Raw genomic sequence first — 115,343 nt, forward strand, 5'->3', positions numbered from 1 at the left:
TTTTCCTTTAGCTGTTTAGAAAGAATATTTAATATATCCTCATCGCTAAGCTCAACTCTATCGTCAATTTCCTTTTGCTTAATGGCTGCACGTACCATGGTGATAGTGTCTTTTTTCAACTTGTCTTTGTTTTTCATGGCAGTTTTTAAATCTTCCATAAGCTGTTCTTTTAAAGACATATTGCACCTCTTTTAATATCTGGCATTTCTCTTTCTACGTGCTTCTTCGGATTTCTTTTTTCTTCTAACACTTGGTTTTTCATAATGTTCTCTTTTTCTTGCTTCTTTAAGTATTCCACTGGTAGCGCATTGTCTCTTAAATCTTTTAAGAGCATTATCAAGAGATTCATTTTCTCCAACTCTAACTTCTGACATGATTTCCCTCCTCTCACTGAAAAGAGTAGTCCTTAAGACTATTTCCAAATAATTATATCTTATAATAGGCTTGATTTCAATATTTTTTTATCAACCCGGTGGCCATGCCATACTTCTGCCGCCAAGGAGGTGGTAGTGTAAGTGATTTACGCTTTGTCCTCCATCTTCCTTGCAATTGTTTACAAGTCTATAGCCTTTTGTTAAACCAAATTTTGCTGCTAATTCCTTTGCCTTTAGACTTATATGGAAAATAAGATCCTTATGGGACTCGTTTATATCGTCTAATGATTCTATGTGCTCCTTTGGTACTATAAGTATATGTACCGGTGCTTGTGGATCTATATCTTTAAATGCATAGATTAAATCATCTTCATAAACTTTATCTGATGGTATTTCTCCTGCAATTATTTTACAAAATAAGCAATCCATAATCTTACCTCCTTACACTAATTTTGCCCTTAAAATATCCTTGTCGAATTCCTTAAGCTCAACATCAACAATTTTATTTTTCAGTGGTTCATCAGAATTTACTAAACACCTGATGTAATTTGTAGTATATCCTAAAAACTTTCCCTTTTCAATTTCTTCTTCAACTAAAAGGGATTTTTTTAAATTAGCATTTTTCTCAGCAAATTCCTTCATAAGTCTTTCATTTAATTCAGACATTACATCAGATCTTTCTATTTTTATATTTCCGTCTACTTGATTAGGCATAGATGCCGCAACTGTTCCCTGTCTCTTTGAATATTTGAAAATATGAATTCTTGAAAATCCAACTTTTTCTACAAAATCATAGCTTTCTTTAAAGTCTTGATCAGATTCTCCTGGAAAGCCTGTTATTATATCTGTCGTAAGTCCTGCAAGAGGCATGTAGCTTCTTATAAGTTCAGTCTTTTCAAAAAATTCTTCTTTTGTATATTTTCTATTCATGTTTTTTAGGGTTCTATTTGATCCGCTTTGGAGGGACAAATGAAAATGATCACAGACCTTTCCGGTATTAAGGGCTCTTTTCATAAAGTCCTCTGTTATTATTCCCTGCTCTATTGATGAAAGTCTTATTCTCCTTATATTTTCTATCTCGGCAATTTTTTCTATAAGATCTATTAATCTTGTATTACCTAAATCGTATCCATATGAACCGACATGAATTCCCGTTAAAATTATTTCCTTATATCCTGCCTCTGATAAAGCTTTTGCTTCAGCTACAGAGTCTTCCAGCGTCCTTGATCTTATAGGTCCTCTGGCATAGGGGATTATACAGTAGCTGCAAAACCTGTTGCATCCGTCTTGCACCTTCATGTAAGCTCTTGTCATTCCCGGGGTGCTTTTAGTGCTTATATCCTGAAAACAGTGATCTCCTTTTAATGATCTTACTGTATTAAGTTGCTTCTTTTCTTTTTCAAAGGTCTCACAAAGATCTACTATTTCATTTCTTTCACTGGTTCCTATTATTATATCCACTCCTTCTATTTTAGCTACATTTTCCGGAGCGACTTGTGAATAGCAACCCATTACTGCAACTATTGCATCTGGATTATTTCTTTTTACTCTTCTTATAACCTGTCTTGATTTTCTGTCTGAAAGATTTGTTACAGTGCAGGTGTTTATTATATATATATCAGCATTTTCTTCATTGTCTTCTACATTTATATATCCCTTTTTGCTGAAAAGTTCTGAAACTGCTTCTGATTCATATTGATTTACTTTACAACCTAAGGTCATTATTGAATATGTTTTTGAAATGACTGATCCCTCCTTTCTAAGCTTTGTATTATATAAAAACTGGCACATATAGCTGCGGTTTGTGCTCTTAAAATCCTTCTACCTAAAGATATTACATCTGCTCCCATAATTTTTAAAGCTTCGGCTTCATCTTTTGTAAATCCACCCTCTGGACCTACTACTAAAAGTATTTTATTATATTTTTTGCCCTCGTCGAATCTTAAATCTTTTTCTTCTTCATAAGCCATAATAATTTTTCTATTTTGTCTTTTAGAAATTTCTTCTAAATCTTTAATTTTAACAGGTGAATTAAGTTTTGGAATTATTTCTCTTTTTGATTGCTTGGCAGCTGACTCAATAATTTTTTCCCATCTGGCTATTTTTAAATCTTCTTTTTTCTCTATCTTAGATACAACTCTATCTGTATACAAGGGATAAAATTCGCTGACTCCAACTTCCGTGCAATATTTTAATATTTCTTCAGTATTGTTGTTTTTTAAAATTCCAAAGGCAAGAGCCAAGTCTATTGGGCTTTCATTCTCCCTTTTTAACTCTTTAAGCTTTTCCAAAACCACAGTCTTACCTTCAAGGTGGTGAAATCTTGCAGAAAAATTCCCGTTTTCAGCAACTATCTCCACAAGCTCGTTTTCCTTTATTCTAAGGACCTTTAAATAGTGATGAGAGTCTTCTTCACTAAGCATAAGGACTTTATCAAAGGCTTCATCTACAAAAAATCTAAACATTTTATTTCCTACCTATAATCCTTACCCACTCATTTTTTTCTTTGATTTCTACAAGCTCAAGTCCTTCTCTCTCCAAGGCTGATTTTATAAGGCCTATCTTATCATGAATTATTCCGGATAGGATAAATCTTCCTCCCTTATTTAAGTGAGAGTTAAGCTTTGGGATCATCTCAGCTATTATCTCTGCAATTATATTGGATATAATTACGTCCGCTTTTCCTTCTACCTTATCTAGGAGATTACCTTTATAAATAGTTATTCTATCATCAACCTTGTTAAGCTTTGCATTGTTTTTACTTGCCTTTATGCAATTTTCATCTATATCTACACAAAGGGCGGACTCAGCTCCAAGCTTTATAGCAGCTATGGCAAGTATACCGCTTCCACAACCTATGTCAAATACCTTGTCTTGAGGTTCTATATATTTTTCTAAAGCTTCTAAGCATAAATAGGTGGTTTCATGACTACCTGTTCCAAAAGCCATTCCGGGGTCTATCTCTACTATTACTCTATTATCTTTATTTTCATAGACTTCCCAGCAAGGTTTAATGGCAATCTTTTTTCCTATTTCAAGAGTGTGATAATATTTCTTCCAATTATTGGACCAGTCTACATCATCTTCCTCTCTTATTAAAAGATCTGTAAATCCTTTTTCTTTTAAAACCCTTTCAAGCTCCAGATATTTGTCCTTTTCTTCAGGGGAGAAATAAACTTTTATTATAAGCTCATTAGGGTCAAGTTTAAAAACATCCTTATCTATAAAGTCCCAGCTTTTTTCATCTTGGTTAAGCTCTTGTAAAATGTGTTCCCCGTACTCTTCAAATACATAAATATCCATTGAGTATAAAATATTTAATATATTTTCTCTGTTTTCTATTTTTGACTTTATCGAAAAATCAATGTACTTCATAATTTCTCCTTTATAAAAAAATAGACAAGATCATAAGATATTGTCTATTCAAAAAAATCTTTGACTCTGCTGAAGAAACCCTTCTCTTCATTTTCAGCACTATCGCTTTTATTTCTAAGCTCCTCCAAAAGTTTTTCCTGCTCTTCATTTATCTTTTTAGGTACTATTATATCAACTGTAAAGTATAAATCTCCCTTACCTGATCCTCTTACCTTTTTTATACCCTCATCCTTGAGTCTGAAGGTTGTGCCACCTTGAGTTCCCTTTGGTATTTCAAAGTCCTTTAACTTAGTAAGAGTGGGAACCTTTATTGTGCCTCCTAAAACTGCATCCATATAAGTTATTGGCATATTTATATGAAGGTCATAGCCGTTTCTTTTAAATACGGAATCATCGGCTACTCTTATATAGATATAAAGATCTCCGTTGGGTCCTCCGTTTTCCCCTGCATTGCCTTCTCCGGACATGGATATTACAGTTCCATTATCTACACCTGCAGGTATTTTGGTCTTGATTTTTTTAGTTACTGTTTCCTTACCCTGACCGTTACATTTTTTACAAGGGTGCTCTATTATAACTCCGCTTCCGCCGCATTTATCACAGGTGGCAACTCTTATAAATCTCCCAAATCCTGATGACGTTTCTATTTGAACTTGTCCACTTCCACCACACTTATCACAGGTGTGTTTTTCTGTTCCCGGTTCTTTACCATCTCCATGACACTCAGAACAGGTTTCCCTTCTTCTTACATTTATTTCTTTTTCTGTTCCAAAAACAGCTTCCCTAAAGTCTAGTGAAATGTCATACCTTATATCGCTACCCTGTCTGGGCATATCCTTTGCCCTTGATCTTGACGAATCTCTATAGCTTGCTCCTCCGAACATATCGAAAATATCTCCGAATATGTCTGAAAATCCTCCAAAACCTGAGTCCTGATAATTTCCGCCTACCCCTTCTTCTCCGTATAAGTCGTAGTTTCTTCTCTTGCCTTCATCTGAAAGAACTTCATAGGCCACATTTATCTCTTTAAATTTCATCTCAGACTCTTTATCTCCCTGATTAAGGTCAGGGTGATATTTCTTTGCCAATCTTTTGTAGGATTTTTTTATATCTTTTAAGCTTGCACTTCTTTCGACTTCAAGGATTTCATAAAAATCCCTCAAAATTTCACCTCATTTTAGTTTTATATTGTACCTTGTTTATGTAAAAAAATAAAGCTAAATCTATAGAAGATTTAGCTCTATTTTAAATATTATTCTTCGTCTTCATCTACAACTTCGTAGTCGGCATCTACTACATCTTCTTCAGGTTTCTTGTTTGCTTCTTGTCCTGCTTGTTCTTGTGTGTGTTTATATAATTCTTCTGAAACTGCATAAAATGCCTTGGTTAATTCTTCTGTCTTGGCCTTAATTTCATCTACGTTATCAGAATCCTTAACTGCCTTTAGATCTTCAATAGCTTTTTGTATTTTTTCCTTGTCTTCAGCTTTTATCTTGTCTTTTACTTCTTCAAGAGTAGATTCTGATTGATAAATCATTGAATCTGCATTGTTTCTGCTTTCAATAAGATCTTTTTTCTTAGAGTCCTCTTGTGCATACATTTCAGCTTCCTTTACCTTCTTTTCGATTTCATCGTCAGAAAGGTTAGTTGAAGATGTTATAGTGATTTTTTGTTCCTTACCTGTTCCAAGATCCTTTGCTGAAACATTTACTATACCGTTGGCATCAATGTCAAAGGTAACTTCTATTTGAGGTATTCCTCTTCTGGCAGGAGCTATACCTTCAAGTTGGAATCTTCCTAAAGTTACGTTGTCTGAAGCCATTTGTCTTTCACCTTGAAGTACGTGAATATCTACAGATGTTTGATTATCTGTTGCTGTTGTAAATATTTGTGATTTCTTAGTAGGTATTGTAGTGTTTCTTTCAATCAATCTTGTAGTAACTCCACCCATAGTTTCAATACCTAGGGACAAAGGTGTAACATCAAGAAGTAATAAGTCTTTAACATCGCCTGAAAGAACTCCACCTTGAATTGCAGCTCCAAGAGCAACACATTCGTCAGGATTTATATCCTTTTGTGCTTCTTTGCCTATTAACTTCTTTATGCAATTTTGTACTGCAGGGATTCTTGTTGAACCTCCTACTAAAAGTACCTTATCTATATCTGATGCTGAAAGTCCCGCATCTTTTAAAGCATCCTTCACAGGTCCTTCTGTCATTTTTACAAGATCAGCTGTCAATTCGTCAAATTTAGCTCTTGTAAGGTCCATATTAAGGTGTAAAGGTCCTTGAGCTGTAGCTGTAATAAAAGGTAAGTTGATATTTGTTGACATTGTTGAAGAAAGTTCCTTCTTAGCTTTTTCTGCTGCTTCCTTAAGTCTTTGAAGACTCATTTTGTCAGCCTTTAAATCAACTCCATTTTCCTTCTTAAATTCAGCTGCAATATAATCAATTAGCTTATTGTCAAAGTCATCTCCACCAAGTCTGTTGTTACCTCTTGTAGAATGTACTTCAAATACTCCATCTGACATTTCAAGAATTGATACGTCAAAGGTACCTCCTCCAAGGTCATATACCATAATGGTTTGAGCGTCTTTGTCTTTGTCTTCGCCATAAGCAAGTGCTGCTGCTGTAGGCTCGTTTACTATTCTTTTTACATCAAGACCTGCAATCTTTCCTGCGTCCTTTGTAGCTTGTCTTTGTGCATCTGTAAAATAAGCAGGTACTGTAATTACAGCTTCAGTAATTTTTTCTCCCAAGTAGCTTTCAGCGTCTGATTTTAACTTTTGAAGTATCATAGCTGAAATTTCTTGAGGAGTGTAAGTTTTTCCGTCAATTTTTATAGTGTGGTCTGAGCCCATTTCCCTTTTAATTGATTGAACGGTTCTATCAGGGTTTGTTATAGCTTGTCTTTTTGCCGTTTCTCCTACTAATCTTTCTCCATCCTTTGTAAATGCAACAACTGATGGTGTCGTTCTATTACCTTCTATATTGGGGATTATTATTGAGTCCCCACCTTCCATAACTGCTACTGCAGAGTTTGTAGTTCCTAAATCAATTCCTATTATTTTTCCCATTTATAAATCCTCCTTAAGAGATTATTTAGATACCTTAACCATTGCCGGTCTAAGTACTTTTTTACCAATCATATATCCTTTTTGTAAAACTTCTAATACTATTCCCTCTTTTACACCATCTTTTTCCTCCACCATAACGGCGTGATGTAAATTGGGATCAAAGTCCTTGTTTTCAGCTTCCATTTCAACTACATCAAACTTTCCTAAAAGATCAATTATTTGCTTATAGATAAGTTCAATTCCATTTTTATAATTTTCATCCTGAGTTTGTGATTCAAGTGCTCTTTCAAAATTATCAACTACTAAAAGAATATTATTTAAAACCTTTATGGAACCAAGTTCTATATAATCACTTCTTTCCTGTTCAGTTCTTCTTTTAAAGTTTATAAAATCCGCCTGTAGTCTAACGAAGTTATCCTTAAGGTCTTCAAAGTCCTTGTCTGTTTTATCTTGAGGATTTTCATCACAAGACTCATTTAAATCATTATCCACAAGCTCTTCTTTTATTTCTTCAGAATCCAAATTATCATCTATAATTTCTTCATTTATCTTATTCGTATCAGTCATTTAATCACCTCACAATACTGTTAATTGTCTTTGTTAAATTATAACTAACTGCCCAAACGGCCCTTACGTGCTTTTTATAATTCATTCTTATCGGTCCTATAACTCCTAAAACTCCTCTGGCCTTATTTTTAAACCCAAAGCTTGACTTTATTATGGAGTTATTCCTAAGCAGACTATTTGAATTTTCATTTCCAATTATTACACTAAATCCCGTATCGTCTTTTGGGTCGCTAATTATACTGAGTAAGGAATCCTCATTTTGAATAAAGCTCATAAATTCTTGAGCTCTTTTTACATCAAAATACTCCTTGTAGTTTAGTATGTTGGTAAGCCCATCATAATAGAAATCAGAAGCGGTTATTTTATCATTAAATTTTGATATTTCAGCCACTATATCTAAAATAAACTTACTGTACCTTACTAAGTCTCCCTTTAAGACTATTTTTATTTTTGAAATTTTTTCAAAATCAACACCTACAAGATATTCATTAAGCTGGTCGGATATCTTAGAAAGAACAAAGTCATCAATGGGTTCTTCAAGGTCTATTCTTTGATGATCAACAACTCCCTTGTCCCCTACTATTATTAAAAGAACTGTATTTTCGTCAATATTAACCAGTTGTATAAGCTTGATTTTAGTGTCGGATTTTTCCAATGATACAAGATAGGATGTAGAGTTTGTCATATCAGCCAATACCTTTACGGCATTTTTATAAATATCACTCATTCCCCTTACATCATCAAGAAGTTTATCTTCTATATGGGAAAAATCTTCATTGTCATATTCAAATATAGAGTCGTTCCTTATTAACTCATCTACAAAAAATCTATAAGCTTTATCGGAAGGCACTCTGCCTGCCGAAGTGTGAGGCTTATTCAGATAACCTAAATCCTCCAAGTCAGCCATTTCATTTCTGATTGTTGCAGAACTGACTCCCAAATTAAAATCTTTGGATAGGGTTCTTGAGCCTACAGGACTTGAAGAATCAATATAGGAATTTATTATCGCATTTAAAATTTCTATCTTTCTCTTATCCATAATATCACCTTATTGTTAGCACTCTTTTATGCTGAGTGCTAAAGCTTATGTTTACATAATACACGCTTGGTCAAAGATTGTCAATACTTTTATTGAAAGTATTTTTGATTTTATTAAAATCCCTTTAAGTTTTAATTATTTTCAAACTGTGTTAAAATGTAATAGCTTGTTTTAGATATTTAAGACTATATTTTATAAATTTATTAGGAGTAATTATAGATTATGGAAGAAGAAAAGAAAGAAAGTTTTTTCAGCTACATTATTATGTTTGTCCTTGCAATAGCCTTGGCTTTACTTATAAGGACCTTTGTTTTTTCATCTAATGCTGTAAGCGGAGTATCTATGAATCCCAGCTTCAAAGACGGAGATAGACTTATCTCTTTAGTCTTTCCCCTTTACTACAGGGATCCTGATTATGGTGATGTCGTTATAATTGACTCCCCTATTGAAGAAAATAAGGAGTATATTAAGAGAATTTTAGGAAAACCCGGTGACTCAATTAAAATACATGATGGTAATGTTTATCGTAACGATGAAAAACTCACTGAAAATTATATTGAGGATGGTCTTGAAACGGGAATTTATAATTTAGACAGTTGGACTCTGGATAAGGATGAGTATTTTGTCATGGGAGACAACAGACTTCCAGGCAAATCCGCAGACTCAAGAGCCTTCGGTCCCATTACAAGAAAAAGTATAAGAGGTATAGTAAGGTTTCGTTACTGGCCCCTTTCTCAATTTGGAATTATAGGAGGTACTGATGACTAATAGACAAAATTATATTAGAAACTTTTCAATAATTGCACATATTGATCACGGCAAATCAACTCTTGCCGACAGACTTATAGAAGACACCGGTACCCTTACTAAAAGAGAAATGGACGAACAGGTTTTAGACTCAATGGACCTTGAAAGGGAAAGAGGTATCACCATTAAGTTAAAAGCTGTCCGTTTAGTCTATAAGGCTAAAGATGGTCATGAATATATATTTAACCTTATAGATACTCCCGGACATGTCGACTTTAATTATGAGGTTTCAAGATCCCTTGCAGCCTGTGAAGGCGCCCTTGTAGTTGTGGACTCCTCTCAAGGCGTTGAAGCTCAAACCCTTGCCAATGTTTACCTTGCAATTGATCAAGATTTGGAGCTTATTCCCATACTTAACAAAATAGATCTTCCCAGTGCCAGACCTGATGAAGTAAAAAAAGAAATTGAAGATATTATAGGACTTGACTGTGAAGATGCTCCTTTAGTATCAGCAAAAAACGGAATCGGTATAGACAAGGTGCTAGAAAAAATAATAAGTGACATTCCCGCCCCCTCAGGCGACGAAAATGCCCCCTTTAAGGCATTAATATTCGACTCCTATTATGACAGCTATAAAGGCGTAATATGTTATGTAAGAGTGGGAGATGGGTCTATAAAGCAAGGTGATATGATTCAAATGTACTCAACTAAAAAAACTTTTGAAGTTGTTGAAGTTGGAGTAACAACATCAGGTCATATGCCTCTTGATAAATTAAGTGCCGGTGATGTGGGTTACATAGCCGCAAGTATTAAAAATGTAAAGGAAGCCACTGTTGGTGATACTATAATTTCCGCCGGCAACAAGGATGTTAAACCTTACCCTGGATATAAAAAAGTTCTGCCTATGGTTTATTGCGGAATTTACCCGGGAGAAGGAGAAGAGTACACGGCAGTTAGAGATGCTCTTGAAAAGCTTCAGGTTAATGATGCCGCCCTTGATTTTGAGGCGGAAACATCTGTTGCCCTTGGCTTTGGTTTTAGATGCGGATTTTTAGGCTTACTTCACATGGAAATTATTCAGGAAAGACTTGAAAGGGAATTTGATCTTAATTTAGTTACAACTGCTCCATCAGTTATATACAGAATCACAAAGGTTGACGGAAGCGTCCTTAAAATTCAAAACCCTTCAAATTTACCTGATCCAAGTGAAATAGCCTTAATGGAAGAGCCTATAGTAAGGGCTGAAATTATGACTCCTACAAGCTATGTAGGTTCTGTAATGGAACTTTGCCAAAACAGAAGAGGCACCTACATTGATATGCAATACCTGGAAGAAACAAGAGCCCTTATAAGATATGATCTTCCCCTTAATGAGGTTATATATGACTTCTTTGATGCTCTTAAATCGAAGACGAGAGGTTATGCTTCCTACGACTATGAATTTAAAGGTTATCAGGAATCAGATCTTGTTAAGCTTGACATACTTATTAACTCAAATTTGGTAGATGCCTTTTCTATTATAGTTCATGAATCCACAGCCTACTCAAAGGGAAGAAAAATTTGTGAAAAGCTAAAAGACGTAATTCCAAGACATCAATTTGCAGTTCCCATTCAGGCTGCAATAGGCAACAAAATAATAGCAAGAGAAACTATAAGAGCCCTTAGAAAGGACGTACTTGCCAAGTGTTACGGAGGAGACATTTCAAGAAAGAGAAAGCTTCTTGAAAAACAAAAGGAAGGAAAAAAACGTATGAGAATGGTTGGAGATGTGGAAGTGCCACAAGAAGCCTTTCTTACAGTGCTTAAGTTTGATGAAGAAAATTAATTTTTTAAAAGAAATAAAATCTTCTAAGGATTTGTCCTTGTACTTTCACATACCCTTTTGCCAAAGCAGATGTTACTATTGCGACTTTTGTTCATCTGTTTTAAATGAGGACCTTGCCGATAAATACTTTCATGCCCTTTATAAGGAAATAGATCTATATGGAAGTTTTATTAAGGACAAGGAAATAGAAAGTATATTTATAGGTGGAGGAACCCCCTCCTGTGTAAAAAAAGAATATATAGAAGAAATTTTAAAAAGAGTCAAGGTCTACAATGATTTAAAAAATACCGGAGAAATAACTATTGAAATAAATCCCAACTCCTTAACTAAAGATAAGCTTCTTAGCTACAAGGCTGCCGGAGTTAACAGATTTTCTCTAGGTGCACAATCCTTTAATGATAGGCTTTTATCCCTTATAGGGAGAATTCATAAAAAGGATGATATTTTAAAAGCTGTTGACCTCTTTGAAAGGTGCAAGATAAAAAATTTCAGTTTAGATCTTATGTCCGCCCTTCCCTATCAAAAGCTTTCAGATGTAAAAGAATGTATAGATTATATTAAAGATATTAAACCTAAGCATATATCCTACTATTCTCTTATACTGGAAAAGGGAACCCCTCTTTATAATAATAGGGATAAATATCTATTCCCTGATGAAACAGAGGATAGAAATATGTATCACTATATTGTAAATGAGCTTGAGCATTTAGGTCTTAAGCAATATGAAATATCAAATTTTGCCCTGCCTGGATATGAATCAAGACACAATCTTAGATATTGGAAGCTTAAAAACTATTTGGGACTTGGACTTAGTGCCTATTCAAATATAGAAAACTTCAGATTTAACAACAGCTATTCCTTTAAAACCTATATAGAAAATTTAAATAACCAAGAATCCGCCGTTGATGAAGTGGAAGCTTTATCAAAAGAAGACAGAATTAACGAATATATTATTATGACCCTTAGAATTAATGACGGTCTTAATATAAAAGATTTTAACAAAGCTTTTAACCTGGACTTTGAATCAGAATATAAAAAAGAAATCGAAAAAAATATAAATGCAAAACTTATAGAATCTTCAAAAGAAGGCATAAGACTTACAAAAAAAGGTCTTGATCTTAGCAATCAGGTAGAGCTTGACTTTTTCAGAATAAGATAAATCTTGCAAAGCTCTATTTATCGTGGTAGAATACAAAGAGCTTAAAAATTGTGGAGGTGAATTACATGGCAAATATTAAATCAGCTATTAAAAGAATTGATGTTGCAAAAAGAAACGCTGAACGTAATAAATCAGTTAAAACTGAAGTAAAAACAGCTATCAAAAAATTTGAACAAGCTTTAGAATTAGAAAACATTTCAGAAGCAAGAGAACTATTAAAAACTGTTGATAAAAAACTTAAAAAAGCAGCTCATAAAAATGTTATTCATAAAAATACAGCTTCAAGAAAGTTGTCAAGACTTGCTAAAAAACTTAACAAATAAGCTGAAAATGTAACATCTTTGCATTTATATATAAAACAAAACCTGAGAGAGACTCAGGTTTATTTTATTTATCCTGTAATTTGAACTATAAGCATTTCTATTAAAACCTTGTGAGATAAGGAAGTAGTTTTTAAAGAATTGTCCGTCCTTAAAAGCTCACTATGTATTTTATAAAGCTCATTAAGCTTAAAATTTTTGGAAAAATTTGCAATTTTATTAAATTCAAAGCTACTAATAGATAGCTTTTTTAAAATTTCAGAGCTTTTATAACCAAGCTCATTTAAATTTTTATAAAGCATCATAAGGCGAATTTGTCTTATAATCATATATAAAATTCTTTGAGATGGTTCATTTAATTTTCTAAGGAAAGCATACTCCCTTATTGCCCTCGATGTATCTTTTGAGGATAAGGCATCTAAAAAGTTAAATATATTTGAATCAGTATTTTCGCTTATAGATTTGTCTATATCCTCTCTTGTTATAATTTTGCCTTTAGCCAGAGAAAAAATCTTATCCATTTCATTTTTTAAATCATAAAGATTCAAGTCAAGATTTCTGGACTTATAACCAGACTTCTCCACCAGATAAATAAGATCGGTATTTGCTATTTCCCGATTCTTTAAAATAAAATATTCTCTAACAAATCTATTTACATCTTGCCCCTTTAACTTCTCAAACTCAACAGTTAAATTATTTTTCTTAAAGTACTTGTAAAACTTTCTTTTTTTGTCAATTTTATCATCATCATCTAAAAAAATAAGTATCACATAATCCGCCAAGTTATCTAAAAAATTAAAAAGTTTATCTCCTACTTCAAGACTGAAATTAAAAGAATTTTTAACTATAATAAGCTTTTTATTATCAAAAACAGGCAGAGTCTCGCAGGCGCCTATAAGCCCCTCTAAATTAAGCTCCTCCCCATTTAGATAGATTAAATTAAAGCTTCTAAAGTCCGATTTTGTATACTTTTTTATTAAATATTCCAAGGTATTGTTTAATAAAAGTTTTTCATAGCCGAAGAAAAAAAAAGCTCCCTTAATTTCTCTTCTGTAAATTTCCCTGTACTGCAAAATATTCACCATACTTAATTATAAATATTAAAAGAATAATCCAAGCTATAAGAAATGTTAAATCTAAAGGTTCTTTATCTAAATAACCCTTAAATGTAATCCTGTCTCCTGTGATTTTAAGTTTTATTCCCCCGTTAAAATTAGTGGATTTCCAAATTATTCCCTGGGCATTAAGCCTATCTATCAGCTCATTTCCGGGGTGGTTATAAATATTATCAAGGCCTGCACTTATAGTGGCAAACTTTGGATTAACTCTTTCTAAAAATTCCTGTGACCCTGATGTATTCGACCCGTGATGAGGGACCTTTAAAAGGTCGGCATTTACATTTATAAACTTCTCCCTATCTTCACTTATGTCTCCTGTAAAAAGTGATTTAAAGCCCTTATAGTCCGTTAAAAACACCATAGATTTATCATTGGACTTAAACTTTTCCAAAGACGCCGATATAACTTTAATATTAAGATCTTTTAACTTAAACCTATCTCCGGTTTTTAAAAGATAAACCTTGTCCGCCTTTTTCTTTAACAAGTCAACATATTCATTGTCCTCATAATAGGGCAAATATACATTTTTTATCTTTACATAGTCTATTATATCAAAAAGTCCGTCAGAATGATCCAAATCAAAGTGGCTGATAAATAAATTATCTATTTTCTTTATTCCCTTACTTCTTAAAGCTTTAAGGGTATAAATCTCTCCACTTCTATAGTCCCTATTAAAGGACCCTGCCAAGTCCACCATTGTATAACTATTGCCATCTCTTATTAAAGTCGACTCACCTTGTGCAACATATAAAAAATCCATTTCATAGCTTCTGCAATAATTATAATAATAAATAGAAAAGCTTAAAATAAAGACTCCTACCATTGACACAAAAACAGCCTTATTAAATTTATAATATCCTTTAAATTTTTCCCTTACTAAATATAAAGCTATTGCTGAATAATAAACTACAAGAGATGCCGGGCTTAGAGTAAAGAGGTTTAAATTTATAAAGTTTAATTTATTAATAAAGCTTAAAATAAAATTTGACAAGTCCAAAGCTAAGTTAACAGACGGTGCAAGGATAAAAGAGGCAAAGTTAAAAATCACCATTAAATAAGACAAAACTATTGCAAAGGTATAAAAGGGTAAAACTATTAAATTGGAAATAAATCCTAAAATAGAAAATTCATTAAAATAATAAAGACAAGCGGGCAAAATCATTAAACTTACAGAAGAAGTTAAGGCTAAAGAAGAAGAGAATTTCCTCCTCTTAAATAAAATATTAAACCTCCTATAAAATAAAATTATTCCCAAAACACTTAAATAACTAAGAAGAAAGGAGAGAGAATAAAAGGCATAAGGATTTATTAAAAGTGTAAGTGTCCCACTTAAAGCAAGCGCATCGATAGATCTGTACTTCTTTTTAAAAATAAAAGATAAAAACAAAAAGAGATACATTAAATATGCCCTTAATGCACCAAGGGGCATAAAGACCAAATATATGTAGCTAAAGGCTATAAAAAGAGAAAAGAGTCTTCTTTTAATCTTTGAAAATTTTAAAAGCTCCAGAAGCTTTTCACTTATTAGAAGAATTAATCCTATATGTAGTCCTGACATTGCAAGTATATGAGAAAGCCCCGCCTGTCTGAAATCTAACTTCCTCCCATCATCTATATAGTCGGAATCGGCTAAGAGTACAGCTAAAATTATTTTTTTATTATCTTCACTTAAGGGCCTTAAGGAAGCTTTTACATAGTCTCTGAAGCCTGACTTTAAATTATTCAAATAAGACTTTCCCAAAAAATCAACTTTGTTTACATAGATAATATAATTTATCCCCTTGGACTTTAAATATCCCCTGTAATTAAAATCAAAGTCATTCATTTTGCCTAAAGGTTTTTTAGATTTACCTTCTATTTTTACCTTGTCACCCAAATTTAAAGGCTCTTCTGAATAAATTAAATACCTGTTAAAAAATTTATCTCTTAAAACATACCTTCTATTATTTTTTAAACTGTCTTCTACTATCGTTCCTATTATAGTTACATTTTCATCAAGAATAATGGAGTTTTTAAAGTTTAGAGAAATAACATTTATTAAAAATACAAGTGCCAGTACTATTAAAAATCTGTTTTTTCTACTAAAGTCTTTATATAAAAAACCTAAAAGTCCGATAAAAGCAAGTGCTAATAAAGAGCTTATATTAAATTTATCGGCACAAATTATTCCAAGTAAAGAAAAAACAAAGACTAATATAAACATGGTCCACCTCATGTTGATTATAATATCTGCCTTATTATTTAACAAGGCGTGTCAATGTGATAAAATATAGAGAAGAATATAAAGGAGCTATTATGAAAAAAAGATACATTGATTACCCTTATGAAAAAGAATACCAATCAGATATTTTAAAAAGTATTTCTCCGGACTATAAAAGTCCCGCAGAATCAATAATATTTTTCGGAACTGAAAAATTGGAGGGAGATATTTATACAATAAATTCAAAAAGACCAGAACTTAGAGAAATTGCAGGCACCATTTACTTTAAAACCGATGGCGATAAAATTATCCAGGCTATAGACTACCCTCACAGACTTGACCTTATGCAACAAAATCTCGTTAATGCCCTAGTAAGACTTTGTATAGAAAAGTCCACGGATTTAAAAATAAATGACTACAAAATCTCCTCTTCAGAAAATCTTTTAAGCCTTAATGCCAAAGATATATCTTATAAAAATGTAGATAGAATTGAAGAGCTTGCTAACCATTTAAGCTTGGCAAATCTTAAAATCTCAAAGGACCCACTGGATAAAGAAATATCCATTGAAGGCTACGGGAAGGTGTCCTATGAAGGCCCCTGCCTTGAAAGAACCGGCGAGGTAGGCATTATAAAAATAAAAAAGATTTCAAGGGATAAGGACAAAATTATTCTTCACCTTGTAGGAGGAGAAAGAGCCTTAAAAGACTATAGAGATAAAGCTTATATAATTTCAAACCTTAAAAGCCTTTTGTTTTTAAATAATGAAGAGGATATTTTAAAAGAGGTAAAGGCTTTAAAATCAAATTTTAAACCTATGGATCAGGATAAAATAAAAAATCTTGCCAAAGAAGATAAGCCTGCAAAAGAAGCTGATGAAAAAAAGCCTTGTGAAAAAGTTGAAGAAAAAGGCAAAACCGAAGAAGCTTATTCTGATAATATAGAAAAACCAAAGTCTGAAGAATATGACAAAAATGAAATTAAAAAAGATTTTTTCGAAAAGCCTGTCCCGACTAAAAAACCCTTGCAAAATGAAAGGCCCAAAGTAAACTTAGCTTCCAAATCTCAATCTATAGAAGGCCTAAAGAGTCTTGCCACAAGGGTTGGAGATGTTAACTATATTTATAAGATTATTAAGAATATAAGTCTTGAAGATTTAAAGGAAATATCTTCAACTATTATGAAAGAAAAAAATTACATTCAAATCTATGGTCTTGAAGGTCTTGACGGTGCACAAATTATAGTTACCAGATCCCAAAACTTAAATATAGATTTAAAGAGTATTATGGAAGAAATACCAAAGGGCTTTACGTTTAACGGTTATGGCAATATCTACCAGGTCGTTTTAAATCTGCCTTTAGATAAACTTTCAAGAGTTATGGAGCTCTTCCTTATTAAAATTAAAAACGCAAAATAAAAAAGAGGGCTCAACCCTCTTTTTTTTTTGCATTTTTAACTATTTAACTAAATTTATCCAACATTCTTCAAGTTTTCCTTCTTCAAATAATCTGTAGATGTGATTGTTTGAAGCTTCCATTATTTCATAATATGCCCAGTGATTACTGTCAAGATCAGCAAAGCCATGCAAGCTGTATTTAACATCTTCAAGTCCTCTTTGGCTAACCATACGGTCCATTAATCTGTTAAGCATGGTAACTACTTCCGCTCTTGTGATTTTTCCTTCAGGTTTAAAGGTGCCGTCAGGGTAGCCTAATATCCTTCCATTGCCATAAGCCTGGTTAATGGCATCTTCAAATTCATGGCCCTTTACATCGGCAAAAGGTGCTGTTTTGTCGTTTTTCTTGTCTATAAATTGAAGAGCTCTTGCCATTTCTCCTCTTGTAATGGCCTCATTAGGTCTAAAGTTTCCATCCTTATCAGGAATCATTAAGTTTTTCTTTACAACTGCATTAATTGCTGCGTTGTACCATCCGCTTTCTACGTCTTTAAAATCAGGCTTTGTGTCATCTGACATGTCAAGTTTTACAAGACGTGCAATCATGGTTGCCGCTTCTGCTCTTGTTAAGTTTGATTCCGGCTTAAAGCTTCCATCAGGATATCCTTTTATATAGGCCGTGTGTTCGTGAGTCTCGTAGGCTTTTTCTTGATAGATTGGAGTGCTGAAAGAGTAGTAATCAGGGAACCAATCAAAGTTATAAAATCTGTCATGCTCATGGTTATGTTCAGGTGTATAGTCTTTTATGCCTACAACTATAACTGTTGAGCCTCCGGGTAGATCCGGATCTGTAACTGTTATAACAATAGGTCCGTCAACATTTGATCCCGGGGTTACTATTATTTCTCCTGTGGAAGGATCAATTTTTGTAGGAATATCATTTCCATTTCCATCTTTTCCATTTACTTTTGTATCTTCATCAGGATTTTTTACAATAATGCCGGTACCTTGGTCACTATTATCGGGATCAACAGGGTGCTTACCGCTATCATCAACAGTAGTTCCATTTTCGGGAGTCTGAGGATTGCTACCACTGTCTATAACCTTTATAGTAACTGTAACTTCTTCTGTTGAATTATCGGGATATGTTACTACTACTGTTCCGGTTTTATCCCCTGTTGTACTTGTGTCAGGTGGAGTATTGTCTTTCCAGGTGTATGTTGTTCCATCGGGAAGTTCATTTTTATTTGCAATTCCGTCTTCCGCCTTAGGTGTTTCATTTTTTTCTACAATAAGGTCTTTTCCCTTTGGATTATACTTATCTGCATCAGATTGTCCGCCTGGTGTTTTAGCTGTTGCACTTGCAGGGTTTGATTTATTACCTGTTTTATCTTTAGCTGTTGCTGTTACTTCACTTCCGTCTTTTACCTTGTCTTCAGGAATTGTTATTTCTCCTGTATTTTCATCTACTGTTACTTCACTTCCGTCAGGTACAGTCCACTTGTTGTCGTCACCTTTTGTTGCTGTTACTTCTTTGTCGTTTCCGTCGTTGTCCTTATATTTTACAGTTACTGTTTTTGTATCTTCGTCTGCCGGTGGTGTTATATTCACACTACCGTCATCATTTGCTACAATATTCGGTGCAGCAGGTGCTGTTGTGTCAACTGGTGTTTTAGCTGTTGCACTTGCAGGGTCTGATTCATTACCTGTTTTATCTTTAGCTGTTGCTGTTACTTCACTTCCGTCTTTTACCTTGTCTTCAGGAATTGTTATTTTTCCTGTGTTTTCGTCTACTGTTACTTCACTTCCGTCAGGTACAGTCCACTTGTTGTCGTCACCTTTTGTTGCTGTTACTTCTTTGTCGTTTCCGTCATTGTCCTTATATTTTACAGTTACTGTTTTTGTGTCTTCGTCTGCCGGTGGTGTTATGTCTACGCTCCCGTCATCATTTGCTACAAGGTTAGGGAAAGCAGGTGGTGTTGTATCCGTAATAAATTCTACATTTAATGTAACATCGAACGTCTTATTATTAGGATTGCCACCTCGAGGTGCATAATTAAATTTCACTTCACTTGTATTTTCTTTTATTGTAAAAGAATCCCCATCTTTGTCCGCTCCAACTAAATCTGACACTCTACTTCCATCAAAATTTCCCGGAAAATCTGAAAACATAAATTTCCTTGTAAGACTGTCTACTTTTATAGTGTATTTTTGATTAGCCCCATAAAAAATGAATACATTATCAGGAAGGTCTAAAGAAGTTATTTGGTTGTTATTACAAACAAAACGTTCAAGAGCTTTATTTTGGCTTAAATCCAAACTCGTTATTTGGTTTACTCCGCAATTAAGGGTTTTAAGAGCCTTATTTTGGTTTAAATCTAAGCTTGTTATTTTGTTTTTACTACAATTAACAATTTTAAGATTTGCATTATTGCTTAAATCCAAATTTGTAAGTTGATTATCATTACAATAAAGTTCTTCAAGATTTATGTTGGCTTTTAAATCCAGATTTGTTATTTTGTTATTATTACACAAAAGTTTTTTAAGAGATGTGCATTCTTTCAGATTCAGATTTGTAAGTTGACAAGTATGGCAACAAAGTTCTTCAAGAGCTGTATTTAATTTAAGATTTGTAAGTTTTTTATTCTCAGCACAATCAAGAGTGATAAGCTTAGTATTTTTACTTACATCTAAATAGCTATATTGATTGCTTCTACATTGAAGATAAGTAAGTTCCGGGTTTCTGCTTAAATCCAAACTTTTCATATTATTGTGACCACAATTAAGCATAGTAAGATTCGGAACATTACCAAAGTCAAAATTAAGCTCATTATAATCAAAGTTTTCTATCCAAAGTTCTTTAAGTTTCGAATTTTCACATAATTTTAAAGTTTTTAGTGGATTTGAGCTACAATTAAGAGAAATGAGTTCAGTATTTTTACTTAAATCTAAGTCTGTAATACCATTAATAAACACATTAAGTTTTTTAAGCTTTGTAAAGTACTCCACTCCTTTTAGCGATTTTATATAAAGGCGCCAGCTTTTCCAACCTCCACGGTTAATTTCTGTAACGGCATCACACTCCGCCTGACTTAGTATGTCGTCTCCATTTTTATCAAAATTATACTTCACATAACCTCTAAAAAACTCGTCAGGGAAATTAGTTTCATTTATTGGAACATCTCCCGGCGCTGCATAGACTGAAGATCCATTTAGAGAAAGACAGGTTAAAACCATTAGAAGGGCAAATATAAACTGCCATTTTCTTTTTAATAGATCTTTAATTTTTCCGTATATCCTATCGGACTTTGCTTTCATTTTTTTCCTCCTTAGTTATCTTCTCTTTAATACTCTCTTGTTTTTATTAAATCTTTAATCCTATTAATAGTTTATTTTTACCTTAGCCTCATCTCTTTTTATTTAAAAAGTTCAAATGTTAGCCTTATTCTACCCCCCCCCCCCATGCTGTTTTGTCAATCTGATAGGGTCTACTTGCCTGGTTTATTGGGCCTTATATATTTATGCTAATTAAAAAACTTGCCTTTAACCTAAGGCTTATAAGGCAAAATAAAAAACCGCCACAGGGGCGGCTGCTTTTATAATTAAATATTACATTAGATTGGAGTTATTTCAGCTTTAGCTATGAAAAAACCTTCATGTTAAAAAAGCTTTGCGGTTTATGTAAGTAAAAATAACAGAAGGTTTTTTATAAGTTTAATTGAATCATAGGCCTATATTATTAGAGATAGCTGTAGATTTAGGAGTATTAAGTTTTATAATTTTACTCCTTTATATAGGTGCCTCTGTTGTCTATTTTAAGATTTAATATTTTCCAATGGGCCTGTGTTTCTATTGACCTTAGAGAGCTTTCGACTCCTTCATTGGCTTCTTCGGTTATTGCCATTAGAGAAGGTCCCGCTCCTGATATAAATAAAACTCCATTGCTTCTTGTTACTTCTTCTTTTATAAGATTATAGTCCTTTATAAGTTTCTTTCTGTAAGGTTCATGAAGTCTATCCTCAGCTACTCCCTTTAAAAGTGCAAAGTCACCTGTTCTTAAAGCCTGTGTAATAAGACTTGCAGCAGCAATATTTAACACGGCATCTTCAAGTGCAACTTCTTTCTTAACGACCTTTCTTGCCTCCTTGGTTTCAAGTTTAAAGTCAGGCACAAGAAGAATAAACTTTAATTTTTCTGATAGTAAAGATTTATAATAAAAAACCTCCTTATCTCTTACAAGTGAAGTTACATGGCCTCCTAAAAGTGCAGGTGCCACATTATCGGGATGGCCCTCAATTTCCGTCGCCATTTTTAAAAGAGCCTTCTTATTAAGATTAAGACCGCTATATTCATTTGCAAAAACAAGACTTGCAACTATACAAGAGGCGGAGCTGCCAAGACCCCTTGACATGGGTATATCCCCCTTAACCCTTATATTAAGCTCAGGCACTTTAAACTTATAGCTTTTAAAAAAATAATCAACAGATTTATACATTAAGGATTTTTTAGTGGCCTCATCTGTTTTATCCGCTAATGAAAAATAAAAATCGTTATATAAATTAAAAGCAAGACCCATGGAATCATATCCCGGTCCTATATTGGCACTTGTTGCCGGAACTCTAATTATCACTTTAATATCTCCCTTATTACTTCTTTTATATCAGATTTTTCAATCTGCCTTTTTTGTTTTATCTCACTGTTTAAAAGTTTTTTAAAATTTTTTGCCCTTATTCCTGTTAAGTCTTCTACAAGATCTATGGCGGAAATTTCATCAGAACAAGTTTCTCCGAGAGCCGATACTATTGAACCTGCAAACTTAAAAGGAGAAGCTGTAGATGCTACTAGGACTTTTGTATCCTTATTTTTTAAATAATCCCTTGCCCCTGCAGTAGCTATAGCTGTGTGAGGATCTATTAAGTAGTTATAATTATCAAATACTCTTTTAATTTCCTCCAAGGTCTCTTGATCATTATAGCTATAACCGTAAATATTATTTAATAAAGCGGGATCTATACTGTAAGCTCCTGAAGATTTTAATTTATTCATAAGGTTATTAATTTTATCCGGATCCTCTTCCAACTCATAGTACAAGAACCTCTCAAGATTAGAAGAAATAAGTATGTCCATAGAGGGAGAATTAGTTGTATAAAATTCTCTATTTGCATTGTAGCTGCCTGTATTAATAAAATCCGTAAGAACCTTATTTTTATTTGATCCGCAAATTAAGTCTTCAATTGGAAGTCCCATTTTCTTTGCCATGTAGGCTGCTAAAATATTGCCGAAGTTTCCTGTAGGCACTGATACTGAAACCTTATCTCCATTAGAAATTTCTCCTCTTTTTACCAAGGTGAAATAGCTATAGAAATAATAAACTATTTGTGGGACCAATCTACCTATATTAATGGAGTTGGCTGATGATAAAAGATAATTTTTGTCTCTAAGATAGTCCTTAAATTCTTTATCATTAAAAATTTCCTTTAAAGCCGACTGGGCGTCATCAAAGTTTCCTCTTACTCCTACTGCATAGGTATTATCTCCATCTACAGATACCATTTGTTTTTTTTGAATTTCACTGATTCCCTTGGTTGGATAAAAAACTATAATCTTTGTATTTTTAACATTTTTAAAACCATAGAGGGCTGCTGAGCCTGTATCCCCTGATGTAGCTGTAAGAATTAAAATCTTTTTGTCGGGGTTTTCTTTTTCCAAGGCTCTTGATATAAGCTTTGGCAAAAGACTTAAGGCGAAATCCTTAAAGGCAAAAGTCTCTCCATGATAAAGCTCCATTAAATAAAGACTGTCAAGTTTTTTTATAGGCAAAACTTCCCTATCAAAGCTTTTGTAGGCCAGCTTAATTTCCTCCGACAAGACCTCTTTATCTATATCATTAAAAATTTCTCCTATAATTTTTTCTGCATAATCTGTGTAAGTGAAGTTTTTTATATCATTATCTTTTATATCTATCTTAGGAAGATCTAAAGGCAAGTAAAGTCCACCATCCTCACTTAGACCTTCCAAAAGAGTTTTATAGGTTGAGTCCTGAAAGGATCTTCCCCTGGTACTTTTATATTTCATTCTTCCTCCTAATTTCTAACCTGACCTGTTCCCAATATTACATATTTTTCACTGGTAAGTTCCTTTAATCCTACAGGTCCTCTGGCATGAAGCTTTTGAGTGGAGATTCCTATCTCGGCTCCCATACCCATTTGACCCCCGTCAGTAAACCTTGAGCTTGCATTTACATAGACACAGGCGGAATCGACTTCATCTAAAAATCTAAGAGCATTTTCATAGTTTTCTGTAACTATTACTTCTGAATGACCGCTGGAATACTTTCCTATATGAGCTATAGCCTCATCAATTCCCTTAACTATTTTTATTGCCATTTTGTAATCTAAAAACTCTTCAAAATATTCCTTTTCCCCTGCAGCTATAACATTCTTTAATTTCTCTGCCGACTTTTCACAGCCGTAAACTGTAATTTTATATTCATCAATTATTTTTTGTATTTTTTGATAAAATTCATCTGAAACTTTTTCACTTACTAAAAGTGTTTCCATGGCGTTACATACTCCAACTCTTGTGGTTTTTGCATTTTTAAATATATTAACAGCCATGTCTATTTTTGCACTGTCATCTACATACAAATGGCAGTTGCCGACTCCTGTTTCAAGGACAGGTACCTGTGCATTTTCAACTACTGATTTTATAAGGCCGGCGGAACCTCTTGGGATTAATAGATCTACATAGCCCTTAAGCTTCATAAGCTCAACTGAAGACTCTCTACTTGTATTTTCAATAAGATTAACTATATTTTCATTATAGCCTGAGTCTTTAATTGCCTCTTTAATAGTTTTTGCTATGGCTTTATTGGAGTTAAAGGCTTCCTTTCCCCCTCTTAAAATAATGGAATTTGAAGACTTAATTGCAAGAATTGAAGCATCTAAGGTAACATTAGGTCTTGCTTCATAAATCATTGCAATAACTCCTATAGGCACTCGTCTTTTTGAAATTAAAAGCCCGTTTTCAAGCTCCTTTACTTCCCCTGAGCCTATAGGGTCTTCAAGATCCACAACTACATCTATAGAGTCCGCCATATCTTTAATTCTGTCCTTGTTAAGGGAAAGTCTATCTAACATGGCTTCAGTAAGTCCGGACCTTTTTCCTTCCTCCATGTCTTTTTTATTTTCTTCAATAATTTTATCCCTATCTCTTAAAAGATAGGTTTTTATTTGTAAAAGTATTTGATTCTTTTGCCTTGTATTAAGCTTGGAAAGTTCTCTTGCCGCTTTTTTTGATTTTTCTGCCAAGTTTTCAAGCTCTTGTCTTAAAGATTGTTCCAACCCTTTCACCTCCGATTATTCTTCTAATGACTTTAAAGTCCTTAGAGTTTGCTACAACTACATCTATGCCCTTCTCCATACACATTTGTGCCGCATTTATCTTAGTTGACATACCTCCTGTGCCTACTGAACTTTTAGAATCCTTAGCCATAGATTTAAGTTTATCGTCAATTTCATAGACTTCTGATATAAGCTCGGCCTTAGGATTTATTCTCGGGTCATCATTGTAAAGTCCGTCTATATCTGAAAGTAATATTAAAAGATCTGCATTAATTAGTCTTGCTACCACCGCAGACAAGGTGTCGTTGTCTCCAAATTCTATTTCAAAAGTGGATATAGTGTCATTTTCGTTAACTATTGGTATTACATTCATTTTAAATAATTCATTAAGAGTGTTATAAGCATTGTCCCTCATTTGCTTATCCACCTCTATTTGCTTAGTTAAAAGAATCTGTGCGGTTTGATAGTTAAAAAAATTAAAGGCTCGGTTATAGGTGTTCATTAAAGCGACCTGTCCTACTGATGATGCTGCCTGTTTGCCTATGATATCTCTTGGTCTTGAAGGCAAATTAAGTCTTTTTGCCCCTGCAGCAATGGCAGCTGATGATACTAAAGCCACATCTATATTATTGTTTTTGATGTTGGCAAGTTCGCATGCCAATTCATCTATTCTTGCCAGATTTATAATTCCGTTTTCATGAGTTATTGAAGATGTCCCTACCTTAACAACAACTCTTTTTAATTTTTTTAATGTACTCAAAATTTTTTGCCCTCCGGATTTTATGTTAATAGTTATTTTATATTCTTAAAAAGAAAAAGCAAGATTAATATCTTGCTTAAAATAGATTTTTAACCCTATTCAAGATGATATTCGCCAAATCCTTTTTATCCATCTTTTTCAAGTAATCTATGTTTCCCTCTCTGTCAATTATGCTGGCTATATTGGTATCAGATTTAAACCCGGCTCCCTGTGCCTTAATGTTGTTTACAACTATCATGTCGAGGTTTTTCTTTTTCAGTTTGGCCATGCCATATTTAATCTCGTCTATACTTTCAGCTGCAAAGCCCACCATAATTTGCTTATCTTTAATCTCGCCAAAGTATTTTGCTATATCTATGTTTCCTTCAAGCTCAATAGAATTAGGAGCGTCTTTGTCTTTTTTTATTTTCTCTTCAGCCCTTACCTTAGGCCTAAAGTCCGCCGGAGCAGCGGCCTTTATTAAAACATCACAATCTGAAAAATTATTTTTAACCGCCTCAAACATATCCTGAGTGCTGGTTACTGAAACAAATTTATCAGTCTTAGGCGGCTTTATATTAGTGGGACCTGATATTAAGGTAACCTCAGCTCCTCTATACTTTGCCATTTTAGCAAGGGCATATCCCATTTTCCCGCTGGAGTGGTTGGAAATATATCTAACGGGATCAATGGATTCTACAGTTGGTCCTGCTGTTATTAAAAATCTCTTGCCTGACAAATCCTTTTGAGTAAGTGCCTCATCTATTTCCTCCAGTATCTCAAGAGGTTCAAGCATTTTCCCTTCTCCAATGTCATTGCAGGCTAAAATATCTGATGCAGTGGCTAAAATTTTTACTCCTCTTTCTTTAAGAGTCTCCATGTTTTTTATATTGGCATCACTTTTAAGCATATATGTATTCATAGCGGGAGCAAATATTATTTTGGATCTGCTTGCCATTAACACTGTAGTTAAAAGGTTGTCGCATATGCCGTTTGCAAACTTGGCTATAGTGTTAGCTGTAGCAGGTGCTACAACTATTATATCCGCCCACTTTGCCAGGGATATGTGTTCTACATCCATATTGGAAAGCTGATTAAACGTTTCAACATGAACGGGATTGTTTGACATGGTCTGCATAGTTAAAGGCGTTATAAATTCACAAGCTGACGGTGTCATTACAACCTTTACATTAGCTCCTTCTTTTCTTAAAGCACTGACAAGAGCAGGTGATTTATAGGCAGCTATTCCCCCTGTAACGCCAAGTAGAATATTTTTATCCTTAAGCATTATCAGAATCCTCTTTTTCTAATTGGGAATTAGCTTCCTGTCTTCTTCTTAAAATTGTTTCAAGCTTTTCCTGTTTTTCTTTTTCTATTCTTTCTCTATAGGCCTTATCACTCATGTCGGGTCCATATACAATTGCACCCTTTACAGCTTCTTCAATGGCCACTGATACAGGCTTGGTGTTTTCCGTTTCAATTAATGGTCCTGAACCCTCAACTATTTTTCTTGCTCTTTTTGATATTAAAACTACCAGTGAATATCTGGAGTCGGTTATTTCTTTTAATTCTTCAAATGATGGAATTATCATTAAATTTCGCTCCTTTCGGAAAGCATTTGTTCCTTAATATTTTTGTGTCTTTTTACTCTAAGTCTTTCAGCGGCAATTATATTTTCTATATCCTCTACCGCCTTCTTTACTTCGTTATTTACTACAAAGTAATCATATTCTCCTACAAAATCCAATTCTCTAAAAGCATTTCTGTATCTGGTGTTAATCTCTTCTTCTGTTTCAGTATCTCTCTTTTTAAGTCTGTTTTTAAGCTCACTCATAGTAGGAGGAAGTAAAAATATAAAGACGGCTTCCTTATATCTTTTTTTTATTTGGAGGGCTCCCTGAACATCTATTTCCAAAAGGACTATTTCTCCTTTTTTTATTTCATCAAATACAAATTTTTTAGGAGTGCCGTAATAGTTGGTGTGAACAAAGGCATATTCCAATAGTTCATCTTTTTTTACCATTTCCTCAAACTCTTCAATTGTAGTGAAAAAATAATTATCTCCGTTTACCTCACCCGGTCTTGGAGTTCTTGTAGTTACAGAAGTGGAAAATACTATTTTATCATTTTCTTTCATAAGTCCTTGGCTTACTGTTCCTTTACCGCTTCCGGAAGGTCCTGATAGGACTAATAAAAAACCTGCTGACAAATAAACCCCTCCTTAATAAAATTTACTATTCAATATTTTGAATTTGCTCTCTAATTTTTTCTATTTCAGATTTAAGTTCAACAACTAAATTTAAAATTTCTATATCGCTTGTCTTGGATCCTATTGTGTTAACCTCTCTATTAAGCTCTTGAACTAAAAAATCCAATTTTCTTCCAATAGCACCGTTACGGTTAATTATATCATTAAATTGTTCCAAGTGAATAAAAACTCTGGTGATTTCTTCATCTATAGATAACTTATCACACATAAGAGCAACCTCTGTTGAAAGCCTTGCTAAATCAAGTTTATCCGCATCTACGCTTAATCTTATAGTTTCCTTTAATCTGTCGGTATTTTCTTTAATAACTAAAGGTGCTCTTCTCTTTATTTCTTCTGCATGAGATTTAATTACCTCTAAATTTTTTTCAAAGGAAATTTTTATATTCTCTCCCTCTATATTTCTCATTTTTACAAACTTTGTAACCGCTTCATTTAAAGCAACCCTTAAAATATCCATATAAATATTTTCGTCAAGGTCCTCAGACTCGTTTACAATAACTCCCTGCATGGAATATATATCACTTAAGCTTATATCTGATTTTAAGTTAAGATCATTCTTTAAACCTTCCAAGGCAGTATAATATTCCTTAGCTAGAGGCGTATTTATAGAAACTTTATAATCTGCAATGCTTAAAAAGTCAAGGTTAATAAAAATATCAATTTTTCCCCTATAAACATATTTCTTTACAAAGTTTTTAATTTTATCCTCAACATAAAATAAACTTTTAGGTAATCTGATATTTATATCACAATATCTGTTATTTACAGATTTCATTTCAACCTTTATGCTTATACTTTCATTAGATGCGTAACCTAAACCATATCCAGTCATACTGTTCATTTATTATGCCTCACTTCCTAAAGATGTTTTAAAATACCCCGCTTGTTTTAAGTTGCGGGGTATTTTAAAGTTCTATTTAACTACTATATTGTATATTCTTCCCGGTACGTATATTTCCTTAACTATAGTTTTACCTTCAGTATATTGATTATAAATGTCATTTTTCTTTGCAAGCTCACTAACAGTTTCTTTGTCTGCATCTTTAGGTGCCTCAATGGAAAATCTAACTTTGCCGTTAAACTGTACCGGTATCTCTATTACATCATCTATTGTTTTAGACTCATCGTATTCAGGCCAGCTAACTTGATTTAAATAACCTCCCAAATCTTGAGCTTCCCAAATTTCTTCAGTTATATGAGGTGCAACAGGATTTAATAAAATAAGATAGGTTCTTAAATCTTCTTTAGTTATTTCTCCCTTATCATTAAAATCATTTAACAAACTCATAAGTGCAGCTATAGCTGTATTGGCCTTTAAATTTTCATAGTCATAGGAAACTTTTTTAATAGTTTTATGAATTGTTGATTCAAATTCCGGAGAATATTCATTTCCTTCTTTGACTATTGTTTGAAGATTCCAAACTCTTTCTAGAAACCTTCTACAACCTCTAACTCCATTATCTGACCAGGGAGCGTTCTTTTCAAAGTCTCCTATAAACATTTCATAGGTTCTTAAGGTATCTGCCCCATATTCACTTACTATTTCATCAGGATTAATTACATTGCCACGGGACTTGGACATTTTTTCTCCATTATCTCCAAGTATCATACCGTGTGAAGTTCTTTTAATGTAGGGTTCTTTGGTAGGAACTTGTCCTATATCATAAAGGAATTTATGCCAGAATCTTGAGTAAAGCAGGTGTAGAGTAGTATGCTCCATACCTCCGTTATACCAATCCACAGGAGTCCAATAATCAAGAGCTTCTTTTGATGCAAAGGCATTATCATTTTTATTGTCGGTATATCTTAAAAAGTACCACGATGATCCTGCCCATTGGGGCATGGTATCTGTCTCTCTTTTAGCATCTCTTCCACATTTAGGGCACTTGGTATTAACCCAGGAATCTATTTTAGAAAGAGGGCTTTCTCCGTCATCTGTAGGCTCATAATTTTCAACATCAGGAAGAACTAAAGGCAAATCTTTTTCATCAATAGGTACCCAACCACAATGATCACAGTGAACCAAAGGTATAGGTTCTCCCCAGTATCTTTGTCTTGAAAATACCCAGTCTCTTAGCTTAAAGTTTATTTGTTTGTGTGCAAGACCCATTTTTTCAAGTTCTTCAACGGATTTTTTTATTGCCTCTTTTACTGTAAGACCGTTTAAAAATCCTGAATTTATCATTATGCCCTTATCTATATCTACAACTGCTTCTTTTGAAACATCTGCTCCTTCTATTACAGGAATTATTTGCTGATTAAATTTTTTGGCAAAGGCATAGTCCCTTTCATCGTGAGCAGGTACAGCCATAATAGCTCCCTTGCCGTAGCTCATTAAAACATAATCTGAAATCCAAATTGGAATTTCCTTTTTAGTTAAAGGATTTATAGCTCTTAAACCTTTTAACTCAATTCCTGTTTTTTCTTTTGAAAGCTCAGTCCTTTCAAAGTCGGATTTTTTATTTACTTCTTCTTTATAATTGTTAACCTCATCAATATTTTCAATTCTATCGGAATACTTTTCAATTATTGGATGTTCCGGAGCAACTACCATATAGGTTGCACCGAAAATAGTGTCAGGTCTTGTTGTAAATACATCTAAATTTTCATCTGTATCCTTTATACTGAACTTAATTTCAGCTCCTTCACTTCGACCTATCCAGTTCCTTTGTTGAGTCTTTACCCTTTCAATATAATCTACATCATCAAGATCATCTAAAAGTCTTTGAGCATATTTAGTAATAGCAAGCATCCACTGACTTTTTACCTTATGAACCACACTGTGTCCGCATCTCTCACAGTTGCCTGCTATAACCTCTTCATTTGCAAGACCTATTTTACAGGAGGGGCACCAGTTAATTGGCATTTCACTTTTATAGGCAAGGCCATGCTTAAACATTTGTAGAAAGATCCACTGAGTCCATTTGTAATAATCAGGATCTGTTGTGTTTACCTCTCTTGACCAGTCAAAGGAAAAACCTATTGATTTTAATTGCTTTTTAAATCTAGCCACATTTTCTTCTGTTACAACTCTCGGGTGTATTTTATTTTTTATAGCAAAGTTTTCCGTAGGCAAACCGAAAGCATCCCATCCCATTGGAAAAAGCACATTATAACCTTGATATCTTCTCTTTCTTGCCACTATATCAAGGGCTGTATAAGGTCTTGGATGTCCTACGTGAAGTCCTTGTCCTGAAGGGTAGGGAAATTCTACAAGAGCATAAAATTTTTCTTTATTACTGTCATTTTCTGCCCGATAAGTTTCATTTTTATCCCAAAAATCTTGCCATTTTTTTTCTATTTTATTCGGATTATAAGTTGTCATTTTACCTCCTAAAACTCAGCTTGTCCTACTGTCCTTGGAAAAGGAATAACATCTCTAATATTTTTCATTCCGGTAATATACATTACAGCTCTTTCAAAACCCAGGCCGTATCCTGAGTGCTCAACGCTTCCATAACGTCTAAGATCTAAATACCAGCTATAGTTTTCCATATTCATGGAATTTCCTTTCATTTTAGCTTCAAGCTTTTCAAGGTTGTCCTCTCTTTGAGATCCCCCTATTATTTCTCCTACACCCGGTACTAAAAGGTCCATAGCGGCGACGGTTTTCTTATCCTCATTTTCCTTCATGTAAAAAGCCTTTATTCCCTTAGGATAATCAGTTACAAAAAGAGGCTTTTTATAAACCTGTTCAGTTAAGTATCTTTCGTGTTCCGTTTGTAAATCAATGCCCCACTTAACAGGATACTTAAATTCAACTCCTGATTCTTCAAGGATTTTAACAGCTTCAGTATAAGTAATTCTTCCAAAGTCAGAGTTTACTATATTATTAAGTCTGTCAAGAAGTCCCTTATCTATAAATTTATTAAAAAATTCCATTTCTGATTTTGCGTTTTCCAATACATAGTTAATAATATATTTAAGCATTTCCTCTGCAACTTCCATGTTTTTGTTATTGTCCGCAAATGCCATTTCTGGCTCTATCATCCAAAATTCCGCAGCATGTCTTTGAGTATTTGAATTTTCAGCTCTAAAGGTAGGCCCGAAAGTATAGACATTTTTAAAGGCGAGGGCAAAGGCTTCGGCTTCAAGTTGACCTGAAACTGTAAGATTGGTTTCTTTTCCGAAAAAGTCTTCGCTATAGTCAACCTTGCCTTCCTTCTTCGGAAGGTTATCTAAGTCAAGAGTTGTTACCTGAAACATTTCCCCTGCACCCTCTGCATCAGATGCCGTTATTATAGGTGCATGAACATAAACAAACCCTTTTTCTTGGAAAAATTTATGAATTGCAAAGGCTATAAGTGAACGCACTCTAAAAACTGCATTAAAAGTATTTGAACGAGGTCTTAAATGGGATATGGTTCTTAAATATTCCATAGTATGACGCTTTTTTTGAAGAGGATAGTCCTTTTCTGAAACGCAATAAGGACTGATTTTAGTTGCGTGAACTTCAACTTCCTGCTTTGCTCCAGGGCTTTTTACTAATTTTCCTTCCACTTTAAGTGAGGAGCTTATAGGATATTTATCAATCTCTTGAAAGTTTTCCAAATCATTATTATAAACTATCTGAATTGAATCAAAACAAGTCCCGTCACTAAGCTCTATAAAACCGAAGTTCTTAGAAGCTCTGCTTGTTTTAATCCAACCCTCAAGCTCTATCTTCTTGTCAATGTAATCTCCACTACCTTTTAATATATCGTTAATAGTCATCCTATTCCTCCTAATTCCTAATCAATAACGCTATTATAGACATTTTTACAAATATTGTCAATTAAGCTTTAGCTTATTAGGCTATATATAGACATTTGTTATTAGTTCATAAGTATAAGTTTTTTAATTTTAGCTTATAAATTAAAAAACAACTCCGAAAAATTTCTAGAGTTGTTTATTCTTTAAGCTATTTAAAAATTCTTTTATTTTTTTCTCATATCCATTGTCAGTAGGTTCATAGTAAATTTTACCCTTTAGTTCATCAGGTAAGTACTGCTGATCTACATAATGGTTTTTATAATTGTGAGGGTACTTATAAGTTTCCTTGTTATCCTTATCTTGGTTGTTTTTATCTCTAAGATACATGGGAATGTTGCCGAACCTGCCATGCTTAACATCATCAGTTGCAGCATTTAACCCTAAATAAGACGCATTTGACTTTGGAGCACTTGCAAGATAGGTAACAGCTTGAGCAAGATTTATTGAAGCTTCAGGTAAACCTACAACCTCAACGGCCTTAAAGGCATTTACCGCTACATTTAAAGCCATAGGATCAGCATTGGACACATCCTCAGAAGCAAAAATAATGAGTCTTCTGCCTATAAATTTAGGATCCTCTCCGGATTCTATCATCTTTGCCAAATAATAAAGAGCAGCATCAGGATCAGTGCCCCTCATAGATTTTATAAAAGCGCTAATGGTATTATAGTGTTCCGTTGAACCCTTATCATAATTTAGGTTTCTTTTCTGCAGACAGTCTTCTAAAACTTTTCTATCTATATTAATTTTCCCATTTACAGGGTCTGTGGAAAGTACCGCCAGCTCCAAAGAGTTTAAAAGATTCCTCCCGTCTCCGGAAGAATTTATTATTAAAAAATCTATAGCATCATCTGTCATACTTATATTTAAGTTTTTAAAAACTATGTCTTCATTTAAAGCTCTATCAATCAGTTTTTTTAAATCCTCTTCATTAAGAGGTTTGAGATTTAAAATTTGAGTTCTTGACACGAGAGCTCTGTTTACTTCAAAATAGGGATTTTCTGTAGTGGCTCCTATTAAAGTCACCACTCCTTTTTCCACATAGGGAAGAAGTGCATCTTGCTGAGACTTATTAAACCTATGTATTTCATCTATAAATAAAATGCTTCCAAGCCCTCTAAATTTTAAATTGTCTTCAGCCTGTTTAAGCACCTCTCTAAGCTCTTTTATATTTGAACTTACAGCTGAAATTTCTATAAATTCTTTTTCAGTTATGTTGGCTATTATCTTGGCCAAGGTAGTTTTACCGACTCCCGGAGGACCATAGAGAATCATGGACCCCACCTTGTCAGCCTTTATAAGTCTGTTTAGATACCTTCCCCTTCCTACAAGATGGGATTGGCCCACAAACTCATCTAAATTTTCAGGCCTTATTCTGTAAGAAAGTGGTGCTGAAGATTTAAGCTCTCTATTCATATTTAAGGTAAATAAATCCATATAATCACTTCTTGGTTTTCATTATGCTTTCCAACTCATTAAAAAAGCTTTGGACATCTTTAAACTGTCTATAGACAGATGCAAATCTTACATAGGCAACCTCATCTAAGTCCTTTAAGGCTTCCATTACGAACTCTCCAATTTCCTCTGAGCTTATTTCTTTTTTCATCAGATTTTGTACTTGCTTTTCTACATCATCTGCGGCCTTCTCAATGCTCTCTATTGATACCGGCCTTTTCTCACAGGATTTGATTATGCCGTTGATTATTTTGTTTTTATCAAAAATTTGTCTGTTTCCATCACGTTTTACAACTATAATTGGAGTCTCTTCAACTCTTTCATAGGTTGTAAACCTTGATTTGCAATTAATACATTCTCTTCTTCTTCTAATAGTTGACCCTTCATCTGTAGGTCTTGAGTCAATAACTTTAGAATCCAAATAGTTACAATAAGGACATTTCATATTTACACCTCAAAAAAACCTCATCCGAAGATGAGGCTTTAAAATTACTTTCTGTTATTTCTTAAAAAAGACGGTATATTTAACTCTCCGGTACTATAGTCGCTTTTTTTATCCTTATCAGACTTAAATCTTTCCGGATCATAAACCTTAGAAGGCTTATCGTCTTCATTGTATTGATCAAATTCAGTAGCTATAACTGTAATCTTAACCTGATCCTTTAAGCTGTCGTCAATTCCGGCACCGAAAATAATATTTGCATCTTCATCTACACAATCTCTAATAAGATCTGCAGCTTCATTTACTTCAAAAATACCAAGATCATTTCCTGCTGTAATATTAAGAAGGACTGATTTTGCTCCTTCAATTGATGTTTCAAGTAGAGGAGAATTAATTGCAAGTTTTGCAGCTTCAGTTGCTCTGTCATCTCCTGAAGCAACTCCGATACCCATATGAGCAATACCTTTGTTATACATAATAGCTTTAACATCGGCAAAGTCAAGATTAATCAAGTTAGGTACGGAAATTAAATCTGATATACCTTGGATACCTTGTTTTAATACATCATCTGCAATTTCAAAAGCTTTTGAGAAACTTGTTTTCTTATCTGAAATTGTAAGTAATCTATCGTTAGGAATAATTACAAGGGTATCAACCTTATCTTTTAATTCACTAATTCCTTTTTCAGCAGATTTTTTTCTCTTTAATCCTTCAAAGGTGAAAGGTTTTGTTACAACACCTACAGTAAGAAGTCCAAGCTCTTTTGCAACTTCGGCTATTACAGGAGCTGCTCCGGTACCTGTTCCTCCGCCCATACCTGCGGTAATAAATACCATGTCGGCGCCTTCTAAAACTTCTCTAATTTCATCTTTGGATTCTTCCGCTGACTTTTCTCCTATCTCAGGGTCAGCTCCTGCTCCCAATCCCTTGGTGATTTTTTCTCCAATTTGAATTTTATTTTCTGCAAGAGAAGCTCTTAGAGCTTGTTTGTCAGTATTAAAAGCTACAAACTCAACTCCCTTTACACCTGCACTTATCATTCTATTAACAGCATTATTTCCGCCGCCGCCTACGCCCACAACTTTTATCTTTGCAAATTCGTCGTGATCCATATCGAATTCTAACATAAATATCCTCCTCATATCATAAATTACATTACATTTCTCATTTAAAAGCATATATTAATATTTTATAAACAAATAGCCAAATAGTCAACATCTAAAGGTCTTTTAATGAATTAAACTTAAAATTATAGATAATTATTATGTTATTTATTAAAATTTAATTTCCTTCATAGGTGCTTTCCAATTCTACTATGGGACTGCTTCCCTTTTCCATTTCTATTTTAAGCGCTTTTTTACCTGTTGTATCTATATCCTTTAAAATCTCATTAAGCATTTTAAACTTATAATCAACATTATCGATTTTACCAAAATCTATTTCTATTCCATGACTCTCTATAAAAACCACACTATCTGATTCCATTTGTATTTCGTCAAGTCGACTAAATATATCTTCCTTAAAAAGTTTTTTTAAAAATTCTCTTTTAACCTTTTCTTTGGGAAAGATATCATCTCCCAAATCTAAATTAGTTAAGCTTGCTCCTGTTAAATATTTAAGATTTTGCACAGGGCTGTTAAGTATATCTATAATTCTAAGATCCTTATCTATAATATAATAGTTGGTATAATCTCCCACTTGTATTATTCCCTTTCTCTCATCTACATTTATTGTTGCTTTTCTTGAGAGGGAGAACTTTATATCAGAGGATTTAATTTTTGCTATACTGTTAATCGCTTTTATTCTTTCTTTTTTAGGTATTGAAAAATAATTTTCTCCAACTTTTAAACCTGATCTTTTAATTATTTCTTCTTTAGAAACTTCTTCCGATCCTGTAACGGTAATGGAATTTACATTTAAGGACCCGGTCCTCACTAAAATAAATATGCCTATAATTAAAAGCAGAGCAAATAAAACTATCTTTCTGACAAATAGTTTTCTCCTTGCCCTTTTTCTATATTTTTCTCTTCGACTCTGTCCTTTCATTTATCAACAACTCTATTCCATCTACAAGGTTTTTAACGGCATTCTTATTTCCAAGTTTCAAAACGTTATTAGCCATTTCTTCTCTTTTCTTATTATCTTTTAAAATATCCTCTATATTATTATATAACATATCACTATTCAAGTCTTCTTCAAGTATAACATAGGAAGCTTTTTTATCCTTGTAGCTGTTTGCATTATATACCTGGTGGTTGCCTGCAGTATAAGCTTTAGGAATAAGAATATTAGCCACCCCTACTGCAGATATTTCAGCAAGAGTCATAGCTGATGAGCTTGCTATTACAAGATCACTAGCCATAATAAGTTCAGGTACATTGTTTGAGTAGTCTACTATATTTACATTTTCAAGATCAATACCATCTATCGCTTTCATAAAGCCTTGATAGTGATCCTTACCCGTTACATGGTAAAGCTTAAAGTCCCTTTTGTATTCTCCCTTTAAAATTCCTATAATAGCTTCATTTGTGGACTCTTGACCTCCACTGCCTCCAAAAGACAAAACAAACTTCTCTTTATCCTTTATACCCAGACTCTTTCTGGCCTTTTCTCTGTCTACATGGTTAAAGTCATCTCTTATGGGGTTACCTGTTACTATCATTTTTTTATACTTTAAATATTTTTTAGCTTCTTCAAAGTTAACCGCCACAAGATCGGCTTTTTTAGACAATATTCTATTAGTCTTTCCGGGATAGGCATTTTGCTCCTGAATAACTGTAAGTATTTTCTTTTGTTGGGCTTTTAAAAGTATGGGAGCACAAACATACCCCCCCGTTCCTATTACTACATCGGGTTTAAATTCTTTTATTATCTTTTCACACTGTCTTAATCCTTTTAAAAGTGCCATAAGGGTAACAACAGTATCTTTATTTATTTTTTTCCTAGGAAGGCCCTTTACCTCTATTGGAGAAAATTTTATTCCCTCTTTTGTAACAAGCTCCTCTTCAAGGCTTCCTTTTTTGCCTACATAAAGTATTTCTGCATCCTTATTTCTTTTTTTTATTTCTGAAATAATAGCAAGAGCAGGGTAAATGTGTCCCCCTGTACCTCCGCCGGACAATATATATCTCATTTTACACTCTCCTTGATACTCCAAGTAGTAGTCCTATTGATGCCATAGTTACCAACAAAGATGTTCCACCGTAGGATATTAAGGGAAGGGTTATCCCTGTAACAGGAAAAAGACCACAACCTACGCCTAAATTAAATACGGTTTGAATCCCTATGTAAGATGTAATACCTACAGCGACATATTTATCATAGTAATTTTGAGATTTATATGCAACAACAAGCCCTCTATAAATTAAAATAAAATACATAATTATTAAAAATACTGCACCTAAAAGACCAAGCTCTTCACATATAATCGAAAATATAAAATCATTATGGGCAGCAGGTAAATTTGAGTATTTTTGCCTTGAATGAAAAAAACCAACTCCTCCAAGTCCACCCATGGCAATAGCATAAAGAGATTGAGTAATATGATAGTTTTCATCTAATACTGCAAGATCAGGATTAAGATAACCGAATATTCTTTTAACCCTATACCAAAACATAACAACCATGGGAATCATTACCGCAACTCCTATACCCACAAGACTTACAAATTGGTGAGGTCTTATTCCTCCTACAATATACATTACTAAAAGAGTAAAAGCTATTACAGCCCCTGTTGATAAGTCCTTAATCATTATAGGTATTACGGCTAAAGCAATTATCACTATTATTGTTATAAATGTTTCTCTTTTTTCCATTCTATTTTTATTTACATCAAGTACCCTTGCCAAAAATAATATTGAAGATACTTTTAGCAGGTCTGAAGGTTGAAATTTAAAACCTGTATATGGTATTTTTAACCATCTGGCTTGACCTCCTTGAGAGTCCTTTAAAGGAGACCAAAGTGCAAGAACCAGAATTAAAGTAAATAAAAAGAAATGTGGTGAATATTTTTTTATAAAATCCCTGGGAAGTCTTGAAGCTATAAATGCTGTAATTATACCTAAAAACGAAAATACAAGTTGCCTTTTCCCATAGTGAAATCCGTCATTATAATACTTGAGACCTAAGGGATAGGCTGCACTTGTTACCATTATAAGTCCAAAACCCACCAAAATAATAAATGCAAGTAAAAGTCCAAGGTCAACGGATTTTGTTTGCCTTTTTAATCTATTCATTAAACCAACTCATTTACTAATTTCTTAAAATCTTCTCCTCTAACTTCATAGGAAGGATACATATCCCAAGATGCACAGGCAGGTGAAAGAAGTACAGTATCCCCTACTTGAGCCAAGGTGTAGGACAATTTGACAGCCTTTTCCAAATTATTTACCAAATAAATATCATAATTTAGTTTTTTTGCGGATTTTTGCAATTTCTCAGCAGTTTGACCGAAAAGCACTAAATGTTTAATTTTGCCTTCTCCAACCTTTAACATCTCATCGAAATCGGCATTTTTATCATAACCGCCTGCTATTAAAACAATGTTTTTATCTATTGCCTTAATTGCCATAATAGTCGAGTCGGGATTGGTGCCTTTAGAGTCATTATAATACTTTACTCCCTTAATTTCTCTTACATACTCAATTCTATGCTCAACTCCCATAAAATTGGAAACTGATTTTTTAATTATTTCACTGTCCACATTTAAAAGCTTAGCTGCTGAAATTGCGCAAAGTATATTTTCTAAATTGTGATCTCCGGGAATTTTAATATCCTTAACAGACATTATTTTTTCCTTTTGTGAATCCTTAAAGTAAATATCTCCCTTACTTACATAAGCTCCTCTATCTACTTCACCCTTAGTTGAAAATTTATATTTTTTTGCCCTTATTTTCTTGCTCTTAAGCTCATTGTTTGATTCGTTAAAAATTATAAAATCATTTTCGTCTTGATTTGCAAAGATTTTATACTTTGCCAGCTTATAATTTTCAGTTGTTCCATGCCAATCCAAGTGATCGCTTGTAATATTTGTCACTATTGAAATATGAGGTTTGAAGTTTAAAGTATCTTCAAGTTGAAAGGAGGATGCTTCTATTACTACATAATCATCTTTGCCAGTTTCACTTGCAGCATCTAAAACAGACTTACCTATGTTGCCTACGCAGTAAGTTTTTCTTATCTCCTTTAAAATATTTGCTAAAAGAGATGTAGTTGTAGTTTTTCCATTAGTACCTGTAATGGCAATGGTATTTTTGCACTTGGAAATTTCATAAAAAAGCTCAAGATCCGATTTAATGGGAATTCCTTTTTCCCTTGCTAACTTTAAAAGCTTGTGATTAGGGTTAATCCCCGGACTTTTTACTATAAAGTCTATTATTCCTAGGTTCTCTTCTTTAAATATTTTAAAGATTTCGCCACTATAATCTTTTAAAAGGTCTTCTTTTTCATCGTAAATATATATATTTGTGTTCCACTTGCTTAAACACTTTAAAGCTGACTTCCCAGTAACACCAAATCCTAATATTAATATATTTTTATTTTCGTACATAACTTTCTCCTAAAAAACTACAAAATATGAAATTACACACAAAACAAATTGCACTATATAAAATACAATTACTACTTTTGATTCCTTCCAACCTGACTCCTCGAAATGGTGGTGTAATGGAGCCATTAAAAAAACTCTCTTGCCCCTTAGTTTAAAGGATGCAACTTGAATTATTACAGACAAGGTTTCAATAAAAAATATCCCACCTGCTATAGGTAATATTAGAGGAAGATTCAATAAAACTGCAACTGCTGAAATTGCCCCTCCTAAAGATAAGGACCCTGTGTCTCCCATAAATACCTTAGCGGGATTTCTATTAAAATATAAAAAGCCAAATAAACTTCCCATTAAAGCTATACAAAAAAATTCAATGTGATAGTTCTGAAGCTTATTTGCAGCTATGGCAAAAAATCCCAAGGTAATAATTGAAGTACCGGCAGCCAGTCCGTCAAGACCGTCTGTAAGATTTACTGAATTTACCGTTCCAACTATTACAAATATAATAAATGGTATATACATAAGTCCTATATTTACGCTTGTTTTTATAAAAGGAATAAATAAATCTGAAGATAGAGATTTTGATTTGTATTGATAAATAAGGATAATTAAAGCTCCAACTATTTGTAAAAAAAGCTTTTGCTTAGCTGTAAGCCCAAGATTTCTCTCCTTAGTTACCTTTATATAGTCATCTATAAAGCCCGTTAGAGCAAATAGTGATGTAGATAAAATAAGTATCCAAACTTGAGGGCTTAAATTACCTGAAAGCAAGGTTATAATTACAAGAGCGGATAGAAATATTAAACCACCTATTGTGGGAGTTCCATTTTTTTTCAAATGGGATTTAGGTCCGTCTTCTCTAATGCTTTGACCCGCCTTTAATTTTGTTAAAATAGGAATTAAAATTTTTCCCATTAATAATGCTACCGCTATTGAAATTATAAACCATACTTTGAGGTTGTCTGTCATATCTTCACCTATCTAATCTGTTTCATCTAAATTATTTTCTTCTAATTTTTCTTTCTTTCCCTTTTTTTTATTATTGGAATTTTTATCTGTTTTTGATTTTTTATCTTTACTTGAATTTTCAGATTCATTGGAATTATCTGAATCTTTTTTGTCAACTTTTGCAGGAACTGACATCATAAATTCAACTAAACTTGATTTTTCAATTTTACTTCCTGGCTTTACTGATTGAGAAAGAACTTCTCCGCTTCCAAGAACCTTATATTCCAAGTCTAAAGCGTTTAATATGCTATCCAGGTCTTTATCTTTCTTTCCTACAAGATTAGGCATAACCTTAGTGTCTTTATCATTGTCTTCCACATAAAGATCCACTATACTACCTTCAGTTACAACTATTCCCGGTGAAGGATTTTGCCTTATTACTGTTGAGACATCTGTTATATTATCAGAATTTGTATTAAATGTTAAACCTAAATCTACTAGAGATTTTCCGGCATCTGAAAGTAAAAGATTTCTTACATTAGGTACTGTTATTTGATTTTTTTCAGTCTTTTCATCTACTTGTTCGGTTGGCGGTACATTTAGATACTTCAAAGTTTTTGACATTACCTCTCTTGCAGCAGGAACTGCTACAGTTGATGCAAAAAAGTCTCCTTTAGGCTCCTCTACTATAACTAAAACTGTAAGCTTAGGATCATTTAATGGAGCTACTCCTATAAAAGAAGATATGTATTTATTTTCTTCATATCCTCTGCCGTTTTTCTTTGGAATATTTGCAGTACCGGTTTTTCCTCCCACCTGATAACCATCAATCTTGGCAAGTTTACCTGTACCTTCATCAACTACCTTCTTCATTAATTCCTTCATAGTGTCTGATGTAGATTCTGAAATGACCTGTCTCATGGTCTGAGTCTTTGTTTTGGTAATTACATTTCCGTTTTTATCTTCCAATCTATCCACGACTCTTGGAACATTTAATTTTCCTCCGTTGGCTATTGCAGATACGGCATTTATAAGTTGAATAGGTGTTACTGCAACTCCGTGACCATAAGACATGGTTCCAAGTCTTACTGATGAAATTTCATCTGCTGACTCAGGAACTATACCTATAGCTTCAGCTGGAAGGTCTATTCCTGTTTTAGACCCGAAGCCAAAGGCTTTTAAATATTTATAAAACCTTTCTTTGCCAAGCTCCTGTCCTATTTTCACAAAGGATACGTTACAGGATTCTGCTAAGGCTTGAGCCATGGACTTTGAACCTAAATTCTTTGCTGTACAGGTTATTTTTATTCCTATATCTATACTTCCGTTACAGGTGTACTCTTTATTCGGATTGGTGGTGTTTTCTTCAAGGGCTGCCGCAGCTGTAATAAGCTTAAAGGTTGATCCGGGTTCATATTGAGAAGATACACAAATATTATTCCAATTGCTAAACCACTTTTCTTTTTTTTCTTCATCTGTCATTTCTTCCCAAGATTCAACTTGATCTTCTTCAACAGGTTCTTTAGGATTGTTAAGGTCAAAGGAATCACTGTTTGCCATGGCAAGTATTTCCCCTGTTATAGTATCCTGTACTATTATTGATACTTTTTTTGCATTTTGATTTACCTTGGCATTTTCAGCCGCTTCTTCTGCAAATTGTTGTATAGTTGTATCAAGAGTCAGCACAGGATAAAGTCCTTCTTTAGGTGCAAAGTTTTGTTCGTCAGTTAGTGGAATCTGAGCCATGTTGTTATTTTTAATGGATATATTTTTGCCCGGAATTCCCGAAAGTTCCTCGTCATACTTAGACTCAATTCCATATTGCCCGTTGCCTTCATCGTCTGTAAATCCGATTAAATTTGATGCCATATTTCCATATGGGTAAAACCTTTTAACTACATCTTCTATTGAAAGCTTAGCTATTCCCAAAGACCTAAGTTCCAAGGTTTGTTCCCTGGATAAATTTCCGGCTATTTTTACTGTTTTATCACCTTTTAAATGTTTTAAAATTTCTTCGGGATTAACTTCAAGTACAGCAGCTATTTTTTTCGCATCTTCCTCAGTTGTCTTTTTGACATAACTGTTAAATTGAGCTGTATTTTTAAATTTTTCCCTGTCGAAATTCATATTGTAATAGGCGTTACCTCTAGTAACATTTATAGCCATTTCCTTTTTATTTTTGTCGTATATTATACCTCTGTCAGCTTTTACAGTTTCGGTTCTTGTTAACTGATTTAAAGCTCTTCTTGTAAGTTCTTCTCCCTGTACTACATTTATATATAAAAGTTTTACTATTATCGCAATAAATAAAAGAGCCATAAAGAGTAGTAGCAATAATATTTTTGAATTTGCTAGTTCGGACTTCTTATTAAAAAAAGTTCCACTCTTTGGCTCTTTCCTTTTACCTCTTATATTCATAACTACCCCCTCATTTCTTAGTGAAGGATTTTAAAACAGAATAAATAGGGCTAAGAAATACGTTTCTGTTAACGTCTTTTTCTTCCTTATTTTTCTTTATATCTATGTAAACTATTTGATCTTCCTTTGGATATACCATTCCGAGTTTATACATCGCTTCCTTTTCAATTTCGGAAGAACTTTTTATTCCCCTTACTTCAGCTCTAAGTGACATATCGGTTTTTTCAAGCTCGGCGATTTCCGTATCCAAACTGCTTATCTTTTTATCTAAAGCAGATAGCCTGGCATAGGAAATAGTTGCTCCAAGTGAAATTATCATAACAATAACCAGAGTTATAAACAAGGGCTTTTTACTATTTTTATTTAACTTTATTCTTTTTTTTACAGGTTTTCTTGTCTTTTTATTTAATGAAGTACCGAAACCTTTATTCCTTGTAGCCATTGCACACCTCTATATTTTTTCAGCTACTCTAAGCTTAGCACTGTGAGATCTGTTATTGTTTTTTAATTCTTCTTCAGATGGAGTTATGGGCTTTCTCGTTATAATATTAATTTCTCTTTCTTTATCGCAAACACAAACCGGTGCTTCTTTTGGACAAATACAATCTAAAAACTTATACCTGAAAGTGTCTTTGACAATTCTGTCTTCTAAGGAATGAAAAGATATTACACATATCCTGCCTTGTGGTCTAAGCCTGTCAATCATTCTATCGAGGGTGTTTCTAAGAATATTTATCTCATTATTTGTTTCAATTCTAAGGGCCTGAAAGGTTTTTTTCGCTGGATGCCCTTTTTTTCTTCTTGCTGATGCGGGTATTGCATTTTTAATAATTTCAACAAGTTCAAAGGTTGTGGTAATTTTCTTTGTCTTTCTAGCATTAACTATAAATTCCGCTATTCTATTTGCCCATTTTTCGTCTGCATAATCCCAAAGTATTTTTGAAATTTCTTCCTTTGAATAGCCGTTTACTATATCATAGGCACTAAAGGACGAGTCCTGATTCATTCTCATGTCAAGCTTTGCATCAACCTTATAAGAAAATCCTCTATCACCCTTATCAAATTGAAAAGAGCTTACTCCAAGATCCAATAAAAATCCGTCTATTTTTTCAATATTAAGAGAGTCTAATACCTCTTCAAAGTTCTCATAATTAGTTTTAAATAATTTATAGTTGTCAGATATTTGAGACAAGGTTTCCTGTGATTTATTAATTGCGGCAATATCTTGATCTAGTCCTATAAGTAAGCCTTTTTGTCCAAGCTTTTTAAGTATTTCGGAAGAATGTCCTCCTCCACCTACAGTTCCGTCAAGGTATATCCCGTCTTCCTTTATATTTAAAGATTCAATTGTTTCTTTTAATAGTACAGATTCGTGATAAAAATCCATTATATCCCAAGCTCCGCCAACTGTTCAGCCATTTCTTCATAGGACAAGGCTTTCTTATCTTGATAATCTTGCCATTTTTCAAGGCTCCAAACCTCAATCCTTGTACTTAATCCTATAATGACAGCTTCCTTATCAATTTGTGCATGCTCTCTTAAGTTTTGTGGAATTATTACCCTTCCCTGCTTGTCTAAAGACTGGTCAATGGCGCCGGAAAAAAAAGTCCTTACAAAGGATCTTACAGGACCACTTGTCATAGGCAATTCTTTTATTTTGTTTGTTATTTTTTCCCACTCTTCAATTGGATATACAAACAGGCAATTATCTAATCCCTTTGTCATTACAAATTGATCTTTAAGTTCTTCTCTAAACTTTGAAGGTATTATAATTCTGCCCTTGCTATCAATGGAATGTCTAAATTCACCTATTAGCATTTTAACACCATTTTAAACCACATCTAACCACTTCGCTCCACTTAATTACATTTTACAACAAATCTATTAGATTATCCACCTTCTTTTAAAAAATAAATAAAAAAAACAGTTCTTTTCTCTAAAGAATTTAATCTTTAAAGATAAAGAACTGTAATCCTACAATTTTTAAACAGCCTTAGCTCTAAAATAAAATCTGGATCCTTTGTTAAGCTCCGATTCTACTCCATATTCAAATTTATGCATTTCAAAAATATTTTTTACTATATAAAGGCCCAAACCTGTGCCTACTGTTGGCCTGCTGTGATTTGCCCTTGCAGTATAAAATCTATCCCATATATTATTTATGTCGCTTTTATCTATGCCTATTCCCTTATCTATACAGGAAAATTCCACCATACCATTTTTTCCAATTACCTCAAGTCTTATAGTTTTTTCCTTGCCTGAATAGTTAACGGCATTATTAATTAAGTTATATATTGCCTGTTCCAATCTTTTTTTGTCAGCAATAATATGAGTCCTTCCTTCTTTTTTTAATATAAATTCATAGCTTTCCTTAGGTAGACTTTTTTGAAATCTTTCCATAACCTCTTTAGTAATCTCACTTAAATCCACCTCTTCAAGCTTAACCTCTTCAAGGCTTGACTCTATTTTTGAAAGATCCAAAAGATCATTTACAAAATCTGTAAGTCTATCGGCTTCATCAATAATTGTATTTATATGCTTGTCTCTAAGGCTTTTATTATCCCCTGATATGTCCCTTATCATTTCTCCATAGGATTTAATTACAGTTAAGGGAGTTTTCAAATCGTGACTTACATTAGCTACTAAATCCTTTCTTAACTCTATTGTTTTTGTCAACTCATCTGTTGCATAGTTAAGAGTTTTGGACAGGTCATCAATTTCCGTATAGTTAACGTGTTTAAAATGTACCGAATAGTCTCCGCTACCTAATTGCTTTGCAGTCCTTGACATTTCAACAAGGGGCTTGGATAATCTTTTTGAAAAGTAATAGGATAATAATAATCCAAGTAAAAATGCCAAAACAGATACAATCATAAGCATTTTCTTTAATATATCCGTAGTTGAATCTAAAGGCTCAAGTGCAGTTTTAATAGTTATATAATAAGTTGAGGCTCCGGTTTTCCCTAAATAGCCTGCGTAAACTATGGAAGGATTCTCTAGATTCTCAAATCTTGTAATAAATACTCTTGATGGCTTTTTGCCATCCTTTACTCCCTTAAAAAATTCATTAAATGTTTCTTGGTCTATTACCTTAGGGTTTATAATTACATCTATTAAGGTAAGAGGATAGATTAAATGACCTTCCTCATCTATTACCTCAATATTCATTCCCTTCCTTTGGGAGTAGTTAAGAATCTGAGTTTCAAAGTTATCTTTTTCAAACTGTCCCCTTAAATAATCTCCTATTTTAGTTACCTCGTTAATTTTCATAGATTCATAAAATCTATTTAAAAAAACTATTTGCAAGAGCCATAAAAGCAAAAGAATAGCTACTGCAAAAATTGAAAAGTACTTCCAAAAGGTAAACATTATGCTGTTTTTATCAAGTTTTATTTTTTTATTCTCCGGCATCAAATTTATATCCCGTACCTCTAACAGTAACTATAAATCTTCTATAGTCCTTAATTGAATTTCTAAGCATTTTTATATGTGTATCAACAGTTCTGTCGTCTCCATAAAAGTCATATCCCCATACCTTGCTTAAAAGCTTATCTCTGGATAAGGCTATATTTTCATTACTTGCCAAAAAAACAAGTAAATCGTACTCCTTAGGTGTAAGATCGACCTTTTCTCCATCTACATATACAACTCTTCCGTCAAGATCTATTTTAAGTCCTTCAAATTCCAAAACTTCATTTTTGTTTGCCCTTTGATATCTTTTGACAATTACATTTAACCTTGCCATTAATTCCTTGGGAGAAAAGGGCTTTACAACATAATCGTCAATTCCTATTTCAAATCCGAAAAGTTTATCGTACTCTTCCCCTCTCGCTGAAAGCATTAAGACGGGAACATCTTCTATTTTTTTTATCTCCTTGTATGATGAAAATCCGTCAAGTCTTGGCATCATAATATCCATTACTATAACGTCAAACTTGTTTTCCTTACATTTTTCTATTGCATCTATACCGTCTGAAGCTTCCATTACTTCATAGCCTTCAAACTCGGCATAAGTTCTTATAACTTCTCTTATTTTTTCCTCATCATCTACAACTAAAAGTTTATACAATATACATCACCTCAAGCGAATAAATTATATTATATTTTTGTGAAATGAATATGAAATTATAAATTTCCTTTTAGTCCACATATTTCGGCTCTTTCTTGAAGACCTTTAATAGTTTCTTCAAAAATGAAATTCTTTTCAAGACCCAGCATATTTATTCCCTTTAGAATAATATCCCTATCGCAACCTGCGGCAAATTTTTTATCCTTGAATTTTTTATTTAGACTTTTTAGATTAAGATCTAATACGGACTTGCTTGGGCGAAGCAGACAACAAGCATTAATAATTCCTGTTAGTTCATCTATAGTATATAGGGTCTTCTCCATTTTGCTTTCAGGCTTTTCGTCGCTGCAAAGGCCCCAACCATGAGATACTATAGCCCTTGTAATTTCCTCGTCCCATCCTTCAGCTTCTAAGATTTCACGAGTCTTCTTGCAATGTTCATCGGGATACTTTTCGTAATCTAAATCATGACACAAACCAACTATAGAGTACTTGTCAACATCTTCGTCAAAAACCTTGGCAAAATGTATCATAGCAGCTTCCACCTGTAGGGCATGCTTTATTAAGGCTTCAGACTCATTGTATTTTAATAAAAGCTCCATAGCTTCTTCTCTTGTAGGTATCATACTATCACTCCTTATTATTAGTATAATACATCAAAATAATGTTTTTTTAAACAAGCCTTTTTATTTTAACCCCTTGTCTGTGCTATAATTTAACCGAGGTGAAAACATGCAAATAAAAAAAGCCGTAATTCCTGCAGCAGGTTTAGGAACAAGATTTCTTCCCTTCACTAAATCCCTTCCTAAGGAAATGCTGCCTATTATAGATAGACCCTGTATTGATTTTCTTGTTAGAGAAATTGTTGACTGTGGCATAGAGGATATCCTTATTATTTTAAGTAGGGGTAAAGAGTCAATTGTCGACTATTTCGACTCCAACTATGAGCTTGAAGAAAAGCTTGCCCTTAACAATAAAACCGAAGACTTAAAAAAAATTAAAGACTTAAAGGAAATGGCAAATATCCATTTTATAAGACAACATGAGGCGTTAGGCCTGGGTCATGCTGTAAACTGTGCCGCTTCCTTTGTAGGAAATGAGAGTTTTCTTCTGCTTCTTGGAGATGAATTAATTGTAAATGAAAAAAACGCCTCTCAGCAATTAATAGAAAAATATAATCAAGTAGGCGGTTCTATAATTGGACTCTATGAAGTTGATAAAAAGGATGTAAATAAATATGGAATCGTTAAAATGAAGGGAGATAAGATTATCTCCATGGTAGAAAAGCCCGAAATAGAAGAAGCTCCATCAAATCTTGCCATTATTGGAAGATATATTATAGGTCCTGAAATTTTTAAAATCCTGCCGAATTTAAAAAAAGGTGCTAAAAATGAAATTCAGCTTACAGATGGTCTCATTAAGCTTATGGAAAGTGATAGCATTTACGGCCTGCCCATTAAGGGAGAAAGATACGATTTAGGTTCAAAGCTTGGCTACTTAAAGGCAAATTTCGACTTCGCCCTTAAGGATGAAGGTTTAAAGGATGATTTTTTTAACTATGTAAAAGGCAAAATATTTTAATACTAACTATAAGATTGTTTTAGCTTTATCATTTAAAGATCTTCACAGACCATATTTTAAATAGTAAACTCAAAAGTTCTATAAACCCCGTACAATATATTTAAAATGCTTATTACTATAGCCTATTACTTGCATTTAAAAAAACTGTTATTATTCATCAAATCAAATTTCCTTTGCTTTAATTATCATTTTATTTACTATTCATAAAATAATAATTAAATTTTACATTTATATAAGCCTAATAAACAAAAACACCTTGTTTGTAAACAAGGTGTTTCTGTTACTAAGAAGGGTTATAGCGCTTTTACAAGTCCTCCGTCAAGTAGTATTGCTTGTCCTGTTATATAAGTATTTGATGGTGCAAGTAAAAACGCTGCAAGCTTGCCATATTCATCAGGCTTTCCATATCTGCCTAAAGGTATTGTCTTAAAAGTGTTTTTTTGAAGCTCTTCAACACTTATACCTTGCTTGTCTGCTCTCATTTTATCCAAATAATCTATTCTTGCTGTTCCTATTCTTCCGGGTCCTATTACATTACACAAAATGCCGTTTCCGCCTTCTTCTTGGGATACTGTTTTTGAAAGTCCCATTACGCCACTTCTCATGGTGTTGGAAAGTCCCAAGTTAAAAAGTACAGACTTAATTGATGATGATGTGGAGTTTACTATTCTTCCTCCACCGTTTTCTCTCATTTGAGGTACTACTTCTCTCATAACTCTAACATAAGATAAAAGTGTTAAGTCAAAAGCCTTGTACCATATTTCATCGTCAAAGGAAAGAACAGGTCCTGCTGGAGGTCCTCCTGCATTGTTAAAAAGTGAGTAAATTGGTCCAAAGGTATTTACTGTTTCTTTTACCATTGCTTTTATAGCTTCCGGATCTGTCATATCAGCTACAACTGAGCTTACATTATTGTTTCCTGTTTCCTTCTTTATCCAATTTACCTTTTCGTCAAGATTTTCCTTTGAATAGTCACTAAGCATTACCTTAGCGCCTTCTTTGGCAAGCTCCATAGCCACTCCTGATCCAAGTCCGCCACCTGCTGCCAACACTAATGCTACCTTATCTTTTAAACCGTAATCCATGTTTTCCTCCTTATTTCTTAAGTTTCAAATCTACTACAGGATTTTCTAAAGTTCTAAATTCCATTCCTTCTCCTGAAATTCTACATTCAACTGTATCTGAGTCATTTATTGCCACGGCTCTCGGTGTTCCTGTTGATAAAATATCTCCTGGATACCAACCTTGTATGTGAGATATTAAAGAAACTAATTCATCAGGTTGGTGCATCATATTTGATACTACATTTTCAGCATGAACTTCACCATTGTGAACTGTTTGTACCTTAAGCTTAAGAACATCCTCAACTTCATCAGGTGTTACAAGTTCCGGTCCAAAGCTGAAAAAGGTGTCAAAGCCTTTTGCTATAGTTAAAAATCTCGGGTTCTGTCTTAAAATTGACTCTTCTGTCATATCTAGAATAGTTGTATAGCCTGCTACATAATCTTTCCAGTCTTTTTTATCTATAAATTTACACTTTTTACTTATAATTATTCCAAGCTCAGCCTCTGCTGTTGTCTTTTTTGCCTCAGCAAGCTTGGGGATGTGAATTTCATCCTTGTGGCCTACAATAGTTGATGCAGGTTTATAGAAGCTTCCGGGGAAACCTGTAGGAGCTTTTTCTCCAAGGTCTCCTGCATGATCCACATAGTTAAGACCTATACCGAATATTCTTTTTGGATTTCTGTATAAAGGTGCATACACGGCATCTTCAAATTTAATCACTTCTCCTATAGATTCAAGCTTTTCCTTACCTCCATTTTTATACCAATGGTTAAGATCTTCAAGCTCTTCTGTTTCTATTAGAGAAAATATATCAGTCTTCCAATTTTTACTTTCTTTTTTGTTTAAGGTCTCTATAGTTATAAGACCCTTTTCAGTTACTACTGCAGCAACCTCTTTATCTTGAATTTTAATAGTTGATAACCTCATTACCCTTCTCCTTTACTTCTATATCTTTACTCTTATTCTAGCATTAGAAAATTTTTCTGTCTAAGTTTAATATACTTAATATAATATAAGCTTTTTGTTATAATGTTTTATAAGGAGGTCCTTATGAATAAAAAACCTGAATATTTTATAACTATTGTTAAGGAAAAAAGCATAACTAAAGCTGCTGAAAAGCTTTTCGTATCACAACCATATCTTAGTCAATATGTAAGCAGACTTGAAAGTGAGCTTGATACCAAACTTCTTGACAGAAGTAAAAGCCCTATAGAATTAACTGAGGCAGGTAGAATTTATTATAACTATTTGACGGATTCTTCACTTTTAGATAAAAAGCTTTTAATTGAACTTGACAACATTAACAAAAAAAGAAGCTACACTATAAATATAGGCTTCAGCCCTTGGAGAGGGTCTACTCTTTTGCCGGATATCTTCCCTGAATTTTCCCGCAGACACCCTAATATTCAAATAGTCCTTCATGAGCATCCCGTTAATGAAATGGAAGGGCTTATTTCCGATAACAAAATAGACTTTGCAATTATTAACTCTACCTTAAACATCCCCAAGGATATGAATCTTGAAGTAATTTCTTACGAGGATATAAAACTTGCAGCTAACTTGAAAAATCCCCTCACTCAAAAAATCTTAAATCAAAGTGAAAAAGGCAGTCTAAATCCTCTTGATCTTATTGAAGATGAAAGGTTTATCCTACTTAAGCCCGGACTTATTATCTCCAACAAGGTCCATGATTACTTTGAAAAGATAAAATTTGTTCCTAATGAAGTTATCTATACGACAAACAACACTACAGCCCTTAATTTAGTAGCAGCCAACATGGGCTTTTCATTTATAGTTTCTGCTAAAAAAGGAACCCATAAAAACGGGGGTTTAGTTTTTATAGACTTAAAATCCAAGGACCTATTAGTTCCCCTTGTAGTTCTTTATAAGAAAAATTCCTATATTTCTCCTGCTGCAAGAGATTTTATAGATATAGCCAAGCACTACTACAATTCATAACTATATTATTATAATATGATTAGTTATTTAGACTTAGACTTAAATCCTACTTATTGATAGACTTTAGCTTAAGAGGTGACTTATGAAAGGAAAAGTTTTAATTACAGAACAAGTAAGCCAAAAAGGCATTGATTTTTTAATAGATAAAGGTTATGAAATTGTTTTTCCAAAAGGGAAAGATGAAGACTCTTTAATTGAAGCGGCAAAGGACTGTGAAGCTATTTTAGTAAGAATACTTCCTATAAGTAAAAAACTTATAGACTCCTGTCCTAATTTAAAGGTTATTGCTAAACACGGAGTGGGAGTTGACAATATTGACCTTGAGGCTTGCAGAGCAAAGGGAATAAAGGTGGTAAACACTCCTGGTGCAAATTCAAGGTCAGTTGCTGAATACACTATGGCTTTAATTTTATCTTGCGCCAAGCAAATACCTAAAATGGCATCAGCCTATAAAAATGGAAATTTAAAAGCTAAAGACTCTACATCCTTTGTAGAAATTTCAGGAAAGACCTTGGGCGTTTTAGGTCTGGGTAAAATTGGAAGAGAAGTTGCTAATATGGCATCAAAGGGTTTTGGCATGAAGGTCCTTGTTTATGATCCCTTTATTAAAAGTCTGGACTTAGATTTTACCCTTGTAGAGGATAAAGATGAGATATTTAAAGAGGCGGACTATATAAGCATTCACTCCCCCCTTACCGAAGATACAAGACACAGTGTTGGCAAAAGAGAGTTTGACCTTATGAAGGAAACAGCCTACTTAGTTAACTGTTCAAGGGGACCTATTATTAATGAAGACGAGCTTATTGAGGCTTTGAAAAATAAAAAGATTGCCGGAGCAGGTCTTGATGTAACGGAGAAAGAACCTCTTGACCCCTCAAGCGAACTTTTTAAACTTGAAAATGTAATTGTAACTAACCATATAGCTGCTACCACTAAGGAAGCTATGGATGAAATGGTCCTTAGAGCTGCTCGTGGTCTTGATGATGTTTTAGAATCAAGGGAACCCGAATACCTTATTAAGTAAATAAATAAATAAAAAAGATAGATTCTCTTTTGAGTCTATCTTTTTTATTTTATGGTCTATAAATTTTTATATTTCAGTCTACAAGTTTTTTTAATTTTTTTAAATCTCCTTCGGTGATTTCTATTTGCTTTTTGACAGCTTCAGGCGCAGGACCTCCAAATATCTTTCTACCGGCAAGTATATAATTTAAATCTATATATTTATATACATCCTCTTCAAATAAAGGACTAAAGGTTTTAAGCTCACTAAGATCAAGTTCATTTAGACTTTTAGACTTGTCTATACAATACCTTACCAGCTCTCCTGTTATCTTATATGCATCTCTAAAGGCAAGTCCCTTTTTAACTAAATAGTCAGCCATGTCCGTTGCGTTGATAAAGCCTTTATGTGCCATCTCATTCATTCTTTCTATATTAGGCTTCATGGTTTTTACCATTCCCATAAAAACTTTAGTAGCCAAGATACAGGTGTCTACACTGTCAAATAGATAAACCTTATCCTCCTGCATATCCTTGTTGTAGCAAAGAGGTATGCCCTTTAACATAGTCATGGCACCGTTTAAATTGCCGTAAACCCTGGCACATTTTCCCCTAATTAACTCAGCCATATCGGGATTTTTCTTTTGAGGCATTATAGATGATCCTGTAGAATAAGCCTCATCAAGGGATATAAAAGCAAATTCCTGTGATGCGAAAAGAATTATCTCTTCGCTAAATCTTGAAAGGTGCATCATAAAGGTTGAAATATTAAATAGAATTTCCAATACATGGTCCCTGTCAGACACTGAATCCATACTGTTTAAAGTTGGAGAATCAAAGCCCAGGTTTTTTGCTGTAAAGTCCCTGTCTATATTATAGGTTGTAGTGGCAAGGGCCCCTGCTCCCAAAGGACAGGTTGACATTCTCAAGTAGGCGTCTTTAAATCTTTCAATATCTCTTTTAATCATTTGCACATATGCCATAAGATGATGGGCTAAAGTGACAGGCTGTGCTATTTGAAGATGAGTATATCCGGGCATTATTGTATCTAAATTATCCTTTGCCAAGTCTATTAAAACATCTTCAAGATTAAAAAGAAGTTTTATAATTTCCTTACACTTTTCTCTAGTGTAAAGTTTAACATCAAGGGCCACCTGGTCATTTCTTGATCTTGATGTGTGAAGCCTTTTACCTGCATCGCCAACTCTTTTAGTCAGCTCCTCCTCCACAAACATGTGAATATCTTCAGCTCCATAATCTATAGTAAGAGCCCCTTCTTTTATATCCTTAAGTATTGTTAAAAGACCCTTTGTAATTTTTTCAAAGTCTTCTTTGCTGATTATTCCCTGTCTAAACAGCATTTCACTGTGCACTAAAGACCCTTTTATATCCACCTCATAAAGTCTGAAATCCACGCCTATAGAACTGTTAAAGGCATGAGCTTCTAAATCTGTTTCCTTTTCAAATCTTCCCTTTAATACTTTCATTTAGTTTTTTCCTCCATAATAGTTTGTATCTTACTAGGCAGTGAAAATAGGTTTACAAAGCCTTGTGAATCTTCCTGATTATATACACTGTCTTCACCGAAGGTGGCAAAATCTTTATTAAATAGTGAATAGTCTGAACTTACTCCGGCAGGAATAATATTGCCCTTATAAAGTTTAAGTCTTACCTTCCCATTTACATTCTTTTGAGTAAAATCTACAAAAGCTCCTAAAGCTTGTCTTAACTTTGAATGCCATAGACCTTCATAAATAAGATTTGCATACTTAATTGCTACTGTCGCCTTATAGTTTATCATATCTCTGTCCATAGTTAAGGACTCTAAAATTTCGTGGCCCTTATATAATATAGCTCCACCACTGTTTTCATAAATGCCCCTTACTTTAATCCCGACTATACGATCTTCTATAATGTCATCTATACCTATGGCATGATTTGCACCTATTTCATTTAGCTTGGCAAGCATATCCACAGGCTTTAATTCCTCTCCGTTTAATTTAACGGCAATGCCCTCTTTAAATTCTAATTCAATATATTCAGCCTCATTGGAAGCTTCCTCATAGGTTTTGCAAATAGACAGTACCTTTGAATAATCAGGTTCATTTATAGGATCTTCCAAATCCAAACCCTCATGAGATATGTGGAAAAGATTTCTATCCTCAGAATATACTCTACCCTTGTTGGAATTGATTTTTATATTATGAGAGGCGGCATAAGCTTCCTCATCTTCTCTTGACTTAAGCTCCCAATATCTCCAGGGTGCTAAAATTTTTATATAGGGATCAAAATGTCTAATGGCGGTTTCAAAACGTATCTGGTCGTTTCCCTTACCTGTACAACCGTGAACTATGGCATCTGCTCCTTCCTTATGAGCTATTCTAACCATTTCTTCAGCTATAATAGGCCTTGCAAAGGCGGTTCCCAGCAAGTAATTGTTTTCATATTTTGCCCCTGACTTTATAGTTTCAAATACAAAGTCTTCTACAAACTTATTTTTTAAATCAGATATATAAACCTTACTTGCTCCCGTCTTTTTTGCCTTTTCCTCTAAACCGCAAAGCTCACTACCTTGACCTAAATCTGCAGCTACTGCTATTACCTCACAACCGTAATTCTCAATTAGCCATGAAATCATAACTGAGGTATCAAGTCCTCCTGAATATGCCAGCACTACCTTCTTAACTTCCGTCATTTTTTCCTCCTAATTAAAAAATCTCCTTTTCTTACGAAAAAGAGACGAACAAATCGCGGTACCACTCTACTTGAAAATTTCCAAAAAGCTTACCGCAATTATAAAGGTAGATAATAAAAAAATCTCTTTCTCACAAGGAGAAAGAGACGAATAAATCGCGGTACCACTCTTTTTTGGAAAATACTTCCCACTCATAGTTTAACGAAAACTTTACGCATCCTGCTTGCTCAAGCTCACAAGATGATCTCCATGGCCCTCTTGATTGGGATTAGGCTGTTGAATTTCACCAAACATCAACTCTCTTAAAATACCTTGATCCTTCTCATCCACTTCATTGATTTTAAATAATTTCATCCATGATACTAAATTAAAGTTAAACTGTCAATGCTTTTTTAAATTAAAATGATATTCCTTTAATTAAAGCTATTAAACATAAAATTGTTGCTAGAGGCACATACACATATTTACCCATAGCATGCCAAAAATCTCCACGTTTCTTCTTTGAACCGTCGTTTATCTCATCAAGAAGTTCTTCTTTTCTTAGAATCCAAAACCAGGATACAGATCCGATAACCGCACCGATAGGAATAATATAAATAGAAACAAGGTCCATCCAAGGTCCCCAAGTTGATATGGCGTGCATATTTACACTAATTGCAAAAAGCAGAAGTGTAAGTATTGCAAGGACAGTATTTCTTTTAAGCTTTGGAAATTTATGAAGAATAGATTCAACCACAACTTCAAGCATATTTTGAAGTGAGCTTATTCCACCAAATACAACAGCTAGAAATAAAATTACTGCAAAGAGCCTTCCAAATGCCATGTCCTGAAGAATCTTAGGAAGAGTTTCAAATAAAAGACCCGGTCCGGATTTAAGATCCATATTATAGGCAAAACAAGCTGGAATAATTACAAGAGCTGATACAATAGCAGCTATTGTATCAAAAAACGCCGTGTTTTCAGATGATCTTACTATATCCTCTCCTTTTTCCAAATATGATCCGTAAACTATCATACCGCTACCTGTAACAGACAGGGAGAAAAAGGCTTGACCCATGGCAAATATCCATACCTCAGGATTTAAAAGCTCCTCAAATCTGGGCTTAAACATAAACTCATAGCCTTGAATAGAATTATCTAAAAATAAAACTCTAACTGCTAAAATCAAAAACAATATGAAAAACAAGGGCATCATAATTTTATTTGTCTTTTCAATGCTTTGTGCTCCTACTAAAAGAGTTGCAGCTACAGAAAGTATTATTGCAATGTGATAGGGTACAACTGAATAAGCCCTACTTGAAAAATCAGCAAACCAAGTGGAAGTATCAACAGTCATAAGGCTTCCTGTTAAGGCTTCAACTAAAGCTTTAAGAACATAGGCTACAATAACTGAATATCCAAGAGCTATACAAAATGAGCCTATTAAAGGTATCCAGCCTATAAATTTTGCAGCCTTATTAAATCCCCTTTTCTTCCAAACATATTCATAGGAGCCCAGGGTGCCTGTACCGGTTCTTCTGCCTATAGCATACTCCGCACTAAGACCTACATAAGAAAATAAAATTACAAATATAATATATGGTATTAAAAATGCTGAACCTCCAAGAGATCCCATTCTAAATGGAAAGCCCCATACATTGGCCATACCCACTGCACTACCTACACAAGCAAGGACGAATCCCCACCTACTTGAAAAATTTTTATCTTTCACTTTACTATTCCTTTCATAATATTTCCTTACGAGAATATCACATTTTACCCTAAAAGTAAATCGCTAATTTAAAGGACTAAAATAAAGTATTATTACTTATAGTTAAAAAATTAAAATTTTTAAATTCTCTATAAATTTACAAAAAAATATTGCAGACTAAGCTGCAATATTTAATAAGATTTTTAATTGTATAATATTTAATCTTCCTTTTGTTTTGCCTTTTCTATTATTTTTTCAGCAATTGCTGTAGGAACTTCTTCATATCTTACAAATTCCATACTAAAAGTACCCCTACCTTGAGTCATGGCTCTTAGGTCTATTGAGTATTCAAACATTTCAGCTTGAGGAGCTTCTGCAATTAAAACCTGTGAACCGTCGCTTTGTTGATCCATTCCTAATATTCTTCCACGACGTTTATTCATATCACCCATTACATCTCCAAGATATGAATCAGGTATTGTTACCTCAACCTTCATTATAGGTTCAAGAAGAACTGGTTTTGCTTCTTCCATACCTTTTTTAAAGGCAAGAGATGCAGCTATTTTAAAGGACATTTCATTAGAGTCTACATCATGGTAGGATCCATCATATAAAACCGCTTTAAAGTTTGTTACAGGATAGCCTGCAAGAACTCCCTTTTCCTTGGACTCGATTATACCCTTTTCAACTGCAGGGAAATAATTCTTAGGTACTGAACCGCCAAATACTTCTTCATCAAAAACAAATTCTTCTTCTGAAGGTTCAAATCTTATCCATACATCTCCATATTGTCCTGCTCCTCCTGATTGCTTTTTGTGCTTACCTTGAACGGAGGCTGTGCCCTTTATTGTCTCTCTATAAGGAATTATAAATGGAATAATATTTACCTCTACTCCGAAAATATTTTTTAACTTTTCAAGAATTACATCAAGCTGAACTTGTCCTTGTCCACCTATAGTAAGTTGTTTAGTTTCAGCATTTCTTTCTATAACAAAGCTTGGATCTTCTTCCTTTAACTTTCTAAGAGAAGTTGAAAGTTTTTCTTCATCTCCCTTTGTCTTAGGTTCAATTGCATAATACAAAACAGCTGCGGGATATTTTATTTTCTTATAAACTATCTTACTTGCCTTATCACATAGAGTATCTCCTGTTTCAGTAGCAGAGAGCTTTGTAGTTGCTCCAATATCTCCGGCTTGTATTTCTTCTACTTCAATTTGCTTTTTACCTCTTATTACATATAATCCTCCAAGCTTTTCAGTAGTGTCCTTAGTTGAATTATATAAAACTGTATCCTTGTCAAGCTTACCGGATATTACCTTAAATATTGAAATTTTTCCTACAAATGGGTCAGTTATAGTTTTAAATACAGCAGCTGAGAAAGGTTCATTTACAGATACTTTCTTTTTATCTCCGCTTTCAACTCTAAATCCCATATGGGCTCTTTCATCATCAGGTGAAGGCATATAGTTTACAATTGTATTTAAAAGTATATCTATACCTATTCCCTTTTCTCCTGAGCCTACAAGTAAAGGTACAGCATCTCCTGATATAAGAGCTGAAGTAACTCCTCTTAATAGGTCTTCACGAGTAAACTTTTCCCCTGAAAAATATTTTTCCATTAGAACTTCATCAGAGCCTGCAACGACTTCTGCGATTTCTTCATACATTCTTTCAGTTGCCTTTACTTGATCGTGAGTAAGCTCAACTTCTTCAGGTGCTCCATTTTTATATTTAAAACCCTTTTGGTAAATTACATCAGTTACCCCTTCAAAGCTTTCCCCTTCTCCTATAGGCACTGAGAAAGGTATAACCTTCTTTCCGAAGTAGGATTCAAGTTCTTCCATAAGCTTTCTGAAGTTTACATTTTCACCATCTATTTTGTTTATAAATATGATTCTTGGAAGACCTATGTTTTCAGTATATTTCCACATTCTTTCAGTGCCTACTTCAACACCTGATGCAGCGTCTATGACCATTAGTACCGCTTCAGATGCACGTAAAGCTCCATAAGCCTCTCCCACAAAGTCAAGATAACCCGGAGTATCAATTATGTTTACCTTATAATTTCTCCACTCTACAGGTATAACGCTTGTACCTATTGATGTTCCTCTTTCCATTTCCTCTTTGCTGAAATCGCTAAGAGTATTTTTATCAGAAACATTTCCGAGTTTTTTAGTTGCTCCGGTTTGAAACAGCATAGCTTCAGTAAGATTGGTTTTTCCACTTCCACTATGCCCTACCAAAGCCAAGTTTCTAACCATTTCCGTTGTGTAAACTTTCATTCAATAACCTCCTCTATATAATTTTTCTTGAAATCGTTTTACCTTTCAATTATATCATATATTTATGATTTTTATATATCTTAATTTTTATACTTTTCTTCAAGGAAGCTCTTGCCCACTTCAGGGAAAAGTATATAGGTTAATAGGTCTTCATCAGTTTTTGCCAGGTCTCCTATTTGAGCCTTGGACTTTTCAAGAACAGGCTCCAAATAATCGGCAGGCCTTTTAGTTATAACCTCAGCATCGCCTATTATTGATTTTCTAAAATCCTCATCAATTTTTATAGGACTTAAACCATATAATCCTTTTAAATAGTCCTTAATTTCTGTAGGTACCATTTTATATCTTTCTCCGGTAATTACATTAAAAGCTGCCTGAGTACCTACCATTTGACTCATAGGAGTTACTAAAGGAGGATATCCTAAGTCCCTTCTTACTCTTGGTATCTCTTCAAGAACCCTGTTAAATTTATCAATTTGTTTTAAATTTACCATTTGATTGTATAGATTTGAAAGCATACCTCCGGGAACTTGATATATCAACCCTCTTGGATCAACTGAAAGCATTTTAACAGGCAAAAGTTTTTCATCTATATATTTACTCCTAAGATCTTGGAAATATTCGGCCAAGTCCTCAAGAACAGATATATTAAGACCTGATTCAAAGCCTCTTTCCCTTACAAGCATATGCATGGATTCAGTGGCAGGTTGAGATGTTCCGCCTGAAAAAGATGAAATCGCCGTATCCATTATGTCAATTCCCGCTTCCATAGATTTAAGATAAGTCATTTGTGCCATGCCTGTAGTACAGTGACTGTGTATTTCAATAGGCTTGCAGGTTAATTTTTTTAATCTTTCCACAAGGCTATAGGCCTCATAAGGCATAAGGATACCTGACATATCCTTAATAGCAATAGAGTCCGCTCCCATTTCAAGAACATCTTTGCAGAACTTTTCATAGTACTCTATAGTGTGTACTCTTGATATAGTATATGAAATAGCTACTTGAGCATGCGCTCCATATTTCTTTATTGACTTAATTGAAGTCTCAAGATTTCTCACATCATTTAAAGCATCAAATACCCTTATAATATCAATTCCGTTTTTTATAGATAGCTCTATAAATTTTTCAACTACATCATCAGGATAGTTTCTATAACCTAATAGATTTTGTCCCCTAAGAAGCATTTGAGTCTTAGTGTTTTTTAGCTTTGACTTTATATTTCTAAGTCTTTGCCAGGGATCCTCATTTAAAAATCTTATACAGGTATCAAAAGTTGCACCACCCCAACACTCTACAGCCTTGTACCCGGCCTTATCTATAAGATTAAGTACATCTTTAAAGTCATCATATTTGAGCCTTGTAGCCATTAAGCTTTGATGAGCATCTCTCAAGGTAGTGTCTACAAATTCTATTTCTCTAGTCATTGCGCACCTCTTTCTTTATTCTCTTCTATAAGGATATCACAAATCCATCTAATATAGAATTATTATAATTAATTGAAGGCTCTATAATTATTTATCTGTTGAAAGGGGTAAATCTATGGTATAATTTTTTTCATTAGGAGGTTATTATGAACAAGAAAAAATTATTTTTAGTTTCAGGTTTCGCTTTGTTTTCCATGTTTTTTGGAGCCGGCAACCTGATTTTCCCACCGACTTTAGGATCCTGGGTAGGAGACAACTATGTTTCTTCCACTATAGGATTCTCACTTACAGGAGTAGGTCTTGTAATGCTTGGAGTTATTGCAACTACTAAAGCAGGTGGACAACTTGAAGACGTATCAAGTAAACTTGGTTCTAAATTTGCACTTTTATTCGGAACTCTTATATTATTGTCTATAGGACCCGGACTTGCTATTCCAAGAACCGCAGCTACTACCCACGAACTTATACAAGCAAGCCTAATTGAAAATCTAAGCCCGCTTCTATCAGCGGTAATCTTTTTTGGAATTGTTTTATTTTTTGTACTTAGGCCTGCAAATATTATTGATGATCTTGGAAAGATTTTAACTCCGGCATTGCTTTTGCTATTATTGGTTTTAATTTTTAAAGGAATTGCAGCTCCAATTGCCCTGCCTGTTGCAACCGACTTTGAAAATACCTTCAGCAAAAGCTTTGAAGAGGGTTATCAGACTATGGACGCCCTGGCATCTCTTGCCTTTACAGCAATAATTATAAAAGGATTTGAACTTAAGGGCCTTACAGATAGAAAAGAAATTTTCAGTCTTACCGTTAAATCCGGTGCAATTGCAGCCATTGGCTTATGTATAGTTTATGGAGGTTTATTGTACCTTGGAGCCAGCATTTCAGGCATAGACCTTGGAGAAATATCAAGAGTAGAGCGTTTAATTTATATAGCTGACAATCTTCTAGGCTATACCGGAGCTCTTATTATGGCGGGGATTATGATTCTTGCTTGCTTAACTACAGCAATAGGACTTACATCAGCCTTTAGTGACTTTTTCAGCAGAATGACAAATAACAAAATCCCTTACAATGTTTGGGCAATTATATCAGCAGTTTTCAGCGGTTATATGGCTCTTGGCGGAGTTGAATCAATAGTAAAAATTTCAGTTCCTGTTTTACTTGCTATGTATCCGGTTACAATAGTTTTGATATTCTTAAATCTTTTCTCAGATACCTTTAAGAAAAGAGCAACCTATATGGGCGGAGTCCTTGGAGCGCTTCTTCCTACAATATTTAAAATACTTGGGGCATTAGGTCTACCTGTAGGCTTTGTAGATTCCTTTAATGAACTCTTCCCGGAAGCAATAAGATCCTTTGTATGGGTTATACCTACAGTTGTTTTAGCAGTTATCTTTACAATGACTTTAGGAAGAAACGAAAAGGTAACAGAATAAAAATTATATATTATTAAAAGAGAGACTTTTAGCGAAAGATCTCTCTTTTTTTATGAGATCTCTACATGCAGTCGTCAGGGCTCCTTTAGTCGAGATGACTTGACTAAATATCTTACACTTTCTTTGTGGTGGGCTAAACAAACTATGACCTTTTCATCAACTTACTCTTTCCCCAATAATTTTAACCTAGTATGTGCTCCGTTTAGTCATTTCGACCGAGCTCAGCGAATGTAGAAATCTCCGTCTCAGTCATTTCGACCAAGTATACGTTCCTATTCAGTCATTTCGACTGAGTGCAGCGAATGGAGAAATCTTCCCTTCAGTCATTTCGACTGAGCGCCAGCGAATGGAGAAATCTCTTTTTTATGAAATCTTTAAACAAATACAAAAAACCTATCTACTATTAAATAGATAGGTTTCTTATTTTTCTATGTTTTTATGATGCCATTCTTAAATCCTTAAGAATATTTTCGTTATAAAGTTTATTTAATTCCTCTTCTGTTATATCCTCTGCCCTTACATCTAAAACAACTTCTCCCTTACTTAGCATAATAATCCTCTTTGAGTACTCAATGGCATTTCTCAAATTATGGGTAATCATAAGGGTAGTGATTTTTTCTTTGTTTATAAGATTTCTTGTCTTCTCCATTACAATTTTTGAAGTTTTAGGGTCAAGGGCTGCAGTGTGTTCATCTAATAAAAGAAGATCAGGTCTTTTTATTGTAGCCATTAGTAGAGAAAGGGATTGTCTTTGACCTCCTGAAAGGAATTTTACCTGAGTGGTAAGTTTATCTTCAAGTCCCAGGTCCAGTTCTTTAAGTTTTTTTACTATAAGGTCCACATCGGTATTTTTTATAAGGTTTTTAAAGGTGAACTTCTCTCCCTTTTTTAGAGCTATAGACATATTTTCAAGAATATTAAGGTTTGGAGAAACTCCCATTGATGGATCTTGATTTACCTTGCCTATATATTTAGCTCTTTTTTCTTCCACTATATTCATAAGCTCTGCTCCATTAAGTTCTATGGAGCCTGAATCTCCTATAATGCTTCCACTAATAAGATTAAAAAGAGTGGATTTTCCACAACCGTTAGGACCTAAAATTGTAGTACATACATTTTCTTCTACATCCAATGAAAAATCTTTAAAAACTATTTGTTCTTCAGGTGTTGACGGGTAAAAAGTTTTACTTAAATTTTTTATTTTTAACATTTCTTCTCCTACTCTTTCTTAATTAGTGGCTTCTTTTTACCTAAGATGCCTATATTGTTATAAACTATAAATACTATTACTATAAGGGCTGTAATCAGCTTTAAATCATTTGGATTTAGACCTGCATAGATAGCAAGCCCTGATATTATCCTGTAGGCTATTGCTCCTATAATAGCTCTTGTTGAAAGCTTAAGTCTTCTGTTATTTCTCATAAAGGTATCGCCTATTATTATTGATGCCAAAGCTGTAACTATCATTGTGGTTCCCATTTGAGAATCTACAAAGCCCTGATGCTGCGCCATTAATGATCCGCTAAGGGACACCAGGCCATTAGAAAGCATAAAGCCTATCATAATATATAAATCTGGGTTTTTGCCTAGAGACCTTACTAGGGATTCATTATCTCCTGTTACTATAAGAAGGTAACCTTGCTCAGTTTTAAAGAAGTAGTCAATAAGAAATTTGACTATCAGTACAATAATTATTAATACCAGCATTTTTGGTAAATAGCTAAAGTTTGAAAATATGTTTTCGTAGTCAAAAAGAGGTACGTTGCTTTTACCTGTAATTCTTAAATTTATAGAATACAGCATAGTCATAGTAAGGATACCGGCAAGTAAGGCTGCAATTTTTAATCTTTTGTAAAGAAAATAAGTTACAAAACCTGCAGCAAGTCCTCCTGCGAAGCTTAAAAGCATAGCAAGAATGGGATTCACTCCTTTTAAGGTAAAGGCTGCAAAGATAAAGGCTCCTAAAGGAAAGGTTCCTTCTACCGATAAATCTGCAAGATCCAATACCTTATATGTTAATACTACTCCTATAGCAAGTAATGAAAATATCAATCCGACTTCTAGTGATGATTGTAATACTGATATTAACCCTTCCAGCATTTTTCCCTCCTAATTTACTTCTTCTGCGCCTTCAAATACTTTTGAGTTTTCATCAAGTCCCAAGGCATCTGCAGTAGTTTTATTAACTATTCTTTTAGTGTCTGTAGAAAATACTACAGGTATATCAGCAGGAGATTTGCCCTTAATAATTTCATCGGCAATTTCCGCTGCACTTCTTCCAAGCTTTACATAATCTATTCCATCTGATAATAAAAGTCCATTTTCAACAGGACCGGACTCTCCTGCAAAGGAAGGTATTTTTGCTTCCTTTAGCCTTTGAGCTATAATACTTGTTGCAGATGATGCAAGGTTGTCCTGAATCCCTACATAACAATCTATTTTAGTAACAAGAGAGCTCATGGCAAGTGATACGTCATTTACATTTGCAACTCCGGCTTTAACAAGCTCAAGACCATGTTTATTTGCAACCTCTTCCAATTCCTTAACCTGTACTTCCGAATTTGCTTCCCCTGTTGAATAAAGTACTCCAAGCTTTTTACAATCAGGAAAGATTTCAAGAAAGTTTTCAAGCTGAGTTTCAATGGAAAAGTAGTCGGAAACCCCTGTAACATTTCTTCCCGGGTGCTCATTTGATTCCACAAGATTTGCTGATACAGGATCTGTTACAGCATTAAATATTACCGGAATATTTTCAACTGAATTTCTAGCTTCTTGAGCTGCAGGTGTTGCTATAGCATAAATTAAATCGACTCCACTACCTTCAAGCTTTTTAACTGCAGTTCCTATAAGAGTTATATCTCCATTTACATTTACAGTTTCCTCTTCAACCTCATATCCCATATCCTTAAGTCCTTCTATAAATCCTTCCCTTGATCTGTCAAGGGCTATGTGTTGTGCAAACTGTACTATACCGACTTTAATTTTTTTGCCTTCTTGTGAACTTTTTTCACCCTCATTTGTTTCCTGCACTGTCTCTTTTGTATTATTTACCTTTGAGTCAGCTGTTTCTTCAGCTTTTTTGCAACCCACAACTAACAGGCTCATTGCTAAAATTAATAATATTATCTTTTTCATATTTCCTCCTTTAACTTAAAAAGTCTCTCACTCCTTGGAATCCCAAGGGGCGAAAGACTTAACTTGCACGGTACCACCCTAATTAACATCTAAAGATGCTCTCATAAATTTAACGCATTTAACGTATCTATCTACTGTTAATTCAACAGATATGGCCCAAAAGTGTATTAAAAAATAATATTTATGGCATCTCACCCTCAGCCACTCTCTGTGAAAAATCTTATTTTTCCTTCTCTTTTGTATAACCAATATTAAATTAATCAGTATTATATTATGGTATCGGTTTAAAGTCAAGTAGAAACATTGAAATTTTTATTATTTAATTATATCGGCATCCTTAAACATTTCATTGTTTAAATCTACACCTAAAGCTTCAGCTGTTTTACCATTTACAAGCTTGTCATTTACCTCATTATATTCAACAGGAATAGTTTTTACGTCTTCTCCGTTTAAAATTTTTAAGGCAAGTCTTGCCGCTTGTGCTCCCTGTTCCTTATAGTTAACTCCCTCACTCATTAAAAGTCCTTCCTTTACCTGTCCTTCTTCTGAAGATAGGGAAGGTATTTTATTCTTTAATAAATTTTCTGAAACTATAGGAGCCGCATTTGCCACCATATTATCCGTTATGGCAAAAAGTGCATCTATCTTTCCTGAAAGAACCGCTATAGCTTGAGGAATATCGTTAACATTGGTTATACCGGTTTTTTCAAGTTTTAAACCTCTTTCTTCAAGAGCCTTTCCAAGTTCTTCAACCTGTACCTGAGAGTTTTGTTCTGATGTGCTATATAAAACTCCAAAAGTTTTTACATCCGGATAAACTTTTAAAAATTCATCTATTTGTTGTCCCGGATCTATATAGTCTGATACTCCTGTAATATTTCCCCCTGGATTTTCAAATGATTCAACTAAACCTGCTCCAACAGGATCTGTTACTGCTGAAAAGACTACAGGTATGTCGTGAATTACATTTTTTGCTCCCTGAGCTGATGGTGTAGAAATTGCATATACCAAATCAACGTGATCTCCCTCAAGTTTTTGAGCAAGGGTTGTTATAAGATTCATATCCCCGTTAGCTGAAACTTCTTCAATTTCAACGTCAAGTCCTTGTTTTTCAAGTTCTTCCACAAAACCTTCCTTAGCAGCATCAAGCGAAACGTGGTCAATGTATTTTATTATACCTATTTTTTTCTTTTCTCCCTGATCCTTTGATTCCTCTGACACTTGAGTATTTGCTGAGTCGGCGTTTTCTTTAGTATTCTCACTTACTTCCTTGCTGTTTTTACCGCAAGCTGTTAACAAACCAATCATAACTAACAAGACTAATATTTTTTTCATTTCTTCCTCCATAAAATTATTTGTTAGAAATAGGGTTATCTTTATAAAAGACATTAGGTAAAAGTTTTTTATAATAAAAAAACCTCCGTCACATAGGACGAAGGATATTCGCGGTACCACCTAATTTTATAATCAAAGATTACCTCATCAGAGTCTAACAACTCATAGCCTATGATAACGGAGACTTCCGAGACAACCTACTATTATTCAGCCGTCCTACTGTAGAGTGAATATTACATATTTCTCTTAGTGCCGGTTTTCACCAAGCCCGACTCTCTGTAAAAAAGATCCATATCTTTCTCTCTGTCTTAGCATTTCCTACATTCTAATTCTTTAAAATAACAATGTCAAGTCTTTTTTTTATTTTTTTAACCACCAAGCATTAAATTCCATATGAGGAGGGTCCTTATAGGTCTTAAAATAATAGCCGGGAGTAAGTCCCACTTCCAAAGCTATGTCGGCACATTTCCTGAAAAATTCCATATCACCGTAAGGATCACTGCCTGCCTTTGCTATATCAAAGGCATGCCTTTTTGTGTGATTGCTGTTTCTAGTCCAGGTTACTTTATTTCCCTCTTCAGTTCTACCCTGAGCGTATAATTTTTCCTGCCTTTCTTGTGTTCTGTAGGTTTCCGTTACAATAACACTAAGACCTTCCTCTTCACACCTTTCTAAAAATTTATAGGCAAGCTTTTTAGTATTGGGGCTTAACTCCTCAAGATCAGATATAATTTCTCCTTGAAAGTAATTGTCTCTATAACTTCCCCTGTCAAAAATAAAAGAATAAACACCTATTCTTGGAAAAATAATAAAAACTATAAAAAGAGTTAAGATAAGCCTTACAAGTTTAAAAATAAAAGTTCTTTTTTTCTTAAAGCCTCTATTTGCACCTTTCATAATATCACCATTTTTATTATACTTTGCAAATCTTAAAAGGCATTTAAAATATTATTAAAATAAAGTTAAAATTATCTATAAAATTTTTATGCTTATAAAAAGAGTGAGCATAGCAAAGTAGAAGCAGAATAAATGAGCTGCTAATGCAGGAACCTTTAATTCTACTAATGCAGGAGCGGCAATAGTTGCTGTAATCAAGTATGAAGGAATAGATGGAAGTCCCATTCCAAGAATTATACAAGTAACCATTGTAAATAACAAGGTTAAGAAAATACTTTGTTGACCAGTTCTAATAATAGTAGATGCAACATTAAGTGCAAAACCCGTTTGAGCAGCTACTCCTACTATAATGCCTACACAGGCAAAGGCAATTGCAACACTGATAGTGGACTTGGCACCTGCTGCAAAAGCTTCAGCCAAATCTTTTAAGCTCATACGACTGAAACGAAACCTTTTCACAGCTTTCTTTTTATATATGGTAATAGAGTTAATAAATTGCAATATTTTATTGTCCAATTTTTATATCAGTTTATTTTTCTCATATAATAATATGCTCCTTAATATCTCTTTAATTTACTTCTTTCATTAAATTTTCAAATCAGCTCCCGCTTTTATTTTTTATTCCTTTAGATTATATACTTTTAGGGTATCAATTTATTATAGATGGAGGTTATTATGGACTCAAAATTAATTAAAGAAAAAATTAAATCTTATATTAAAAATGGAGAAACTCCCAGATCTGATTTTACAGTAGGCGGAGAATTTGAAAACTTTATTATAAGTAATAATACTTTTAAAACAATTTCCTATTATGGAGAAAATGGAGTTGAAGAAAGTATTAGAGAGCTTTGTAGCTTGTATAAGGCACAGCCTTTAATGGATGATGATTATATGCTTGGCTTTTTTGCAGAAAATTTTTCAATTTCAACTGAACCCGGTGCACAATTTGAAATAAGTATTAAATCTCAAGGCACTATAGCTGAACTTGAAAGAATTTATGTAGATTTTATGAAAAATGCTGTGGAAATTTTTAAAAAGAAAAATCAAAGTATAATTTCACTTGGCTATCATCCTGTGACTAAAATTGATGAAATTACCCTTTTGCCTAAAAAAAGATACTCTTATATGTTTGAGCACTTTAAGAAAAGAGGATCTATGGCACATAACATGATGAAGGGCAGCGGATCTGTACAAGTTGCCATAGACTTTGAAAATGAAAGGGATTTTATCAGAAAGTTCCATTTAGGCTCAGCTCTGTCTCCTATTTTTTACTCTATGTTTGACAATGCACCTATTTTTGAAGGCGAGGTTTATAATAAACATAACCTTAGACAAAAAATCTGGGAGAACACTGATAGCGAAAGGTCAGGACTTTTGAAAATCGGCTTTGACAAGGACTTTTCCTATGATAAATATGCGAACTTTATTTTAAATACTACTCCGATATTTATAGAAAGAGATGGAAAACTGTCCGATGCTCAAGGTAAAAAATTTTATGAAATATTTAATGAAGATGATAGCGATGAGCTCATTTTCCATGCTCTTTCCATTGTCTTTCCGGATCTTAGAGTCAAGACTTACTTGGAATTCAGAATGTTTGATGCAGTACCCTACAAATTAAATTTTGCAGCTGTCGCATTAATTAAAGGGCTTTTCTACAGTGAGGAAAATCTTCTTAAATTGGAAAGTTTATATAAGGACAGTAGCTACGAATTAGCTATGAGAGCTAAGGCTGATAGTGAAGAAACCGGGCTTTATGCCAACTACTTAGGAAGGTCTATTTTAGATCATGGAAAAGAATTAATAAATCTTGCATCATCAGGTCTTGATTCAAAAGAAAAATCATATCTTGATCCTATTAAAGAGCTTATGGATGAAGGACTTACTCCTAAAGATATATTTTACAAAAATAAGGACAAAAAAGATTTAAAAGAACTTTTAAAGGCTGACATATTGGAGATGAAAAATGTATAACGATAAATACGTTAAAGATTACTTTGAAATTGTTAATAAAAATCCTAAAAAATATTATAATGACTACGAGAATATACAAAAAAGAGTGGAAAAATCCTTTAAAGATAATCAGGGGCACTTAGTTAAATATCCTTATCAAGGACTTTTCTATAGCAAAGAGGAGGTTGAAAACTTTAAATCTATTTCAAAGACTCTTATGACTATATCGGAAAAAGTCGTAAAGGAATATATTAGAAATCCGGAATATAGAAAGCTTTTTAATTTTGATAAGAAGCTTGAAGAGCTTATTTTAATAGATCCCGGATACAAAACCCCTATACCTATTTGCCGATATGATATGTTTTATAAGAACCCTAAGGATTTTATGTTTGTGGAATTTAATACAGACGGTACTTCCGCCATGAATGAAGAGCTCCTTGTAGGTAAAGAAATTGAAAGCTCCCTTGCAATGGAGACCTTTAAAAATAATTATAAGGTTAAAAATATAAATACTTTTCTTCCATGGGTAGATGAGTCGCTTAATATCTATAGGACTGTTTCAGATAAAAAGCCTAATATCGCCATAGTTGATATTTTAAATGTGGGTACTACTGCGGACTTTTTAATTTTTAGGGACTATTATAGAGAAAAAGGTTATAACTGTGAAATTTGCGATCCTAGAGATTTAACCTATAAAAATGGAAAACTTATGTGGAAGGATTACTCTATAGATTTAGTTTATAGAAGATTTGTTGCCTTGGAATTTATGAAATACTATGATGAGGCCAAGGACTTTATAGCTGCCTATAAAGATAAAGCTTTTGTTATGTTAGGCTCTTTTAGAACTCACCTTCTTCACACAAAGCTTACCTTTTATATTTTAAGGCACAGGGATACCCTTGCCTTTCTAAATGAAGAAGAAAGGACCTTTATAGAAAAGCATATACCCTTTACCGACTACCTTAGTGAGGATGCACTTAAAGAGTTAAAAAATAATAAGGACGATTATATTATAAAGCCCTTTGACGGATATCAAACAAGTGGAGTTTATACAGGTGTCTCTCTAAGTCAAAATGAATGGGAGAAAGTTTTAGATAAAGCTGTTAAGGAAGAATATATTTACCAAAAGTTTTATAAGGCTTCCCCACTTAAGTTTATAAATTTCTCCAGTCCTAATAAGGTGAGTCTGGAGGATTATCAGGGAGTTGTAGGACTTTATATCTATAATGGAAACTTTGTAGCTCCTTATACAAGAATAGGTCAAGACTCAATTATTGGCGGCAAACATAATTATCTTGTTGCTCCAAATATTTTTGTTGAAGAAAAATCCAAATAATCGGTGATTATATGGATACTTTTTTAAATGATATAGGTGATGTTTTTCCACCTGCTTTGGCAGTTGTTTTTATATCCATGCTACCTTTTTTTGAACTTAGATTGGCAATACCTTTAGGGATTTCCTTAGACTTAAAGGTTTATGAAGCCTTTATCTATGCCTATATAGGTTCAATGATTCCCGCCTTCTTTATAATCTACTTTATAAGGAAGGTATTTAATTATCTGAAGGGCTTTAAAGTTCTTAAAAGCACAATTAAAAGATTAATAATAAAATCAAATTTAAAATATGAAAATCTAATGAAGTACAAAATGCTTGGACTATATTTCTTTGTTGCCATACCTCTTCCCGGGACAGGAGTTTGGTCAGCATCTCTTATATCAGATGTGGCTAACCTGGATAAAAAATTATCTCTGCTTGCTATAGCTCTTGGTAATTTAACCTCAGGTCTAATAGTATTAAGTCTAAGTCATCTTGCTTTTAACTAAACAAGCCCCAATTATTCGGGCTTGCCCTTTATGAAAGAATATAAAAATTTTATAAACTGGTGTTATTTATACGGGCTAAGTAACATCAGCTTTTATATTAAATATTTATAGATTCATTAAGATCTAATTAAGCTAAAAGTAGGTCTTAATATAAAAACTGACCTTAAGACTTAAAATCAGTCTAAGGTCAGTTTATTTAATAATTTTAAAAGAATTAAAGAGTGAGATTATTTATTTAATTTTTCCTTTAATTCCTTTATATTTTTCATTGATTCAAGAATGGAATCAACAAGGCTGTTCATATCGTTGGCATTAGCCTTGTTAAGAGAGGTATTAATTGTTACTCTGTCATTTAGCACGTCGCAAAGCTTAAGCTCGTCATCAATAATTTCTTCCATCTTGTCGCCTACTGTACAAGCCCAAGTTCCATTTTCTATAATTGCTATGGTTCTGTTTTGTACATTAAGAGCTGCCATATCCATTATAAAGTTCTTCATAACAGGATATATATTAAGGTTATAGGTTACAGATGCAAGAACTAAGTGTGAATACTTAAATACATCTGAAATCAGCTCAGATACATCTGTTCTTGACACGTCATGTACTACTACATTTGTCATGCCCTTATCACAAAGTCTTGATGCAAGAGTTTGTGCAGCATGCTCAGTGTTGCCGTACATGGAAGCATAAGCAATTACAACACCTGTTTCTTCCGGTTCATACTTTGACCACTTATCATATTTATCAAGTAAGTAAGCAAAATCGTTTCTCCAAACCGGTCCATGAAGAGGACAGATATATTTAATATCCAAGGTTGCTGCTTTCTTTAGTACATCTTGTACAAAAGGACCGTATTTTCCTACTATATTCGAATAATATCTTCTTGCGTCATCAAGCCAATCTCTATCAAAGTTAACTTCGTCATTAAACAGCTTTCCGTCTAAAGCTCCGAAGCTACCGAAAGCATCGGCTGTGAAAAGAACTCCGTTTGTAACATCAAAACTCATTAAAACTTCAGGCCAGTGAACCATAGGTGCTTCTACAAAAGCAAAGGTATGTTTACCAAAGCTTATTGTGTCTCCTTCTTTAACTATTATTTGCTTATGTTCATCTACCTTTGAAAATCCGATTTGTCTCATAATTTCAAAGCCTTGTTCACTTGAAACTATTGTTACATTAGGATATCTTATGCAAATTTCTTCCAATGATCCGCCGTGATCCGGTTCCATATGGTGTACTACTACATAATCAAGGTCCTTATCTCCGATAACGTCTTTTATATTTTTTATAAGATCACGTGCTGCTGACCAATCTACTGTATCAAATAAAACTGTTTTTTCATCTTCAAGTAGATATGAATTGTAGGATACTCCTCTTGAAATTGGAAATATATTTTCAAAAAGTGCTAATCTGTGATCATTTGCCCCAACCCAATAGAGGTCTTCAGTAACTTTTCTAACAGTATACATAATTTGCCCCCCTGTTATTTTCTATCAGCAGGAAAATCTGCTTTAATAAAGTTTTTCTTTTCTTCTTGACATTCAGGACATGCCCAATCATCCGGTAATTTTTCAAATGTTGTTCCCGGATCAATTTCACCTTCAGGATCTCCGTAGTTAGGATCATATTCGTAACCACAACCCGGACATACATATACTCCATAATTAGGTGCAAGTTTTCTAGGCTTAGATCTTCTAACCTTCTTCATTGGAGGTGCAGGTTTCTTTTCACCTTTTCCTAAAGCTTCTGTCAATAAAGGCATAATTTCATGTATGTCGCCTACTATACCATAGTCGGCATTTTTAAATATATGTGCTCCTGCATTAGTATTAATTGCAACTATAGTTGATGCGTCTTTTATACCCTTTAAGTGTTGAGATGCGCCGGAAATTCCAAGGGCGATATATAAATTGCCTTTAAATTTTTGTCCTGACATACCTACATATCTTTCAAGAGGAACTAATTTCATATTTTCAGCTACAGGTCTTGAAGAGCCAAGTGCTGCTCCTGCTGCATGGGCAAGTGCCTTTGCAGCCTTCATATTTTCAGCTGATCCTATACCCTTTCCAACTGATACTACTCTTTCAGCTTCTGATATAGGTGTATCAATAGGAATACCTACAGAAAAGTCATATCCGTCCTTTTTTAGATTTTCTACCAATTCATTTACAGCTTCTTGAGGGCTGTCGGCTTTTATAATATGTCTTTTTCTAACGCCTGTAATGGGGCCTTCCTTTTTGCCAGGTGCTGCTCCTCTTTTCTTTTCTTTAGGCATCTTTCCGATAATGTTTGCTGCTATAACTACGTTTTGAATTTCGTTGGTTCCTTCATAAATAGTAGTAATTTTTGCATCACGATAGAATCTTTCTACTTCCATGCCCTTTAGGTATCCGTTACCACCGTGAATTTGAAGTGCTTCATTTACAACTTCAAGGGCAACTTGTGATGCGTACTTTTTAGCCATGGCAGATTCCATACCATAGTTTTCATGGTTTTGTTTCATTTCAGCTGCTGAATATACTAAAAATCTTGCAGCTCTGATTTTAGTAGCCATGTCAGCAAGTTTAAAAGCTACCGCTTGTTGTTGTGCTATAGGTTTTCCGAATTGTACTCTTTCTTTAGCATATTTTAAAGCTACTTCATAAGCTCCTTGAGCTATACCAAGCGCTTGTGAAGCTATACCTATACGACCTCCGTCAAGAGTTTGAAGTGCGATTCTAAATCCTTGACCTTCTTGTCCAAGTAGGTTCTCCTTTGGAACCTTTACATTGTTAAAAATAAGTTCAGCAGTGCTTGAAGATCTTATACCTAGTTTGTCATAGGGATCTCCAAAGGTAAATCCCTCCCAGCCTCTTTCAACTATAAATGCTGAAATACCGTGGCTTCCTATTCCGGGAGTTGTTACTGCAAATACTACATAAAAATCAGCTTTAGGAGCATTGGTAATAAAAATTTTATTTCCGTTTAATATATAGTAATCTCCGTCTAGTTCAGCTACTGTCTTTGTACCGCTGGCATCACTACCTGCATCAGGTTCCGTTAAACCGAAAGCACCTATTGCCTTACCTTGAGCTAGGGGAACTAGATATTTTTTCTTTTGTTCTTCTGTTCCGAAGGCTTCAATAGGGTATGAACCTAAAGATGTATGAGCTGATAGAATTACTCCTGTACCGCCATCTACTCTTGAAAGTTCTTCTACGGCAATTGCATATGAAAGTACATCTTTTCCTGCTCCACCATATTCTTTAGGATAGGGTAATCCCATCCAACCGTTTTCTCCCATTTTTTTAACTATTTCATCTGGAAACTCACTGTTTTGATCTAACTGAAAAGCAATTGGCTTTACTTCTGTTTCAGCAAAGTCTCTGACAGCCTTACGTAGATCTTCATGTTCTTGACTTGTTTTGAATAACATACACTACCTCCTCTTAGCTTATGCTAAATTAAAAAGAATCTCACACCGTTAAAGGAAATAAAATCTTTTCCTGCAATTAAATTCATTTTATTTTAAAATTGCCGGGGATAAATCTCTATCTCTTTAAAGTATACCCTTTTCCTCTAAAATTATATACCCTTAAAGTTAAATTATATAAAATTTTTATTTAACTAAATGACAGGCAACAAAATGTCCTTGAGTAACTTCCTTAAATTCCGGTTTTGACTGCCTGCACATATCTTCAGCCCTAGGGCATCTGTCTGCAAATGGGCACCTGTCAGGAGGATCAATAGGGCTTGGGACTTCTCCCTTTAAAATTATTCTCTTCTTTTCTTTTTGTACTTTAGGATCTGCTATAGGAATAGCTGAAAGCAGGGCTATTGTATAAGGGTGTAGAGGATTTGAATAAAGTTCTTCTGATTTTGCAACCTCCATCATGTTTCCAAGATACATTACACCTACTCTATCTGATATATATTTCACCATTGATAAGTCATGGGCTATAAATAAATAGGTTAAATTCATTTTATCTTGAAGGTCTATTAATATATTTATTACTTGGGCTTGTATAGAAACGTCAAGAGCTGATATAGGTTCGTCACAAACTATAAACTTCGGTCTTAAAGCAAGGGCTCTTGCCACCCCAACACGTTGTCTTTGTCCTCCTGAAAACTCATGAGGAAATCTTGAACCATGTTCTTCTGAAAGACCTACTAGGTTTAAAAGTTCAATTACTTCTTCACGTCTTTGGTCGGCATCCTTATATACCCCATAAATTTCTAAGGGCTCCGCAACTATTTCTTCAATTGTCATACGAGGGTCTAAAGAAGCATACGGGTCCTGGAAGATAAATTGAAAATCCCTTCTTCTTTTTCTAAGTTCAGATTCTGAAATTTCAAATATGTTTTCGCCTTCAAAATACATTTCTCCCTCTGTAGGCTCAATAAGTCTTGTTATGGTCCTTCCTGTAGTGGATTTACCACAACCTGACTCTCCTACCAATCCGAAGGTCTCTCCGGGATAAATGTCGAAACTTATACCGTCTACAGCCTTTAATATACCTTCTTTAACTTTAAAATATTTCTTTATATTTCTTGCACTTATTAAAGGTTCCATGTTCCCTCCTTCGGCATATTTTCATCATATAGCCAGCATCTGCATAAATGACCCTTGCCATGTTCACTAATAGGCGCCGGATGATCCTTGCAAACTACCATAGCCTCATCGCATCTTTCGTAAAAAGGACATCCCTTAGGAGGAATATATAGATCCGGAGGTGTTCCATGAATTGCTTGAAGCTTATTGTTTCTGTCCATATCAAGTCTTGGTAGTGATGCTAAGAGCTTTCTAGTGTAGGGATGCTTGGTATTATAGAAAATATCATCTGTAGTTCCCTCTTCCATAATTTGTCCTGCATACATTACTTCTACCATATTACTCATATCCGCTACTACTCCCAAATCGTGAGTAATAAGTATGATACTCATTCCGAATTCATTTTGAAGTTTTTTCATAAGGTCAAGTATCTGAGCCTGTACAGTCACGTCAAGAGCAGTAGTAGGCTCGTCAGCTATCATAAGCTTAGGATTCATAACCATTGCTATAGCTATCATTACACGTTGACGCATACCCCCTGAAAACTCGTGAGGATACTGATCAATTCTCGTTTCCGCCTTAGGAACGCTTACCATTTTAAGAATTTCGATAGCTCTTTTTTTTGCCTCTTCCTTACTTATGTTTTCATGTTTAAGAAGACCTTCCATAATTTGTTTTCCAACCTTCATAGTCGGATTCAAAGAGGTCATAGGGTCCTGAAATACCATTGAGATACTTTTACCTCTAATGTTTCTCATTTCCTTATCTGTTTTCTTTACTATATCTTCTCCCTCAAAAAGAATTGAACCACCCTTATAGAAAGCCGGCGGATCCGGCAAAAGTTTCATAATGGAATTGGCAGTAACACTTTTACCGCAACCTGATTCTCCAACTATTGCCACAGTTTTTGATCTAGGCACATTAAATGATACGCCTCTAACTGCTTCAACCTCTCCGAAGAAGGTTTTAAATGATACTCTTAAATCTTTAACTTCTAGTATATTATCCATAGCCGCCTCACTTTCTAAGTCTAGGGTCAAGTGCATCTCTAAGTCCATCTCCCAAAACATTAAATCCAAACATAATTAGGGAAATCATAAGTCCAGGCATAAGAATTTGATATCCCATTCCTATTGCCAAAACTTCGATACCGCTATTTGCTAGATTACCCAGTGAAGGGAGCGGATCTTGCAATCCTAAAGATACAAATGATAGGGTAGCTTCAGAAAATATTGCTCTTGGTATAATTAAGGTTAAATTAACTAAAATGGGACCTAAGGTGTTGGGAAGTATATGTTTAAATAAAATCCAATTGCTTTTAGCACCCATAGATCTTGCAGCCATTACATACTCTGATTCTTTAAGGGAGAGTACCTGGCCTCTTACCAATATAGCAGTAGGTATCCAACCCGAAAGGGTCAAAGCGAAAATTATTACCCCAAAAGAGGTTCCTGATCCTTTTTTTGAAAATACTACTGAAAGTAAAATTACTATTAACAGGTAAGGTATAGAGTAAATAATCTCAGCAATACGCATCATTACAGTGTCTATTTTACCGCTATTCATTCCTGCTATGCCGCCATATAAAACTCCAACTGTTATATTAATAAAAGCTGCAACAAAACCTATTGAAAGTGAATATCTGGCACCGTAGGTTACTCTGGTAAATAAATCTCTGCCTAGGGAATCTGTACCAAACCAATTTTCTGCATTAGGCCTTTGGTTTGTATTTAACATATCCATTTGCTCGTAAGTACGTCCGCTTATCATGGGCCCTACAATGGCAAATATAACCATTAAAATAATTATTACAAGTCCTGCCATGGCAAGCTTATTGTTTTTAAGTCTTCTCCAAACATCAGCCCAATATTTTATAGTGGGTCTTCTAATAGTTTCAGCATCTAATTTATCGTGATCCACCTTTTTAAACATTTCAGGAGATGGTACAAAATTTATATTATTTTCTTTCATCAATTTTTACCTCCTGATAATTTAATTCTAGGATCTACAAAAACATAAAGTATATCAACTAATAAAATCATCAATACCAAAACTAAACCGTAAAATACAGTAGTCCCCATAATAAGAGTGTAATCTCTGTCAGTTATACTTTTTATAAAAAATCTTCCAAGTCCGGGGATACCGAAAATTTTTTCAACTACAAAAGATCCTACAAGTAAATCTGTAGAAATTGTACCTAAGGCTGAAATTATCGGCAAAATTGAATTTCTAATAGCATGCTTAATTATTACTGCTGACTTAGATATTCCTTTACTCTTTGCAGTTTTCATATAATCTTGATTTAGAACTTCAAGCATAGATGAACGCATTAACCTTGCAATTTGTGCCGTTGGCATTAAGCATAGGGCAATTGAAGGTAAAATGGTGTGTTTAAAGGTTCCCCATCCGCTAATGGGGATTGATGTATTTTTAGCTACGAATTGAATAAGTAAGGTTCCCATAATAAATGAAGGTACGGAAATCCCTATTAAGGCGAAAACCATACTGGCATAATCCGGGAACCGGTTTTGATACATGGCAGCTAGGGATCCAAGGATTATTCCTATTATTATAGCATATATAAGAGCTTGTATTCCCAGTCTTACAGACACCGGAAATCCTCTGGCAATCATTTCATTTACTGTTTCTGTTTTTGATTTCATACTTTCACCGAAATCAAATTTTATAATGTTTTTCAAATATATTATGTATTGTTCTCCCGTTGATTTATCAAGTCCATATTTCACTCTTAAGTTGTTATAAACTGTGGGAGGAATTTTACCTTCCTGTTGCAGAGGGTTGCCGGGAACTGCATGCATTAGGAAAAATGTTAGAGTGATTATGAAGAATATCGTCAAAACTGACATACCCAATCTTTTTGTTATATACTTTAGCATGTTGTATCCTTTCTATTTTTAAAATAAAGGAACCCCTACAAGGGGCTCCTTTAGTTAATCAGTTTATTCTGACATTTCAGCATAAGTCAGTACAGGATATTGAAGCATTGGCTTGTAGATGCCTTTTACATTTTCTTTAACAAAATAAGGTTGTGTGTAGAAATATACAGGAATAATAGGCATATCTTCCATTAATATTTTTTCAGCTTCCTTCATTGAATCCATACGAACTTTTTGGTCAGCACTTTGTACAGCTGTCTTAATTAATTCGTCATATTTAGGATTACTGTAACCTGAATCGTTGAAAGATCCTCCTGTTACAAATAAATCCATCATAGTCATAGGATCTGAATAGTCTCCTACCCAACCTGCACGGCTTATATCAAAATCGTGTGCTTTTTCACGAGCAAGTTTTACGTTAAAGTCAACATTTTCAAGTTGAATTTCAACACCTAGGTTTTCTTTCCACATTTGTTGTACTGCTTGAGCTATTTTCTTGTGGTTTTCATCAGTATTATAAAGTAAAACTTTTCCGTTCATATCTGCAACAGTAAGTCCCATTTCTCCAAGGCCTTTTTCCAATAAAGCTTTTGCACCTTCAGGATCATATTTAATTAGATTTCCGTTGCCTTCTCTAAATTCTTTTCCTGTATCGTCCATTAGTCCGAAAGGAACCATACCTTCTGCAGGAATTTGTCCTCCCTTTGTAATGTTTGTTACAAGACCTTCTCTATCAATTGACATTGATAATGCTTTTCTTATATTTGCATTTGTGAAAGGATTCTTTCCGTCTGCTGTTTGAATATTGTTAAGGTTATAATAGTAAGTTCCTACTTGTTTTCCTATAATAAGTTCAGGACTCTTTTCAGCAAACTTTTGTGCAACTACTTCTTGAGGTGGATCTACTTCCATCCAATATTTACCACTGTCATAGTTTTGATATGCAGTATTTGCATCTTCAAGAATGTCCCAGGTTATTCCAGCAAACTTTACCTTGTCTGCATTAAACCAGTTTTCATTTTTAACTATTTCTATAAGTGAATCATGTTCCCAAGTCTTTAGCTTAAATGCTCCGTTTGAAACGTGAGTGTCAGCATTTAATGCCCAATCAGGATTTTCAGAAACGACTTTTTCATTTACAGGATATAGAGTATAAAAAGCGGTTAAGTCTTTAAAGTAAGGTGTAGGATTTGCAAGTGTAACTTCAAGAGTCTTGTCGTCTACAGCCTTAACTCCTACAGCTGCTCTTTTATCTGCTAACCATTTTTCATAAACTGCTTGAGCCTTTTCTTCATCGCTTTTACCTTCAAGGTCAAGACCTTGTGTATCTGCATCAGTGTAAGTTACTTCGTGGTCAACTTCTGCAGTGTCTTTTCCATCATCATCCTTTACATAATATACGCCCGGTTTTTCAACTGCGTTATATTCTTCTCCGCCTGCCAAGTAATAAAGTTGGTAAGCATAAACTGAAGCTGTTTCAGGATCAAGAACTCTTAACCATGCAAATTCAAAATCTTTTGCAGTTACAGGGTCCCCGTTGGACCATTTCATACCATCTCTAATTTTAAAGGTATAATGTAATCCGTCTTCAGATACCTCAGGCATATCTGCCATACCTGGTACAATTTCTCCACTTTCATCATAGGCTAAAAGACCTGTAAAAAGGTGATTAAGTATCCATGACTCATGAGTACCTTGTGCCAATGCAGGGTCAAGTGTTCCGGGTTCAGATCTGTTTGCAGTATAAAGAATTTCTCCTTCTGCTGCTGTTTCTGTTCCGGTATCTCCTGAGTTTGATGTATCATTACTATCTTTCTTTCCGCCACATGCAGTTAGAACTAATGTCATAACTACAAGCAGCCCTATGAGATTTCTAAGTTTTTTACTCATTACAATTCCTCCTATTTACGATTTTACGTAATTTTATCATAATTTTTACCTGTTCGCAAGGTATATGTAACATACAATTATTAATCATAACGTGTCATTTTCCCACTTATCGGAATATAAATTGTATAATATTTAACTATATATCCTGAATAATATAGTTATTCTCAAAAAGTATAAATTTTTGAATTGACATATCTTGCTTTTAAATCAACTAAAATAAAATATTTTATAAATTTCAGGTAAAATTACAATCACATATTTCTGCCGCAGCAATTTTTATATTTTTTCCCGCTGCCGCAAGGACAAGGATCATTCCTGCCTATCTTCTTGCTCTTTCTAACAAAGGGCTTTTTCTTTCCTTCATCAGGATTTACTGTTTCTATTTCCTTTGCAACTCTAACTCTTTGTACTTTTTCTGCATTAACTACATGGAAAAGCATTTTTACTGTATCTTCTTTAATATATTCGTTCATTTCTTCAAACATATCAAAGCCTTCTTGAGTGTAGGCACGTACCGGATCTACCTGGCCTACCGCCCTAAGTCCTATACCTTTTCTAAGTTGATCCATGGCATCTATATGATCCATCCACTTTTGATCAACTACTTGAAGAAGAACAACTCTTTCAACTTCTCTGAACTTTTCTGATCCGAAATCTTCTTCTTTTAAGGCGTATTTTTCTTTTGCTTTTTCCTCGAAAAATTCTTTAATTTTTGAAGGATCGGTTTCACTGTAGCCTTCAAGAAAGTCCTCATCAAAACCGAAGACTCTTATTCCAAATTCCTTTAGGCCCTCATAATCTATAAAGTTTTTATTTTCGTGGTCTATTTTATTGTAAAAGTCCACATTCTTATCTATAACATCCTTAATCATTACTAGAATGTCGTCTTTTACATCTTCACCTTCAAGGACTTTTCTTCTTTCTCCATAAATTACTTCCCTTTGCTTATTCATAACGTCGTCATATTGTAAAACGTGTTTACGAATTGAGAAGTTATTACCTTCGACCTTTCTTTGGGCTGATTCTATAAGCCTTGTAAGTATTCCCGCTTCTATAGGCTCGTCATCAGGTGCATCGATTTTTTCCATGGTGTTTTTAAATCTGTCTCCTGCAAACAATCTTATAAGATCGTCGTCTCCTGAAATATAAAACCTTGTTGAACCTGGGTCTCCCTGTCTACCTGAACGACCTCTTAATTGGTTGTCAATACGTCTTGACTCATGTCTTTCAGTTCCAATTATATGAAGGCCTCCAACAGCTACTACTTCTTTTGCTTCTTTATCAGTTTCAGCTTTAAATTTATCTACTAATTCTCTATATCTTGCTCTTGCTTCTATTATTTCCTTATTGTCTGTTTCGTTAAAAGAGTCAACCTGTTCCAAAATTTCTTCTTCAAGTCCCTCTTTTTTAAGTTCAACCTTAGCCATATAGTCAGGATTTCCTCCAAGAACTATATCAGTACCACGTCCTGCCATGTTTGTAGCTATAGTTACCGCTCCGTAGCGTCCTGCTTGAGCTACTATTTCAGACTCTTGGGCATGTTTTTTTGCATTAAGTACATTATGTTTAATTCCGGTTCTTTTAAGAAGTTTGGAAAGTTCTTCGGACTTTTCAATGGATATTGTACCTACAAGGACCGGTTGTCCCTTTGCGTGGGATTCTTTAATATCTTCAACTACAGCATTAAATTTAGCAGCTTCATTTTTGTAAATAGAATCATTAAAGTCATCTCTTATAACAGGCTTGTTTGTAGGAATTTCTATAACGTCAATATTATAAATATCTCTAAATTCCTCTTCTTCAGTCATAGCAGTACCTGTCATACCGGCAAGCTTCTTGTACATCCTGAAGTAATTTTGAAAGGTAATTGTCGCTAGGGTCTTAGACTCAGCCTTAACTTCAAGACCTTCTTTAGCTTCTATAGCTTGGTGAAGTCCTTCAGAGTATCTTCTTCCGTACATAAGTCTACCTGTAAATTCGTCTACTATTATAATTTCTCCGTCATTTACAACGTAGTCTATATCCCTTTTCATGTTTCCCTTAGCCTTTAAAGCCTGGTTAATATGGTGAGATATTTCCATGTTTTCAAGATCTGACAAGTTGTCAATATTAAAATACTTTTCAGCCTTGTCTATACCGTTAGAAGTAAGAACTGATGTCTTTTCTTTTTCATTAACAACAAAATCTACGGTTTCCTCTTCAAATTCACGATTAAATCTCTCAAAGTTAGACTCTTCTTCGGTTTTTATTCTGAAAGTTAAGCTGTCTACAAAGTTTTTCGCCCTTACATAAAGATCTGTAGACTCATCGCCCTGACCTGAAATAATTAGAGGGGTTCTTGCCTCATCTATAAGAATTGAGTCCACTTCGTCAACTATACAGTAGTTAAGCTTCCTCTGAACCATTTCATTTTTATAGATAACCATGTTGTCACGAAGATAGTCAAATCCGAATTCATTATTGGTACCGTAGGTTATGTCGCAACTATATGCTTCTTTTCTCTCTTCTGGTTTCATATCATGGAGAATGCAGCCTACACTAAGTCCTAAAAATTCATAGGCTTTGCCCATCCAAAGCCTATCACGCTCAGCCAAGTAGTCGTTTACCGTTACTACGTGGACTCCGTCTCCTGTAATCGCATTAAGATAAGCAGGTAAAGTAGCAACTAATGTTTTACCTTCACCTGTTTTCATTTCAGCAATTCTTCCTTGGTGTAAAATAATTCCACCAATAACTTGCACCCTAAAATGCTTCATTCCTAAAACTCTTGAAGAGGCTTCTCTCATTACTGCAAAAGCTTCAACTAACAAGTCGTCAAGTTTTTCTCCATTTTTATATCTATTTCTAAACTCGTCAGTTTTAGCCTTAAGCTCACTATCACTAAGCTTTTGCATATCCTGATCAAGTTCCATTATCTTATCAACTAATGGATTGATTTTTTTAATTTCTCTATCGCTATAAGATCCAAAAATCTTATCAAATAAACCCATTTTACACATCCTTCCTTAATATGTATATTTTACCATTAATGAGCCTTCACTTCAATTTAAAAGCTTTAAAACAATAAGGATTAAAAGCTTTAAAACAATAAGGAATAAAATCCTAGAAAAGCAAGCAGGCCCTCTAAAATTATAATATAAATGGAAAATATTAAAAGCTCTAAAAATAATTTTCTTTGAGGATATTTGTCTGCCAAGCTCTTGTTTGAAGCAACTGCAGCAAGTATTAAGGCTCCTGCTGTAGTAACCGGGCTAAATCCTGTAAATGTTCCACCTACTATTACCATTGAAATAAGCTGATTTGTTAAACTGACAGATCCGAAGCTGTTACCTATGGCTATTGATGTAGGTATAAGGGTTGGAAATACAACTCCTATACCTGAACAGAAGAAGCTTATTATTGAAGCTCCTATTATCATAAATCCTGGGGCTGTTCTTTCATTCATTATACCTGTAAGTCTTTTCGCAATAAGATCTGTTCCTCCGGATATTACAACTATATTCATAAGAACTCCCACTCCAAGTACAAGAAGGATAACATTCCAAGGGATATTTTGTATTCCAGCCTGTTCATCTCCTACATTTAAAAGGCAAAGTATTGAACCTACTGCAAAAGATGTCAAGCCCACATTTAAGTGAAAAAGTATAACCCCTGTAACCATAAACAAAAGTCCCCCAAGAGAAATTATTTGCTTTTTGTTGAAATCCACCCTTTCAAGTTCAGTCGTATCTAAACTCTTATCAATTTTCCAACCCTTATAGTAAATAAAAACAGAAAGGGCTATAAAAAATCCAGTTAAAATACTTGAAAGATAAAAATTAATTGAGGCGTCTGTATGATGTGATGGTATAAGGCTCATTACTACAGCATAGTCCGGTGTAAGGGGACTCATTCTTCCTCCCATGGCTCCCGCCTGTCCAACCATACAAAGCATAATAGGATTAAGTCCTGTAGACAGGGCTACAGGAACTACAAGAGCCGGTATAACTGCAAGAATGGGAACTGGCCCCGGGCCTAAGCCTGAAAGCAAGGCTCCAAGGAGAAAAATAAGTACAGGTATTATCATTCTATGATTTCCGAAAAGGCTTACTATTCTTCTTGATAAGGTTTCTAAAGTTTTATTGTCGCTTAAAATTCCAAATAAATAAGATACACCTGTCATAGTTAAAAATAAATTGGAAGAAAATCCCGATATTATTTCTTTGCTATCTATCCCATATAATTCTGCTAAAATTATTGTAGAACCTATAGCTAAAATCCCTATATTGGTCTTTCTTATAAGGCCTAGAACTATTACTCCAAAAAGAATTAACAAAGAGACTATTCCAACTTTAACCATTAGTGCACCTTCTCATTTTATAAGTTTTATTATTTATTTACAGTATACCATTAAATTTATATTTATTTAAGAAAAGGTTTCCAAAAAAACGTGGTGATTTTATAAAAATATTATTCTTAAAAGAAAAATCAGATGAATTTAAATTCATCTGATTCCTTTAAATTTTATAAGTTTATAACCCATAAGTAAAAGATATTAAACTAAAAAGTTTGATATTCCTATGTACTGACAAACCGCAGCAGCTAAAACAAAAACATGCCAAATAAGATGGTTATACAAAGGGGTCCTTTTCTTGTAAAAATAAGTACCTACAGTATACAAAAGGCCACCTGTAACTATAAAGATAATAAAAAGTCTACTGGTATTTTCAATAATAGGTTTAATTAAAAATATAGCTAGCCAACCCATAGCTATATATATTATTACTGATAGTTTAATAAATCTATCATATTTCTTATAAGTAAGAATTTTAAAAATCGTACCGAAAACTGCAATTATCCATATACCTGCTAAAAATAAAATTCTCATCCTCCCGCTAAGAACATAAAGAACTATAGGTGTATAGGATCCAGCTATAAATAAAAATATACTTGAGTGATCAAAAATTCTTAATATGGATTTTACCTTAGGATTCTGAATTCCATGGTAAAGGGTGCTGGCAAGAAACATAAGTATAAAGCAAATCCCATACACTATAAATCCTAAAAGCATACCGCCGGTTACTCTGTTTGCATATTTAGCTATCATAAGTACCAAAAAAATTATTCCGAGAACTACACCTAGTCCGTGACTTGCGGAGTTAAAGATTTCATAAATAATATTCTTCTTACTTTTTTCCATAATCCCACCTCTTTTTGTATCTTCCATAATGCTATTATATAGCAGTTTTAAAAAATCTTTTATTTAATAATTATTAAACACAATTTTCTTTAAATTACTTAAAGTGCCATTTTTGACATTTACTTAAATTTATGATACCCTTTTATGGTAAATTTATTTAGGTGGTTACCTTGAAAATTATCAAGGTAGTTTTTATCTGATGCCTATATGCCGATCTAGAGCTTACTCGGTGCCTGATGTGGTACCGAAAAAGCGAAAAAGGTATTAAGCTGCTCAGAGTTTTTATAAGAAAAAATCTACAAACAACAAAGCATCAACACCATCATAAGATTGCAGTGGGACTATGACCGCAGTCTTTTTTTGGTCATGTCCTTATTAAAACAATAGGGGTGTATATTTTGTTAGACTCGATTTTGAGTAGATTTTCTCTTAAAAGAGACAGTTTTTTTCGTATACTGCTAGGTTGCAGTATTATGTCATTTACGGTGGTAAACATTCACTTGCAGGCAGGAATTACAGAAGGCGGCGTCCTTGGACTTACAGTTCTTTTATATAAACTTTTGGACTTTGATCCTTCTATAGCAAGTGGAGCTTTGGATTTTATTTGCTTCCTTTTAGCTTTTTCCCGCTTTGGGAAGAATTTTTTAAAAAAGACAGCTGTAGCTTCCTTAGCCTTTGCAGTTTTTTATAAGATTTTCATGGGGATAGGAGCTTTCTTACCTAGCTTTTATAATATGCCTATAATCGCTTCTGTTCTAGGAGGTATAGGTATAGGTATAGGTTGCGGTCTAGTTATAGAACAAGGCGGTGCAGCAGGAGGAGATGATGCTCTTGCTCTTGTTATAGCAGATAAACTTAAAGTGCATATTTCAAAAGCCTATCTTATTAGCGACCTTGTAGTGCTTTTTATGTCCCTTGCTTATATACCTTTTAATAGAATATTCTTTTCAATTATAACTACTGTTGTATCCTCTATTTTAGTGGGACAATTTGAAGTTAATCTTGAAGGTAAAAAGCAAGAACAAAGCGCTTAACTTAATAAGTAAAATTTTAATATATGTAAATAAAAATCCGTCCTTTTTAGTGGACGGTTTTTTTATTTTCAATTATATAAAATTCTTAATATTTTAGGTTTTTCATACTAAAGTCCAGGTTCTTTGCGGAATGAGTTATGGAACCGCTGGATATAATGTCTATATCAAGGCCTCTGTAGTTTTCTATATTGTTAAGATCAATGTTGCCTGAACACTCTACAAGAGCTTTTTTATTTATTATTTTAAGGGCTTCTTTTATAAGATCTATAGACATATTGTCAAGCATAATAATATCCGCTCCTGCATCTAAGGCTTCTTTCAACATATTAAGGTCTTCAACTTCAACTTCTATCTTTTTAACAAAAGGAGCATATTCCTTTGCCATTTTTATCGCCTTTTTAACTGAACCTGCAGCAGCAATGTGATTGTCCTTTATAAGCACTCCGTCTGACAAGTTGTATCTGTGATTTACTGCTCCTCCTACCCTTGCCGCATACTTTTCAAATACCCTCATGTTAGGAATGGTCTTTCTTGTATCTGCTATTTTTATTCTATCGTCTCCAAGCTTATCAACCATCCTCCTTGCGTATGTAGCTATCCCAGACATTCTTTGAAGATAGTTTAATGCCACTCTTTCAGAAGTTAAAAGAGTTTTTACATTTCCCTTAATGCTACCTATTAGTTCCATGTTCTCAACAGAATCTGAATCTTTTTTTCTAAATTCAAACTCCACATCAGGATCCATTATTGTAAAGGCTCTTTTAAAAGCATCAAGTCCCGCTATTATCCCTTGATCTTTTGATATAAGCTCTACTGATGCTTTTATTTCATCTCTATAAATAGCGTTGGTAGTTATATCTTCAGAGCTTATATCCTCTCTTAAAGCACTTAAAATAAATTCATCAATTTGAAAATTATAAAGTTTAAAATCCATACTGTCTCCTTTCTGAAATTAAGTTAATTATAACACGAAAATTCTTTAATCTCGGGACTAGTTCAAATACTAATTATATTTTAATATAAGTTTGTTATTTTCCTGTAAAGAATATATAAAAATACCCTACTTCACCTTTAGGTTAAATAGGGTACTGACCTTTATTCTATTGTAAGTTTTCTCCAAGCTGTTTTATTGTTATTCTCTTACAAATTGTAATTATAATAAACAAAACTACAATTCCAACAGGTAAGACTAAATAGTCGTTTCCTATAAATCCTGCAACTAGAAATCCTACTATTGATGATGTGGCACAAATCACTGCGTAAGGTATCTGACTGGATACGTGCATAATATGATCTGAACCTGCTCCAGCAGATGAAAGTATAGTAGTATCTGATATAGGTGAGCAGTGATCTCCAAAAACAGAACCCGAAAAAATCGCAGCAAGAATTATTTCCAAGTAGCCCATTTGATTTGTGTGTACCAAAATAGGAACCATAATAGGTACTAAAATACCGAAGGTGCCCCAGGCTGTTCCTGTAGAAAAGGATAGAAAACAAGCTATAACAAATATTATTGCCGGAAGAATAGCCATAGGCATAGTTGATTCTTGAATAACTCCTGCTATATAACCACCTGTATTAAGATAAGCATCACTTGTTATTCCTCCAATGGTCCATGCAAGGGTAAGTATTACTATTGCTGAAACCATTGACTTGATTCCATTAGTAAATCCATTCATAAAATCTCTAAAGCTTACAAGCTTTCTAGGTATATACATAATAAAGGCAATTACAAGAGCTGCTACTGATCCTATTACCAAGGAAAGATTTACATTGGCATCCCCAAAGGCTGCTGCCATTTCAGCATCTCCACTGAAATATCCACCGGTTCTAAGCATCATAAGTATAGTTACTGATATTAAAACTACTATAGGTACTACAAGATCCGCTACCTTAGCATTGTCTGAATGAACATAACCTACATCTTCAGCTGTTTCAAGCTTTGATGTATCATTTCTTTCATACTTTTCCATAGAGAAAAGTTCAGTTTTTGAAATTGAAAAGTATATTATAGTTATAATTGTAAGTATAGCATAGGCATTAAGAGGTATAGTTCCCAAAAATGCGTGCATAGGTTTTTCTACACCTGTATCTCCTATTATTGCAATAACAGAAGCTGCCCAACTTGATACAGGAGCAAGGATACATACAGGTGCTGCCGTGGAGTCTATAATGTGTGCAAGCTTTGCCCTTGATATCTTGTTTTCATCTGTAATAGGCCTCATTACGGCTCCAACTGTCAAGCAATTAAAATAGTCATCTATAAAAATTAAAATTCCCAAAGCAGCAGTCGCAAGCTTTGCAGCCGGCTTACTTTTTATCTTTTTGCTTGCCCATTGCCCATAGGCAAAGGAACCTCCAGCCATATTCATTACCATTACAAGAGCTCCTAAAAGCCCAAGAAACATAAGCATTAACGAATTGTCTCCAAGTTTAGTTCCCATAAGGTCAAAAACCGCTTCAACAGCAACAAGAATATCTCCTCCGGTAAAAATTAAACCTCCGGCTAAAATGCCGAACATTAAGGAAGTAATTACTTCCTTAGTTATAAGGGAAAGCACAATTGCAACTATTGGAGGAACTATTGATAAAATTCCAAAATTCATATTACCACCTTTTAATCTCTATTAGATAGCTGGCTACCTAATGTATTTTAAAACATAGTATAATACAAATCAGTCCATATGTTAAGTGTTTATTGCTTTAAAGTTCTTAAAATTAATTTTTTATTTTCATCAATCCTTCTACTTTCAAGAGCCTTTTGTATAGATTTGTTGTGAAGATCCTTATCTAGGGTCTTTTTTCTTAAAAACTCCTCTGCAAAATCATAATGGTATATAAGTACATAGCTCATATACCAGGCTATTGCCATGTTTACGTAATAAGCATCAGACTTTATAGAAACTACCTTGTAAAAAGACTCCTCTGTAAATTCTTCCTTAACAAAAAACTCCAAAAAAGAAACTATAGCGAATCTTTTTACGAAGTCATCTTCTCTATCTATTAAATCCATAAGGTAGTTGTAAGCTCTTTTTCTATTTTTCTTAAAGGCGAGGGGAGATAAAAGATCGCAAGTTGACCAGTTGTCTATATAGGGCAAAAACCTTTCAAGGTCTTCCTTAAAAAGATCAAAATCTTTTTCCGCACCTATAATATATCCGTGAAGATTGTTTTCTTCAAAGTACTTATGAGGAAGATCTTTTATAAAGTCCCTAGGATTTTCAAGGTCCTTGGCAAGCTTTCTAAGTATAGGCATCCTTACTCCTATTATAGTTTCAGGATCAATATTAGGTACAAGCTTTTCTGTAAAGCTTTTATATTTAAGGTCCCTGTTCTCAAAGAGAAATTTTCTTATATCCTCAGTCTTCATCTTGCTCCCTCAATTTGTAGGTATCTCCTAAAAATGTACTTTCCTTCACAAGGATTCCGGCCTTTAACAATTCTTCAAATTTTAACTCTATTTGATCTATAGAATAGTTTTTTTGAAATCTTTTACTTATTTCCCTGGACAGATTTAAATAGTCTGTGGAAGTATTTAGAGGTAAAGAGTCCTTAATATAAGTTAAAAATTCTTCATTTTCCCTATATTTTACCTCTTTAAGTTCATCAAAGGGGTTTTCCTTGTGGGGAGATTTGGTATGGGCCGCTCTTATTCTTACATAGGAGGTCCTGCCCAGTCTTGCAGATGATATAAATACATCTCCTGTAGAAAGATAGGGTAGCCTTTTGGCCTCGTCAGGTGTAATGTCCGTTTCTTCTTTTATTGTATCTATATCCGATGCCCTTACAGTTCTGAAAATAAATTTGCTGTTTAACTGAGCCGTCGTTGTTTCATCAAGAAGGGTGGGTCTTTGAGTCGCAAGGATTAAAAAAACTCCGTACTTTCTTCCTTCTTGGGCAATTTCTCTTATTATGGACTTGGAAGGTGTTTCATAACCCTTAGGTGCAAAGTTGTGGGCTTCATCAGTTACTATTACAAAGGGTGGGAAAAACTCTCCTTCTACATCTCCTATCATTTTGGATTCTCTATACTGTCTTCTTTTAGAATATAGCTTGCTTAAAAGATAGGTGGAAAAAACTTGTATCATTCTCGTTGATCCCTGAATTACAATTAGCTTTCCCGCTCTTAGCCCATCTACAATGGAACTTATGTCCTTACCGAAAATCCCTTCTCCGAAAAGTCTTCTAAGTCTCCAGAAGACTCCCCTTACTGATGCGTTGGGGCAAGATTTGTCGTATTTTTCATAAATTTTCTTTCTTTCAATCCATTGATTTTTTTCTTCATTTTCTGAATATAAAATCTTTTCATCAATTTTGTCTATTCCACCCAGGTCCTGTGCTTGTAAAAGACCTTCAAGCTTTTGATCAAACATAAAATAACTCATATTTGTGTCAAACATTATGCTAATTACATTTACCATGGACTCAGTTAAGGGCGATGATGTATTTAAAAGTTTAATAAGATCATTTCTATTAAGATCTTCAAATCTTATGCCTATTTCCTTACCTATTTGAAGCTCCATACTCATTTCTGAATATTCCCTTGCAAAATTTGAGTCGGACTTATCCTTAAAGCTCATTTCATAGTGGGGGTCCATTACAACTGTAGGTATGTTTTTTTCCATTAGCTCTTCTAAAATTACTCTTAAGCCGAAACTTTTACCTGAACCTGATCCACCGAAAACTCCTATATGAGGGTACTGGTGCATGGACTTATAATCAAATACAAAGGGTACATCATCCTGCTTAAGGTATTTGTCATCTTCATATATATCTAAAAGATTTTTGTAATTATCAGCCATATCTCCTGTAAGGGAATCGGTATTTCTAATTACTCCAAGTACCAAACCATCCTCCGGCTCTATAGGCAATATAAGTTTTTTTACTTCACTAAACTTAGGTATTCTTATATCCGACCCTGTAATTACAGGATATTGAGCTTCTTTTAACAGCCTGAGCTTGCCTATATAAATAGTTTCCTCATTTATGTCATAGCCCATAGCTCTTAGGGACTCAAGAACTGAAGAGTCTACAAAATCTCCTCCTACACTTAAGGGAATAAATCTGTTAAAGGTTCTTGCCTCAACAATTTCTCCGGGCAAGTCTCCCTGAACTTTGTCTTCAACTATTAAAAATTCATTTATTCTGAAGTTCCTACTTCTGGAGCCTATATAAACTTCTTGAGGGGTGGTTATTCCAACTACTTTCATCTTATCTCCTGTCCCTTTCAGTTATAAAAAATCTTTCATAAATATCTCTGTCTAAATATTCTTCCAACATGGACTTAATTAAAAGGTCCGTTATTTTTACCTCTTTATCCACTATATCAAGCCATAAAGGTACTCCCCTTGAGTTGTAGGGGGTTAGGGTATAAACAAGCTCAGCTGCATCTTTAATATAGGACCTTTGAGATGCAAGTATATCTATACCTATTGCCAGTGCAGAGTTTGATGCCCTTAAAAAGCCTGACACAAGTTCCTTATCATTTTCCTTGAACTTTTTGTTAAGCTCGTCATAAATCTCTACAAAATCTCCCATATTTAACTTGCCGTAAAGAAGCTCTCTGTCAAAAATAGATGTATCTTCTCCAAGGGCCCTTGAAATTACATTTGTTTTTAATTCCTTAAGAACTCCTATTAAAATTACTCCATTTTCCTCGCAAGTGTCTATAAGCTCCAAGTACCTGTCCTTGTCATTTATCTTATATCTAATAAGACCCCCGTCCATCATAAGGATTCCGGGCTTATGTTTTTTTACCGACTCTATTGCAGCATCAAGTTCAATTTGTGCAAGGAGCTTTTCCCTTTTGGAGCCTTCATTCTCCTCATCTGCATCAATTAAGGGAGTGTAGCATTCATTAAGGTAAAGATCTTCTCCCCTTGTCGGCTTAGCTAAGGCCTGATAAATTTCAACATAGTGAGGAAAATCTCCCCCTACTCTGTTGACAGAGCCGTCCACCCCAACTACAGGGCCAAGATTTTTAAGCTCTTCCGCCTCTAATTTTTTCAAGGTTGAAAATTTGCCTATTTTATTTAAAATATTTTCTCTGAAATTATCTTTATCCATGGAGAAAAAATTATTGTACTTGCTTTTTAGTTTAGAATTTAATTGCCTTATTTCATTCTCCATAACATTAAGGTTGTTCATTATCCACCTCTAAGCTTATTTTATAAAGCTCATTTTTAGAAACTTTATATTCCTTGGCAAGCTCCTTTACTGCTTGAGATTTTTTTATACCTAAGTCCAGCTTTTCTCTTAAAAGCTCTTCTAAATCAAGAACTTCCTCCTGACTGTTGCCTTCAACTACTATTACAAACTCTCCCTTTAAGGTAAGATCCATATCTAAAAGATCTTTTAAGTTACCTCTTAGAGTTTCCTCAAAAAGCTTTGTAATCTCTCTTGATATTGAGGCTGATCTGTTTCCCAAAACTTCATAAATGTCAATTAAGCTATCCTTTAATCTGTGGGGTGCCTCATAAAAAATCAAGGTATATTTTATATTCTTAAGACCCTCCAATTCCTTTTTTCTGGCTGAGGACTTAGCCTTTAAAAATCCGTAAAAAAGAAAATGTTCACTACTAAGCCCTGAAAGGACCAAACCGGTTAAAGCAGCATTTGCTCCCGGCACAACTCTAAAGTCTATTTTTTCATTAATAAGTCTCTTAACTAAAACCTCCCCGGGATCGCTTATACCCGGAAGTCCGGCATCTGTTATAAGTGCTATATCTTTTTCTCTTGAAAGCTCTATAAGCTCTTCAGCCTTTGAAGATTCATTAAACTTGTGATAGGAAATAAGAGGTTTTTTTATATTATATTCATTTAAAAGCTTTAAGCTTGTCCTTGTGTCCTCACAGGCTATAAGGTCAACGGATCTTAATATCTCTAAAGTTCTTATACCTATATCCTTTAAATTGCCTATAGGTGTGGCACAAAAATAAATCATACTTCTTCATATACCTTTCTAAGATCCTCGCCTATAAGGTCCTTATCCTTAAGAATAAAATCCCTTTCAAAAAAATATCCCCTTTTGGCAAACTTTACAGCCTCAATTAAAATTAATTTAGGTGGAGAGTAAGGATCCTTTCTTATAAATCTAAGCCTTTTAGGCTCTATTCTTTGGCTAATTAACATTTCAAATACATCTATCATTCTCGTGGCAGGTAAAACACAATAGAACCTTCCCAAATCATTTAGCAAATATCCGGAAGCTTCTATAAAGTCGTTAAGTCTGTCACTATATCTTGCCTTATCAATGGACTCACCCTTTGACCTTAGTCCCTTGTTATAGTAGGGCGGATTGACAACTACCGTATCTATAGAGCTTTTCTCCAAGATTTTATCTATATCTTTTATATCAGAAAAGTAATTTTTAATCTTGCCCTCCAGTCCGTTAAAGGCTACAGACTTATCTAAAAGCTCTATAGCCTCTTTATTAAGGTCTATATTAATAAAGCTATTAACCTTATCAATAAGCCTTAAAGATAAAATTCCCGTTCCGCAACCAAGGTCCACACAATTACCCCTAGGCCTTGCAAAGGAAGAAAGAATTAAAGAATCCGTGGTATATTTAAAATGCTTGTCATCTTGATATATTTTATATTTTTTTGCAGGTACATCATCTATTTTTATCATAAGTACATTATATCATCTCATTGATTAGAATAAAGTTATATAAAAATACCCTCCCGGAGTCTACTACCGAGAGGGTAAAATATAATAGTTTTAATTTTTGCCTTTAGTTTCTGCCTTCTTTAAATGATTAAATCTTACAACCTTTTGAATTTCACCTATAACTAAAGGTATAAAGGCTGCAACAACAACTATTATCCAGTCTATTACCTTAAGGTCAGTTAAATGGAAAAGATCTTCCAAAAACGGCACATACATTACAACTGCCATTAGGAAAAATGAAAAAGCCGTAGCCTGAACCAATCTCTTGTTGGAGAAAGGTCCGATTTCCCATAGAGTATGAGTCATGCTTCTTGAACTGTATGATCTTAAAAGCTCTGCAAGAATCAGGGTTGAAAACGCCATAGTCCTTGCATAAACTATGCCTTCCGCATGTCTTCCCAGGTCATTAAGAGAGTAGATATAAACTCCCAAGGTTGCAGCAGTAATTGCTAGTGATTGAATAATAAGAGTAATGGTAAGATCCCTATCTATTATTCCCTCATTAGGATCTCTTGGAGGCTCTTTCATTACATCAGCATCGCCTCTTTCAACACCCAACGCTAAAGCCGGAAAGGCATCTGTTACAAGGTTAAGCCATAAAAGCTGAATAGGCAAAAAGGGTGAAGGAAGGTTAAATATTATAGATAGGAAAATTACAAGTATCTCTCCTATATTACAGCTTAGCAAAAAGGCAACGAATTTCTTAATGTTTTCGTAAATTATTCTTCCCTCTTCAACTGCATTTACTATTGTTGCAAAGTTGTCATCAGTAAGTATTACCTCTGCAGTGTTTTTAGATACATCTGTTCCTGTAATACCCATTGCTATACCTATATCAGCCTTTTTAATGGCAGGAGCATCGTTTACTCCGTCTCCTGTCATGGCTGCTATTTCTCCATTTTCCTTTAAAGCAGTTACTATTTGAACCTTGTTTTCAGGAGAAACTCTGGCAAATACCCTAGTCTTTTTTACAATCTCCCTAATTTCTTCAGGGCTCTTATCATTTAATTCACTACCTATTATAGCTTCTTCTCCTTCTGAAAGAATGCCCAGGTCTTTAGCTATGGCCTTTGCAGTTTCAAGAAAGTCCCCTGTTATCATTACAGGTACTATGCCTGCCTCTTTACACTCCTTAATAGCCGCCTTAACCTCTTCTCTAGGCGGGTCAATCATACCTGTTATGCCGACAAAAATCATATCATTTTCTATCTTCTCAGAGCTTCTGTCCTCAGGTAGAGAATCATGAATATCATAGGCATAGGCAAGTCCTCTTAGGGCAAGTCTTGCAAATTCCGAATTCTTATCTAAAATTTCCTTTCTTAAATCTTCAGTTAGATTTTTTATTTCTCCATTAATTAATATTCTGTTACACTTGGATAAAACTATATCAGGTGCCCCTTTAGTAAAACTTACAATTTTATCCTTCAGATAATTTTCATGGAAGGTTGTCATCATCTTTCTGTCTGAATCAAAGGGTATTTCTTCAATTCTTTTATGATTTTTATTAAGGTCTTCCTTAGCCATATTATACTTTTCGCTAAGAACTACCAAGGCCCCCTCAGTAGGGTCCCCTATTATTTTATATCCTTCAGCTTCTTTTTTTAATTGTGAGTCGTTGGTTAAGGCTCCTATGGCAAGCATGGTTCTAAGAGAAGGAAAGTCCTCTTCCCTAACCTCTTCACCATTATATTTAAAATCTCCCTTAGGTTCGTAACCGGTCCCCTCTACATCTATTACCTTATCGTCTACAAAAATCTTTGTAACGGTCATTTGATTTTGAGTAAGAGTACCTGTTTTATCTGAACAAATATAGGTAGTTGTGCCTAGAGTTTCCACTGCCAAAAGCTTCTTTACTATTGCATTTCTTTCTGCCATGTTGCCCATACCTATAGACAAAACTATAGTAACAATTGCCGGAAGTCCTTCAGGTATTGCAGCAACTGCAAGGGAAACTGAAGTCATAAACATATTTAATATTTCATGACCGTAAAGCAAGCCTACAAGGAAAATAACTGCACAAATCACAACTGTTAAAATTCCAAGAATTTTGGAAAGCTTTGCAAGTCTCTTTTGAAGTGGCGTCTCCTCATCTTCCATGGTGCTTATTGATGTAGCTATTTTTCCAATCTCTGTTTTAAGTCCCGTATCGGTAACTATACCCTTGCCTCTACCATAGGTTACAATTGAAGCGCTGTAGGCATAGTTTTCTCTATCTCCCAAGGAAACATCGGAATCGAAATTTTTTTGTGCATCCTTTTCAACTGCTACTGACTCTCCCGTTAATGAAGACTCGTCAATTTTTAAATTTGAACTTTCAAAAAGTCTCATGTCTGCCGGAACTATATCCCCTGTTTCAAGGACTACCAAGTCCCCAGGCACCAACTTTGAGCTTTCAATTTCCAATGTGGAGCCCTGACGAATTACCTTAACTGTGGGAGAACTCATTTTTTTAAGAGCGGCTATGGCCTCCTCAGCTCTGCCCTCCTGTACTATTGAAATAATGGTATTTACAACTACTATTGCCAAAATTACAATTGTGTCTACAGGAGATCCCATAAATCCCGAAATAGCCGCAGCTATTAGAAGGATAATAATCATAGGGTCAAGAAGTTGTTCCAAAATCTTTTTTATAAAAGGTTTTCCCGCTTCCTCCTGCAATTCATTAGGTCCGTACTTCTCCAACCTATTATTTACTTCGTCTTCAGATAAACCTTCTGTAAGATTAGCAGAAAGCTTGTCTTTTAATTCCTCAACAGATAATTTATACCATTCCAAATAGGTCCCTCCCCTTAAAAAAAGATCTTGCCCTCAGACAAGATCTTCATTGAGCATAATAATTATTAATTTAAGTCTATCAAATAAATAATTATTCTGTCAATATTTATACCTATTCAAGTTTTGTTGCCAACAGATAGAATTCAATATCGTAATCTATTGCTCCCTCGTTGGGTCCGTATCCATACACTTCAGTAAATATTATTTTATATTTTATCTGATTTGATTCTCCCTCTATTGAAAGATCCTCAAGGTCAATTGTTCCCTTTGACTGCTTTAGGGCAACCATTTTTTTATAAACATCCTTTAAGGCGAAGCTTGCGAAATTAATTTCACCATTTCCATTCTTATAGTATATGTCTACATTGTTAGAGTCCTCATTTTTAATTACGTAGTTGCCGAAGGATTGTTCCTGGGTAAACAGACCGACATTTACCTTTATAATCCTATCATAGCCCTTTATATCAATTGGGGAAGAATAGTCAAAGGAATAGTTATAATCATTTTCAAGACCATAGGTTTCTTCCCCTTGAGGTAGACCGAATCCCAAAAGCTTTTCCAAATTCTCACTGTTAAAGGTAAACTCTCCCGGCAGATATTTGCTTTCCCTTGGTCTGTGATCCTCACTTAAATAGTTTATAATTTTTATAATCTCTTTTTTATCCGAATAAGGCAGATCTGTTTTTGCTACTATTGCTCCATTTGAGATCATACCATTCCTTGATAAAATCTTAGTAAGTCTTGCTGTTTGACTTGAAGCTGAGAGATTATAGGCACTTATAGGTCCCACTGCCGAAATTAAAACCATTACCGAAAATAAAATCGGAATAAATATATTTGAATTCTTTCTATAGCCTATATAGTAGACCATTGATAGAGTTGAGAAAATTCCTCCCATAATTACAAAAAATCTGTTTTCAGTTATACCATATTCCTTTACTCTTATAAAAATGGACAGAAACATCATTCCTAAAACAGGCAGCATAACCACAGGAAAAATTTTTCTGAAGATTCTTACTAAAGGCACATCTTTAATCAAGGTGCATATAAATAGCAAGCCAACAGATAAAAGAGCAAACCATAAAACTAAATTAGTAATAACGCCCTTAGGTAGAACTCCTGTAATTAAAATTTTTGCGAAATATTCCAAAAGAATAAACAAATAAACTATAAAAACCGGAATTATTATATAAGAAGCGAGAATTTTAAAAACTTTTGATACTTGATAGTCTTCAAAAGATGTTGCAAATCTAGGGAAATTAGACAAGAAAACTCCAACATTAAAGGGTAAAAATATAACTATCCACATGGACACATATAATTTAAAGTCTATAACCTTGTCAAAGAGGTGAGTTATAGCACTAAATATAGCTACAATTCCAAGATACAGAACAAGGGAGTAGCATAGAGATATAAAAGCCGCTCTTAATATTTTCAAAAAATATATGGGATAATCCTCGTGATGAAGTATTTTGCCTATATACATACAGGCAAATATAAGAGCAACAAGCACTCCGAAATAAACATACTTTGCATCATAAGAAAACAAGCTTTCACCTGGGTTGATTACTTTATTGTAAACTCCATAAAAGGTAATGGCTAAAAAGAAAAAGGCTCCTAAATGTATGTATTTAAATCTTTTAAGTTCTTCCTTATCCTTTGCTGATCCCCTTAAGGCTTCTGCGAAAAGATTAAGAAAAAGAGCCATTACTGTAAGCATAAAGGTCATGTATCCATAGCCCATATAATCTATGGATGAGTCTGCTACTGGTGTCATTACAGGAGTTTTATTACTATTAATAACATCAATAATAAAAAAAACAGCACTTATACATATAAAAACCATAGAGAAAGGAAATCTCTTATATACAGACTTGGTTTTATTAATCATATTGGATATTCTAGTAAATATTTTCATATTAACCTCCACTTACTTAAGTGTAATTCAAGTCTTTAAATTATACAATACAAAACCGCTATTTTTACCATATTGTAACCTTTTAATCATAATAAATTTCCATTAGATAAAGCCCCTTACTGGGAGCTGTAGGTCCTGCTTTCTTTCTATTTTTACTTTTTAGAACCTTTTCCATATGATCCTTATTAAATTTACCTGATCCTATTTGAATACTTGTTCCTATAATTATTCTAATCATATTTTTTAAAAAGCTTTTGCCAAAAAAGTCAACATAAACAATATCTCCATTGTCTGTAATGGAGATATTATAAATTTCTCTTATTGTATCTTTTACTATGGCGTGCCTTCCCATAAAACTTTTGAAATCATGCTCTCCTATTAGGCACTTAAAGGATTCCTCCATTTTATTTATATCCAAGGGATAGGGGTAGTGCATCATATTTTCATAGAGGGCATTTCTATACTTGCCCCTATAGATATAATACCTATAGTGTTTGCCTTTAGCTGAAAATCTTGAGTGAAAGTCATCATTGACATACTCCGCCCCGATAACGGATATATCATCAGGTAGATGAAAATTAATTACCTTAGGCAAATTTCCTATATCGATACTTGTATTTGAAAAAAAGTTTACCACCTGGCCTGCAGCGTGAACACCTGTATCGGTTCTACCTGCACTCATTAACTTTACCTTATGCTTTACAGTTTTTTCTATAGCTGCCTTCAGGCAACCTTCCACGGTTTTAACATTAGGTTGAATCTGATAGCCGTAATAGTTTGTTCCTTTGTAGCTTATAATAAGTTTTATATTCATATTAAATTTCCTAGATATTTTGAAAAAATTATACAGGCAAAAAATATGCTATTAAAGGCCAGAGCACCGTAATCTGTCTTTTCAAGCTTTAATTGTTTAAACTTGGTCCTTCCTTCTCCACCTCTATAGCACCTTGATTCCATAGCTATAGCAAGCTCATCGGCTCTTCTAAAGGAGGTTATAAACAAGGGAACCAATAAAGGTACTAAGTTTTTTGCTCTTTTAATCATATTTCCTGATTCAAAATCTGCTCCCCTTGACATTTGCGCTTTCATAATCTTATCTGTTTCTTCTATAAGTGTTGGAATAAATCTTAGGGCTATTGTCATCATCATAGCAATTTCATGAGAAGGAACTCCGATTTTTTTAAAGGGCTTTAAAAGCTCTTCTATTCCGTCAGTCATTTCTATAGGTGATGTAGTAAGGGTTAAAAGGCTTGTACCCATTACTAAAAGTGAAAGTCTTATCGCCATTAACAAAGCTGTATTAAGTCCCTCTTTTGTTACTGAAATTATTCCATATCTAAAAATTTCCTCTCCCGGTATAAACAAAACGTTAATAACAAAGGTTAAAATGATTATCCATTTTAACGGCTTTAATCCTTTTACAACATAGCCTACAGGCACATTTGAAAGCTTTATTATAAAAATTAGATACAGAAGTACAAATAAATAGGGTAGATAAGAGCTTATAAAAAATAAACTTATTATAAAAATAAATGCCACTATTATTTTTACTCTAGGATCCAAGCTGTGAACCTTGGAGTCGGAGGGATAGTATTGTCCTATGGTAATATCTTTAAACATCTTTTTTACCTCTTAAAATTTCCTCTAATTGTGCTTTCGCTTCCTCAACTGTTATACATATCCCATCTACCGGAAGACCCTTATCCTTTAATCTTTTCATAAATCTTGTTACTTGGGGAACTCCCAAGCCTATTTCTAAAAGCTCCTCTTCTCTGGCAAAAATATTTTTAGGTTTATCGTCCATAAAAATTTCGCCTTTTTTCATTACTATAATTCTCTCGGCAATTTTAGCCATATCCTCCATTGAGTGAGATACTATTACTATAGTGATATCTCCCTTTTTATAGATTTCCTTTATCTCTCCAAGAATTTCTTCCCTACCCTCAGGGTCAAGTCCTGCTGTAGGCTCATCAAGTATAAGTACCTCAGGCTTCATGGCTAGTACTCCGGCTATGGCAACTCTTCTTTTTTGTCCTCCTGATAAATTAAAGGGAGATTTATCCTTATACTTTTCATAGCTAAGGCCTACAGATTCCATAGCCTCTTTTACCCTTTCATTTATATCTTCTTCATTTAGGCCCTGGTTTCTTGGTCCGAAGGCTATGTCTTTTGATATAGTTTCTTCAAAAAGCTGGTACTCCGGATATTGGAAAACAAGTCCTATTTTTTGTCTTACCTTTCTTAATTCAGAGCCCATTTTAGAAATATCCTTACCTTTAATTAAAACGCTACCTGTATGTGGACTTAAAAGTCCGTTAAGTTGCTGAACCAAAGTGGACTTTCCAGATCCTGTATGGCCTATAAGTCCTATAAATTCTCCCTTTTCTATAGTTAAATTTATATCCTTTAAAGCGGTTTTTTCGAAAGCTGTGCCTTTTCCGTAAACATAACTTACATCTTTTAGTTCAATAAGGGCCATATTTCACCAACCAATTCATCTATATTAAGTACCTTGTGATTAAGATTATAACCTGACTTAGATAATTCCCATGCAAGCTCTGTAACTTGAGGAACATCAAGACCGATTTCCTTTATTTTATCAACTTGAGAAAAAACCTCTCTAGGATTGTCATCTATGGCAATCTCTCCCTTTTCCATAACTATTATGCGATCGGCCTCAGCTGCTTCATCCATATAATGAGTAATTAAAATAATGGTTTTGTTTTCTTTTTTATTTAAGTCTTTTATAGTGCTTATAACCTCTTTACGTCCTTCAGGGTCAAGCATGGCTGTAGGTTCATCTAAAATAATATACTCAGGCTTCATAGCAAGGATTCCGGCTATGGCAATTCTTTGCTTTTGACCTCCTGATAGCATATGGGGAGCGGATTTTGAAAATTCCCCCATTTCTACAGCATCAAGGGCCTGTTTTACTCTTTGCTTTATTTCATCAGACGGAACTCCTAAGTTTTCAGGACCGAAGGCTACATCCTCCTCAACTATTGTGGCTACTATTTGGTTGTCAGGGTTTTGGAAAACCATTCCTGTATTAGACCTAAGCTCCCAAATAGTCTCTTCATCTGCAGTGTCCATTCCATCTACAAGAACTTTGCCTGAGTTTGGAAGTAAAAGTCCATTTAAAAGCCTTGCAAGTGTAGACTTTCCGCTTCCGTTATGACCTAAAATTGCAACAAACTCTCCCTTATTAATTTTAAGATTCAAATCCTTTATAATATAGTTTTCCGATTCACTGTTATATTTAAAATTTACTTTTTCTAATTCTATCATAGACCTTTTCCTCTATTGATTATAAACTCATATTCCAAATCTATAGTTTAGTACAGGTTAAATTTCTTTTCAACAAAAATCTAAAGTCTATTTCATCCAGTCTTCATTATAGGGGTCAAGCTTCCATTTTTTTATCTTTTCTATTTCAGATACCTCTATATAATTATGCTCTGCTGCAACTTCTGCAAGCTCATCAAAGTTTGCCAATGAATAGTGGTCTATATTATTAGATTTAAAATTTTCTTCAGCTTTTTTCAAATTATAGGTAAAAATTGAAACTATTCCCATAACCTTATAACCTGCTTCCATCAGTGCTTTGGCAACATCAATGGAAGACCCTCCTGTAGAAAATAAATCCTCTATTACAACCACCTTAGCTCCCTTAATTAACTTGCCTTCTATTTGATTATTCTTTCCATGATCCTTTTTAGATGTCCTTACAAATCCCATAGGCAGATTCATTTTTTGAGCTATAATAGCACCATGAGGTATGCCGGCGGTAGCAGTTGCCATTATATATTCAACCTCAGGAAATTTTTCTCTAATAAGTTTAACCATGGCATCTTCAACTATCTCCCTTTGCTCAGGATAAGAAAGGATTAGTCTGTTGTCGCAATATATGGGAGATTTTATTCCTGATGCCCAGGTAAAAGGCTTCTTAGGTGATAGGCTTACAGCTTCAATATCAAGTAATATTTTTGCAATTTCTTTCATTTTATTCTTCTCCTAAAAACATTTTTCTTATTTTTTCGTAGGCTTTAAGGGGATCTTCAGCTTGGGTAATGGGCCTTCCTACAACTATGTAGTCACTGCCAAGCTCCCTTGCACCGCCGGGACTTACTACCCTTGTCTGATCATCCTTTTTTGATGAAGGAAGTCTTATACCCGGAGTAACACAAATAAAATCTTCTCCAAGCTCCTTTTTTATTCCCCTTACTTCAAGAGCTGAACAAACAACTCCACTAAGGCCGCTTTCTTTTGCAAGTTTAGCATAGGATATTACAGTTTCTTCAAGGCTGTGATTCTCATCTATTAAAATTTCCTTATGAATCATTTCCTCAGAACTTGATGTAAGCATAGTTATACCCAAGGTAAGGATATCCTTTCCGGATTTTTTTACCTGGTCTGATGCTTCCTTAAGCATCTTTGAACCCCCAGCAATGTGATAATTAATTATATCCACATCTAAATCTAAAAGGGATTTAGTTGCCCTTATAACTGTATTGGGTATGTCGTGAAGCTTCAAATCCAAAAATATTTTATGCCCTCTTTTTTTAAGCTCTTTTATAATTTCAGGGCCTTCCTTATAAAAAAGTTCCATACCTACCTTCACAAAAAGTTTTCTATTAAACTTATCTATAAATTCTATCATCTTTTCCCCTGATTCAAAGTCCAGGGCTATAATTACATCTCTATCCATAATTACCTCCTTGGGGTATTTATTAAGATTATACAGCAAAAAAGGTGCATCTGAACAAATGCACCTTTAAATATTTTATTTCAATTTAACAGCAGTTCCTGACACATTTAAAAGCAACATATTGCCCTGACCTAAGGATTGAAAGTCGAAATGTATGCCTATTACGGCGTCTGCTCCCATGTTTTTTGCTCTTGTAATCATTTCATTAATACAGTCATTTCTGGATTCAATCATTTCATTCTCATATCCAGAGCTTCTGCCACCTACTATGTTTCTAAAGCCTGCTCCTATATCTTTAATTATGTTAATTCCGTTTACTGCTTCTCCGAAAACTAAGCCTAAATATTCGGAAACCTCTCTACCTTCAATTACATTTGTTGTAGCAAGTATCATTTTACTCTCCTTATGATGTCGCCTTCATTTGCAAATAGTCATTTACAAAGTCATCTAAATCTCCATCCATTACCCTGTTTACATCCCCTACCTCAGTGTCAGTTCTGTGATCTTTAACCATGGTATAGGGTTGAAATACATAGGATCTGATTTGTGAACCCCAAGCAATTTGTGAATAATTTCCTTGTAAATCTTCTATTTTTTCCTTCTTTTCTTCTTCAGCCAAGGCTACAAGCTTTGATTTAAGCATATTCATTGCCTTTTCCCTGTTTTGAATTTGACTTCTTTCATTTTGGCATTGCACCACTATCCCTGTAGGTATATGAGTAATTCTTACAGCGGAGTCTGTGGTGTTTACGTGCTGACCTCCGGCTCCTGAGGATCTGTATGTATCAATTCTTATATCCTCTTCCTTAATTTCAACATCAGAATCGTCATCAAATTCAGGGTAAACATCTACTGATGAAAAAGAGGTGTGCCTTCTTTTATTGGAATCAAAGGGCGATATTCTTACAAGTCTATGTACTCCCTTTTCTCCTTTTAAATAGCCATAGGCATTATCTCCCTCTATTAAAAGAGTTACAGACTTGATACCTGCTTCCTCTTCCTTTTGAAAATCAAGGGTTTCAACCTTAAATCCGTGCTTTTCAGCATATCTTGTATACATTCTTAAAAGCATACTCGCCCAGTCCTGAGCCTCTGTGCCTCCTGCCCCTGCATGAATTGAAAGGACGGCATTATTGTTATCATATTCTCCATTTAATAGGATCTCAAGTTTAAATTCTGAAGATAATTTTTCAATTTTTTCCAATTCTTTCTTAAAGTCTTCATAAAAACTAAAATCATCTTCAAGTTCCATAAGATCTATTAAATCTTGTGCCTCATCTATTTTTTTTGTTAAGGCATCATATTTTTCAAGTTTTCTTTGATAAAAATTCTGCTCTCTAATTACGCCTTGAGCCTTATCGCTGTCTTCCCAAAAATTCGGATCCAACTGCTTTTTGTTAAGCTCCTCTACCTTACTCCTTAAAGCAGGTAAGTCAAAGAGATTCACCAAGGCTTTTTACTAAGGATTTCGCTTCGTTAATGCGTTCCTTGTCAAGATAAATGTTTTGCTCCATTATTTCCCCCTTAATTAAGTCTAGCGAATATCATTTTTCCGGCTGATGTTTGTAAAACTGATGTTACAGTTACATCTACTGTTTGACCAAGATAATTCTTGCCCTGCTCAACTACAATCATAGTGCCGTCATCCAGGTAGCCAAGACCTTGATTGTGCTCCTTGCCCTGTTTTACTATGTCAACCTTCATTTCTTCTCCCGGTAAATACACGGGTTTTACTGAATTTGCAAGTTCATTAATATTAAGTACACTAATATTTTGTACCTTGGCAACCTTATTTAAATTATAATCATTTGTTACAATCTTTCCATTTAAATCTTTTGTAAGGGCTAAAAGTTTTGAATCCACCTCTTTAATACTGTCATATTTGGCATCATAAAGTATTACCTCAGTATCATTATCATCCTGCATCTCCTTGATAATATCCAGTCCCCTTCTACCTCTGTTTCTTTTTAAGGCATCTGAGGAATCTGCAATGTGTTGGAGCTCTTCCAAGACGAAAATAGGAAGTATTAAAGGACCCTCTAAAAATCCTGAGGCGCATATTTCTTTAATTCTTCCGTCAATTATAACTGAAGTATCAAGAACTTTCGCAACTCCGGGACTCTTTATGGGCTTTAGCTTTTCCTTTGTAACCTGACCCTTTCCTGCAACTATTTCTCTAAATTTTCCGCTAATATCCTCTCTGTTTTTTATTGCGATTTTAACTCCCAAGTACCCGAACATACCATACAGAATTGCGGACAAGGCCGCACCTACATACGGGATGGGTATTGCAAGTAGTGGTTGAGATATTAAGAAAGCTATTATAAGACCTATTACCAGTCCTATAGAGCCCATTAAAACCTCAGTAAAAGACCTGGTTTTAAGTTCTTCCTCCCACCTTTTTAACAAAGATTCAAGTGAGCTGAAAGCTTTTGGAGATATAATATAAAATATAAGTGCAAATAGGGCAATTACAAAAAGTGAAATCGCCATTAATACATTTTGCGTAAATTTATTCGCAAAACTCAAGCTTCTAAAAAAAGTAACAAATACTACTCCCAGCCCTGCTCCTATAATAGTAAATAAAAATCTGAAAATTAAATTTACTATTTTTTTATCCTTATCAATAACTATAACCTCCTTTTTTAAATTTATACGTTAAATACGGCGTCTTCTACCATCTTTGTGATTTCATCGACGTCCTTATCGTATACAAGTGACATTTCAGATATAATTATCTGCTTTGCTCCTGTAAGCATTTTTCTTTCCCCTGTTGAAAGGGATTTTTCCTGATCAATTCTTTCAAGAAATCTTACAACTCTAGCTATTTCTTTAATATTTCCCGTTTTTATTCTGTCCATATTAAATCTGTATCTTCTATTCCAGTTTGTAGGCATCTTAACATTATCTTCCCCTGACAATATTTTAAGAACCTCGTCCATATCTTCTGTTCCTAAAATGTCTCTTAATCCGATTTCAGCAACATTATCAACCGGGACCATTACTTTCATTTCCTTAATAGGCATTTTCATTATGTAATACTTTTTTATTTTTCCTAAAATTTTTTTGTCTTCAATGCCTACTATAACCCCTGCCCCGTGCATGGGGTATACTACTCTATCCCCTATTTTATACATTTTATCCCTCCTGATAGCCCACATATATAGTATAACAAAATAGGAAATAAAAGTAAATGTATAACTATATCATAGTTTTTTCTATTATGCAATATTTAATTCATCTCTTTATTTTTCTTTCCCTTCTATAAATTAAGTAGCCGGCAAGAAGAAAAGATAAAAATTCCGTTACGGGATAAGATGCCCAGGTGCCGTCAATACCGAACTTGCTGCTTAAAAATATTACTGCTGGTATTATAAGTACCACTCCCCTTAAAAGGGAAACAATAAAGGCGGATCTGGATTCTTCCATTGATACTAAAAGCTCGGTTATTCCTATGTTAAGTCCAGCAAAGAAAAATCCTATAAAATAAATTCTTATTCCCCTTGCGGCAAGAAGAGTTATGTCCTTATTACCCTCTTCATTAAAAAATCCAACTATATATTCAGCCTTAAGGTATGAGAAGGTATATATGCAAATTGTAACTACAAGAGATGAAATAAGAGCATAGCTTATAAGTTTATTTAAATTTTTTCTGTTGCCTAGGGCGTACTCCCTTCCCGATAAGGGCTGAACTCCTCTACCGAGTCCCGTATAAATACAGGTTACAACCATGGCCAGGTTGGCTATTACAGCATAGGAAGCAACTCCTATATTACCTGCAAGACCCAAGGTTACATAGTTAAATACTATTAAACTAATTGCTGAAGCAAGGTCTGTTACAAAGGTAGGAAAGCCCATACTTATAATTGATCTGTCATAATATTTTTTGTAGCTTCTTATATAGGACAGTTGCCTTTCCTGGTTAAAGGCGTGAAAGACAAGTATAGCTAAAGATATTAAAGGAGCCAGGCAGGTTGCTATTACGGCACCGAAAATTCCCCAATGGAAAATAAACATAAAGACATAGTCCAAAACTACATTGGAAATTGATGAAACCACCATGGCAATCATGGCAAGTCTTGGACTGTTATCACTTCTTACAAAGGAGTGAACAATATGATTTAAGCTATAGGCAGGTGCAAAAATCATCATGTATTTAATGTAGATAGCTGCCATTTCAAGTATGTGTCCTGATGCTCCAAGGCCTGATGCAATTTGTCTTGAAAATACCGCCCCAATAAATGCTATTATAAAGGCGAAAATCATTCCCATTCTTATAGCGGATGTGAAAGCCCTGTTGGCCTTTTCTATATTACCTCTGGAGAGATTTATAACATAAATTGAGCTTCCTCCTATTCCAAGCATAAGACTTACTGCCGATATAAAAGGAAAAACCGATATTGAAAAGTTAAGAGCTGCAAGTCCGTCGCTTCCAAGAGCCTTTGCTACAAAAAAAGTATCTGCAAAAATATAAAGGGCTATACTTACCATGCCTAATATATTAAGACCTGCATACTTTATAAATTCTCTAAATAATTTCATTAACTACTCCTCATAAGGATTAATTGATTTAATAATACTCTATGAGAAATAATAGCTTTAGCTACAATTCTCAAGCATAAGTATACCATAGCTTATAGGCAACAAAAAAGAGGAGGTTAAACCTCCCCTTAAGCTCTTTTTTATTCTCTTTTTCCAAGCTCTGCATCAAAGATATACAAGCCGTTCCAAGATTCGTTAATTCTTTCAAATCTTGTAACAATTCCTCTAAAGTTATCTTCTTCTTCAACTTGCTCGTCGATAAACCAGCCTAAAAATTCAAGAGCTTCATAATTCTTTTCTTCTTCAGCTAATTTATAAAGCTCTCTAATGCTTTTTGAAATAAATTTTTCGTGCTCAAGAGCTTGTTTAAATACATCTGTAAAGCTTTCAGCCTTAAACTCAGGCTTTTTAATTCCTGTATATTCAACTTTTTCGTCAACTTCAAAAAGGAAGTTATAGAACTTCATAGCATGTTCAAACTCTTCATGAGCTTGCTTAAACATAAAGTGTGCAAATCCTTCCATATCTCTTTCTTTTAAATGCGCTGACATAGCAAGATACAAATATCCACTTTCCAATTCAAGATTAAATTGTTCGTTCATTTTTTTCATTAAATTTCCCATTTTAAATCTCTCCTTTACTTAGGTTCATAAAGCTCATATATCCCATAGATATCCAACCCTAACTCTACTAATTTTTTTACAACCTCCGGTATTTCATCTGTTGAAATATTTAAGCTCATGCCATTATATATTAAAGTGCTTTTACCGTAATATTTCGACTTAACAGTATTAAAGTTGTCAAGTAAAATATCCGCTACTTTATCCATACTTCCAATAAGGAAGAAGATATTTCGATTGTCTCCTGAATCAAGAGTATTAAGTTGATTGATCAGTAATGTTTTAACCATAACATCTTCTCCTTAAATTTCTATCCTTAGTATTATTACCCGTAAATTTATTTAATAAACTTAATCGCTATAACCTATATTGTCGATAACTACTTTGTTGTTACCGGACTTAAAGATAAAATCAAGATATTTAATTTCAGATTTATTTATTTCCTTACCGAAGTCTTCTAAGGGTATTCTTATTGTTTCGAAGGAAGACTTATAATCGTATTCATCTGTAAATTTTTGAAGCTTTGAATGTTCAACCTTAACAGGAGCTTTAAGGGTTTTATAATCAGAAAGCTTAACCCTTGAAGCTATGCCGTAGGAATCCCTTAGTTCCACATCCATATCTATATTGTCAAAGTTCTCATTTTTAACCATTAAATCAAATTGAAGATAATCTTTTGTAGGTAAAAAGTCATCAAAAACAAGTTCGTAGTCAGCTTCATTGTAATAGGACAAATGTAAGGCGGTATTATATAGTTCCTTTGAACCTATATTTACTGTATCTTCCTTTACCTTGTTAAATCCCTGGTAGCTACAGGACCCGTAGTTAAAGGTTAAAAGGTCAAAATCATCTTCATAGTCTACCAGGGGAACAAAGCTCCCGTCTGAATATCTTGTGAAGTAAACTGTATCAGGTAAGGCATATTTGTCAGTGTCCTTGAAAAAGTCTCTGCTGTTTCTTATATTAAAACTGTCTTCTAAAAAGGCGTATAAAATTTTTGAAAGTGCCTCTTCCTGATCTTCTTCTGCCATTAAGGCGGAAGTATTTATAAAGAAGGATTCCGGTGGATCTGAGTCCCATTTACCCCAAAGCTCGTTAAATTGCCCATGATTGGCAAAGCCCATATAAATAGCTGCTTTAAACTTATCAGGACTTGTAAGTTCAGTATTGTCATAGATCTTCATGCCGGAAAAACCTTGAACGTCTTTATCGTGACTGCCATGAACAGTTAAAAAATTAATATCCTTTAGCTTGATATCCTTGCCTGAGGGATTATATTGATCTACTGTCGGAGCAATAGATACTATTCCCTTAATATTAAAATTATAGTTCATTTCCTTTCCCGTATCAGGATTAAGTTTAAGCTTATTTAACACTCCGGCAATTGCTACAGCCTCTCCTCCTCTTGAATGACCTGCAAGAACAATGTTGTCTTTATCAAAAAGCTTGTAGTATTGTGAGTTTTTATTTGAACTTTCTTCCAACAGGGCTTTTATATTTTCAAGTAAAAGAATGGCCCTTGCATCATTTTCGTTCCCTAAGCCGAATTTTGAAAATCCGTTTAACATATTTTCATCAACTGATACAAAAGCTATTCCTCTTCTGGCAAGATATTTGCCCAAGTAGTCATAGCCTAAATAGTTTTCTGTAGTGAATCTGTGATTGCCATGAATCATAAAAACTACAGGAGAGTTTTCTTCTCCCTTTGGATACCAAATTCTTCCCCTTAAAGGCACTTTGTTAAGACCTCTTTTAAAGTAAAAATCCCTAACCTTTTTAGTCCTTCCGGAATAATTTACATAAGATAAAAGGGATACACTCTTATCAAGCTCATAGTCCAAGCTTCCTGAAGAGAAATTTATTTTTGAATCCATGGATATTTTATCTGAATTATCTATTTTTAAATTTTTAAGCTCTTCATTATCTCCGGCGGTAATTAAAAAAAATACTGCAAAGGCTATAAGGGCTCCTGATGGAATTAAAAATAAAATAGAAAGTTTTTTCTTATTTCTAAAGAGTCCCAAAAGACTTTTTACAAATATAATTAAAATTAAATCTGCTACAAGGGCAAATAAGTATATGTATAAATCATCTAAAAAAGCATCTTCAGCTAAATCTTCCAACAGTTTATAAAAAATATAATATAAGCTTAAAAACATTATAAGATTTTTTCTGTCCATTCGAGATAAAATTAAAATAAGCTTATCAAGAATGCCAAAGGCTATAGTTAGAAGTAAAAAGGTTATAAAGGCCGATCCCAATAGAGCCAAAGGAGAATAGATTCCTCTATCGGCAATATAGTAATAGTAATTTAAGCTTATAAAAATTGCCATAATGCTTGTAAGAAGAACCTTACCCCTTGAGGGCCTTCCAAAAATTTTCCCTGCTAAAAGCTTAATCTTAGCTTGAATTTTTATTAAAATATTATTTATTTTCATAATTAAAGGTGAAAGCAAAAACTTTCACCATCACTCCCCTTCAAGATCTTTAAGGTCTTCAATTCCAACCTCTTCATCTTTTAATTCAGATTTCATTTCCTCATAGTTTTTATTAAACTTATGAGTTCTCTTTATTTCTTCAAGATTGTAAGTAGCATACTCTGAATCATCTTCATTAGTATAAATTACCTTTACCAGCTCTTGAATAGTATAAGTTGATACTACTGTTGCCTTTCCTCTTTCCGTTTCAACTATTTCACCAATTCGGGGCATTCTTTTAAGGACACACTCATATCCGTCCTGCTCATACTTTAAGCAGCACATAAGTCTTCCGCAAATACCGGATATTTTAGAAGGATTTAGGGAAAGTCCCTGATCCTTTGCCATTTTTATTGAAACAGGAGTAAAAGAGTTTAAAAATGTAGAGCAGCAGGTCGCCCTTCCGCAACAGCCTAAACCTCCTATTATTTTAGCTTCATCTCTTATGCCTATTTGACGAAGCTCTATTCTTGTTTTAAATATTGAGGCTAAGTCCCTTACCAGTTCTCTAAAGTCAATTCTTCCCTCTGCCGTAAAATAAAAGAGAAGTTTTGAATTGTCAAAGGTATACTCGCAATCTATAAGTTTCATGTCAAGATTATACTTTTCACATTCTTTTTCACAAATTATAAGGGCCTCTCTTGCCTTGTTTCTGTTATCTATGTTTTTTATTTCATCTTCTTGAGTAGCAAGCCTTAAGACAGGTTTAAGTTCATTTAAAATACCTTCCTCTTCAACCTGTTTTTTTAAAACTACTGTACCGAATTCCTGACCTCTTACGGTTTCTACTATTACGTTATTTCCTATCTCTATATTTAATGAATTGGGATCAAAATAATAAGTCTTTTTAGATTTTTTGAATCTAACCCCAACTATATCTATCATACAACGCCTCCAATATATATAAGTAAGTCCTCTATAGCAAGATCGAAATTAGTGTTTTCTTTTAATAATCTTTGAGTTTGGAGGATTTTTTCCGAAATTTCTATAGCTCTTTTTACAGAAATAGTCTGTTTTTTTAAAAATTCAACCTTGTCTGTGTTAATTATCTCATCTTCCAAACCTTTTTTATAAAAGGCAAGGTCTCTTAAAAAAACTATAAAAAATTCAAAAATATCATCTAGGGATTCACTATCCTTAAAAAAATCCATATCTCTAAAGGGATAGCCTCCCATATTTAAAAGCCTATCCAAAACCTCTATACTCCTATCTCTAAGAAGAAGATAACTTGGATCCTTTGCAAACCTCATGGCTTTTTTCATAGAACCTGTAGCAAGTCTTGCAAAAAGCGCTCCATTATTTCGACTAAGCCCTTCTCTGTTAATTAAAAAATTTTCAATCTCTTTATCTGTTATATCTTTAAATTTAATAAGTCTGGATCTAGAAATAACAGTAGGTAAAATATTTTCCAAGGATGAACTTATAAGTATAATCTTTAAATAATCTTCAGGCTCTTCAAACATTTTAAGCATGGCATTTTGACCGCTTACAGTTACCTTGTCAAATCCGTCAATTATATAAATCTTGTAGTTTCCGCTATAGGGTTTAAGCTTTGAGTCTCTTACAAGATCTTCAATTTGCTCCTTCTTTATTAAATTTTCACTTCTTATTATTCTTAAATTCTGATTTTCGTAATTATCTCTTGGAATAAAGTCATCCCTGTCCGGTTCAAGGAGTCTTGCAGCAAAGGCCTTTGCCGCAGTAAACTTTCCAAGTCCCTCGCTTCCTATAAAAAGATAGCCATGGGAAAGCTCCCCGGAACTTATATTTGCTTCAAGTTGATCTAAAACAGGCTTATTGCCTATAAAATCAATTAACATTAAACTCTAAGACTCTTTTCCACATCAAGGACAAATACCGTAGCCCCTGAAATATGAAATTCGCCCTTGTCGTTTTTAAATTTTTCAGTTTTGGTAATTTCCTTGAATATTTTGTCTATATCTTCAAGCTTATTATCTTCACAGCCTAGAAGTAAGGTTGTATTGCCGCCTTTTAAAAATCCTCCTGTAGTTGAAATTTTAGTAACATAAATTTCTTCATCTAAAAATCTATCCATAAGCTCGTCAATAAACTTGTCCTGCACTATGGCAATTATCATTTTCATTTTATTCACCTAATATCTTTTAAAATCTTCAACATTCATTACAAAAGCATTGGCTCCCCCAACCTTAACTTGAATAGGCATGGGGATCATAGCTTGTCCCGGAATGTTTATAGTCTGAATAGTTTTTGTAACCTCACGTGTCTTGCAATTATTTTTGATAATACTTAGATATTTATCAACCTGGTCATCTTCAACTCCTGATACAAGAGTTGAGTTGCCGCTTTTTAAAAATCCTCCTGTGCTGCTGATTTTAGTGACTCTATAGCCCTTGGAAGTTATTTCTTCAACAAGGTTTTCAGTGTCTACATCTTGTACGATGGCTATTATAAGCTTCATCTTACTACCTCCAGCCTCTTATATAAAATTTCCAAACATTCTAAAAAAACTTCTTTCTCACTACGACTTGCATCAATTACAGTATACTTAGGATTTTCCGCAAGTTTTTTATAGGCTTGTCTAACCTTTAAATGGAAATCTTCACCTGAGTTTTCAAGTCTGTCAGGATTGTCCAAAAGCTTTCTCTCAAGAGTGGACTTACCCTTAGTATCAAAAAGAAAGGTAATGTCAGGCTCAAATCCTCCCGTTGCAAAATTATTTATAATTTCTATATCCTTAACACCAATTCCTCTGCCATAGCCTTGATAGGCAATTGATGAAAGGACAAACCTTTCACATAAAACGATTTTGCCTGAATTTACTGCAGGTATTATCTTTTCCTCTAAGTGTTGAGCACGAGACGCTGCATATAACAAGGCTTCTGTTCTGTAAGACATATTTGAGTTTGCATTATCCAAAATAAGGGACCTGATTTTTTCCGAAATGGCAGTTCCTCCCGGTTCCCTTGTCCTTATTATATCATATTCATTTTTCAGTTTTTCATAAATGGCCTCTGCAGTAGTGGACTTGCCACAACCGTCCGGACCCTCAAAGGTAATGAATAAACCTCTCATTTTAAAACCTCAACATATCCCTTGTCTACTCCTATTATTTCAATACCTGCCTTGTGGTAATCATAAAGCCGACTTATAATCTGTCCTGTAATTTCCTCTCCCGGGGTTATTAATGGAACTCCAGGCGGATAGGCTGATACAAAGTTTGCACAAACCCTGCCTTCAGCTTCCTTAATATCTATGCTTTCCCTTTGTCTGTAAAAAGCCTCTCTAGGGTTTAGAATAATCTTAGGGCGACTCATTTCAACTTCAGTCATAGGAACATAGTCATCTTCCCTTAAAGAAAGATCCTTTAAAGCATCTCTAAGCTTAAGAAAATCAGACTCCTTATTGCATACGGAGCTTAGTGCCAAAGCGTAATTAAGATCTCCCATTTCTAGTCTTATATTATAACTTAAAAACATATTTTTAACAATATTATAGCCTTTCATGCCCTTTAGAGAAAAAAGTATTTTAGTTTTGTCAACCTCTCCTATAGTTAAGTCCTTATCGTCTTTTTTGAAAAAGTTAACCTCAGGAAGAGAAGCTTCCATTTTTTCTATTAAAGCTACTTGTTTACTTAAAATATCTCTGCCATTTTTATCCATAAAAT

103 protein-coding genes and 3 other annotated features (2 of these 106 cut by a window edge) are annotated in these 115,343 nt (G+C 34.1%); of the genes, 13 read left to right on the top strand and 90 right to left on the bottom strand.

What is annotated here, in order from left to right:
• The 10 genes from PEPCATONIAE_RS01865 to hrcA all read right to left on the bottom strand — a co-directional run.
• Nucleotides 1-179: the beginning of a GatB/YqeY domain-containing protein gene (locus PEPCATONIAE_RS01865; RefSeq protein ID WP_138159286.1), read on the bottom strand. The gene continues 277 nt to the left of window position 1, outside the view; the window shows 179 of its 456 coding nt (coding positions 1-179); it begins with the start codon at nucleotides 177-179; its stop codon lies beyond the left edge, outside the window.
• Between the two features lie 12 nt (nucleotides 180-191).
• Nucleotides 192-374, bottom strand: a complete 183-nt coding sequence (rpsU, locus tag PEPCATONIAE_RS01870) for a 30S ribosomal protein S21 (RefSeq protein WP_138159287.1) — start codon at nucleotides 372-374, stop codon at nucleotides 192-194.
• Between the two features lie 90 nt (nucleotides 375-464).
• Entirely contained in the window at nucleotides 465-803 is a 339-nt protein-coding gene (locus tag PEPCATONIAE_RS01875; protein WP_138159288.1) for a histidine triad nucleotide-binding protein, read from the bottom strand.
• Between the two features lie 12 nt (nucleotides 804-815).
• A complete protein-coding gene (mtaB, locus tag PEPCATONIAE_RS01880; RefSeq protein ID WP_138159418.1) occupies nucleotides 816-2,117 on the bottom strand; it encodes a tRNA (N(6)-L-threonylcarbamoyladenosine(37)-C(2))-methylthiotransferase MtaB in 1,302 nt (433 codons plus the stop codon).
• Nucleotides 2,096-2,839, bottom strand: a complete 744-nt coding sequence (locus tag PEPCATONIAE_RS01885; protein WP_138159289.1) for an RsmE family RNA methyltransferase — start codon at nucleotides 2,837-2,839, stop codon at nucleotides 2,096-2,098. The genes mtaB and PEPCATONIAE_RS01885 overlap by 22 nt, the downstream gene beginning before the upstream one ends.
• 1 nt (nucleotide 2,840) lies before the next feature.
• Nucleotides 2,841-3,749 (bottom strand): 50S ribosomal protein L11 methyltransferase, encoded by a 909-nt coding sequence (gene prmA / locus PEPCATONIAE_RS01890; RefSeq protein ID WP_138159290.1) that lies wholly within the window; start codon nucleotides 3,747-3,749, stop codon nucleotides 2,841-2,843.
• 44 nt (nucleotides 3,750-3,793) lie between these two features.
• Nucleotides 3,794-4,912, bottom strand: coding sequence for a molecular chaperone DnaJ (gene dnaJ, locus PEPCATONIAE_RS01895; protein WP_138159291.1), 1,119 nt, complete (start codon nucleotides 4,910-4,912; stop codon nucleotides 3,794-3,796).
• An 89-nt stretch (nucleotides 4,913-5,001) separates the two neighbouring features.
• Complete coding sequence (gene dnaK, locus PEPCATONIAE_RS01900) at nucleotides 5,002-6,825, bottom strand: molecular chaperone DnaK (RefSeq protein WP_138159292.1); 1,824 nt, start codon at nucleotides 6,823-6,825, stop codon at nucleotides 5,002-5,004.
• Nucleotides 6,826-6,846: 21 nt separating this feature from the next.
• Entirely contained in the window at nucleotides 6,847-7,392 is a 546-nt protein-coding gene (locus PEPCATONIAE_RS01905; protein ID WP_138159293.1) for a nucleotide exchange factor GrpE, read from the bottom strand.
• A gap of 4 nt (nucleotides 7,393-7,396) precedes the next feature.
• The gene (gene hrcA, locus PEPCATONIAE_RS01910; RefSeq protein ID WP_138159294.1) at nucleotides 7,397-8,431 is read right to left on the bottom strand and encodes a heat-inducible transcriptional repressor HrcA; all 1,035 of its coding nucleotides are present in this window, start codon (nucleotides 8,429-8,431) and stop codon (nucleotides 7,397-7,399) included.
• Nucleotides 8,432-8,653: 222 nt separating this feature from the next.
• On the opposite strand from hrcA, the gene lepB reads away from it, so the two are divergent.
• The 4 genes from lepB to rpsT all read left to right on the top strand — a co-directional run bounded on the left by lepB (nucleotide 8,654) and on the right by rpsT (nucleotide 12,485).
• Nucleotides 8,654-9,199 (top strand): signal peptidase I, encoded by a 546-nt coding sequence (lepB, locus tag PEPCATONIAE_RS01915; protein ID WP_138159295.1) that lies wholly within the window; start codon nucleotides 8,654-8,656, stop codon nucleotides 9,197-9,199.
• Nucleotides 9,192-11,003: a translation elongation factor 4 gene (lepA, locus tag PEPCATONIAE_RS01920; RefSeq protein WP_138159296.1), complete on the top strand. Its 1,812-nt coding sequence runs from the start codon at nucleotides 9,192-9,194 to the stop codon at nucleotides 11,001-11,003. Before lepB ends, lepA begins: the two co-directional genes overlap by 8 nt.
• Nucleotides 10,990-12,162, top strand: a complete 1,173-nt coding sequence (gene hemW / locus PEPCATONIAE_RS01925) for a radical SAM family heme chaperone HemW (protein ID WP_138159297.1) — start codon at nucleotides 10,990-10,992, stop codon at nucleotides 12,160-12,162. The genes lepA and hemW overlap by 14 nt, the downstream gene beginning before the upstream one ends.
• Nucleotides 12,163-12,227: 65 nt before the next feature.
• Entirely contained in the window at nucleotides 12,228-12,485 is a 258-nt protein-coding gene (gene rpsT / locus PEPCATONIAE_RS01930; protein WP_138159298.1) for a 30S ribosomal protein S20, read from the top strand.
• 68 nt (nucleotides 12,486-12,553) lie between these two features.
• Here rpsT and holA read toward each other — a convergent pair whose 3' ends face one another.
• Both holA and PEPCATONIAE_RS01940 read right to left on the bottom strand, forming a co-directional pair.
• Nucleotides 12,554-13,555, bottom strand: coding sequence for a DNA polymerase III subunit delta (holA, locus tag PEPCATONIAE_RS01935; protein WP_180339336.1), 1,002 nt, complete (start codon nucleotides 13,553-13,555; stop codon nucleotides 12,554-12,556).
• The gene (locus PEPCATONIAE_RS01940; RefSeq protein WP_180339337.1) at nucleotides 13,521-15,803 is read right to left on the bottom strand and encodes a DNA internalization-related competence protein ComEC/Rec2; all 2,283 of its coding nucleotides are present in this window, start codon (nucleotides 15,801-15,803) and stop codon (nucleotides 13,521-13,523) included. The genes holA and PEPCATONIAE_RS01940 overlap by 35 nt, the downstream gene beginning before the upstream one ends.
• Before the next feature lie 92 nt (nucleotides 15,804-15,895).
• Between PEPCATONIAE_RS01940 and PEPCATONIAE_RS01945 the strand changes: the two genes are divergently transcribed.
• On the top strand, nucleotides 15,896-17,215 hold the full coding sequence (locus PEPCATONIAE_RS01945; protein ID WP_138159301.1) for an alanyl-tRNA editing protein: 1,320 nt from the start codon (nucleotides 15,896-15,898) through the stop codon (nucleotides 17,213-17,215).
• Between the two features lie 39 nt (nucleotides 17,216-17,254).
• Here the strand turns inward: PEPCATONIAE_RS01945 and PEPCATONIAE_RS01950 are convergent, their stop codons facing one another.
• The 26 genes from PEPCATONIAE_RS01950 to PEPCATONIAE_RS02075 all read right to left on the bottom strand — a co-directional run bounded on the left by PEPCATONIAE_RS01950 (nucleotide 17,255) and on the right by PEPCATONIAE_RS02075 (nucleotide 47,800).
• Entirely contained in the window at nucleotides 17,255-20,512 is a 3,258-nt protein-coding gene (locus PEPCATONIAE_RS01950) for an S-layer homology domain-containing protein (protein WP_138159302.1), read from the bottom strand.
• Nucleotides 20,513-20,975: 463 nt separating this feature from the next.
• Nucleotides 20,976-21,824 (bottom strand): homoserine kinase, encoded by an 849-nt coding sequence (thrB, locus tag PEPCATONIAE_RS01955; RefSeq protein ID WP_138159303.1) that lies wholly within the window; start codon nucleotides 21,822-21,824, stop codon nucleotides 20,976-20,978.
• A complete protein-coding gene (gene thrC / locus PEPCATONIAE_RS01960) occupies nucleotides 21,821-23,269 on the bottom strand; it encodes a threonine synthase (protein ID WP_138159304.1) in 1,449 nt (482 codons plus the stop codon). Before thrC ends, thrB begins: the two co-directional genes overlap by 4 nt.
• Nucleotides 23,270-23,277: 8 nt before the next feature.
• Nucleotides 23,278-24,537, bottom strand: coding sequence for a glutamate-5-semialdehyde dehydrogenase (locus tag PEPCATONIAE_RS01965; RefSeq protein WP_138159305.1), 1,260 nt, complete (start codon nucleotides 24,535-24,537; stop codon nucleotides 23,278-23,280).
• Complete coding sequence (gene proB / locus PEPCATONIAE_RS01970) at nucleotides 24,509-25,300, bottom strand: glutamate 5-kinase (protein WP_138159306.1); 792 nt, start codon at nucleotides 25,298-25,300, stop codon at nucleotides 24,509-24,511. Before proB ends, PEPCATONIAE_RS01965 begins: the two co-directional genes overlap by 29 nt.
• A gap of 73 nt (nucleotides 25,301-25,373) precedes the next feature.
• Nucleotides 25,374-26,564, bottom strand: coding sequence for a bifunctional phosphopantothenoylcysteine decarboxylase/phosphopantothenate--cysteine ligase CoaBC (coaBC, locus tag PEPCATONIAE_RS01975; protein ID WP_138159307.1), 1,191 nt, complete (start codon nucleotides 26,562-26,564; stop codon nucleotides 25,374-25,376).
• Nucleotides 26,557-26,868 (bottom strand): DNA-directed RNA polymerase subunit omega, encoded by a 312-nt coding sequence (rpoZ, locus tag PEPCATONIAE_RS01980; RefSeq protein WP_138159308.1) that lies wholly within the window; start codon nucleotides 26,866-26,868, stop codon nucleotides 26,557-26,559. The genes coaBC and rpoZ overlap by 8 nt, the downstream gene beginning before the upstream one ends.
• Nucleotides 26,868-27,485: a guanylate kinase gene (gene gmk, locus PEPCATONIAE_RS01985; protein ID WP_138159309.1), complete on the bottom strand. Its 618-nt coding sequence runs from the start codon at nucleotides 27,483-27,485 to the stop codon at nucleotides 26,868-26,870. Before gmk ends, rpoZ begins: the two co-directional genes overlap by 1 nt.
• A gap of 25 nt (nucleotides 27,486-27,510) precedes the next feature.
• Nucleotides 27,511-28,386 carry a YicC/YloC family endoribonuclease gene (locus PEPCATONIAE_RS01990; RefSeq protein WP_138159310.1) on the bottom strand — a complete coding sequence of 292 codons (876 nt, stop codon included), beginning with the start codon at nucleotides 28,384-28,386 and terminating at the stop codon, nucleotides 27,511-27,513.
• 72 nt (nucleotides 28,387-28,458) lie between these two features.
• A complete protein-coding gene (gene leuS / locus PEPCATONIAE_RS01995; RefSeq protein WP_138159311.1) occupies nucleotides 28,459-30,870 on the bottom strand; it encodes a leucine--tRNA ligase in 2,412 nt (803 codons plus the stop codon).
• A gap of 8 nt (nucleotides 30,871-30,878) precedes the next feature.
• Nucleotides 30,879-32,258, bottom strand: a complete 1,380-nt coding sequence (gene asnS / locus PEPCATONIAE_RS02000; RefSeq protein WP_138159312.1) for an asparagine--tRNA ligase — start codon at nucleotides 32,256-32,258, stop codon at nucleotides 30,879-30,881.
• Nucleotides 32,259-32,423: 165 nt separating this feature from the next.
• On the bottom strand, nucleotides 32,424-33,734 hold the full coding sequence (locus PEPCATONIAE_RS02005; RefSeq protein WP_138159313.1) for a replication-associated recombination protein A: 1,311 nt from the start codon (nucleotides 33,732-33,734) through the stop codon (nucleotides 32,424-32,426).
• 4 nt (nucleotides 33,735-33,738) lie between these two features.
• A complete protein-coding gene (gene nrdR, locus PEPCATONIAE_RS02010; RefSeq protein WP_138159314.1) occupies nucleotides 33,739-34,197 on the bottom strand; it encodes a transcriptional regulator NrdR in 459 nt (152 codons plus the stop codon).
• 44 nt (nucleotides 34,198-34,241) lie between these two features.
• Complete coding sequence (gene ftsZ, locus PEPCATONIAE_RS02015; protein WP_138159315.1) at nucleotides 34,242-35,321, bottom strand: cell division protein FtsZ; 1,080 nt, start codon at nucleotides 35,319-35,321, stop codon at nucleotides 34,242-34,244.
• A gap of 154 nt (nucleotides 35,322-35,475) precedes the next feature.
• Nucleotides 35,476-36,240 (bottom strand): cell division protein FtsQ/DivIB, encoded by a 765-nt coding sequence (locus tag PEPCATONIAE_RS02020; protein WP_138159316.1) that lies wholly within the window; start codon nucleotides 36,238-36,240, stop codon nucleotides 35,476-35,478.
• Entirely contained in the window at nucleotides 36,209-37,327 is a 1,119-nt protein-coding gene (gene murG / locus PEPCATONIAE_RS02025) for an undecaprenyldiphospho-muramoylpentapeptide beta-N-acetylglucosaminyltransferase (RefSeq protein ID WP_138159317.1), read from the bottom strand. Before murG ends, PEPCATONIAE_RS02020 begins: the two co-directional genes overlap by 32 nt.
• Before the next feature lies 1 nt (nucleotide 37,328).
• Nucleotides 37,329-38,429, bottom strand: coding sequence for an FtsW/RodA/SpoVE family cell cycle protein (locus PEPCATONIAE_RS02030; RefSeq protein WP_138159318.1), 1,101 nt, complete (start codon nucleotides 38,427-38,429; stop codon nucleotides 37,329-37,331).
• Nucleotides 38,429-39,742: a UDP-N-acetylmuramoyl-L-alanine--D-glutamate ligase gene (gene murD, locus PEPCATONIAE_RS02035; protein ID WP_138159319.1), complete on the bottom strand. Its 1,314-nt coding sequence runs from the start codon at nucleotides 39,740-39,742 to the stop codon at nucleotides 38,429-38,431. The genes PEPCATONIAE_RS02030 and murD overlap by 1 nt, the downstream gene beginning before the upstream one ends.
• A gap of 9 nt (nucleotides 39,743-39,751) precedes the next feature.
• Nucleotides 39,752-40,708, bottom strand: coding sequence for a phospho-N-acetylmuramoyl-pentapeptide-transferase (mraY, locus tag PEPCATONIAE_RS02040; RefSeq protein ID WP_138159320.1), 957 nt, complete (start codon nucleotides 40,706-40,708; stop codon nucleotides 39,752-39,754).
• A 12-nt stretch (nucleotides 40,709-40,720) separates the two neighbouring features.
• A complete protein-coding gene (locus tag PEPCATONIAE_RS02045) occupies nucleotides 40,721-43,105 on the bottom strand; it encodes a penicillin-binding transpeptidase domain-containing protein (RefSeq protein ID WP_138159321.1) in 2,385 nt (794 codons plus the stop codon).
• 10 nt (nucleotides 43,106-43,115) lie between these two features.
• Entirely contained in the window at nucleotides 43,116-43,547 is a 432-nt protein-coding gene (locus PEPCATONIAE_RS02050) for an FtsB family cell division protein (RefSeq protein ID WP_138159322.1), read from the bottom strand.
• A 9-nt stretch (nucleotides 43,548-43,556) separates the two neighbouring features.
• On the bottom strand, nucleotides 43,557-44,492 hold the full coding sequence (gene rsmH / locus PEPCATONIAE_RS02055) for a 16S rRNA (cytosine(1402)-N(4))-methyltransferase RsmH (RefSeq protein ID WP_138159323.1): 936 nt from the start codon (nucleotides 44,490-44,492) through the stop codon (nucleotides 43,557-43,559).
• Nucleotides 44,492-44,923 (bottom strand): division/cell wall cluster transcriptional repressor MraZ, encoded by a 432-nt coding sequence (gene mraZ, locus PEPCATONIAE_RS02060; RefSeq protein ID WP_138159324.1) that lies wholly within the window; start codon nucleotides 44,921-44,923, stop codon nucleotides 44,492-44,494. The genes rsmH and mraZ overlap by 1 nt, the downstream gene beginning before the upstream one ends.
• 165 nt (nucleotides 44,924-45,088) lie before the next feature.
• Nucleotides 45,089-46,516 carry a HAMP domain-containing sensor histidine kinase gene (locus PEPCATONIAE_RS02065; RefSeq protein WP_246060405.1) on the bottom strand — a complete coding sequence of 476 codons (1,428 nt, stop codon included), beginning with the start codon at nucleotides 46,514-46,516 and terminating at the stop codon, nucleotides 45,089-45,091.
• Nucleotides 46,503-47,174 carry a response regulator transcription factor gene (locus PEPCATONIAE_RS02070; protein WP_138159325.1) on the bottom strand — a complete coding sequence of 224 codons (672 nt, stop codon included), beginning with the start codon at nucleotides 47,172-47,174 and terminating at the stop codon, nucleotides 46,503-46,505. Before PEPCATONIAE_RS02070 ends, PEPCATONIAE_RS02065 begins: the two co-directional genes overlap by 14 nt.
• Nucleotides 47,175-47,230: 56 nt before the next feature.
• Nucleotides 47,231-47,800 carry a hydrolase gene (locus PEPCATONIAE_RS02075; protein WP_138159326.1) on the bottom strand — a complete coding sequence of 190 codons (570 nt, stop codon included), beginning with the start codon at nucleotides 47,798-47,800 and terminating at the stop codon, nucleotides 47,231-47,233.
• 106 nt (nucleotides 47,801-47,906) lie between these two features.
• On the opposite strand from PEPCATONIAE_RS02075, the gene galU reads away from it, so the two are divergent.
• Entirely contained in the window at nucleotides 47,907-48,755 is an 849-nt protein-coding gene (gene galU, locus PEPCATONIAE_RS02080) for a UTP--glucose-1-phosphate uridylyltransferase GalU (RefSeq protein ID WP_138159327.1), read from the top strand.
• 293 nt (nucleotides 48,756-49,048) lie between these two features.
• Here galU and PEPCATONIAE_RS02085 read toward each other — a convergent pair whose 3' ends face one another.
• Nucleotides 49,049-49,840 (bottom strand): SDR family oxidoreductase, encoded by a 792-nt coding sequence (locus tag PEPCATONIAE_RS02085; protein WP_138159328.1) that lies wholly within the window; start codon nucleotides 49,838-49,840, stop codon nucleotides 49,049-49,051.
• A 10-nt stretch (nucleotides 49,841-49,850) separates the two neighbouring features.
• Nucleotides 49,851-50,747 carry a fumarylacetoacetate hydrolase family protein gene (locus PEPCATONIAE_RS02090; RefSeq protein WP_138159329.1) on the bottom strand — a complete coding sequence of 299 codons (897 nt, stop codon included), beginning with the start codon at nucleotides 50,745-50,747 and terminating at the stop codon, nucleotides 49,851-49,853.
• Nucleotides 50,748-50,870: 123 nt separating this feature from the next.
• Here PEPCATONIAE_RS02090 and PEPCATONIAE_RS02095 point away from each other — a divergent pair, with 123 nt between their 5' ends.
• Nucleotides 50,871-51,779 carry a LysR family transcriptional regulator gene (locus PEPCATONIAE_RS02095; RefSeq protein ID WP_180339338.1) on the top strand — a complete coding sequence of 303 codons (909 nt, stop codon included), beginning with the start codon at nucleotides 50,871-50,873 and terminating at the stop codon, nucleotides 51,777-51,779.
• An 82-nt stretch (nucleotides 51,780-51,861) separates the two neighbouring features.
• Nucleotides 51,862-52,803: a hydroxyacid dehydrogenase gene (locus tag PEPCATONIAE_RS02100; RefSeq protein ID WP_138159331.1), complete on the top strand. Its 942-nt coding sequence runs from the start codon at nucleotides 51,862-51,864 to the stop codon at nucleotides 52,801-52,803.
• Nucleotides 52,804-52,876: 73 nt separating this feature from the next.
• On the opposite strand, the gene argH is transcribed toward PEPCATONIAE_RS02100, so the two are convergent.
• The 5 genes from argH to PEPCATONIAE_RS02125 form a co-directional block, all read right to left on the bottom strand.
• Nucleotides 52,877-54,268, bottom strand: coding sequence for an argininosuccinate lyase (gene argH / locus PEPCATONIAE_RS02105; RefSeq protein ID WP_138159332.1), 1,392 nt, complete (start codon nucleotides 54,266-54,268; stop codon nucleotides 52,877-52,879).
• Nucleotides 54,265-55,476 carry an argininosuccinate synthase gene (locus tag PEPCATONIAE_RS02110; protein WP_138159333.1) on the bottom strand — a complete coding sequence of 404 codons (1,212 nt, stop codon included), beginning with the start codon at nucleotides 55,474-55,476 and terminating at the stop codon, nucleotides 54,265-54,267. The genes argH and PEPCATONIAE_RS02110 overlap by 4 nt, the downstream gene beginning before the upstream one ends.
• 139 nt (nucleotides 55,477-55,615) lie before the next feature.
• Nucleotides 55,616-55,820 (bottom strand) — a binding site (T-box leader).
• A 53-nt stretch (nucleotides 55,821-55,873) separates the two neighbouring features.
• Nucleotides 55,874-57,187 (bottom strand): sodium-dependent transporter, encoded by a 1,314-nt coding sequence (locus PEPCATONIAE_RS02115; RefSeq protein WP_138159334.1) that lies wholly within the window; start codon nucleotides 57,185-57,187, stop codon nucleotides 55,874-55,876.
• A 197-nt stretch (nucleotides 57,188-57,384) separates the two neighbouring features.
• A complete protein-coding gene (gene fusA, locus PEPCATONIAE_RS02120) occupies nucleotides 57,385-59,448 on the bottom strand; it encodes an elongation factor G (protein WP_138159335.1) in 2,064 nt (687 codons plus the stop codon).
• Between the two features lie 80 nt (nucleotides 59,449-59,528).
• Complete coding sequence (locus PEPCATONIAE_RS02125; protein ID WP_138159336.1) at nucleotides 59,529-60,875, bottom strand: pyruvate carboxylase subunit B; 1,347 nt, start codon at nucleotides 60,873-60,875, stop codon at nucleotides 59,529-59,531.
• 146 nt (nucleotides 60,876-61,021) lie between these two features.
• On the opposite strand from PEPCATONIAE_RS02125, the gene brnQ reads away from it, so the two are divergent.
• The gene (gene brnQ / locus PEPCATONIAE_RS02130; protein WP_138159337.1) at nucleotides 61,022-62,311 is read left to right on the top strand and encodes a branched-chain amino acid transport system II carrier protein; all 1,290 of its coding nucleotides are present in this window, start codon (nucleotides 61,022-61,024) and stop codon (nucleotides 62,309-62,311) included.
• A 436-nt stretch (nucleotides 62,312-62,747) separates the two neighbouring features.
• Here brnQ and PEPCATONIAE_RS02135 read toward each other — a convergent pair whose 3' ends face one another.
• The 6 genes from PEPCATONIAE_RS02135 to PEPCATONIAE_RS02160 form a co-directional block, all read right to left on the bottom strand.
• Nucleotides 62,748-63,521, bottom strand: coding sequence for an ABC transporter ATP-binding protein (locus PEPCATONIAE_RS02135; protein ID WP_138159338.1), 774 nt, complete (start codon nucleotides 63,519-63,521; stop codon nucleotides 62,748-62,750).
• Between the two features lie 8 nt (nucleotides 63,522-63,529).
• Nucleotides 63,530-64,411 carry an ABC transporter permease gene (locus tag PEPCATONIAE_RS02140; protein ID WP_138159339.1) on the bottom strand — a complete coding sequence of 294 codons (882 nt, stop codon included), beginning with the start codon at nucleotides 64,409-64,411 and terminating at the stop codon, nucleotides 63,530-63,532.
• A gap of 9 nt (nucleotides 64,412-64,420) precedes the next feature.
• Entirely contained in the window at nucleotides 64,421-65,446 is a 1,026-nt protein-coding gene (locus PEPCATONIAE_RS02145; protein ID WP_138159340.1) for an ABC transporter substrate-binding protein, read from the bottom strand.
• 42 nt (nucleotides 65,447-65,488) lie between these two features.
• Nucleotides 65,489-65,698 (bottom strand) — a binding site (T-box leader).
• A 63-nt stretch (nucleotides 65,699-65,761) separates the two neighbouring features.
• Entirely contained in the window at nucleotides 65,762-66,781 is a 1,020-nt protein-coding gene (locus PEPCATONIAE_RS02150; protein ID WP_138159341.1) for an ABC transporter substrate-binding protein, read from the bottom strand.
• A 90-nt stretch (nucleotides 66,782-66,871) separates the two neighbouring features.
• Nucleotides 66,872-67,100 (bottom strand) — a binding site (T-box leader).
• A gap of 41 nt (nucleotides 67,101-67,141) precedes the next feature.
• Nucleotides 67,142-67,678: a M15 family metallopeptidase gene (locus PEPCATONIAE_RS02155; protein WP_138159342.1), complete on the bottom strand. Its 537-nt coding sequence runs from the start codon at nucleotides 67,676-67,678 to the stop codon at nucleotides 67,142-67,144.
• A 75-nt stretch (nucleotides 67,679-67,753) separates the two neighbouring features.
• Nucleotides 67,754-68,137, bottom strand: a complete 384-nt coding sequence (locus tag PEPCATONIAE_RS02160) for a TRAP transporter large permease subunit (RefSeq protein ID WP_282957728.1) — start codon at nucleotides 68,135-68,137, stop codon at nucleotides 67,754-67,756.
• Nucleotides 68,138-68,353: 216 nt separating this feature from the next.
• On the opposite strand from PEPCATONIAE_RS02160, the gene PEPCATONIAE_RS02165 reads away from it, so the two are divergent.
• Genes PEPCATONIAE_RS02165 through PEPCATONIAE_RS02175 form a run of 3 tightly spaced genes read left to right on the top strand, consistent with a single transcriptional unit; the run spans nucleotide 68,354 to nucleotide 71,455 of the window.
• Entirely contained in the window at nucleotides 68,354-69,652 is a 1,299-nt protein-coding gene (locus PEPCATONIAE_RS02165; protein WP_138159343.1) for a glutamate-cysteine ligase family protein, read from the top strand.
• Entirely contained in the window at nucleotides 69,645-70,967 is a 1,323-nt protein-coding gene (locus PEPCATONIAE_RS02170; protein WP_138159344.1) for a glutathionylspermidine synthase family protein, read from the top strand. Before PEPCATONIAE_RS02165 ends, PEPCATONIAE_RS02170 begins: the two co-directional genes overlap by 8 nt.
• Before the next feature lie 11 nt (nucleotides 70,968-70,978).
• Entirely contained in the window at nucleotides 70,979-71,455 is a 477-nt protein-coding gene (locus tag PEPCATONIAE_RS02175; RefSeq protein ID WP_138159345.1) for a COG2426 family protein, read from the top strand.
• A gap of 227 nt (nucleotides 71,456-71,682) precedes the next feature.
• Here the strand turns inward: PEPCATONIAE_RS02175 and PEPCATONIAE_RS02180 are convergent, their stop codons facing one another.
• The 10 genes from PEPCATONIAE_RS02180 to trhA all read right to left on the bottom strand — a co-directional run bounded on the left by PEPCATONIAE_RS02180 (nucleotide 71,683) and on the right by trhA (nucleotide 85,952).
• On the bottom strand, nucleotides 71,683-72,924 hold the full coding sequence (locus PEPCATONIAE_RS02180; RefSeq protein WP_138159346.1) for an FprA family A-type flavoprotein: 1,242 nt from the start codon (nucleotides 72,922-72,924) through the stop codon (nucleotides 71,683-71,685).
• Between the two features lie 14 nt (nucleotides 72,925-72,938).
• The gene (locus PEPCATONIAE_RS02185) at nucleotides 72,939-74,870 is read right to left on the bottom strand and encodes an acyl-CoA dehydrogenase family protein (RefSeq protein WP_138159347.1); all 1,932 of its coding nucleotides are present in this window, start codon (nucleotides 74,868-74,870) and stop codon (nucleotides 72,939-72,941) included.
• Nucleotides 74,871-75,053: 183 nt separating this feature from the next.
• On the bottom strand, nucleotides 75,054-76,007 hold the full coding sequence (locus tag PEPCATONIAE_RS02190) for an ABC transporter ATP-binding protein (RefSeq protein WP_138159348.1): 954 nt from the start codon (nucleotides 76,005-76,007) through the stop codon (nucleotides 75,054-75,056).
• Nucleotides 75,995-76,996: an ABC transporter ATP-binding protein gene (locus PEPCATONIAE_RS02195; protein WP_138159349.1), complete on the bottom strand. Its 1,002-nt coding sequence runs from the start codon at nucleotides 76,994-76,996 to the stop codon at nucleotides 75,995-75,997. The genes PEPCATONIAE_RS02190 and PEPCATONIAE_RS02195 overlap by 13 nt, the downstream gene beginning before the upstream one ends.
• 7 nt (nucleotides 76,997-77,003) lie before the next feature.
• Entirely contained in the window at nucleotides 77,004-77,957 is a 954-nt protein-coding gene (locus tag PEPCATONIAE_RS02200) for an ABC transporter permease (protein WP_138159350.1), read from the bottom strand.
• Nucleotides 77,957-78,883 (bottom strand): ABC transporter permease, encoded by a 927-nt coding sequence (locus PEPCATONIAE_RS02205; RefSeq protein WP_138159351.1) that lies wholly within the window; start codon nucleotides 78,881-78,883, stop codon nucleotides 77,957-77,959. Before PEPCATONIAE_RS02205 ends, PEPCATONIAE_RS02200 begins: the two co-directional genes overlap by 1 nt.
• A gap of 63 nt (nucleotides 78,884-78,946) precedes the next feature.
• Nucleotides 78,947-80,773: a peptide ABC transporter substrate-binding protein gene (locus tag PEPCATONIAE_RS02210; RefSeq protein WP_138159352.1), complete on the bottom strand. Its 1,827-nt coding sequence runs from the start codon at nucleotides 80,771-80,773 to the stop codon at nucleotides 78,947-78,949.
• Between the two features lie 251 nt (nucleotides 80,774-81,024).
• Entirely contained in the window at nucleotides 81,025-83,763 is a 2,739-nt protein-coding gene (secA, locus tag PEPCATONIAE_RS02215; protein WP_138159353.1) for a preprotein translocase subunit SecA, read from the bottom strand.
• Between the two features lie 89 nt (nucleotides 83,764-83,852).
• Complete coding sequence (locus PEPCATONIAE_RS02220) at nucleotides 83,853-85,112, bottom strand: SLC13 family permease (RefSeq protein WP_138159354.1); 1,260 nt, start codon at nucleotides 85,110-85,112, stop codon at nucleotides 83,853-83,855.
• A gap of 195 nt (nucleotides 85,113-85,307) precedes the next feature.
• Nucleotides 85,308-85,952 (bottom strand): PAQR family membrane homeostasis protein TrhA, encoded by a 645-nt coding sequence (trhA, locus tag PEPCATONIAE_RS02225; RefSeq protein ID WP_246060407.1) that lies wholly within the window; start codon nucleotides 85,950-85,952, stop codon nucleotides 85,308-85,310.
• A 389-nt stretch (nucleotides 85,953-86,341) separates the two neighbouring features.
• Here trhA and PEPCATONIAE_RS02230 point away from each other — a divergent pair, with 389 nt between their 5' ends.
• Nucleotides 86,342-86,986 carry a DUF6198 family protein gene (locus PEPCATONIAE_RS02230; RefSeq protein ID WP_428842291.1) on the top strand — a complete coding sequence of 215 codons (645 nt, stop codon included), beginning with the start codon at nucleotides 86,342-86,344 and terminating at the stop codon, nucleotides 86,984-86,986.
• Nucleotides 86,987-87,071: 85 nt separating this feature from the next.
• On the opposite strand, the gene nadC is transcribed toward PEPCATONIAE_RS02230, so the two are convergent.
• The 29 genes from nadC to PEPCATONIAE_RS02375 all read right to left on the bottom strand — a co-directional run.
• Nucleotides 87,072-87,920 (bottom strand): carboxylating nicotinate-nucleotide diphosphorylase, encoded by an 849-nt coding sequence (nadC, locus tag PEPCATONIAE_RS02235; protein ID WP_138159357.1) that lies wholly within the window; start codon nucleotides 87,918-87,920, stop codon nucleotides 87,072-87,074.
• Between the two features lie 166 nt (nucleotides 87,921-88,086).
• Nucleotides 88,087-89,592, bottom strand: coding sequence for a Na+/H+ antiporter NhaC family protein (locus PEPCATONIAE_RS02240; RefSeq protein WP_138159358.1), 1,506 nt, complete (start codon nucleotides 89,590-89,592; stop codon nucleotides 88,087-88,089).
• A gap of 89 nt (nucleotides 89,593-89,681) precedes the next feature.
• Nucleotides 89,682-90,356: a DNA alkylation repair protein gene (locus tag PEPCATONIAE_RS02245; RefSeq protein WP_138159359.1), complete on the bottom strand. Its 675-nt coding sequence runs from the start codon at nucleotides 90,354-90,356 to the stop codon at nucleotides 89,682-89,684.
• Nucleotides 90,346-92,196: an ATP-binding protein gene (locus tag PEPCATONIAE_RS02250; RefSeq protein ID WP_138159360.1), complete on the bottom strand. Its 1,851-nt coding sequence runs from the start codon at nucleotides 92,194-92,196 to the stop codon at nucleotides 90,346-90,348. Before PEPCATONIAE_RS02250 ends, PEPCATONIAE_RS02245 begins: the two co-directional genes overlap by 11 nt.
• A gap of 1 nt (nucleotide 92,197) precedes the next feature.
• Nucleotides 92,198-93,133, bottom strand: a complete 936-nt coding sequence (locus PEPCATONIAE_RS02255) for a DNA double-strand break repair nuclease NurA (protein WP_138159361.1) — start codon at nucleotides 93,131-93,133, stop codon at nucleotides 92,198-92,200.
• Entirely contained in the window at nucleotides 93,120-93,929 is an 810-nt protein-coding gene (gene rsmI, locus PEPCATONIAE_RS02260) for a 16S rRNA (cytidine(1402)-2'-O)-methyltransferase (protein ID WP_138159362.1), read from the bottom strand. Before rsmI ends, PEPCATONIAE_RS02255 begins: the two co-directional genes overlap by 14 nt.
• Nucleotides 93,926-94,618 (bottom strand): tRNA1(Val) (adenine(37)-N6)-methyltransferase, encoded by a 693-nt coding sequence (locus tag PEPCATONIAE_RS02265; protein ID WP_138159363.1) that lies wholly within the window; start codon nucleotides 94,616-94,618, stop codon nucleotides 93,926-93,928. Before PEPCATONIAE_RS02265 ends, rsmI begins: the two co-directional genes overlap by 4 nt.
• A 90-nt stretch (nucleotides 94,619-94,708) precedes the next feature.
• Nucleotides 94,709-97,432 (bottom strand): cation-translocating P-type ATPase, encoded by a 2,724-nt coding sequence (locus PEPCATONIAE_RS02270; protein WP_138159364.1) that lies wholly within the window; start codon nucleotides 97,430-97,432, stop codon nucleotides 94,709-94,711.
• Nucleotides 97,433-97,544: 112 nt separating this feature from the next.
• Nucleotides 97,545-99,350: a DUF4153 domain-containing protein gene (locus PEPCATONIAE_RS02275; protein WP_138159365.1), complete on the bottom strand. Its 1,806-nt coding sequence runs from the start codon at nucleotides 99,348-99,350 to the stop codon at nucleotides 97,545-97,547.
• A gap of 82 nt (nucleotides 99,351-99,432) precedes the next feature.
• Nucleotides 99,433-100,164 carry a tRNA pseudouridine(38-40) synthase TruA gene (gene truA / locus PEPCATONIAE_RS02280; protein ID WP_138159366.1) on the bottom strand — a complete coding sequence of 244 codons (732 nt, stop codon included), beginning with the start codon at nucleotides 100,162-100,164 and terminating at the stop codon, nucleotides 99,433-99,435.
• Nucleotides 100,161-100,970 (bottom strand): energy-coupling factor transporter transmembrane component T family protein, encoded by an 810-nt coding sequence (locus PEPCATONIAE_RS02285; RefSeq protein WP_138159367.1) that lies wholly within the window; start codon nucleotides 100,968-100,970, stop codon nucleotides 100,161-100,163. Before PEPCATONIAE_RS02285 ends, truA begins: the two co-directional genes overlap by 4 nt.
• The gene (locus PEPCATONIAE_RS02290; RefSeq protein WP_138159368.1) at nucleotides 100,963-101,829 is read right to left on the bottom strand and encodes an energy-coupling factor transporter ATPase; all 867 of its coding nucleotides are present in this window, start codon (nucleotides 101,827-101,829) and stop codon (nucleotides 100,963-100,965) included. Before PEPCATONIAE_RS02290 ends, PEPCATONIAE_RS02285 begins: the two co-directional genes overlap by 8 nt.
• Nucleotides 101,811-102,638: an energy-coupling factor transporter ATPase gene (locus PEPCATONIAE_RS02295; RefSeq protein ID WP_138159369.1), complete on the bottom strand. Its 828-nt coding sequence runs from the start codon at nucleotides 102,636-102,638 to the stop codon at nucleotides 101,811-101,813. The genes PEPCATONIAE_RS02290 and PEPCATONIAE_RS02295 overlap by 19 nt, the downstream gene beginning before the upstream one ends.
• Nucleotides 102,639-102,725: 87 nt before the next feature.
• Nucleotides 102,726-103,352, bottom strand: coding sequence for an orotate phosphoribosyltransferase (gene pyrE / locus PEPCATONIAE_RS02300; RefSeq protein WP_138159370.1), 627 nt, complete (start codon nucleotides 103,350-103,352; stop codon nucleotides 102,726-102,728).
• 1 nt (nucleotide 103,353) lies between these two features.
• Nucleotides 103,354-104,058 (bottom strand): orotidine-5'-phosphate decarboxylase, encoded by a 705-nt coding sequence (gene pyrF / locus PEPCATONIAE_RS02305; protein WP_138159371.1) that lies wholly within the window; start codon nucleotides 104,056-104,058, stop codon nucleotides 103,354-103,356.
• A 75-nt stretch (nucleotides 104,059-104,133) separates the two neighbouring features.
• The gene (locus PEPCATONIAE_RS02310) at nucleotides 104,134-104,451 is read right to left on the bottom strand and encodes a YbjQ family protein (protein ID WP_138159372.1); all 318 of its coding nucleotides are present in this window, start codon (nucleotides 104,449-104,451) and stop codon (nucleotides 104,134-104,136) included.
• A 10-nt stretch (nucleotides 104,452-104,461) separates the two neighbouring features.
• A protein-coding gene (gene prfB / locus PEPCATONIAE_RS02315; RefSeq protein ID WP_180339339.1) for a peptide chain release factor 2 occupies nucleotides 104,462-105,572 on the bottom strand; the annotation gives its coding sequence in 2 pieces (ribosomal slippage) (nucleotides 104,462-105,493 and nucleotides 105,495-105,572; 1,110 coding nt in all).
• Nucleotides 105,573-105,582: 10 nt separating this feature from the next.
• A complete protein-coding gene (locus PEPCATONIAE_RS02320; RefSeq protein ID WP_246060408.1) occupies nucleotides 105,583-106,551 on the bottom strand; it encodes a PIN/TRAM domain-containing protein in 969 nt (322 codons plus the stop codon).
• Between the two features lie 158 nt (nucleotides 106,552-106,709).
• A complete protein-coding gene (locus PEPCATONIAE_RS02325; protein WP_138159375.1) occupies nucleotides 106,710-107,195 on the bottom strand; it encodes a CarD family transcriptional regulator in 486 nt (161 codons plus the stop codon).
• Nucleotides 107,196-107,295: 100 nt separating this feature from the next.
• Nucleotides 107,296-108,600, bottom strand: a complete 1,305-nt coding sequence (locus tag PEPCATONIAE_RS02330) for an MATE family efflux transporter (protein WP_138159376.1) — start codon at nucleotides 108,598-108,600, stop codon at nucleotides 107,296-107,298.
• Between the two features lie 140 nt (nucleotides 108,601-108,740).
• Nucleotides 108,741-109,223 (bottom strand): ferritin, encoded by a 483-nt coding sequence (locus PEPCATONIAE_RS02335; RefSeq protein ID WP_138159377.1) that lies wholly within the window; start codon nucleotides 109,221-109,223, stop codon nucleotides 108,741-108,743.
• 14 nt (nucleotides 109,224-109,237) lie between these two features.
• On the bottom strand, nucleotides 109,238-109,510 hold the full coding sequence (locus tag PEPCATONIAE_RS02340) for a hypothetical protein (RefSeq protein WP_138159378.1): 273 nt from the start codon (nucleotides 109,508-109,510) through the stop codon (nucleotides 109,238-109,240).
• Between the two features lie 60 nt (nucleotides 109,511-109,570).
• Nucleotides 109,571-111,676 (bottom strand): alpha/beta hydrolase, encoded by a 2,106-nt coding sequence (locus tag PEPCATONIAE_RS02345; protein ID WP_138159379.1) that lies wholly within the window; start codon nucleotides 111,674-111,676, stop codon nucleotides 109,571-109,573.
• Between the two features lie 12 nt (nucleotides 111,677-111,688).
• Nucleotides 111,689-112,582, bottom strand: a complete 894-nt coding sequence (locus PEPCATONIAE_RS02350) for a PSP1 domain-containing protein (RefSeq protein ID WP_138159380.1) — start codon at nucleotides 112,580-112,582, stop codon at nucleotides 111,689-111,691.
• Nucleotides 112,579-113,517 (bottom strand): DNA polymerase III subunit, encoded by a 939-nt coding sequence (locus PEPCATONIAE_RS02355; RefSeq protein ID WP_138159381.1) that lies wholly within the window; start codon nucleotides 113,515-113,517, stop codon nucleotides 112,579-112,581. Before PEPCATONIAE_RS02355 ends, PEPCATONIAE_RS02350 begins: the two co-directional genes overlap by 4 nt.
• Complete coding sequence (locus tag PEPCATONIAE_RS02360) at nucleotides 113,517-113,801, bottom strand: cyclic-di-AMP receptor (RefSeq protein ID WP_138159382.1); 285 nt, start codon at nucleotides 113,799-113,801, stop codon at nucleotides 113,517-113,519. Before PEPCATONIAE_RS02360 ends, PEPCATONIAE_RS02355 begins: the two co-directional genes overlap by 1 nt.
• 9 nt (nucleotides 113,802-113,810) lie before the next feature.
• The gene (locus PEPCATONIAE_RS02365; protein ID WP_138159383.1) at nucleotides 113,811-114,137 is read right to left on the bottom strand and encodes a cyclic-di-AMP receptor; all 327 of its coding nucleotides are present in this window, start codon (nucleotides 114,135-114,137) and stop codon (nucleotides 113,811-113,813) included.
• Entirely contained in the window at nucleotides 114,134-114,751 is a 618-nt protein-coding gene (gene tmk / locus PEPCATONIAE_RS02370) for a dTMP kinase (protein WP_138159384.1), read from the bottom strand. The genes PEPCATONIAE_RS02365 and tmk overlap by 4 nt, the downstream gene beginning before the upstream one ends.
• Nucleotides 114,748-115,343 carry the 3' end of an aminotransferase class I/II-fold pyridoxal phosphate-dependent enzyme gene (locus tag PEPCATONIAE_RS02375; protein WP_138159385.1) on the bottom strand. 769 nt of this gene lie beyond the right edge of the window, so 596 of the gene's 1,365 nt are visible here — the last part of the coding sequence; its start codon lies off the right edge, out of view; it ends in the stop codon at nucleotides 114,748-114,750. The genes tmk and PEPCATONIAE_RS02375 overlap by 4 nt, the downstream gene beginning before the upstream one ends.

Source organism: Peptoniphilus catoniae (assembly GCF_901447155.2).
Taxonomy (GTDB): domain Bacteria; phylum Bacillota; class Clostridia; order Tissierellales; family Peptoniphilaceae; genus Peptoniphilus_E; species Peptoniphilus_E catoniae.

Bases quoted from the DNA above. Each gene is read 5' to 3' on its own strand.
- rpsU (WP_138159287.1), bottom strand. From the start codon at position 374: ATGTCAGAAGTTAGAGTTGGAGAAAATGAATCTCTTGATAATGCTCTT.
- PEPCATONIAE_RS01875 (WP_138159288.1), bottom strand. From the start codon at position 803: ATGGATTGCTTATTTTGTAAAATAATTGCAGGAGAAATACCATCAGAT.
- PEPCATONIAE_RS01885 (WP_138159289.1), bottom strand. From the start codon at position 2,839: ATGTTTAGATTTTTTGTAGATGAAGCCTTTGATAAAGTCCTTATGCTT.
- prmA (WP_138159290.1), bottom strand. From the start codon at position 3,749: ATGAAGTACATTGATTTTTCGATAAAGTCAAAAATAGAAAACAGAGAA.
- dnaK (WP_138159292.1), bottom strand. From the start codon at position 6,825: ATGGGAAAAATAATAGGAATTGATTTAGGAACTACAAACTCTGCAGTA.
- PEPCATONIAE_RS01905 (WP_138159293.1), bottom strand. From the start codon at position 7,392: ATGACTGATACGAATAAGATAAATGAAGAAATTATAGATGATAATTTG.
- hrcA (WP_138159294.1), bottom strand. From the start codon at position 8,431: ATGGATAAGAGAAAGATAGAAATTTTAAATGCGATAATAAATTCCTAT.
- lepB (WP_138159295.1), top strand. From the start codon at position 8,654: ATGGAAGAAGAAAAGAAAGAAAGTTTTTTCAGCTACATTATTATGTTT.
- lepA (WP_138159296.1), top strand. From the start codon at position 9,192: ATGACTAATAGACAAAATTATATTAGAAACTTTTCAATAATTGCACAT.
- hemW (WP_138159297.1), top strand. From the start codon at position 10,990: ATGAAGAAAATTAATTTTTTAAAAGAAATAAAATCTTCTAAGGATTTG.
- rpsT (WP_138159298.1), top strand. From the start codon at position 12,228: ATGGCAAATATTAAATCAGCTATTAAAAGAATTGATGTTGCAAAAAGA.
- PEPCATONIAE_RS01940 (WP_180339337.1), bottom strand. From the start codon at position 15,803: ATGTTTATATTAGTCTTTGTTTTTTCTTTACTTGGAATAATTTGTGCC.
- PEPCATONIAE_RS01945 (WP_138159301.1), top strand. From the start codon at position 15,896: ATGAAAAAAAGATACATTGATTACCCTTATGAAAAAGAATACCAATCA.
- PEPCATONIAE_RS01950 (WP_138159302.1), bottom strand. From the start codon at position 20,512: ATGAAAGCAAAGTCCGATAGGATATACGGAAAAATTAAAGATCTATTA.
- thrC (WP_138159304.1), bottom strand. From the start codon at position 23,269: ATGAAATATAAAAGTACCAGGGGAAGATCCTTTCAGGACTCAACCTAT.
- coaBC (WP_138159307.1), bottom strand. From the start codon at position 26,564: ATGCTTAAGGATAAAAATATTCTACTTGGCGTTACAGGGGGAATAGCT.
- rpoZ (WP_138159308.1), bottom strand. From the start codon at position 26,868: ATGATAATTCCATCATTTGAAGAATTAAAAGAAATAACCGACTCCAGA.
- PEPCATONIAE_RS01990 (WP_138159310.1), bottom strand. From the start codon at position 28,386: ATGAACAGTATGACTGGATATGGTTTAGGTTACGCATCTAATGAAAGT.
- leuS (WP_138159311.1), bottom strand. From the start codon at position 30,870: ATGACAACTTATAATCCGAATAAAATAGAAAAAAAATGGCAAGATTTT.
- asnS (WP_138159312.1), bottom strand. From the start codon at position 32,258: ATGACTATTAACGATATATTAAAAGGTAGTGGAGATTACATTGACAAG.
- PEPCATONIAE_RS02005 (WP_138159313.1), bottom strand. From the start codon at position 33,734: ATGGATTTATTTACCTTAAATATGAATAGAGAGCTTAAATCTTCAGCA.
- nrdR (WP_138159314.1), bottom strand. From the start codon at position 34,197: ATGAAATGTCCTTATTGTAACTATTTGGATTCTAAAGTTATTGACTCA.
- ftsZ (WP_138159315.1), bottom strand. From the start codon at position 35,321: ATGTTAGAATTCGATATGGATCACGACGAATTTGCAAAGATAAAAGTT.
- PEPCATONIAE_RS02020 (WP_138159316.1), bottom strand. From the start codon at position 36,240: ATGAAAGGACAGAGTCGAAGAGAAAAATATAGAAAAAGGGCAAGGAGA.
- murG (WP_138159317.1), bottom strand. From the start codon at position 37,327: ATGAGATATATATTGTCCGGCGGAGGTACAGGGGGACACATTTACCCT.
- PEPCATONIAE_RS02030 (WP_138159318.1), bottom strand. From the start codon at position 38,429: ATGAATAGATTAAAAAGGCAAACAAAATCCGTTGACCTTGGACTTTTA.
- murD (WP_138159319.1), bottom strand. From the start codon at position 39,742: ATGTACGAAAATAAAAATATATTAATATTAGGATTTGGTGTTACTGGG.
- mraY (WP_138159320.1), bottom strand. From the start codon at position 40,708: ATGACAGACAACCTCAAAGTATGGTTTATAATTTCAATAGCGGTAGCA.
- PEPCATONIAE_RS02045 (WP_138159321.1), bottom strand. From the start codon at position 43,105: ATGAATATAAGAGGTAAAAGGAAAGAGCCAAAGAGTGGAACTTTTTTT.
- PEPCATONIAE_RS02050 (WP_138159322.1), bottom strand. From the start codon at position 43,547: ATGGCTACAAGGAATAAAGGTTTCGGTACTTCATTAAATAAAAAGACA.
- rsmH (WP_138159323.1), bottom strand. From the start codon at position 44,492: ATGGATTTTTATCACGAATCTGTACTATTAAAAGAAACAATTGAATCT.
- mraZ (WP_138159324.1), bottom strand. From the start codon at position 44,923: ATGCTAATAGGTGAATTTAGACATTCCATTGATAGCAAGGGCAGAATT.
- PEPCATONIAE_RS02065 (WP_246060405.1), bottom strand. From the start codon at position 46,516: ATGCCGGAGAATAAAAAAATAAAACTTGATAAAAACAGCATAATGTTT.
- PEPCATONIAE_RS02075 (WP_138159326.1), bottom strand. From the start codon at position 47,800: ATGATACCTACAAGAGAAGAAGCTATGGAGCTTTTATTAAAATACAAT.
- galU (WP_138159327.1), top strand. From the start codon at position 47,907: ATGCAAATAAAAAAAGCCGTAATTCCTGCAGCAGGTTTAGGAACAAGA.
- PEPCATONIAE_RS02085 (WP_138159328.1), bottom strand. From the start codon at position 49,840: ATGGATTACGGTTTAAAAGATAAGGTAGCATTAGTGTTGGCAGCAGGT.
- PEPCATONIAE_RS02090 (WP_138159329.1), bottom strand. From the start codon at position 50,747: ATGAGGTTATCAACTATTAAAATTCAAGATAAAGAGGTTGCTGCAGTA.
- PEPCATONIAE_RS02095 (WP_180339338.1), top strand. From the start codon at position 50,871: ATGAATAAAAAACCTGAATATTTTATAACTATTGTTAAGGAAAAAAGC.
- PEPCATONIAE_RS02100 (WP_138159331.1), top strand. From the start codon at position 51,862: ATGAAAGGAAAAGTTTTAATTACAGAACAAGTAAGCCAAAAAGGCATT.
- argH (WP_138159332.1), bottom strand. From the start codon at position 54,268: ATGAAAGTATTAAAGGGAAGATTTGAAAAGGAAACAGATTTAGAAGCT.
- PEPCATONIAE_RS02110 (WP_138159333.1), bottom strand. From the start codon at position 55,476: ATGACGGAAGTTAAGAAGGTAGTGCTGGCATATTCAGGAGGACTTGAT.
- fusA (WP_138159335.1), bottom strand. From the start codon at position 59,448: ATGAAAGTTTACACAACGGAAATGGTTAGAAACTTGGCTTTGGTAGGG.
- PEPCATONIAE_RS02125 (WP_138159336.1), bottom strand. From the start codon at position 60,875: ATGACTAGAGAAATAGAATTTGTAGACACTACCTTGAGAGATGCTCAT.
- brnQ (WP_138159337.1), top strand. From the start codon at position 61,022: ATGAACAAGAAAAAATTATTTTTAGTTTCAGGTTTCGCTTTGTTTTCC.
- PEPCATONIAE_RS02135 (WP_138159338.1), bottom strand. From the start codon at position 63,521: ATGTTAAAAATAAAAAATTTAAGTAAAACTTTTTACCCGTCAACACCT.
- PEPCATONIAE_RS02140 (WP_138159339.1), bottom strand. From the start codon at position 64,411: ATGCTGGAAGGGTTAATATCAGTATTACAATCATCACTAGAAGTCGGA.
- PEPCATONIAE_RS02145 (WP_138159340.1), bottom strand. From the start codon at position 65,446: ATGAAAAAGATAATATTATTAATTTTAGCAATGAGCCTGTTAGTTGTG.
- PEPCATONIAE_RS02150 (WP_138159341.1), bottom strand. From the start codon at position 66,781: ATGAAAAAAATATTAGTCTTGTTAGTTATGATTGGTTTGTTAACAGCT.
- PEPCATONIAE_RS02155 (WP_138159342.1), bottom strand. From the start codon at position 67,678: ATGAAAGGTGCAAATAGAGGCTTTAAGAAAAAAAGAACTTTTATTTTT.
- PEPCATONIAE_RS02165 (WP_138159343.1), top strand. From the start codon at position 68,354: ATGGACTCAAAATTAATTAAAGAAAAAATTAAATCTTATATTAAAAAT.
- PEPCATONIAE_RS02170 (WP_138159344.1), top strand. From the start codon at position 69,645: ATGTATAACGATAAATACGTTAAAGATTACTTTGAAATTGTTAATAAA.
- PEPCATONIAE_RS02175 (WP_138159345.1), top strand. From the start codon at position 70,979: ATGGATACTTTTTTAAATGATATAGGTGATGTTTTTCCACCTGCTTTG.
- PEPCATONIAE_RS02180 (WP_138159346.1), bottom strand. From the start codon at position 72,924: ATGTATACTGTTAGAAAAGTTACTGAAGACCTCTATTGGGTTGGGGCA.
- PEPCATONIAE_RS02185 (WP_138159347.1), bottom strand. From the start codon at position 74,870: ATGTTATTCAAAACAAGTCAAGAACATGAAGATCTACGTAAGGCTGTC.
- PEPCATONIAE_RS02190 (WP_138159348.1), bottom strand. From the start codon at position 76,007: ATGGAACCTTTAATAAGTGCAAGAAATATAAAGAAATATTTTAAAGTT.
- PEPCATONIAE_RS02195 (WP_138159349.1), bottom strand. From the start codon at position 76,996: ATGGATAATATACTAGAAGTTAAAGATTTAAGAGTATCATTTAAAACC.
- PEPCATONIAE_RS02200 (WP_138159350.1), bottom strand. From the start codon at position 77,957: ATGAAAGAAAATAATATAAATTTTGTACCATCTCCTGAAATGTTTAAA.
- PEPCATONIAE_RS02205 (WP_138159351.1), bottom strand. From the start codon at position 78,883: ATGCTAAAGTATATAACAAAAAGATTGGGTATGTCAGTTTTGACGATA.
- PEPCATONIAE_RS02210 (WP_138159352.1), bottom strand. From the start codon at position 80,773: ATGAGTAAAAAACTTAGAAATCTCATAGGGCTGCTTGTAGTTATGACA.
- secA (WP_138159353.1), bottom strand. From the start codon at position 83,763: ATGGGTTTATTTGATAAGATTTTTGGATCTTATAGCGATAGAGAAATT.
- PEPCATONIAE_RS02220 (WP_138159354.1), bottom strand. From the start codon at position 85,112: ATGGTTAAAGTTGGAATAGTCTCTTTGTTAATTCTTTTTGGAGTAATA.
- trhA (WP_246060407.1), bottom strand. From the start codon at position 85,952: ATGGAAAAAAGTAAGAAGAATATTATTTATGAAATCTTTAACTCCGCA.
- nadC (WP_138159357.1), bottom strand. From the start codon at position 87,920: ATGGATTTTAAACTTTATAATTTTCAAATTGATGAATTTATTTTAAGT.
- PEPCATONIAE_RS02240 (WP_138159358.1), bottom strand. From the start codon at position 89,592: ATGAATTTTGGAATTTTATCAATAGTTCCTCCAATAGTTGCAATTGTG.
- PEPCATONIAE_RS02245 (WP_138159359.1), bottom strand. From the start codon at position 90,356: ATGAAGACTGAGGATATAAGAAAATTTCTCTTTGAGAACAGGGACCTT.
- PEPCATONIAE_RS02250 (WP_138159360.1), bottom strand. From the start codon at position 92,196: ATGAAAGTAGTTGGAATAACCACCCCTCAAGAAGTTTATATAGGCTCC.
- PEPCATONIAE_RS02255 (WP_138159361.1), bottom strand. From the start codon at position 93,133: ATGAACAACCTTAATGTTATGGAGAATGAAATAAGGCAATTAAATTCT.
- rsmI (WP_138159362.1), bottom strand. From the start codon at position 93,929: ATGATTTATTTTTGTGCCACACCTATAGGCAATTTAAAGGATATAGGT.
- PEPCATONIAE_RS02265 (WP_138159363.1), bottom strand. From the start codon at position 94,618: ATGATAAAAATAGATGATGTACCTGCAAAAAAATATAAAATATATCAA.
- PEPCATONIAE_RS02275 (WP_138159365.1), bottom strand. From the start codon at position 99,350: ATGAAAATATTTACTAGAATATCCAATATGATTAATAAAACCAAGTCT.
- truA (WP_138159366.1), bottom strand. From the start codon at position 100,164: ATGAATATAAAACTTATTATAAGCTACAAAGGAACAAACTATTACGGC.
- PEPCATONIAE_RS02285 (WP_138159367.1), bottom strand. From the start codon at position 100,970: ATGTTTAAAGATATTACCATAGGACAATACTATCCCTCCGACTCCAAG.
- PEPCATONIAE_RS02290 (WP_138159368.1), bottom strand. From the start codon at position 101,829: ATGGCCCTTATTGAACTAAAAGATGTAAGTTATGTTTACGGAAAAGGC.
- PEPCATONIAE_RS02295 (WP_138159369.1), bottom strand. From the start codon at position 102,638: ATGATAGAATTAGAAAAAGTAAATTTTAAATATAACAGTGAATCGGAA.
- pyrE (WP_138159370.1), bottom strand. From the start codon at position 103,352: ATGAAAGAAATTGCAAAAATATTACTTGATATTGAAGCTGTAAGCCTA.
- pyrF (WP_138159371.1), bottom strand. From the start codon at position 104,058: ATGGATAGAGATGTAATTATAGCCCTGGACTTTGAATCAGGGGAAAAG.
- PEPCATONIAE_RS02310 (WP_138159372.1), bottom strand. From the start codon at position 104,451: ATGATACTTGCTACAACAAATGTAATTGAAGGTAGAGAGGTTTCCGAA.
- PEPCATONIAE_RS02320 (WP_246060408.1), bottom strand. From the start codon at position 106,551: ATGGCGATTTCACTTTTTGTAATTGCCCTATTTGCACTTATATTTTAT.
- PEPCATONIAE_RS02325 (WP_138159375.1), bottom strand. From the start codon at position 107,195: ATGTATAAAATAGGGGATAGAGTAGTATACCCCATGCACGGGGCAGGG.
- PEPCATONIAE_RS02330 (WP_138159376.1), bottom strand. From the start codon at position 108,600: ATGAAATTATTTAGAGAATTTATAAAGTATGCAGGTCTTAATATATTA.
- PEPCATONIAE_RS02335 (WP_138159377.1), bottom strand. From the start codon at position 109,223: ATGGGAAATTTAATGAAAAAAATGAACGAACAATTTAATCTTGAATTG.
- PEPCATONIAE_RS02340 (WP_138159378.1), bottom strand. From the start codon at position 109,510: ATGGTTAAAACATTACTGATCAATCAACTTAATACTCTTGATTCAGGA.
- PEPCATONIAE_RS02350 (WP_138159380.1), bottom strand. From the start codon at position 112,582: ATGATAGATATAGTTGGGGTTAGATTCAAAAAATCTAAAAAGACTTAT.
- PEPCATONIAE_RS02355 (WP_138159381.1), bottom strand. From the start codon at position 113,517: ATGTTAATTGATTTTATAGGCAATAAGCCTGTTTTAGATCAACTTGAA.
- PEPCATONIAE_RS02360 (WP_138159382.1), bottom strand. From the start codon at position 113,801: ATGAAAATGATAATTGCCATAGTGCAGGACAAGTTTATTGACGAGCTT.
- PEPCATONIAE_RS02365 (WP_138159383.1), bottom strand. From the start codon at position 114,137: ATGAAGCTTATAATAGCCATCGTACAAGATGTAGACACTGAAAACCTT.
- tmk (WP_138159384.1), bottom strand. From the start codon at position 114,751: ATGAGAGGTTTATTCATTACCTTTGAGGGTCCGGACGGTTGTGGCAAG.